The sequence below is a fragment of the Clostridium sp. BNL1100 genome, from assembly GCF_000244875.1.
GTDB lineage: Bacteria > Bacillota > Clostridia > Acetivibrionales > DSM-1351 > Ruminiclostridium.
Genome location: NC_016791.1, coordinates 823,529 through 925,000 on the forward strand (window position 1 = coordinate 823,529; position 101,472 = coordinate 925,000).

The following is a 101,472-nucleotide window of genomic DNA, read 5'->3' on the forward strand; positions in this document are numbered from 1 at the left end:
CTACAAACCTGATGTACGGGTATAAATGTTCTGCCATAGCTCTTGGATTGGTGGTGGATGGTATTCCCTATGCAGGAATAGTATATAATCCTTTTTTAAATGAAATGTATACGGCTCAAAAGGGTAAGGGAGCATTCATAAATGATAAGAAAATCGGGGTAACTTCAAACGGGAGTCTTTCAGACAGTCTTTTGTCCTTCGGAACTTCACCCTACGACAGAGGAAAGGCGGATGAGACGTTCAGAATAACTAAGAAAGTGTTTGGAAAATGCAGAGATATCCGAAGGAGCGGTTCTGCTGCTCTTGATATATGTAATGTAGCTGCCGGACGTACTGATGGGTATTTTGAAATGGAATTACAGCCTTGGGATTATGCAGGAGCATCCATAATTCTGAAAGAGGCAGGCGGTAGTATAACCGATTGGCAGGGCAAGGATTTAACCTATATTTCAAAAAGCCCCGCAATTGCTACAAATGGGCTTATACATAAGGAATTAATAGAAGCGATGAAATAGATATATAACATGAAGATTACACCGGGTCAAAAATTGGCCCGGTGTTTTTTCGGTGCTGAAAAATTTATATAGCCCTTAATGCAATACAGGTAGGGTGATAAAAAATCACCCTACCTGTATTGGAAAAAATTCACTATTATATTGAATATAAAGGTTACCAAAGTTAACTTTGAACAAGTTTAAACTTGAATCCTGTGATTTACTCCGGGGATATCAGGATTATAAACAGCCTAAAGCAGAAGAATTTCGCGAGCTTCTGCCGGGGCAGAAAAACAAAGGGGGTGAAAATATGAGGAAACTTGGTAAGAAGCTAAATCAGGTTGAAAGAAGTGTTGAGGCGTATACGTCTTGCGGATGCGGGTGTTACTGTAATGAAGAGCCAAATTATAGTTATGGAACTTACATGTCACAATATACTTATACGCTCGCTTACTACAATAGATAGTTTGTGAGTTTTAGTCTATTTATAAATATATATGATATAACCGAAACGTACAACGTTTCGGTTATATCATATAATTCTGAAATTTGGGGTATAAATGACATTTTAAAATATAAATATTCAAGGAGGGGTCCACATGGAGAGGGATACACCTTTTATTCACCTTTTTAAAACTCCCGGAGGGTATTACATATATGATATTAATACTAATCGTATTATTAAAACACAGGAATCAGTGTATAATTATTTAAGTTTAAATAGGGGTAATGAAATTAACATTGGAGAAAGTTCAGGAAATAATGAATATGATATTTTAATAGATAAGATGAAAGAGAAGGGCCTTCTTTCTTCAAATAAGGTAAAAGAGATAATTCACCCGGAGGATTCTTTACTTGAGCAAAATCTTGCCAGTAAAATAAAAATGATAACTCTGCAGGTGACACAGCAATGCAATCTGAGATGTGAATACTGTGCATATTCTGGAGACTATGTGAATAGGGGACATGCTAATGCCCGTATGAGCTTTGAAACGGCAAAAAAGGGAATAGATTTTTTAATAAGTCATTCCAAGGATGTGGATATGGTTAATGTAGGGTTTTATGGTGGAGAACCCCTTCTTGAATTTGAGTTGATAAAAAAATGTGTAAACTATACATTAGATAATTATGGAGGCAAAAAAATTACCTTTGGTATGACCACTAACGGTACCCTTTTTACCAAAGAAATATTGGACTTCCTTAGTATGCATGATTTCCTTATCATTATAAGTCTTGATGGTCCGAAGGAGATCCATGATCTGAACAGGAAATTTGCAGCCGGCGGTTGTGGAACCTTTGACAAAGTAAATAAAAACCTTGAAATCTTTAGAGAAAGCTATCCCGAGTATTTTAAAAAAGTCAGATTTAACGTTGTTATGGACAGAAAGAATGATTTTTCGTGTATGAATGAATTCTTTAACTCAGATGATATTTTTACTGATTTAACCTTAAATACGTCTGATATATCTGTAAATTATTTAAAAAAGCAATACCAATCTTCAGATACCTTTGATATTAAATTCAAATATGAAGTCTTTAAACTATATCTTAATAAGGTTGGTAAGCTTGATAAGAGGATCGTCTCAAAGCTTGTCACTGGTACATATAATAGGGTTAAAACAAGTTTTTCTAAAGAACGACTATACACAAAAAAATTACCAGACAAAACACATCATAGCGGACCATGTGTTCCAGGTGCTCAGAGACTTTTTATGGATGTAAATGGAAACTTTTATCCTTGCGAGAGGGTAAGTGAAAGCTCTGAAGTAATGCGAATCGGGCATGTCGATATGGGGTTTGATTATGAAAAAATCCGTAAAATACTGAATATAGGAAAAATAACCGAAAAAAGCTGCATTAACTGCTGGGCTTTCAGGTTTTGTACTTTATGTGCAGCCAGTGCTGATGATATGGAGGGCTTATCCGCTGAAATGAAATCAAAACACTGTAATGCTGTCAGAGCTACACAGGAGGAAGCCTTGAAGGACTACTGCACGCTTATTGAATTCGGTCACAGCTTTGAAGAGAATAATAGTTATTATGTATTGGAGGGATAGCATGAAAAATCAAAAAGTACTTATATATCCATATGACTCTGGTTTTACCCCTTTATTAAGGCATAAACAATTTTTAGATAGCTTTGAAATAACATCTCTGGTATCGCCCGGAGGTTGGGGACTTACGGGTAGGGATGCCGGAGATGCGGACAAAAGCGGTCGTATAGGCATAAATGTCACTGCCGACTTTGATGAGGCATTGGAGCTATGTGATATCGTTATGATTGTAGATTCAGAAAAGTATCTGGACTTCCAAAAGTATATGATGCCAAAAGTATTTTCAGCAGTGGATCATGGAAAAGATATAATAATTACCACACAATTAAGAGATGCAGATTTTAATACAATATCAAAAAAGTGTAAGGAGGCAGGAGTTAACTTTAAATATTTTAATTATCCGGAAGAGCATAGGAAATTTCCCGTAATAAATGTTGAAAACGAATTCCTTTACAACATCAATACTCCTGTTGTTTTTGTTCTTGGGATTGGCGAAAGGACAAGCAAGTTTGAGATTCAGCTTTCTCTTAGGGAGAAGTTTTGCAATGAGGGCTACAGGGTAAGTCAGATAGGAACAAGAGGGTATTGTGAATTACTGGGGTTTCATTCTTTCCCTGAATTCATGTTTAACGGTACATTTCCGGAGACAAATAAGATTGTATTCTTTAACCATCTGATTAAAAAAATAGAGGATGAGGAGCATCCGGATGTAATTATTATAGGAATTCCGGGAGGAATCATGCCTTTTAATAATAGACTTACAAACAAATTTGGTATTCTTGCCTACGAAGTTTCCCAGGCTCTACCATCCGATAGTGCCATATTCAGCTGTCATTACGCGGAGTATGATAATAACTACTTTAAAGGTCTGTCAGATTTGGTTAAATATAAGCTTGGCTTTGAGGTAAGCTGCTACAACATTTCAAATGTAATGTTTGATTGGACGAATTCAAAGCAAGAAAATAAAATCATATATACAACTCTCGATTCCACATTCATTGGTGAAAAAATAATAAAGTATGCTGAATCAGATTTACCTGTTTTTAATGCACAGAATACTGATAGCGCTGGGAATATGTCTGAACATATTATTAATAAGCTTGCTGATTATGGTAATGCTCAATGCGTATGAGGGAGGGCACGATAAAATGAATACTGAGGTTATAAAGGAGAAATTATTAAAAATATTTGAGAGCAGGTTTGATATGAACCTGACAGAGCGATGGGAAGATATGCAGGAGGAGCATTTTCTGGGTAGTAAAATGAGGCTGGCTCCCAGAGATTTGCTATATCTGCATTGTGATATTGAAAAGGAATTTGATATAAAGATATCTCAGGAACATATTATTAGCGAAAAATTCAGCAGTCTAAACAATATTGTTTATATGATTAGTAATGAGTTAAAAGAAAAAGAATCCGAAGTAGAAGGAAAAAAGGTATCCTAACAATAAATTGTTAATCGTTATGAGATTATATTCTTTTTGCTGAAAATTAATATCCAATTGATGCATTCAGGAAGCAGTTGTTCTGCTTCTTTTTGTTTTTTAAAAACTGGCTATATTTGGTTAATATATGATATAATGTAAAAAATTGTATTTCAATAATATAAGAAACATAGGAGCATTCATTATGAATAAAATCAGAACGATGCTTGTTGAAGACGATATTGATTGGGTAACCGCAATTGAGGATTATTTGCTGGCAAAGGATGATATTTATCTGGAGGCAACAGCTAATGACAGGGAAAGTGCCATAAAAACTGCGACCATGATTCACCCGGATGTTATAGTAATGGATATTAACCTCAGTGGAAATAAATGCGACGGGATTTATGCAGCGGCTGAAATTATTGCAGAAATAGATACCAAGATTCTTATGCTGACATGTCTCAGTGAAGAGGAAATTGTGCTCAATTCGTTTACAGCGGGGGCAATAAATTTTTTGTCCAAGGAAAATTACACGCATCTGGCAGATGCAATCCGTTCTGCCAAAGTCGGCAATTCTCCTTATGAAGTGCTTTTAAAGGAGTATTCAAGATTAAAAGAAGAAGAACAGCTCAAACCCTTAACAGGTTCTGAAAAAGAGGTATTCCACCTTTTAGAAAACGGTTATTCAAGAAGCAAAATTCAAAACGAATTGTACAAGTCTGAAAATACTATAAAGACTCAGATAAAGAGCATATTGAAAAAGATGGGCGTAAATAGAGTAGGACAGGCAATAAAAAAGGTACATCAAAAGGGTTTCATCTGAGTACAGATATTTCCAAGGAGGGTAAATATGCATATTATAGCCACTATAATCGTCTGGGGCCTTTCAACACTGATATTAGTTGCAGGTTCAAAATACCGGCCTCTCAGATGGATATGCCTGCTTGGATATATTTTAGGTGGAGGGGTTCTGGGAAGATTCTTGAATAATATTAGCAGTAGCAGTTTAGTGGTTACAAGTATCTACAAACTATTATCATCACTTTTCCTGTCGGTATCCTATTGTTTTGTACCATATTTTTTAATAATGTTCAGCAGGAGTTATTCAGGACAGTTTTTGGTCCGGCATCCTGTGGGTAAAATAATATGCGAGATGGCATTGCTTATTCCTCCCACGATAACTATTTTATCGTTCGGATTAATCAATCCTTCATATGAATACCATATCTTTCTTATATTCTGGGTGACTCCATATTTTATTATAGCAAACTATATTTTAATAAAGTCATTTTTTAATGAAAAGGTTCCTGCCATCAAACGTCAAAAACTTTCTACATGTGTTACAGTTTTTGTAGGATCAGTATACGGGTATATTTCCTGCCATCTATTTCCCGTCCTGAGAGTCAAATTAGGTCATGCTGAACGTAATCCTTTTGTTATATTTGCCTTGCTTATCGCATTTGTGATTCTTAGTTCACGTTACGGGATACTGGGTGTCAAGCTGAATTTTGAAAAATACGATCCTTTTAACAGTATCATGATGCTATCCTCGGGAACCTTGATTTTGAGCCATACTTTGAAAAACGAATTAAGTAAAATATCCATGTGTGCGCAGAATATTAAGACAATTCCGAAAAATGATATTAACAGAATAGAAAAGAATGCGGATATAATACTAGACTCAAGTCAGTATGTCCTTGATATGGTAAAAAAGATTAAAGACCACGTTGCCGAGATAAGGCTTGAAAAAAATATGGGAAACATTGCCTCGTTAATTGAGGATTCCCTTGGTATGGTAAAACCTTTTACTGATGTAAAAAATATACGTATCATAAAGAACTATTCCAGGGATACAAGCATATCAATGGACAGAAAAAATGTAAAAGAGGTACTTGTAAATATATTTATGAACTCAGTCGAAGCCTCAAAGCTGGGAGATAGCTTATCAATATGCGTTTATATAGACGGTAGATATTACACAATAGCTGTAACGGATACGGGTGAAGGTATTGAAAATGAGAATTTGCATAAGGTAGTTCAACCATTTTTTACAACTAAAAAAGGGGAGTCCAATTTCGGGCTAGGGTTATCCTTCTGCTATAATGTCATGCAAAAGCATAATGGGCTAATGGAGATTCAAAGTAAGCCGGGAGCCGGAACAACGATATATTTGAAATTTCCTTATCATTAACAATTATGTTATGGAATTTTTAAACAGGGATTGGTATCATATTCAGTAAAGGCTATTTGATAGCCGCAGATTATGGAGGCTGACGATGAGAACACCGGAAGAAAAGTACAAAAAAAGAGTAGATGTTTATAAAAGAAAGCTTGAATTATACACCGCAAGAAGCAGTAATACAGGTAATTACAAGCTGTTAGTATTTTTTGCGGGTTTGATAGGGGTTGCAGTTTTCTTTTTCTTAAAGCTATATATACTAATGGCTGCAATAGCATTGCTTTTTGGGGGATTGTTCGTTTATCTTTCTGCGATTCACAACACATTTATAAAAAATAAAAACTACTTTAATGCAATGTATCAGATAAACCAAATGTGCCTGAAAAGAGTTAAAGGTGAGTGGAATGAGTTCCTTGATGAAGGTGAAGAATTTGTAAATCCTCAGAACAATTACACCTATGATCTTGATATATTTGGGAAAGGCTCCCTTTTCCAGATGCTGAATATGACAGCAACATACTCCGGAAGGCAGAAGCTGGCCGAAATGCTTCAAAACCCACTTGAGAAAAAGGAAGATATATATATAAGGCAGGAAGCCTTACAGGAGTTGGCCAAAAAGCTAATTTTCAGACACAGGCTATTTTCAAACGGCTTAACCCTTAACAAGAACACAATACTGACTGACAATAACGACAGTGATAGAAAAAGAAAGAAAACTCTTCTGGATACTATGAACAAGTTGGATGATGTTTACTCATGGGCAAAGGAAGAAAAAAGCCTGTATACATCGCCTAAATTTAAGCTATTTATATTCGGACTTCCTGTTCTTTCATTCTGCATGCTTATACTTGGTATATTAAAAATTGTGCCGGTTTATGTACCGATAGTGCTTTATCTTTTACAGTTCATTATGATTGGGTTCAGAGCGGAAAACAGAAATAAGAGCTTTGAGTTGGTAGAAAAGTACTCCGACACACTTAAAATATATAAAAGCATATTGAAGAAATTTGAAACCGAGAAGTTTTCAAGTACTTATATAAATAACTTAAAAAACAGATTGAAGGATGATTACGGAAATCCTGCATGGAAACAGATTGAAAAACTATCAAAGATATGGGAGCTTATTGCAAACAGGTACAACCTGATGCATATCTTTGTAAATACTGCCGTGCTATGGGATTTTCACTGCCTGGCAGCTCTTGAAAACTGGAAAAAAAGCGGAGGTAAACATGTTGAAAGGTGGTTTGACACAATCGGAGAGGTTGAAGCCTTATGCAGCCTATCCTTGATGTGCCATGATAATCCTGAATACATAATGCCCCATATATGTGAGGAAAATACCCCTCGGATAGAAGCTTTACATCTAGGACACCCGTTACTGACAAAGGCCAGAGAATGCAATGATATAATAATAAATTCAAAAGAACCAATACTACTTATAACCGGTTCTAATATGTCAGGCAAAAGTACATTTTTAAGGACTGTAGGTATGAGCCTTGTATTGTCGTATCTTGGCCTGCCAATCTGTGCAGAATCTTTTACCTGCCCTGTAATGAAGGTATATGCATGTATGAGAACCAGTGACAATCTAGGACAAAGTGTTTCCTCATTCTATGCCGAATTGCTGAGAGTAAAAATGATTGTTGAAGCAGTAGAAAGGGGAGAAAAGGTATTCTTTCTTCTGGATGAAATTTTTAAGGGAACAAACTCAGCAGACAGACATACCGGTGCTAAAATGCTAATAAACCAGTTAGATAAAAAAGGGGCCTGGGGACTTGTTTCTACCCACGATCTTGAACTTGCAGATATGGAAAATGAGAGTAAAGGTCGTATAAGAAACTACCACTTTAAAGAGTATTACAAAGATAATCAGATATACTTTGATTATAAGCTAAGAAAAGGTGTATCAGATACAAGAAACGCTATTTATCTAATGAAAATGGCCGGAGTTAATATAGAATAGTATAAACCAAGTAACGTAAAAGGACTGCAAAGCTTATGCAGTCCTTTAATACTCTTCTTCCTGAATATCAAAAACAAAATTACAATTGTCACATCTGAAAACCAACAGTGAGCCAAAATTATCACTTTCGGTTTTCTCAACATGAATCAAACCGCCGCAATCACATTTCTTTGGATAGCCTTCCATGCAGGTGCAGCATTTGCAATGGTGTGAATTAGAATTCTTATAGCCCGTTGTTTTAAAGTCAGACATTTCCATCACTCCCGTTATGTTATGTATTAATTTTAATACATAATAGACCATATGTAAAGAATTCTTAGGGTATACAAAAATTATTTTCAATTTGTAATAAAATTCTGTGAAAAAAATATCAAACTTTGATTGACAATACAAATTACAGTAATTACAATATTAATGGATATATTGATAGTGCGTATTAAAGATACGGTAAAAGATTTTAAATTGTATACAATGTACTTATAGGGTTGGTACTTTGTTCCTTATTTGTCATTAGGGCAAGGGGAGAATTAATTTTATATGAGGGGTCGTTATGGCCCGCGGGAGGGCAAAAAATGGAGAAGGTTAAGGAGATATTGAATCGCTACGGCAATTCAAAAGACAATCTTATTCAAGTGATGTTAGAACTGCAAAATATGTCGGGGACAAATTCCCTGCCCCATGAATGGGTTGTATTTGTAGCAGAAGCAATGGATATGCCTGTTAGTAGGGTATATAGTGTAATTACTTTTTATTCTATGTTTGGCACCGAGCCTAGAGGCAGGTATCTGGTTGAAGTCTGTAAAAGCGGACCATGTCATGTTTCCGGTGCAAAAAATGTATTGAAGCTTCTTGAAGAAAAACTTGGCTTAAAACCGGGTGAGACGACTGGGGACGGAGTTTTTACATTGATTCAGTCAAGCTGTTTTGGTGCATGTGACGTAGCTCCTGCTATCAAGATAGGTGAAAAAGTTTATGGTAATCTCACATCTGAGAAGTTGTCAGAGATAGTAGACTCTTACAGGGAGGGCCAACATAATGGATAAGGTACTAAGCGCAAGATTTGGGAAAATCAAACCCGACAGCATTGAAGAATATATTCAGGCCGGTGGATATGAAGGCTTGAAAAAAACAATGTCAATGGAACACCTTGACGCAATAGAAGAAATAAAGAAAGCAAACCTTTTTGGAAGAGGCGGAGCTGCCTATCCTACCGGAATTAAGTGGGAGCAGGCATATGCAATTCAAAGAGGACCTAAATACATGGTCTGTAATGCCGATGAAGGTGAACCCGGTACATTTAAGGATAAACATATATTGTCTGAAGACCCGTTTGAACTAATTGAAGGTATGACCATAGGTGCGTATATAATGGGCGCTAAGGAAGGATATATCTATATCAGAGGCGAATATGCCGCTATTCAGAAAATCGTGAAAAGTGCTATAGAAAATGCAAAAAAAGCAGGATATTTGGGTAAGAATATTTTAGGTAGAGAAGGGTTTGATTTTGAATTAAAGGTTGTTTCAGGTGCAGGTGCATATGTTTGCGGTGAAAATACCGCTTTGGTTGAATCAATCGAAGGTAAGACAGGAAGACCAAGACAAAAGCCGCCTTATATCAAGAACTGCGGTTTGTATCAAATGCCGACAATACTGAACAACGTTGAGACATATTCATGTATTCCATGGATAATAAAGGATGGCGGAGAGAAATTCAGTTCAATGGGAACTGAGTTCAGCGGCGGAACAAAATTAATGTGCTTGTCAGGTAATGTTAACAACAGAGGAGTTTACGAAATACCTTTCGGAACAACTTTGAGAGAACTTATATTCAAACTGGGCGGAGGAATGAAAGATGGACGCAAACTGAAATTTGTTCACCTTGGCGGTTCGTCAGGAAGTTGTTTCCCAGAAAGCATGGTTGACACAAAGATATGCTATTATGATTTGAAAAAAGCAGGTTTTTCATTGGGTTCAGGTGCAGTACTTGTAGTAGATGACACTCATTGTGCAGTAGATTACCTGAAAACAGTTATGGAGTTCTTTGAGGAGGAATCCTGCGGAAAATGTACACCTTGTAGAGAAGGAAATCACAGATTGGTTGAAATTCTCGACAAGATGACAGAAGGAACTGCAACCATGGCTGATTTTAATAAAATGAAGAGTCTTGCACAAACTATGAAGACAACAAGTTTCTGCGGATTGGGACAAAGTGCTCCAATGCCATTGATAACACTGGTTAAATATTTTGAAGAAGAATTTTTGGAGCATATCAACGGAAAATGTAGAGCCGGAGTGTGCAGCATGTCTGGAAAGGCAGGTAAATAATTATGGATATGATTAATTTAAAAATAGACGGATTTGATGTTTCTGTTCCAAAGAACACTACAATTCTTGAAGCTGCAAAACAGCTGAATATAGATATTCCGACTTTATGTTTCATGAAGGGTGTAAACGAGCCCGGTTCATGCAGGGTTTGTGTCGTTGAGGTTGAAGGTTGGAGAGGTCTTCATCCTGCATGTGTAACTAAGGTATCTGAGGGTATCGTTGTAAAAACTGCTACAAGCACAGTACGGGAAGCAAGAAAGAACATACTTGAGCTGATTATGGCAAACCATAACAGAGAATGTCTTTCATGTCCAAGAAACTTGAAGTGTGAGCTTCAGACACTATGCAATGACAACGGAATAGATGCAATTCCTTATGAGGGAAAGGTTGACAAGGGATGTCTTGATACTTCCGGCCCTATCGTAAGAGATCCTAACAAGTGCGTTCTTTGCGGAAGATGTGTAAGTGTCTGTTCAAAGATACAGGACGTAAGCGCTATCGACTTTGCTTTCCGTGGAGCACATATGACAGTTACAACTGCATATGAAGAAGGTCTTGCAAGTCAGGAATGTATAAACTGCGGCCAGTGTATCAAGATATGTCCTGTTGGAGCATTACAGGAGAGAGACGATACTGAAAAGGTATGGAAGGCTCTCGAAAATCCTGAACTTCACGTTGTTGTTCAGACTGCTCCAGCTGTCAGAGTTGCTCTTGGTGAAGAATTCGGATTCGCACCGGGAACAAATGTTGAGGGTAAAATGGTTACAGCACTTAGAAGATTGGGCTTCAACAAGGTATTTGATACCAACTTCAGTGCCGACCTGACAATAATAGAAGAAGGCAACGAGCTTATAGACAGAATTAAAAACGGTGGAAAACTCCCATTGATTACATCCTGTTCACCCGGATGGATTAAATACTGTGAGCATAACTACCATGATTTTATAGAAAATCTTTCATCCTGCAAATCACCGCAACAAATGTTCGGTGCAATTGCTAAATCCTACTATCCTGTTAAGGCTGATGTTGACCCTAAGAGCGTATTTGTTGTATCAGTAATGCCATGTACTGCAAAGAAGTATGAAGCAGACAGGGAAGAAATGAGCGTTGACGGACTAAAGGATATTGATGCGGTTATTACTACAAGAGAACTTGCAAAAATGATAAGACAGGCAGGAATCAAATTTGCAGAACTGGAAAACAGTAAGCAGGATAGTATCCTTGGAACATACTCCGGTGCAGGAACCATATTCGGTAATACCGGAGGAGTTATGGAAGCTGCTCTTCGTACAGTAGCTGACAAGCTTACGGGAAAATCACTTGATTGCATTGAGTACACTGCCGTAAGAGGTTTGGATGGAATCAAGGAAGCTACTGTAAATATCGCAGATATGGAGATAAAGGTAGCTGTTGCAAACGGTACAGGAAATGCATCAAAGCTTCTTGATAAAATAAGAGCAGGTGAAGCAAACTATCACTTCATAGAAGTAATGGGTTGCGAAGGCGGATGTATCAATGGTGGTGGACAGCCAATCATCAAGGATAAATCAACTACAGATGCTGTTAAAACTGCAAGAATCAAGGGCCTTTATGATATAGATGCATCATGTGAAAAGAGAAAGTCACATGAAAACCCTGAGATACAGAAATTATACTCAGAGTACCTTGGAGAAGCGGGCGGACACAAGGCTCACAAGCTGCTTCACACACATTATACAGCAAGATAATTTATTTAAATAGAAAAGACGCTGTTGGTTTATTCCGACAGCGTCTTTTTAAATGCAAAGTATTTATTTAGTTTTAGTCTCCAAAACTGACTTTTTAATGTTCCCTTTGGATATGCGTTTTTGGGTTTCCAAGTTTTGTGTATCAGCAAAATATTCTACACCATCTGATTTTGTACTTTTATTTTTTCCCATATAGCAATAACCTCCCTGACTGATATTGATGTACAGCTTTATTGTTTGGTCATTTTACTATTACTATTCATACCCGTTCTTATAGCTTTATAAATTTGAATGACAACCAGCGGAACTAATGCCAGAAGAACAATTATTCCCAGATTTTGCAACACATCTGGATTGATTGTAAAGAGGCTTTGGAGCAATGGAACCCAAAGTACCAATCCCAGCAATGCAACTCCTATAAGCAAAGCACCCCAGAGAAATTTATTTGAAAAAATTCCGACTTTATATATTGGGTACTTGGAGCGGCAGTTGAAGCCATGAATCATTCGTGATAAGGCCAGAACAGCAAAAGCCATGGTGCTTGCAAGGGTGGCATCACCTTTGCTTAACCCGTAGTAAAACGCTGCAAGAGTACTGGCGGCAATAACCGCACCTTCGAAAAGAACATGGAACAGAAAGCCTTTGTTTAACAGAGGTTCGTTAATATCACGAGGTTTGGAATTCAGCACATCTTTTCTGTAAGGCTCCAACCCAAGGGCTATAGCGGGCATTGAATCTGTAAGGAGGTTTATAAACAATAAATGCATTGCTGTAAAGGGTAGTGGAAGTGCCAGAATGGACGTATACAGAACAGCAAGTATTCCGGCTGTATTTCCTGAAAGCAAGAACTTTATGGAATTTTTAATATTTGTATAAATGCTTCGTCCGTTTGATACTGCCTTAACAATAGTAGCGAAATTGTCGTCTACAAGAATCATGGATGCTGCATCCTTTGCTACCTCAGTACCGACTTTTCCCATCGCTACACCAATGTCTGCCTGTTTCAGGGCAGGAGCATCATTTACTCCGTCTCCGGTCATTGCAACAACGTTTCCCTTGTCCTGCCATGCCTTAACTATTCTTATTTTGTGTTCAGGGGAGACACGGGCATAAACAGAAATATCTTCAACATTATTTCTCAATTCTTCATCTGACATCTTTTCAACTTCAGTACCTTCTACAGCTCTTCCGTTTTCTGCCATTATACCGATTTGTCTGGCTATTGCAGAGGCTGTGATTTTGTGGTCACCCGTTATCATTACAGGTTTAATTCCGGCTTTAATACAGTCAGCAACTGCAAGCTTTGATTCCTCACGGGGAGGATCAATCATTGCAATTAAACCCACAAAAGTAAGATACCTTTCGTCTTCAATAGAAATATTTGTCTGAGAATCAAACTTTTTATATGCAAAGGCAAGGACTCTTAAACCTTCGTTGGAAAAGTCCCTGTTTATCCCTTCTAACATTTCTATATCATTCTGGGATATGGGCCTTTCTCCATTTTCTTCGGCAATATTACTTACTCTGCTGAGGATAATATCGGGAGCACCCTTTGTAAACATCATGTACTGTCCTTCAATGTTATGAAAAGTACTCATAAGCTTTCTGTCTGAATCAAAAGGGACTTCAGAAAGTCTTGGGTATTCCTTGCGAAGGTCTTCTTCTTCATAGCCGTAATTATTTGCAAGCTTAATAAAAGCCAGCTCAGTGGGGTCGCCAACGCCCTTATCTCCTGTTATAGTGGCATCGCTTGCCAAAGCACTCATCTTTACAATAGTTCTTTGAAGAGTATCCTCCATTGAAAGGCCGCTGGATTCCAGAATCTTTGAACCAACGAATACCTTTTCTGCAACCATTTTGTTTTGTGTCAGTGTACCTGTTTTGTCGGAGCAAATTACAGAAACGCTTCCAAGGCTTTCTACAGAGTGAAGTTTTCTTATAATTGCATTTTCTTTGGCCATTTTCTGCGTACCTATTGCAAGCACAATAGTAACAATGGAACTCAGTGCCTCAGGTATGGCAGCAACAGCCAGTGCTATTGCAAACATGAAGGAATCAATAATTGAGTAGCCTCTTAAAACATTTGTTGCAAAAATTATTCCGCAAAGTATAAGTATGGCAACGGCAAGCTTTTTACCGAATTTATCGAGACTTATCTGAAGTGGAGTTTCCTTGCTTTGAGCCGATTCCATTAAATGTGCGATTTTGCCAAGCTCTGTTGACATTCCGATATCTGTTACTGCCACAACGGCCCTACCGTAAGTAATAAGGCTGCCTGTAAACACCATGTTCTTTCTGTCACCAATAGCAATATCGGTGTCTTTGATAACTTCCGATTCTTTTAGTACACTCTCAGATTCTCCTGTAAGAGAGCTTTCATTAACCTGAAGACTGTAATTTTCTAGGATTCTTCCGTCTGCGCTTACATAGTCGCCTGCTTCAAGAAGAAGTATATCTCCTACCAAAACTTCACGGGACGGTATTTCAATTTTTTCACTATTCCTTACGACCTTGGCTATGGGAGATGAAAGTGTTTTTAAGCTGTCAAGGGATTTTTCGGCCTTAAAATGCTGTACCGTGCCTAAAATGGAGTTAAGTATGGTTACTGCAAAGATTACTATAGCACTTTCATAATCTTTGAGAAACAGAGAAATAATACCCGCAATAAGAAGGATTATTACCAGAAAATCTTTAAACTGACTAAAAAAAACTTTAAAGAATCCTGCTTTATTCTCAGCTTTTAGTTCGTTAAATCCGTATTGGCCTCTAAGTCGGTCTAATTCTTTATCGGATATTCCTTCCATACTGGTGTTAAGTTTTTTCAAAACTTCATCAGTCGACAGGTTGTAGTAATTATTCATAAGCTCCCCCTTTGATATTTTTACTAATTATAAATAGGTTAAGCAAAATTGTCCATATATATAATTAATTTCTGCTATTTAAATGGATTGTATTCTAAAGAAATTGGCAAAATTAAGATATAGATAATATGGAAAATTTAACAAATGTATGATACAAAGGTTACAACATTTTTAACAAAAAGAAATATAATTATTTTTATCAGTCTGATATAATAAGTAGGATATGATGAGTTGCCAAATGTGGCCAAAATAGTAATTTAAAATGGAGATAGAAAATGAGCAGAAAAAGAGGAAGAAATGTTAATAAGCTGCTTCCCGCGTTAGTTGTTGCTTTATTTGCTTTATTAGTAGCTATGATAGCAATATACCTGGTTTATATCGGGAAGCTTCCACCAAAAGGTTCAAATAAAACACCGCAGACAGCCACCGAGACAACTGCAACTGCGACTGTATCGGTTTCTACAGGGACTGCCACTGGAAATACTCCTACTGAGGAAACAGATAAAGCCCAGCAACCGGCTGAAAGCACCAACCCTGTTGATCTTCTGATTTCATGGAAGAACCCGGCAAGCTTTATATCCAAGGCTGCAATGGGGGACGGTTCAATAAAGAAAACATTTAAGGACGGAAATATAAGATACTGGAGACTTGTAAGCAACAAGGTAACATCAGGCTACAATCCGTCTTACAACCTTGCATTTGGTTCTCCTGAAATGTACTCGGAACTTGAAGGTGTTACCACATTCAGAGGAAATAACTATAGGACAGCTCCTTCATGGGGAAAAGCTGATGTTAAGGAAAAAAAGCTTGAGATAGTGTGGACACATGACATTGGAGCTGTTTCGGGAGTAGGAAGCTACTGGCCGGGCGCAGGCTGGACAGGACAACCGCTTCTGGCTCACTGGTCGCAGGATGTTCGAAAAGTAATGAACATAAATAATGCTTTAAAGGACAAGGATCTTGTTGAAGTAATTTATCCGGTATTTGACGGACATGTATATTTCCTTGACATGGAGACAGGAAAAGAATCCAGACCCAGAATGAATATAGGGTTTACCGTTAAAGGAACAGGTATGGTTGACCCGAGGGGCTACCCGTTATTCTATACAGGACAGGGACTAAACGAGAATGACGGCAGAAAAGGTACTTTCAAATACAGGATATTTGATTTGATTCACCAAAAGGAGATATTTTCAATGCCGGGAAATGACCCCGTTGCATTCAGGCAGTGGGGAGCTAACGATTCCTCTGCGCTGCTGAACAGGTACACCGATACACTTATTGACTGTGGTGAAAATGGTCTCGTTTACAAGGCAAAGCTTAATACAAAGTTTAATAAGGAAGCAGGAACAATTTCAATTAATCCTACAATAACAAAATACCGTTACAAGAGTAGCTACAGCTCCGAACAGGGAATAGAAAACTCACCTGCAGTTTACAGGAACCTCATGTATTTTGCTGATAACGGAGGAACGATACAATGCTTGGACATCAATAAACTTGAACCTGTTTGGATTTATAGGTCAGGTGATGACACCGACAGTTCCATTACTTTGGAAGAAACTGACGAAGGAGTATTCCTATACACTGCAAATGAGATTGACAAACGAGGAAAATCCGGAGCCAAAGCAAACTGCAACATAAGAAAGATTAATGCCATGACTGGAGAGCTTGTATGGCAGAAGGACTATTCCTGTGTTTATCAGAATTATATAAACGGAGGAGCGTTGGCAACTCCGGTGTTAGGGAAAAATGATATAAGCGATATTGTCATATTCAATGTAGCACTGACAGGCTCTACAAGTGACGGAACCCTTGTTGCACTGGATAAGAAGACAGGTAAAGAGGTTTGGAAAAGACAGTTGGACGCATACAGTTGGAGTTCTCCTGTAGATTTTATGTCCAAAGACGGAAAGACCTATATGCTGCTTTGTGACTTTAAAGGATATATGCATTTGATAGACCCGAAAACAGGTGAGGATTTGGATAAAATCTCAGTTGGAGGGAATGTTGAGGCATCACCGTCAGTATACAATGATATGGCGGTAGTAGGTACCTATGCAAAGAAAATATACGGAGTAAAAATCAAGTAAAATTATCAGGGAGTAAATTGAGAATGACTAGATATAAAAGAAGAAGGGCAACCAACAGACTTAAAGTAATACTGACTATTTTAATACTATCATTGATAACAACAGGTGTCATGATTGGATTAAGCAAAATGAGTAATTCGGGAAAATTAGGAAATAGTAAAGCTTCCTATGCTGTAAATACTAATGCAAGCGGAAGTCAGAACGAGGTTGAAGAAACTGAGCCCGAGCCTGTAGCTGACCCGATGCCTACAGAAATAACAGACCAAAGCAAGTTGAAGACCTCATGGACTACAGAATCAACTTTTGACGGTGCAAAGGCTTTTGCAGAATATGCATTTGATAATGTTTTAAAAAACGGAACTAAAATGCAAAGCTGGATATTCAGAAACAATACCCCTTTGAAAGAATATACAGTAAAAAACAAGAATAAAATCAGCTTTGGTTCGTCTGATACATATTCAGACCTTGAAGGTATAACAACGTTCAGAGGAAACAATTATAGAGATAATGCATCATTTGGAACACGTACTGTAAGTCAGAAAAAGCTTGAGATAGTGTGGAAAAAAACCGGACTTGGGGCTATCTCAGGTGAAGGCAGCTTTTGGCCGGGAACAGGCTGGACAGGGCAACCCCTTATTGTTCATTGGTCTGAAGACGTGAGAAAGCTGATGAATATTAACAGTGATATGAAGTCTAAGGATCTTGTAGAGGTTATATACCCTACATTGGATGGGAACATATATTTCCTTGACCTTGAAACAGGTAAGCCCACCAGAAATCCTATAAAAATAGGTTATCCAATAAAAGGAACAGGCATGATTGACCCAAGAGGCTATCCGATTCTTTACACTGGAATGGGGATAAATGACAACGGTGGAAAATATAGCGAATACAAATACAGAATTTTTAATCTTCTGAACCAGAAGGAAATGTACTCCATATTCGGCAGAGATCAGGTTGCATTCAGAGGTTGGGGGGCCAACGATTCTTCTGCAATCTTGGATAAAAAGACAGACACACTTCTTGACTGCGGTGAAAACGGACTTGTATACAAGGTCAAAATGAATACAAAATTCGATAAGGCAGCGGGAACCCTTTCAGTAGCACCGCAAATAACTAAGTACCGTTACAGAAGTCCTTATAATGACGAACAGGGTATAGAAAATTCACCCGCAGTTTATAAAAACTATATGTATTTCTGTGATAACGGCGGTACACTACAATGCCTTGACTTGAATACCATGAAGCCTGTATGGATATATGAAACAGGTGATGATACCGACAGTTCGATTGTAATAGAAGAAACAAAGGACGGGGTATTCTTATATACTGCAAATCAGGTTGACAAGCGTGGTGAAAACGGTAAAAACAAGTTTGCTGATTGCAATATAAGAAAAATAAATGCAAAAACAGGTGAGCTTGTCTGGCAGAAAGATTACAAGTGCGTTTACAACTACTATATAAACGGCGGTTCACTGGGAACTCCTGTACTTGGTAAAGACGATATAAGCGATATGGTGATATTCAATGTTTGCTTTACTGGTTCCAATACTGACGGAAACATGATTGCTCTTGATAAAAAGACCGGTGAGGAAATATGGAACAAAAAGCTGACTGCATATAGTTGGTGTTCTCCCGTTGACTTCAAAAGCTCTGATGGCAAAACCTATTTGGTTTATACTGATTATGCTGGGTACATGCGTCTGGTTGATCCTATGGACGGAAAAACCCTTGACTCGGTATCTTTAGAGGGAAATGTTGAATCCTCCCCTGCCATTTACAATGATACTATCGTTGTAGGAAGCTATGCAAAAAAGATATTTGGAATAAAGGTAAAATAATAACGTACTAAATAATTGCTTGGATTTATAGCATCTCCTTGTAAAATGCTGATCCAGGCAATTATGTTAATTGAGGGATGCAAAGGAATACTGCTGTTTCAGACTTATACGTCTTTAATATCGTATAATTATAAATACTATAAATAATTAAGGAAAAGTTAATAAATTTTGTCTATAAAATGTTACACAAATATATTATAATTAGGTAAATTTAGTAAATCAGAGGCATGAAAACTCAAAAGAAAACAAATGAGGGAGATATTTTGGAGATGAAAATTTTGAAAGAATTATTAGGCTGGGTGGGAACAATACTGGGGTCTGTGGTTTTGGCATTGATAGTTATAATTTTTATATTTCAGCCAACCAGCGTAGACGGACATTCAATGGATAATACTTTGCATGATAAGGAAAAAATAATAATTAATAAGACTCAGAATATATTCCACAGTAAACCAAAATACGGAGACATCGTTATAATTGACAGCAGAGTAGACAGAAAAAGAACCTTTTGGGACAACGTTATAGATCCTCTCAAATACAATATACTTGTATCAAGGTTTACTGATAATACTCAGCAGGTATTCTGGGTTAAGAGAGTTATAGGTAAGGCCGGAGACGAATTGCAGTTTAAGGACGGAAAAGTTATCCGTAACGGTATACCGCTTGAAGAACCATACATAAGAGAGCCAATGCTTTATCAATCGGAAAATACAATAAAGGTTCCCGATAATGCCGTATTTGTAATGGGGGACAACAGAAATGAAAGTAAGGACAGCAGAATCATAGGCCCTGTACCCCTTGACCATGTAGTGGGTAAATATTTATTCAAACTAGGCTAATACATAACAAAACTTGGAGGACTTATGAACCCGCTTTCGATATACAAAAAGAACTATCATGTTGATTATGGCGATGCAGATTATTTTAATAGACTAAAACTCAGTTATCTTTTTAACTACTTTCAGAATATTGCAGGCCTCCATTCCGAGAGTGCAAACCTTGGTATAGGTAAATTACAAAATGAATATGGTGTGGCGTGGGTAATGATTCGAATGATGCTGGATATTAACAGGATGCCCGGTATTAATGAAGATATTTCAATTGAGACATGGCCGGTATCACCTAAGAAAATGATGATAGAAAGAAATTTTATCGTGAGGGATATGAACGGCAATATTCTTGTCAGTGCAATTTCAAGCTGGGTTATACTGGATTTGCAGAAGCGTCAGATGGTTAAAATTGATTCCATGATTCCGCCACAGCATCCGGAATTCCTAGAATCAAAAGCAATAGACAGAAAATTTGAAAAGTTGAAACCGACAGGAGAGTTGCATTCAGTTTACAAAAAACTTGTAGGTTTCAGTGACCTTGATATTAACGGTCACGTAAATAATGCAAAATACATAGACTATTTATTAGACTGTTTTTCCATAGATAAGCACGGAAAGTATAGTGTCAAATCGATTCAGATAAATTATGTAAACGAAGCAGTTGCAGGAGATACTATTTCCTTGTACAAGGATACTTCGGAGATAGACGGCAGCAACAAGAAAGTGTATATTGAAGGAATAAATGAAACGGACGGTAAGGTTCATTTTCAAGCATACATTCAGGTGCAATAAGACAGTACAAATATAACTAGTAAATTACTTTTAAATCCGGGGAGGTCGTTTATATGAATAATTCAAAGAAACTAAAAACTATTTTGGCTGTTCTTTTTTGCTTTATAGTAATTTTAGTAATTTTGCTTGTATATGTTGTAGGTCAGTCAAAGGAACCTTCAGTATCTTCAAGTACGGCATCTAATTCATCAACAACTGCATCACAAACTACTGTGTCACAACCTACCGCATCACAAACAACTTCAGTTACTGAAACAATGGAACTCAAACTTTATTATTATGATGCTGATGATTATGACAAACCAAAGGAAATCCGTAATATCACTATTGATAAAAAATTGTATGATGATGATTTAACATCTGCAATAAATAATGTTTTGTCTTCTACCGACATAAAAATAAACAAGGCCGTTTTGGATGGAAAGAATATTACCATTGATTTGCCCAAAGAGACTGTGAAAAAGTTTAATTCGGGGAGCGCAGGAGGTATAACCCATACCAACATACTTGCAATGACAGTACTGAATCTTCCGGGGGTTGAACAAATGCAGGTTACTATGGACGGAGAAGCAGGTATTGAGTCTGATCATTTCAGCTTTAACGGTACTTTTATTAGACCTGAGGAGGGTAAAAAGTACACTTTCAACCCGTCAGATAATCCGGGAAAGACTTTGGAATTTTAGTTATGAAAAATAAATATTTACAGTCATTTTTGTACATATTGGCTGCCGTAGGTATAATGGACACTATAATTATTGCAAAAAGAAGCGGCGGCATGGATATGGGAATTTTGCTTCCTGCTATTGGAGGCGCTTGTATAATAATATGGGCATTATTTAAAAAAACAGGATTATACATGCGACGACCAAGCTTTTACAGTAAACTTGTAAAAGTATTTACAGGACTTTTCCTCATTTGGTTGGTTTCTTTTATTATAATAACAGCTGTCATAATAACCTCGGCCATGTCCGACAAGGATCAGAGGGTTGACAGCGTAATAGTATTAGGTGCGGGGCTTAAAGGCGAAACACCAACTCTGGTTTTGAAGAAGCGACTTGATTATACCTTAGATTATTACAAACTTAATCCTGATGTAAAGATAATTGTATCAGGGGGACAGGGTATAGGAGAAACCATAACGGAAGCCGAGGGAATGAAAAGGTATCTGGTTAAGCATAATATACCAGAAAATGTAATTTTGAAAGAAGAGCGTTCTACCAGTACATATGAAAACATGTTGTATTCTAAAAAAACATATGAAAATACTATTGGAAAGCCTCTTGATAAAGTAATGATCGTAACCAATGATTTTCATATGTTCAGAGCAAAAATACTTGCAAAAAGGGCCGGACTAAAACCATACGGAATCAGTTCCGGCACTCCATGGTATATATATCCTAATGTCTGTTTAAGAGAATACTTTGCATTGTTCAAGTCTCTTATTTTAGACAGATAAGATAAAATTAACACTTTCATTTGCAGAAAGATTGACTAAAACGGAGTTTTCTTTCCTTTCAACATATTTGTCTGCCGTAAAAGCTTCACTTATCCGAATACGGCAGACTCCGTTTTGTCCTGCCGTTATCTTTGCACGGATTAGATGATGGTTCTGCCATGAAATATCTACAGTGTAGTTTCCTCTGGCTTTAATGCCGGTTACACTACCGTTTTTCCAATTATCCGGCAACGCAGGCAGCAGGTGCAGTTCTCCTTTATGGCTTTGTAACAGCATCTCTATAATACCTGTTGTAAAGCCAAAATTACCGTCTATTTGAAATGGAGGGTGTGCATCAAAAAGGTTGGGATAAACGGAACGGGTTAAAAGTTGATTAACAAAACGGTAGGCATTATTCCCGTCACCCAGCCTGGCGTAAAGACATATAAGCCAAGCACAGCTCCAGCCTGTATGACCTCCTCCGTTTGCAAGTCGTTGTTCCAGAGATTTACGGCAGGCCTCTGCAAGTTCGGGTGTGTGCAATGGGCTTATAACACTGCCTGGATAAAGTCCAAAAAGATGGGACATATGCCGATGGCCCGGTTCTTCTTCAACATATTCATCAAGCCACTCCAACAGCTGTCCTTTACTGCCTATTTGAAATGGAGGCAACTTGCAAAGCCTTTGGGCAAGTAAGCCGGAAAGGTATGAATCAATTTTTAGAATTGACTGTGCCTCGATACAGCTTTCGAAAAGCTCTCGGATAATGGCCAAATCCATAGTTGAACCTTTTGTGATTGAACATATTCTGCCGTCTGCATCTATAAATGCATTTTCAGGTGAAGTGGACGGGTTTGTGAGAAAATACCCATTATCATCAGGCTTCAAATAATCAAGCAAAAACAAAACCGCTTCTCGCATAATATAATAGTAATCTTTTAAAAAATCCGTATCACAGCTGAATCTGTAATGTTCCATTATATGAATAGACAGCCACGCACCGCCCATAGGCCAAAAACCCCATCTTGCCTGACCTGACACGCTAGAGGCCATTCTCCATAAATCAGTGTTATGATGCAGTACAAAACCCCTGCACCCGTAATGTACAAGTGATATCTCAGAGCCTGCCTTTGAAACGTCTTTTAGCAGGTCAAACAGCGGAATATGACACTCGGGAAGGTTTGCAGTCTCAGCAGGCCAATAGTTCATCTCAGTATTAATATTGGTAGTGTAATTAGAGGACCAAGGTGCTGTCAGTTCCTTATTCCAAATTCCTTGAAGATTAGCCGCTTGTGTGCCTGGACGAGAACAGGCTATAAGCAGATACCTGCCATAGGCAAACAGCAGTGAATCCAGTGAAGGATCGTGATGTCCTGCTGCATATGCAGCCAGCCTTTTATCTGTGGGCATCGGCGACTGCGTGCCAAGGTCAAGACATACACGTTCAAATAATGCAGCGTGGTCAGCTTTATGGCGGGATAAAAGTTCATTCCAACTATAGCCTACTGTATTATCCAATATTCTCATGCATTTGGTTAAAGGGTCGTTTCCTGAACTACCGGGCATTTTATCAAATCCCTCAAAATTTGTAGTCGAAGAGAGTATCAGGAGAACTTCATCCGCAGCGGTGACTGAAATCCGGTCTGCGTCAACAATTAGGGAGCCGCCCTTTACATTTGCCCTCATTCCAACTGAAAAGCGAATACTGCGACTGTATTCTTCATGGTCATAGATTAAATGTTTATCTGCTTCCACGTAATCCGGAATCATGCAGGATGGACAGTCCCCGGTCATTATCAGGGTATTGTTCATCTTTGCAATCTGATAACGAAGTTGAGAATCAAGTGTTATGTTAAACGTTAATGCACCGGATTTATCTGCAGTTATATGAACTGCCATTACGTCGTCTGGATAGGAACATATAACCTCACGGCAATAATTAACGCCGCCGGAGGTATACCGAGTTTCGCATACTGCTGTATTAAGGGAGAGTGAACGGTTGTAGCCCTTAGCATCCCCTGACAGCTCATAGGTCAGTAATAACCTGCCAAGAGGGAGATATGACTGTGAATAACCTGTTAGGATATTTTCTTCTATAAGTTTCTGTGCCTCATAATTTTTGCCTTGATTCACAAGACGCTGTACTTTAGGTAAAACAGGCAGGATGTTCTTGTTAATATGCTGTCCGGGTAATCCGGACCATAGAGTATCGTTGTTTAAATCAATACATTCCTGTGAAATACCGCCGTGTACCATTCCACCAAGACGACCATTACCGATAGGCAGTGCCTCTTCCCAAATACGGGCGGGGGATTTATACCATAACATATAGTCCAATAGATTCCCTCCTTATAAAAATAATAGTATATATAGTCCTGTAAAAAGGAAAAGGGTGCTTACCCGCATCACCGAAGGCTGCACCCTTTTCCCAAGGAGAGGATTATAAAAATGCACAGTTTTTCAAAATTTATTTGCCGCTTTCTGCTGCCTGCTTTCTAGCCGCAGAAAGCTCCGCTAATTGCTGTTTATCCCATTCTACAACAGTGTCAAAACCTTCTCCCTTGACCTTCTCGGTCATCTGTTTCAGAAGGGAATTAAACTCACTGTCACTCTTTGCATATACCATTTTCCAGGAATAGTCACGGATATCCATTTTGACAACGTCCTGAGTTGACTGAATGTCAGAAGGAAGAATAGGAGCAACATAATCGGTGCCGGGAGATACTGAAACATGGTTGTTCTTCACAAGCCAGTCTTTTGGAGACAGAGCACCATCCACGGCTGCACTCCAGTTTTTCTGTAGGGCACTTGTGTTGGATGACAGGGTTGATGACCAAAGCTTGTAATAGTATGGCTCTTTGGTATTAGGATTAATGGCGTTTGCTGCCAAGCCGTCAAAGCCGACTTTACACTCCCCAGTCTGCCAATCGCTGCCACCAAACTCACTAGATACTTCAACTGCAATGGATGGCATACATTTTCTACCAAAATCAGTTAATGTTGGCTTGCCATTTTCCATTTTCCATGCAAGACCTTCGGGGCCGTTCTTTATAACCATTTCTCCTTCAGGAGAGTAGTACCAGTTTAGAAAATCCATGGCACGTTCGGGGTTTTTGCAGGATTTGCCTAATGCCACGAGGTAAGTACTGCCGTTTGGAGTAAATCCATTTGACCAGATTTTCTCATCAGCTATAGGAACAAGAGCAAAGCCTGTACCCTTTGATATGTTTTCAGCATTATTAAAATTGTTAGGACCAAGCCAACTGAACTGTGAGTAGAGAACCTGACCGTTTGAATACTTTTTGGTAATATCATCCCAGGTCTGATTAATTGAGTCGGGGTCCAGGAGACCATCACGGTATGCCTGGTTGTAAACTTTCAAAGCTTTTACATAGTAACCGTTGGGGTCAATAATGCTCTGATACTCGGTAGCCATATTATTTGTCAGAAGGAAACCACCAAAGGGAGCTTCCTCATACCCGTAAAGCTCTGCAATCATTTTACCGAACATCATCATACAGCCATCCCAATCCTTAAACAGTGAAAAAGCATACTGTTTCTGACCGTTTGAGTTGGTGGGGTGCTTTTGTGCCATTGCCTTTAACATCGGATATACATCATCGAAGGTATTTAGCTTAGGAGAACCGATTTCCTGATAGTAATCATAACGGGTATATACACCAAATGTAAGATCAGAGTCCTCGGAAGGAGTATTAGGTGACTCTGTAGAAACATTATTAGGGATTGCATAATCACCATATTTATCGGAAACACGCTTGATGGCACCTGAAAAATTCTTAACAATGTTACTACCGTGCTTTGCCAGCAGATCGTTATCCGATAATTTCATTAGAAGCCCGGCTTTAAGGGAATCAGTGAACTTGGTGTCCATGGCACCGTATACCACAATATCACCAAGGTCGCCGGAAGCAGAACGTGTCTGAAAAGACTGGTCTGAATTTCCATCTGTCTGAGCTGAGATAATGTTTAGCTTGAGATTAAATTTGTCTTTGAGTACCTTTCCGAACCATCCTATCTGTTCGCCTTGGAAATTTCCGGTCAGAGTATAGACATCAAGTGTCACCGTATCCTTATACGGATTGTTGCCGGAACCGGATGCGGAACTGCCAGAACCGGATGAGGAACTGCTGTTGCCGCCCGGTTTAGTACAGGCCGCCATACTTACGGTAACACCGAGGATAATGGCAGCGGTTAGGGATTTAATAAGCCACTTTTTCATACATAAACCTCCATTAAATTATTGTATTAGTAAAGCAGTGTTTTTTTATGTGCCGTTACACTGCCGTGTATGGCACGGATAAACTATACAACAGAATTAACCCTTAACGGCACCTATAATTATACCACCCACAAAATACCGTTGGAAAAAGGGATATACAAACAAAATCGGAAGAATTACAACAACCGAAACAGTCATCCTGACGGATTGTGCCGTTTGCGAACCTGCAAGGTTTGATACCGATTGACCAATTCCCGCTCCGCTGTTTCTCATAATACTGGCAAGAGAGCTTGCCTGATTAAGGTAGCGGTACAGAATAAACTGCAAGGTATACAGATGGCTGTCTGTCATCAATAACAGGGTGTCAGTAAAAGAATTCCATTGACCCACTGCGGCAAAAATGGCAACCGTTGCAAGAATGGGAACACAGAGGGGCCAGACAACTTTAAGAAATATGGTAAAGTATCCGGCTCCATCTATCTGTGCCGCTTCCTGAAGTGCCTGCGGGGTATTCTCAATATAAGTTTTTACAAGGATAACATTAAACGGTGCTACAATAGCCGGCAGAATATAAGCAAAAAAATTATTACGCAGACCAAGATTAAGCATTGTAATGAACCATGGAATCAGGCCTGCATTGAAGTACATTGTAACAATAACAAAACGGTACCAGAATTTGCGGCCCCACATTTCTTTTTTTGTGAACAGGTATCCCAAAAAAGCTGAGGCAAATACTGTTAGTGCGGCACCGATTATTGTACGAGCTACTGATACAAACAAAGCATCCGTAAGCCCGTTTAGCTTCAAAATTTTCACGTAGTTGTCAAAATGAATTTTTTGAGGAAGTATTAATACTGCCATTTTTGAGCTTATTTCATTAGCTGTAAGGGTATTTATAATCAAAAAATAAAAAGGATATATACAAGCGATAGTTAAAACTGCAAATACCAAATATGTAATTATATAAAACAAAATGTCTCCAAAAGTATAATGTTCTTTCTTTTTTATTATGGGTAACATGGTTGTTTTCCTCCTTTATTAACCTGTCAGACAATAGTTTCGCCACGTAGAAGTTTAGATACGCCGTTAACCGTAAACAGCAGTGCTATGCTGACGATAGACTTGAGCATACTGACAGCAGTTGCAAGAGGGAAATTCATACTGCCAACACCTATGTTATAAACATAGAGGTCAAGAACCTGAATATGTGCTTTGTTCATTGCATTCTGGAATACGTAATACTGGTCTAGGCCATTATTAAGAAAATTAGCAACTGACAGCATGAGCAGAACGAAGAAGGTTGGCAACAGCGACGGAACAGTGATATTCCACATCATACGGAAGCGTCCTGCTCCATCGACCTTGGCTGCTTCATAAAGTTCCTGATCAATGCCTGCTATTGCGGCAAGGTACATAATGGCACTCCAGCCGAGAGTTTTCCACAAACTCCATAAAGTCATTGTAAGCCATGTATGGTTATCGCTTGCAAGAAAGTTTATCGGAGAAGAAATAAGGTGCATATTCATTAGTATCTTGTTTACCACGCCGTCACCGGTTGAAAAGAACACATAGGCAACAGAGTAAACAAGTACCCAGCTGATAAAGTTGGGCAGTGTAGTCAACACTTGTACTATTCGTTTAAACCAGCCTCTCTTGATTTCGTTTAGAAAAACGGCAAAGGTAAGTGGAAGAACGGAGGTTAACAGGTTTAGCCCGCTGATGGCAAAAGTATTGCGAAGAACATCACCGATTGCATTTCTGTAAGCAGAATTCGTAACAATTGAAGTAATCCATTTGAGTCCAACAAAATCACACTGATACAGCTTGAATGGAGGACGATAATCAAACATTGAATAAATCCATCCGTATAAAGGTAAGTAGGAAAATGTAAAACAAAGAATCAAAAAAGGTAAAGCCATGAAAAACAGTTTAAATCTATCCCGGTGCTTATTCTTTTTATATTTAACGTAAGTGGTGCTGCCAGACGGATTGGACATTAAGCTTCCCTCCAAATGTTTTTGGGTTTAGTAATATTTTACAAAAATATTGTATCTTGCCCATTAAAATTTGTATATCCTAAAAAAATAGTCAAAAACACTGTAAAATTTATAGGTGAGTATACTTTTTCAAAAAGTTCTAGAATTATTACAGTGTTTTTAATGTGATTTTTTACGTTTTAAATATACACATGGGACTGTATAATTGAGAATAAGAAGAATAAAATAGCCGGATAAACTTTTCAGGAGGTCTTTATACCATGAAATTTCTTAATGGATATTGGATGAGCAAGGAAGGATATTCCCTACATTACCCGTCCAAGGCATACCGTATTGAGAACTGCGGGGACAGATTACGTATTTTTGCACCCTGTAACCCGATTAATCACAGAGGAGATACTTTAGGCGGCCCTGCACTGACTATTGAGTTGAGTTCTCCGGCGGTTGATATAATTCATGTAAGAGCATATCACTATAAAGGAGTAAAAAAAGCCGAGCCTTATTTTGAGCTTAATTCTCCCGGAAGCTCCCCGACAATCATTGAAGATAATGATGCAGTGTGGTTTGAAAGCGGAAGTATTAAGGCTCGTATTGATAAAAACAGCTTTATTATAGAATATTATCGTGGTGGTGAACGTCTGACCGGGAGTGGTTGGAGGCACCTTGCATACATAAAGCACGAAAGCGGTCAAACCTATATGAGGGAACAGCTTGATCTTGAAGTGGGAGAGTGTGTATATGGTTTGGGAGAGCGTTTTACACCCTTTGTAAAGAATGGCCAAACGGTTGATATTTGGAATCAGGACGGAGGTACTTGTACCGAGCAATCCTATAAAAATATTCCATTTTACATATCAAACCGAGGGTATGGAGTTTTTGTAAACGATCCGGGTCTTGTCTCATTTGAAATTTGCAGTGAAGTAGTATCCCGTTCACAATTTTCCGTTGAAGGCGAATCCTTGGACTATTTTGTAATTGGAGGTTCAGACTGTAAGGAAGTGATTTCAAACTATACTGCTCTTACAGGACGTCCTTCTATGCCTCCGGCATGGTCATTCGGACTATGGCTTTCCACTTCGTTTACAACTGACTACGATGAAGAAACCGTCACAAGCTTTATTAATGGAATGAGTCAGCGACGTATTCCATTATCCGTATTCCACTTTGATTGCTTTTGGATGAAAGAGTTCAACTGGTGTGATTTCATTTGGGACAAAGATGTTTTTCCTAACCCCAAAAAGATGTTATCCAATCTGAAGGAAAAGGGCCTGCATATCTGTGTCTGGATTAATTCATATGTCTCACAGGAGTCTGTTCTGTTTGATGAAGGGATGGAAAAGGGCTATTTCATACATAAAAAGGACGGCAGTGTTTGGCAGTGGGATATGTGGCAGCCGGGAATGGCCATCGTTGATTTTACAAATCCTGAGGCGTGTAAGTGGTTTTCTAAAAAGCTGCTTAACCTTGTGGATATGGGTGTAGATTGTTTTAAAACTGATTTCGGAGAACGTATTCCTACAGAGGATGTTGTATATTACGACGGTTCAGACCCTAAGAAGATGCATAACTTCTACACTTACCTTTATAACAGGACAGTGTTTGATACTTTGAAATCAGCGGGTAAAGAGGCGGTAGTATTTGCAAGGTCGGCTACAGCAGGTAGCCAGAAGTTCCCTGTTCACTGGGGTGGGGATTGTACTGCTGACTTTTCCTCTATGGCTGAAAGTTTGCGAGGAGGTCTGTCATTAGGCTTGTGCGGATTTGGTTTCTGGAGTCATGACATCGGAGGCTTCGAGCATACTGCCACAGCTGATGTTTATAAACGGTGGCTGGCCTTTGGTATGTTGTCATCTCATTCTCGTCTTCATGGCAGTACCAGCTACCGTGTACCATGGTTATACGACGAAGAGGCAGTGGATGTACTGCGCTTTTTTGCGAAGCTGAAATGCCGTCTCATGCCGTATATATACAAAACTGCGGTTCAGGCCGCGCAGCAAGGATTGCCCTCAGTTCGAGCAATGTTTCTTGAGTTTCAGGATGACCCTGCGTGTACTACCCTTGACCGTCAATATATGTTGGGTGATTCCCTGTTGGTGGCACCTGTATTTACGGTTTCGGGACTAGTGGACTATTATTTACCTAAGGGTGAGTGGTATAACCTTCTGACAGGTGAAATTGTTACAGGAGGCAGTTATCGCAGGGAAAAGCACAATTACATGAGTCTGCCCGTATATGTCCGTCCCGGCAGCCTTCTGGCTACAGGCTGCAACGAAGAAGAAACGGTCTATGAATATGCACAGGATGTTCGCTTGCTGCTGACGCCTCTTTGCGACGGTGCTTATGCAAATACTTCTGTATACGAGAAGGATGGAAAAGAAGCACTTAATGTCACCGCAACCCGTAAAGGGAGTGAAATCACTGTAATAGCAGGGGGAGACGGAAAGCCGTGGAGTTTAAAACTTTGCGGTATTAAAGTATCTGCGTGTACAGGAGGAACTATTGTAAGGGAACAGGACGGGGAGATATTTATACCAACAGCTTTTGTCGGCAGATATACGATTGAAATTCTGGAATAACGGCAGGACAAAATTACAATTTTGGAGTGAATATAATGCAATTTAGCGGGATAGATGAAAAAATAGAGGAACTACTGTCCATGATGACTTTAGAGGAAAAGGCGGGCATGTGTCACGGCAATGGGTTATTCCGCACAGGCGGAGTACCGAGGCTGGGGATTCCTCCCCTTGTGTTTTCTGACGGGCCAATGGGCATACGCAATGAGTTTGCTGATAATCAATGGGAAACGATAGGAGGTAATTGGGATTTTGTTACATACCTGCCTGCCTGCACGGCTCTTGCCGCAACCTTTAACAGAACCCTCACGGAGAGGGTAGGAGAGGTACTGGGCTGCGAGGCACGAGGTCGTGGTAAGGACGTTATCCTTGCACCGGGTGTGAATATTATCCGTACACCTTTATGCGGTAGGAATTATGAATACTTCAGTGAAGACCCGGTGTTGACAGCAGAACTTGCATCAGCCTTTATAAAAGGTGTACAGCGCTTTGACGTGGCAGCTTGCGTCAAGCATTTTGCTGCCAATAATCAGGAAACAGAACGTCTTACCGTCAGTGCTGAGGTGGATGAACGTACACTTAGGGAGCTGTACTTTCCTGCATTTGAAGCAGCAGTAAGATCAGGAGTTCTTACAGTTATGACTGCATATAACAGGCTCAACGGTACATTTTGTAGTCACAGCCGTGAGTTGATTACGGAAATCCTCCGTAAGGAATGGAAGTTCGACGGTGTTGTGGTTTCGGATTGGGGAGCAGTACACGATACAGAGGCTCCTGCAGAAGCCGGCCTTGACATTGAAATGAACGTAACCTCTGATTTTGAGGACTACTTTTTTGCAACACCTCTTATAAATGCTGTTCAAAACGGAAAAATCTCTGAAAGTATTCTTAATGAAAAGGTACGAAGAATTCTAAAATTGATGTTCAGACTGAATATGTTCTCTAAAGACCGAAAACGAGGTGGCTTCAATCTGCCTCAGCACCAACAGACAGTACTTGAAGCAGCTAAGGAGAGTTTTGTTCTGTTAAAAAATGACAAAGGGGTACTCCCTCTTAATGCAGACAGAATAAAAACAGTTGCCGTTATTGGTAATAACGCAGACAAAAAACATTCCACCGGCGGAGATAGTGCGGCGGTCAAGGCACTATATGAGGTTACACCTCTATCCGGCATAGTGATGAGATTGGCAGGGGGAGTAAAAGTATCATATTATCCGGGTTGCCTTGATGAGACATATTCTAAGCATGAATTTCACATACCTTCTAATGCTGATGAGAAAACCCGTGCTGAAATTGAGGAAAAGGCCAGAGTTGCCCAAGAGGAATATAAAAATGTTAAAATACGCCTTGAGAACGAGGCAATTCAGGCAGCACGGACTGCCGATGCAGTTATTTTCATTGGTGGTACCGGGCACGAGCAGGAATCGGAAGGTCGTGACAGGGCAGATATGACTTTGCCGTACGAACAGGATAAGCTTCTGAAAAGCATTCTTGTCGTAAACCCAAACACAGTAGTAGTAATCTTAAGCGGTTCCCCGCTTGATATGAGCAGATGGATAAACAATGCGCCAACCGTTATGCAGGGATTTTTTTCAGGTATGCACAGTGGAACGGCGTTGGCGGAAGTTTTATTCGGAGATTATAATCCAAGCGGACATCTCCCTTTCACAATTCCTGTGAAAGAGGAGGATACAGGAGTTAAGGCACTGGGTGAATATCCCGGAGGCGAGAAGGTTTGTTACACAGAGGGCCTCTTTGTAGGATACCGTTATCACGATACATACAATGTCCCTCCGCTTTTTCCGTTTGGTCACGGTTTGTCCTATTCTACTTTTTCATTGGCGAAGGGGACATTAAGACAGATTTCCGGCTCCTGCAAGGAGTATGAAATAAACGTTGAGATAACCAATATCGGGGCTAGGGCAGGCGCACAGTCAGTCCAGCTATATGTAGAGCCATCGAGGAAAGCCGGCTCTCCTATACGTACTCTGCAAGGTTTTGAAAAGATATACCTGAATCCAGGTGAAACCAAAACCATTACATTTAAACTTGATGAACGAACTTTCTCGGAATTCTGTATTAGTACAGGATGGGTTTTGGTTCCGGGGGACTATACAATATACATTGGTACTTCATCCCGTAATCTTCCCATAGCTATGACTCTTATACTCTGATATGTATAGAAATAGGTTTGTATGTGGTTTACAATATTGTTATAATAAACCTATAATATAAGAAATTATCAGTGTCGGCGAGGGTGGAATAAATATCGTGTTCATCAAGCGTTTGAAAGAAGGTTGGAACAATATTCGGATACGCAAAAAAATGATCGGTATCTACGTAATCTCCGTGCTGTTGCCGGTATTTTTCGTGAGCCTGTATTTAACCTACAGCATGTCAAATCTTGTTTACTCACGTATGGTTAACGAGGCCAAAACAGATACCCTTCGAGTGAGGGACCGTGTTAACGAGCTGTTATATCTTATGACCAACATATCTGACAAAATCTATTTTGACAAGCAGCTCAAAAACATTATTTCAACTAAATACGGCAGTTTTTTAGAGTCTATAGATGCATGGAAAAATTACCCTGCACTAAAGGAATATACACAGTACTACAGCCAAATAGAGGCTATTACCCTGTACGTAGATAATAGTACCATATGTGAGAACAGTTTTTTTGTTAAAACCACAGAGGCTATTAGAAAAGAGGCTTGGTACAAGGCTGCGGTTCGAAGTGGTGGTAACATGATATGGCAGTGCTTTTATAACAGCGATAACAATTCCTATTATCTTGCGTTGGTACGTCGTATTCGCATTGACGATAGTGGGAATTATGCAGTTATGGTAATGAGGGTAAGCTACAGTTATCTGACCTCTGTTATTCAGAATGAAAAGACAACCATGCTTATGACTGTTGATAATGACCGTATCGTGCTGGCAGATGACCGTAAAAAGCTGGGTACAAAAATCGATATAAAGGGTTTGACTGCCGTTTCGGGTGACAGAGAGCAAATTCTAAAAGATGTAACCTATGAAAACCGAAAAGTATTTATTGTCTGTGACTCCTTTCTTCCTCAGAAAACCCGCAGTACCATACAGATTATCAATATAACACCTACCAGTGACATAACACGTCAGGTGTTTGCTACATATATAACAGGAATTGCAATCGCACTCATCAGCCTTGTAGTACCTGTATTGCTTATGGTGTTATTTACCGGAAGCTTTTCAGAGCGTATTTTATTTATAAGAACTCAGATTCACAGGGCGGCGTCCGGGGATCTGGATATTTCCCCAGGTATCAGCGGTAGCGATGAGATTGCGGAACTGTACACAGATCTGATTAAAATGATTGGTGATATGAAAAAGCTTTTACAGGAAAATTATGAACACAAGCTCCAACAGCAAAAGCTTCTGACAAAACAGAATGAGGCGCAATTCAAGATGCTGGCAAGTCAGATTAATCCTCATTTTTTGTTTAATACTCTTGAAAGTATACGGATGAAGGCTTATGTCTGCGGGCAACGTGAAATTGCCACTGTAATAAAACTTTTGGGGAAATCTATGCGAAGTCTGCTGGAGCTTGATGACAATCCTCAGCCTTTAAAAAGTGAGTTGGATTTTGTTCGTAATTATTTGGAAATTCAGAAGTTCCGTTTTGCTGACCGGGTAGATTATACCATTGATGTTCAGGACGGTATTGATGAGAAAATTCTAAAGGTACTACCCTTGTTGATACAGCCTATTGTTGAAAATGCTTTTGTACACGGACTGGAGCAAAAGGAGGGAAGTGGAAAAATTGACATTATCGTTAATAGGCAGTATGAAAATGTACTGGTAACGGTAAAGGATAATGGTCTTGGAATGGAAACGGAAAAGCTGGAGGAGGTTCACCGTAAGATTAAGGAAGCAGGTGGAAAGACAGGGAAAAGCATTGGACTTTCAAATGTCAATCAGCGTATCAAGCTTTATTACGGTGAAGCCTATGGAATCAGGGTAGACAGCAGTCCCGGAACAGGAACAACTGTATGGATTTCTTTTCCGGAACAGCCTGTAAAAAACCAAAATATCTTAGGAAAGGAATGGTAAGCCGAATGCTCAAGGTTTTAATCATTGACGATGAGCCGGCAGTGAGGGCTGGACTAAAGGCTATCATTGATTGGGACAGCCTTGGTTACGAGATAGCCGGCGAAGCAGCGGACGGACATGAGGGCCTTCGTATGCTGCTTGAACTTAACCCGGACCTATGTATTACCGATATCAAGATGCCGGGGCTGTATGGAACTGAAATGCTTGAAAAGGCAAGGGAAGGGGGATTTGACGGCAAGGTTATTATTTTGACAGGTTATTCCGATTTTGAATATGCCCGCAGTGCCATAAAATCCGGTGTTTCCTCTTTTCAGCTAAAACCTATAGAGGAAGACGATTTGCAAGAGGCCATTGTTAAGGTACGCAAAACAATTCTAGCTGAAAAGGAAAAGCTTGAAAGTATTCAATCCAGTATGAATCTTATTTATGAAAAGCAGCTTACAGACCTTATTTGTGGTAAGCTGACTACGGACTCAGTAAACCCTAGTGAGCTTAAACTATATGATAATGTTTACCGTGTTGCTGTCATAAAAGCAGTACAGTCTGATATAGAAATACCGACTCTTTTTGATTCTGAAAAAGAGATACGGTTTATCTATATCGATGATTTATGGGTTGTTCTGCTGCAGGGAGGAGGTATTACACGCTTCTCCGTGCTTATGAGAGATATTTTCCGAAAGGTTCCTGATTTATTTGTTTCTATAGGTCGGCCATGCAGTACGGCGGATGAACTCCATCTTTCTTATACAGACGCAAAAAAGATACAACAGCATAGTTTCTATTACCAGCAATCGGGGAACCTTGTCTTATGGGATGACGTATATGGGGATTTTTCAGACGGAGTCAACCTTGATTCTATTGACATAAAGGAATATATTGAGGCTTTTTACGATTATATTGAAATAGGGCAAGAGGAATTGCTGCAAAAGAAAATGCGGAGCTTCGAGTCGGAATACCATAGGCTTAATCTGCATCCTGACCGGTTTGCGGGAGTACTATCCAATATTTTTATCCGAGTTCGGGATATGTTGTCTCAAAACTACCACAACCTTATAATTCCGGATGACGGACGAATAATTCATGATATATACAGAAAACAGAGCTTGCACGAAATTACAGATTATATATTAAGTGAATTTCTATGCTTTATGAAGCAGATAGGAAATAACTCCCGAGACAATATAGTAAAGAGACTTTGTATGTATATTGAGGCTAACTATTCCAAGGATTTGAAGCTGGAATCTCTTGCTAAGATTTTTTGCTATAACAGCTCTTATCTTGGTAGAATTTTCAGAAGCGGAACAGGCGAGAGCTTTAATTCCTATCTTGATCATGTCCGAATTCGCAAGGCAAAAGAAATGCTTGCGGAAGGGAAGTACAAGGTTTATGAAATTTCTTATATGGTAGGATACAAGAATATAGACTATTTTTATAGGAAGTTTAAATACTATGTGGGACGAAAACCCAGGGATTATTGGGGCGAAATGCCGGACTTGACTACAAGGATTGAAAAGGAGAGTTAAGGGATGGATAAATATATGCCTATTTGCAACAAGTTTCCTCATATCCTCCACGGTGGAGATTACAACCCGGAGCAGTGGTTGGAGACGCCAAAGATAATAGATGAGGATTTTCGTCTTATGAAGCTTGCCCACTGTAATGCAATGACGGTTGGAATTTTTTCGTGGATGGCACTGGAGCCGGAAGAGGGCAAGTATAATTTTGGTTGGCTGGACAGTATTATGGATAGGCTTGCCCAAAACGGAATGGCTGCTATTCTGGCTACTCCTAGCGGTGCAAAACCCAACTGGATGTCGCAAAAATACCCGGAAATATTGCGTACTCAGGCCGACAGGTTAAAGGATTTACATGGAGGACGTCATAACCATTGTTTTACCTCACCAATTTACCGTAAAAAGGTAAGCCGGATAAATCGTATGTTGGCGGAACGTTATGCAAAGCATCCCGCACTAATTTTATGGCATATCTCAAATGAATACAGTGGGGAATGTCATTGTCCGTTATGTCAGGAAGCATTTCGCAGTTTTCTTCGAAACAAGTATGCTGGTGACCTTGAAAAGCTCAACCATGAGTGGTGGACGGGCTTCTGGGCACACCGGTATACAGATTGGTCACAAATTGAGTCGCCATCTCCACGGGGTGAGAATGAGACTCATGGACTTATTCTGGATTGGAAGAGGTTTGTCTCACACCAGACAATTGACTTTTTTAAAAACGAAATAAAACCCTTACGGGAATTAACACCGGACGTTCCTGTTACTACAAATATGATGGGAACCTTTCCGGGTATAGAATACAGGGAACTTGCAAAAGAGCTGGATGTGGTTTCCTGGGATAGTTATCCCACCTGGCACACCACGGAGCAACCGGATTGGAAAATCGGTGTACGAACTTCCTTTATCCATGACCTTAACAGGTCTCTCAAACAGGGTAAACCATTTATGATGATGGAAAGTACACCAAGTACTGTTAACTGGCAAAAGGTAAACAAGCTAAAGCGCCCCGGCATGCATATGCTATCGTCATTGCAGGCATTGGCCCATGGCAGTGACACAGTTCAGTACTTTCAGTGGCGAAAATCACGGGGGAGCTTTGAAAAATTCCATGGTGCGGTGGTAGATCATGTGGGACATGAGAACACTCGTGTGTTCAGGGATGTTTCACAGGTGGGGCAAGCACTTGAAAAACTGGATGAACTTGTGGGAACTACGGTTCATCCGCAGGTTGCTATAATATTTGATTGGGAAAACCGATGGGCCATAGAGGAAGCACAGGCACTTGCTCGTGACAGGATACAGTATGAGGAAACCTGTATATTACATTATACAGCCTTTTGGATGCAAGGGGTAACCGTAGACATTATAGGTGCCAGAGAAGATTTCTCACAGTACAAGCTTGTTATTGCACCTATGCTCTATATGACCCATCCCGGCGTCGGAGAGCGTATTGAGGCTTTTGTTAGGGAGGGAGGAACCTTTGTTACCACCTATTGGAGCGGAATTGTAAATGAGAATGACCTATGTCATTTGGGGGGATTCCCGGGGCCGCTGCGTACAGTCACGGGTATTTGGAGCGAGGAAATAGATGCTCTGCACCCGGATGAAAACAATAGTCTTTTAATTAGTAAAAACTCTCTGGGCCTTTCCGGCTCTTATAGAGTTCAGGACTTCTGTGAGTTAATCCACGCAGAATCTGCACAGGTTCTGGCTGTGTATGGTGACGATTTTTACCAAGGGCGGCCGGCTCTTACGGTTAACCGTTTTGGAAAAGGAGATGCCTACTACATGGCAGCCCGTACAGGAGAAGATTTCCTTGATAATTTTTACAATACCCTTATGGAAAAGTTATCACTTACACGTACAATGGAAGCGAAGCTGCCAAGGGGAGTAACAGCCCAACATCGTACTGATGGACAAAACCGCTACATATTTATAATGAATTTCAATGCAAAAAAGGAAGAGATTTCTCTTACCGGGATTTACACAGATATGCTTACCGGGGAAGAACGGCAAGGAGTTATAGAACTTGATCCCTTTGACGTAAAAGTCCTAAAGCTATAAGATTATAAAAAGGGGTTGTGACAAAACAGAAAGTTTTTTTGTTTTAACACCGGTACTCCCGTATAAAATTATATCAATGATTGCTTCTAAGATATTTGCAAGAGTTTCTAGCGGCTCATCTTTGGATATTTTACCGTCGCTCACATTCATCGTCCATGATTCATGGTTTCGCTAAAACTTACATCGTATAGGTTTTCCGGTAAAATATCCGTGTTCAACCATAAACAACTGCAAATATCTTTAACCAAGCTTCCATTGATACAATTTATACTCGCGTACAGGTGTTTATTTATAATAAAACTACTTTATATTTGGCAAGTTCTGTAAACTCTTATTTGCGGATTCCGGAGAAAATTCTATATCATCAATGAGTCCGTTAAAATAGTTTTCATATGCTGCGAAATCAAAATATCCGTGTCCGCTGAGACAGAACAGAATAACCTTTTCCTCGCCGGATTCCTTTGCCAGAATAGCTTCATCCATTGCCGCCCTTATAGCATGTGCTGATTCGGGAGCAGGAACTATTCCTTCGGTCCTTGCAAAGGATACTGCCGCTTCAAAAACGGATTTCTGACCGTATGCTTTTGCTTCAATTATTCCGTCATGATACAACTGGCTGACAATGGCGGAATCGCCGTGATATCTCAACCCGCCTGCATGTATACCTGATGGAATAAAATCATGTCCTAAAGTATACATTTTGGTTATTGGAGCTGCTTTTGCGGTATCTCCATAATCATATGCAAATACACCCTTTGTCAAAGTGGGACATGCTGATGGTTCAACGGCTACAGCCCTAAGGTTGCGTCCATTGAGCTTATCCTGCAAAAATGGGAAAGTCAGACCGGCAAAATTGCTACCGCCTCCGCAACACGCAAAAATTACGTCGGGATATTCATCCAAATACTCCATTTGCTTTTTCGCTTCGATTCCGATTATGGTCTGATGCAGACATACGTGGTTTAAAACACTTCCCAGTGCATAGTTGGTATCAGCATGTGTCGCTGCATCCTCAACTGCTTCACTTATTGCGATTCCAAGACTACCTGAGCAATCAGGGTCTCTTTCCAAAATGCTTCTTCCGCTGTTTGTCAGTGTGCTGGGACTTGCTACAACATTTGCACCAAAGGTTTTCATAAATGAACGTCGGTACGGTTTTTGCTGATAGCTGACATTGACCATGTAAACTGAACATTCCAATCCAAATTGGCTTGTTGCAAGGCTTAAGGCACTGCCCCATTGACCGGCACCTGTTTCCGTTGCAAGTCTTTTTATGCCTGCCAGTTTATTATAATATACCTGTGGGATTGCGGTATTAAGCTTATGGCTTCCCGTAGCATTTGTTCCTTCATATTTATAGTAAATTCTTGCAGGAGTATCCAACAGTTTTTCAAGAGCTTTTGCCCTGTAAAGAGGACTTGGCCTAAACTGGCAGTACCTTTGACGAACCTCGTCAGGGATATCTATGTAACGCTCGGAGGACATTTCCTGTTTGATTACTTCATCCGGAAAAATAGCCTTCATATCGTCTGGCTTAATAATATCAAGTGTTGCTGGGTTGTGATAGGGTGCAGGCTTATTCGGCATGTCTGCAACTATGTTGTACCACTGCTTTGGAATATCGTTTTCGGACAGAATTACCTTACTGATCTCATCTCTTCTCATCTTAACCTCCATATCCTTTAAGGTGTAAAGGATTTCTTCACTAGTCTAATAATATTTTACTTGAATTGGATTATAAGTCAATAAAATAATTTGTATACATATGGATTAAATGTTTGTCTAAAAGAATATAAATTTATTATACTGGAAAGTAGGACAAGGAGGTTTTTATATGTTCAGATATTTTTTTACTTACATAGACAATATACCCTCAAGGTTTCACAATTCTCTGTTTTCTGTACAACATCTTCTTGCTGTGGGTATGGTAGCTTGCATGTGGTGTATTATGACTGTCCTGTTCAAAGATAAAAGCGAGGAAAAAAAGTGGAGGTTGCTTGTACTGGCCAGTTTGTTACTGCCCTTAACAGAATGTGCACAGATACTTTGGTACAACGCTGTAGGGCAGTTTTCCTGGGGGTATACGTTACCCCTTCACTTGTGCAGCCTTATGTGTATTATACTTCCTATAATGACTATTACCAGAAGCAGATTGCTGATGGAGTATTCGTATGCTATGGGACTGGCACCGGCTTTATTAACACTTTTTACTCCTGACGTATATTATTATCCGTCCTTTTCATTTATATATATACAAAGTATGTTGGTTCACGGAATCATTTGCTTTATCCCAATATTCATGGTTTTTGGCATGGGCTTCAGACCGGATATACGGAGCCTTCCAAAAACAGTTGCAATGTTGGTAGCTTTTGCCTTGATGGTTACCCCTGTTAATATAGCTACAAACGGGAATTACTTTTTTTTAAAGTATCCGGCACCGGGTTCACCTATGGAATTTTTTGCAAAGTACGTGGGAAGTCCTTGGTACCTTATACCTACGCTTCTTCTTGGCTGCCTTCTTTGGATTATTTTATATATGCCTTTTGTTTTATTAAAAAGACAACAAAAGTATTCACAGAACCATACTAACAGGGATAAAGCCCGAATTTTATTTTAACCTGTCTAGAGGTTTCATGGCAGGACCTTCAACCACTGTCCCGTCATAGCTGTATCTGGAAGCATGACAGGGACAATCCCAGGTTTTTTCGGCTGAATTCCAGTTAACTTCACAACCCAGATGCTTACATGTTGTATCTATTATAAAAACATTACCGTCATTGTCCATGTAGGCTCCGGCTTTTTTGCCGTGGTACTTTACTGCTTTGCCTTCACCCGGCTGTAATGTAAATTCTATAGGTGGCGATTCCAGTTTTCCTGAAACCAGATTGTCAACAACATCTGCATTTTCTTTTATAAAGTTCTTGGCAGAGCTGACAGGAGTGAACCTTGAGGGGGTAAATATATTTTCAACTTCGCTTTTCCCATTGGCAATAATATCACGTATTATCATAGCTGATACATGACTGGTTGTCATACCCCATTTCTGGAACCCTGTGGCTACAAAGATATTCATTTTCTTACCCGTGATATGCCCTATAAATGGTATTTCGTTCATTACGGTATAATCCTGGGCCGACCAGCGATAAGGCACATCTGTAGCGTGAAAATCAGTTTCTGCAAAGTTTATAAGATTTGTATAATGTTCTTTCTCATTTTTGTCTTCGCCCGTTTTATGGTGTTCTCCACTGAGAATAAGCAGTTGATTTCCGTCTTCTGCCGGTTGGGTCCTTATAGACCTTGTAGGTTCTTCATAGGAGATATACATTCCATACGGAACTATTACAGGTGATTTTACCGCAAGTGCATAGGAGCGCTCAGCGTACATTCTCGCAGAATAGAATCCCCACCCGTCGTAAAAGGGGAAGTGACTTGCTACTATTACCTTGTCTGATTTTATACTGAATCCGCTTCGGGTAGATGTTGTACATTCACGGTCTTCATGGATGTCAAGGGCTACCGTGTTCTCAAAAATGTGACCGCCATTTTTTACAAATATATCTGCAAGTGATAAAAGATACTTACGGGGATGAAACTGTGCCTGATTATCAAAGCATACTGCCCCCTGAACAGCAAAGGGAAGAGGCAGGGAGGCTTCAAATCTTGCAGGAAGACCAATAGATTTCGCTGCATTTACCTCCTCCTCGATAACGTTTATATATTGTTCTTCTTTTGTATATACAAAGTTTGGCTGTCGGCTGAAGTCACATTGTATATCGTTTTCTTTTATTATATCTTCAATCATTGATATGGCTTTTTCATTGATCTCTCCATACTTTGCCGCACCTTCTTCTCCCAACTGCTTTATCAGTTTTGCATATTTTACGCTGTGGAGAGAAGTTATCTTTGCTGTGGTGTGCCCCGAAGTGGAATGGACAATTCTGTTGGCATCTATTATAACAACATCCAAGCCTTCCTTCTGAAGCAAATATGCTGTTGCTATCCCGGTTATTCCGCCTCCTACAACCAGAATATCGGTTTTAATATTTTCATTCAACTCCGGATATTCAGTTTTGGGTGTTGACCCAATCCAATAAGATTCTACCGGCCTTGAAAATGCTTTTTCAATAAGATTCTGTGGCATATATTTTGTCTCCTTGATTCAACTAAGTTTCATTTAATTTACATTGTTAGAATATCCAGATTTTTTAAAGAAATTCACATTAAGAGGTTCTATTTTGTTTAATTTAACCTTGACAGGTCAATATTTTCATAAGGCTTGATTTTTAAAAGAAAGGAGAATTTATGGCTTATTCAGACCTCCATGAATTTATAGAAAAACTAGAAGAAAAAGCACTTATTAAAAGAATAAAGTCAGCAGCTGATGCTGAGCTCGAAATAACGGAAATAACAGATAGAGTGGTAAAGAGCGGTGGTCCGGCTCTTCTATTTGAAAAGGTGAAAGACTCAAAATTTCCATTACTTATAAATACTTTCGGTAGCTATGAAAGGTTGAACCTCGCACTTGGTGTTAAAAATATTGAGGAGGTTGCGGGGAAAATAGGAGATTTTATAGATGCGGCAAATTATGCGGGGTTTATAAAAACCGTAAAAGCGGTTCCGTCTTTATTGCAGCTGACATCTGTTTTTCCAATAAAGCTTCCTACAAAAGGAAAATGCCAGCAGATAATTGATTACAGTCCCGATTTGGGAAAGCTTCCAATACTTAAATGCTGGCCCGGGGATGGAGGCAGATTTATCACTTTGCCTGTGGTTATAACCAAAGACCCTGAAACAGGCATACAAAACATGGGTATGTACCGTATGCAGGTGTATGATGACCAAACTACGGGAATGCACTGGCACCTCCACAAGGACGGCAGGAATATATATGACAAGTACCGCAATACCGGAGGAATAATGCCTGTGTCTGTGGCTATAGGCTGTGACCCGGTGGTTATTTATTCTGCAACCGCTCCCCTTCCCCAATATATAGATGAAATATTATTTGCGGGGTTTCTAAGAAAAAAGCCCGTATCCTTGGTTAAGTCTATAACAAATAATATTTATGTCCCGGCAAATGCTGATTTCATTCTGGAAGGGTATGTGGATACAAGTGAGGGACTTCGTATTGAGGGCCCTTTTGGAGATCATACAGGGTATTATTCTCTTGCTGATGTGTATCCGGTTTTTCATTTGACATGTATGACCTACAGGGAGGATGCTATTTATCCTGCTACTGTTGTGGGCAAACCTCCCATGGAGGACTGTTACCTTGGTAAGGCAACTGAAAAACTGTTTCTTCCTTTATTAAGAATCCAATTCCCGGAGATTATTGATATGAATTTTCCTCTTGAGGGTGTATTTCATAACTGCGTTATTGTTTCAATAAAAAAGAGGTTTCCGGGACATGCTAAAAAGGTAATGAACTCAATTTGGGGTTCAGGGCAGATGATGTACACAAAAATGGTTATAGTTGTGGATGAATCTGTAAATCCTCATGATTTATCAACGGTTGCATGGAAGGTTTTCAACAATATTGACGGCAGGAGGGATATAGTATTGTCTGACGGCCCTCTTGATGCACTGGATCATGCCTCTGATCAAAGACATTATGGATGCAGGATAGGTATTGACGCTACCATAAAATTTCCGGAGGAAGGCTATAGCCGTATCTGGCCCGATGAAATAGCCATGTCAGAGGATATAAAGGCATTGGTTACAAAAAGGTGGAAGGAATACGGTTTTTAAATAAAGGAGGAAATATGCTTGCTTCAAAAGTAATAAGAAAAATATCTGACTATGGAACCCTAGTAATGTTTTCTCACTCCATATTTTCTTTATCCTTTGCAATTATTTCCATGCTGCTGGCTTCAAATGGGTTTCCAAGTGCCTGGAAAGTATTCTGGATATTGATGGCATTCATGGGTGCCAGAACAGGTGCCAATGCCATTAACAGGGCTATAGATGCAGAAATTGATAAGCTTAACCCAAGAACTTCAGTAAGACAGATTCCACAGGGACAGGTTAGCAAGGGTGAAGCCTATGGGCTGGCGGCGGCTTCTTTTGCAATAATGCTTGTTTCTGCGGCCATGTTGAACATGCTTTGCCTTATTCTGGCACCTCTTGCTCTTGTATTTATGACAGGCTACTCCTATACAAAAAGGTTTACATGGCTCTGTCATATTATTTTAGGGATTACAACAGCTGCGGCTCCGGTGGGTGCATGGATTGCCGTAACAGGGAACTTATCTGTAACTCCGTTGATAATGGGTGTTGCAAATACTTTATGGGTAGCTGGCTTTGACATAATATACGGTATACAGGACTATGAGTTTGATAAGGCTAACAACCTTCGATCAATTCCTGTGAAATTCGGTATACGCAGGGCACTCCATATATCAAGTGCCTTCCATCTCATATCCTGTATCTTCCTGCTTGTTTTAGGGATAATCAGCAGTCAGCTTGGAACAATATATTTTTCGGGACTATTGATAATAACAGTACTTTTCGCTATAGAACATTCACTTGTCGCCAATGTTAGAAAACCTGATGATACAGGAGACGAGGTATATTCATTTACCGCATATTCATTAAATCAGATTATAAGCATTGTATTTTTAACAGCCTCATTGTTGGAAACACTAATTTAGATTATTCATTTGAGTACATTATAAAAGCATCTTATGTAAAAGAATGGACTTGTCATAAATGTTAATGTAAACTAATTTTACTAACCTTTTTTAGAAAACTTTGTAAGACAAATTCTTATTATTATCGTATAGTTTTACAAATTAAGGATTAGAAAATAATAAAAGGAGATCAGAGTGATGAAAAAAGTTGTTTCGTACATGCTGTCATTTGTTTTAATTTTGAGCCTATTTCTCAATGCTGCACCCTGTGTAAGTGCTGCTCAAACGGAACTCAAGGCATTGCCGGAGGTAGGGCAGGTAGTGTCCGGCTTCAAGGTTCAGGAAGTTGGGAATATGGAAATAATCGACAGTAAAACTGTTTTATTTGAGCATGCAAAAACAGGTGCAAAGCTTATTTTTATACAAAATAAGGATACCAACAGGGCTTTTGATATTTCATTCAAAACACCTGCCTTCAATGATACGGGAGTAAATCATGTGCTGGAGCATATAACCGTATCCGGCTCACAGAAATATCCTATGAAAAACGTTCTATTTACAATTTTAAATCAGACATATTCTACTTTTATAAATGCATTTACCGCTCAAAACTTTACTACATATCCTGTCTCTTCACTGAGTGAGGATCAGCTTTTAAAGTTGACAGAGGTTTATCTGGATTGTGTTTATCATCCCTCAGTATATAACGACAAGAATATTTTCAAAAGGGAAGCCTGGAGATATGAAATGGCAGACAGCAAGGCGGACCTAAATATAAGCGGTACGGTATATAATGAAATGAAGGGTGCTTTGGGGAATATATCTACTGCTGCCTCATACAACGGTATGAAAACACTTTTTCCCAACAGTACGCAATCCACTGTATCCGGAGGTGACCCTGATAAGGTAAAGGATTTGGTATATGAGGATGTAATTAAAACCCATAACACTTACTACCATCCTTCCAATTCACTTATGGTTCTCTACGGAAATGTGGATTATCAAAGCTTTCTTAAAATGATTGATGATAGTTACCTTTCAAAGTATGATAAAAAAGATATTAAGATCGATGAGTTAAAGCTGGAGCCATTTAAGAAAACAATTGAAAAAACTTTTAAATATCCGGTGGCTGCCGGTACCGATACTAAAAATGCCTCCCAGATTGATTATTGTTTTCCTCTTGTAAATATGTCCGATGAAGATTTACTGGGAATAGCTGTGTTAAGTGAACTTATTGGAAGCGACACATCGCCATTAAAACAGGAATTCAGGGATAAAAAACTCGGAGGAGATATTGTAATAAATTACAACACCGGATTATCAATACCCGTTTTGAGTTTCTCGGCTCAAAATACTGATGAAAGTAAAAAAGCTGATATTAAAGCACTTATTGATAAATACCTGAATAGTATTGTAAAGTCGGGCTTTAAGTCGGCTGATGTTGATGCTGTACTTGCCGGTGAATTAAGGGGAGTATCAAATATCACCGAAACTCCCAATCTGGGCGTAAATTTATCTACACAGATGGGCAGCTTCTGGGCCAATTTCGACAGCATTGATTTTTACAATAATATGCTCAAGAATATTAAGTCTATTTCTGCTAAGTCTGGCAAAAGATATTTTGAAGCTCTTACAGAAAAATTCCTTTTAAAAAATAAAAACACCGCCCTGGTTACTACTGTTCCTGAGGCAGGACTTTCAGAAAAGCAGGCAGCAGAACAGAAAAAGTATTTGTCTGACTTAAAGGCGTCAATGAGCCAACAGCAAATAGATACAATTATAAATGAAACAAAAACCTACAACGAGTGGAACAGCAGGGAAGATAATAAAGATGTAGTTAAAAGTATTCAGGCTGTGAAGATTTCGGATTTACCGGAGGAAGTTAAAAATTATAATATTAAAGAATCTAAATCAGACGGAGTAAGATTGATATCTGCAGAAGCAAATGTTGGGGAGACGGAATCCACCAGCCTTTATTTCGATACTTCATCTGTTCCTGCGGATAAGCTACATTATTTAAAGCTATATACGGAATTATTAGGAAATCTTGATACCAAAAACAGTAAAAAGGCTGAGTTGGGTAATCTCAAGACAAGATATATCAACGGAGTATCATTCAATTTATCTGTTGTAACTGACAAAACTTATAAAAAATACTCTCCTGTTTTAAATGTTTCCTGGTCCGGTATAATAGGGGATTATGACAAGCAGCTTGAGGTTGTCAAAGACATCATTTTAAATACACAGGTTAATAAAAGTACTGATATTTTGAATATAGTCAAGTCCCGGATATCAGAAATAAAAACTCAATATACAAGCAACCCTTTAAGTATACAGGTAATGAGAAGCAGATCATATTTCAATGAAGCATATAACTATCTGAATTATGCTTCTGCTATTGATTATTATAATTTCCTTACAAAATTGGAAAAAGAATTTTCCAAAAATCCTAAAGGGGTCTTGAAAGAGCTGGATAATGTTAAAGCCTTGGTTACAAACAAAAAGAATTTAATAGTAACTTTTACGGGAAATAAAAACAGTATTAGCAAATTTGAAACTTCAATAAAGAAGTTTACCCTCGGAATACCATCAAAGGATATTGCAAAACAGGATTATTCAAAACTTCCTAAGCCTGCAAAAAGTGAGGGTATATCTGTAGACGGCTCTGTACAATATAATATGCTTTATGCAACATATGAAAAAATGGGAACTGTATTTAACGGAAAATATATTCCAATAGGTTCAGTAATAAACGAAAACTACATTACTCCAAAGATAAGATTCGGTTATGGTGCGTATGACAACATAGTTGAGTTCGGTGATGAAGGCTTTATGCTTGCATCCTACCGTGACCCAAATATTAAGGAAACCTTTGAGGTATACAACGGATTGCCGGAATTTATTAAGAATATTAATCTTACACAGGAACAGCTGGATAGTTATATCTTAAAGTCCTTCAGCAATTACACTGTGTCTTCCGGAGAAATATCAGGTGCCAATACTGCACTTGGTTACTATCTGATGGGTATTAAATCAGAGGATATCTTACAGATATTGAAAGAAATTAAATCTGTTACCGTCAATGATGTCAAGGATACGGCTTCCATGATTGAAAACATGCTTAAAAGCGGAACATATTCTACGGCAGGAAGTAAGGAAAAACTTAGTGAAAACAAGGAGCTTTATGATAATATAGTAGCCTTGGAGCAGGGACAGGATACCAAAACTAGTACTATTACAAGAGGCCAATTCTTTGAACTGGTTCTTGCAGGTGCTCCAAACCCTCTTGAAATCGCTAAGCAGCAGGGATTGATAACACCAGATAAAAAGGGAAACTACTATGAAAATAGAAAACTGACAAGAGAAGAACTTGCGGTGTTTATATGTAAAATAGCAGCTTTAAGCGGTGTACAGCTTCCGACTGCAAAGCCTGAGATCGCAGACATTAATTCGGTTGCATCATGGTCAAAAAATGCAGTTAATGCTTTGGTCGGGTTTGATGTTATAAAGCTGGATGACAAGGGCAATTTTAATCCGAAAGGAGAAGTAACGTCTGACTTTGTCACTACTGTTTTAAATAACCTTAATCAGAAGCTGGCAGCAAAATAGTCTATTTATATGCAGCAGCACGAAACCCCCGATTACTACAGCAACAATGGCTGTAGTAATCGGGGGTTTTATTATTCATAAAAAAGATAAATGTGTAATATAGTGCTTTTATGGAGGTTGAAACATATGCGAAATAAATTGATTTTAAAAATTCTTTGTGCAGCATTAGCCTTTTTATCTATTATTGCTGCCTGTGGATGTAAAAATGAAAAGGGCCAAGAAGGCGGAGAACACTTGAAAATAGGCCTTACGCCGGCAGTTGATGCTATACCCTACATAATCGCCCGGGACAAGGGTATTTTTCATAAATATGGGTTAAGCGTAGATATGGAGGTGTTCAAAAGTGCCGGAGAAAGGGACGCGGCATTTCAAAGCTCGAACATTGACGGTGTTTTATGTGACATGGTAGCTGTCTGCCTTTACCAAAACGCAGGATTTAAAGTGAAAATAACAGGAGTTACAGACGGAGATTTTATACTCTTGGCAAGTAAGCAATCTGGCATAAAAAGCATAAAAGAAGTAAAAGGACACCGGGTTGCAATATCTGAAAATACCATAATTGAGTACGCACTGGATAAAATTATGAATAAAAACGGTATCGGTATTGATGAAGTTGAAAAAGTGGCAGTGCCTTCCATCCCGGTTCGTCTGGAGATGCTACAGCATAACCAGGTTCAGCTTGCTTTGCTTCCCGAGCCTTTTTCTTCAATGGCAATTAAACAAGGTGCCGTTGTACTGGATTCTGCTTATAGAAACAGTATTTACAGCAATGTAATTGCCTTTAAAGATACTACAATTAAAGAAAAAACATCAGTAATTAAAAAATTGAATGAAGCCTATAATGAATCTGTCAAATATCTAAAGGAAAATCCAATAGAAGAGTATCAAGACGAAATAATTAAATTTATTGGATACCCAAAGGATATGAAGGGAAGTATTGTACTGCCGGATTACAGAAAAGCCGGACTTCCTGCTGATAGCGAATTGAAATCTACTATAGAGTGGGCTGAAAGGGAACACTTGCTGAATAAAAAGATTACAGAAAATGATTTGAAGGAAAAGCTTAAATAAATTTCATAAATGCTATTGTAAACTGGAAGCACATATGGTAATATATGGTTATAAAATTTTATTTTTTAGTAGGCAACGATGCCAATTCTGTATTTTAATCAGAATTGGCATTTTTTATATTTATATATAACCAATACTTGGCAATGACGCCGGTTTCCGTGAGGAAATCCGGTGTTTTTTATTTTTATCAATAGATTAAGGAGATGAGTTTTTATGAAAAAAATCGAAATGATTATCAGACCCGAAAAGCTGGAAGATGTGAAGGAAATATTAAATGAATCACAAATATTCGGTATGACGGTGTTAATGGTTTCAGGCTGCGGGCATCAAAAGGGAAGAAAAGAAATATACAGAGGCGCCGAGATTACAATAAATCTTCTTCCTAAAGTAATGGTTCAAACTGTTGTCCACGATGATGCAGTCGAGAAAATAATACAAAAGGTTACAGAGAGGGTTAAAACAGGTAACGTAGGCGATGGAAAGATTTTTGTGTATAACGTTGAAGAAGCTGTGAAAATAAGAACAAGTGAGAGTGGTGAAGATGCAATATAAAAAAGCTTTTATTATTTTACTGACCGCATTGTCAGCAGGTATATGCCTCTCAGGTATATTTTTCATTTTTTACAGCTGGATAAACGATATAACCTTCAAAGTAATAAACACAAATGTCTCCGGGATATTATTCGGCGTGGCTGTTGTATATCTGGGGTTCAGATACCTGCTTTCGGTTTTAAAACTAAAAAAAGAGCTATATAAGGAAACTTCAGTATTTTCATGGAGCAATTTCAGAAAACAAAAGACTGCGAGATAAGCAAACAGTTTATATATTAAAATTCAGAATGAAATGGGGGATAACGATGAAAAGAGTTGCAAAAATATTAAGTTTTATTTCAGTAGTTGCTATACTTACACTATTTATTTCAACTGTTGTTATGGCAGCAGGGGACCCTACAGGTGCTTCATATACATCTGTAACAGGTAAGGAAACCCTTTCGGATGTTGCCAACGCTGCAAGCAGAGCTCAATACAGTGCTAACTTTGTTTGGATTATGATTACCGGATTTATGGTCTTTTTCTTCCAGTGTGGATTTGCAATGGTTGAAACAGGCTTTTGCCGAAGTAAAAATGCCGCTCATACGATAACAATGAACTTAATGGTTTTTCTTGTCGGTGCGGTGGGGTATTTTCTGGTAGGCTTCGCATTACAGTTCGGAGGCTCCGGAGGAGCCGCTGGCTTGGGAACAGGCGGATCAGTTTTAAATGGCATGGTTTCAATCCCCGGTTTTGGAGGAATCTTAGGGTATAAGGGATTCTTCCTGCAGAGCGGAGGAACCTATGATGCAGGGATATACGCTTTATTCTTCTTCCAAATGGTGTTTATGGACACTACTTGTACTATTCCAACTGGAGCAGTTGCAGAAAGAGTAAAATATTCGGCTGTTGTAATAGCTTCCTTCTTCATATCAATGATATATTATCCCTTGTTTGGAAACTGGGTATGGGGCGGAGGGTGGATGGCTACCCTTGGCAAAAACTTTGGCTTAGGTCATGGGGTTGTTGATTTTGCCGGATCTGCAGTAGTCCACTCTATGGGTGGTATGATGGCTATTGCGGCGGCTATAGTCATAGGGCCTAGAATAGGAAAGTTCAAAAAAGATGGTACCGCAAGAGCATTTCCAGGACACCATATACCCATGGCGGTGGTAGGGACGATTATTCTGTTCTTTTGCTGGTTTTCCTTCAATGCCGGTTCGACCCTTAATGCCGGAGATTTCAGACTGGCGGTTGTTGCTACAAACACTATGATAGCCGGGGCTATAGGGGGGCTGGTTGCAATGTTTTATATGTGGGGTAAATACGGAAAACCTGACCCTTCCATGACTTGTAACGGAGCACTTGCAGGTCTGGTGGCAATTACTGCCCCATGTGCATTTGTTAATGCCATATCTTCTTTTATAATAGGTGCGCTGGCCGGAATACTGGTTTGTATTTCTGTTGCTTTTGTAGAAAACAAGCTGAAGCTTGATGACCCGGTGGGAGCTATTTCAGTTCATGCTGTAAACGGTGTATTTGGAGTTCTATGTGTGGGGCTATTTTCAGACGGGAGTTATGGTGACGGTATTAACGGTGTAGCAGGGGGAGTAAAAGGCTTATTCTACGGAGACGCTTCACAGCTGGTTGCACAGCTGATAGCAGTAGGAGTTCTTATAGTGTGGGGCTTCGGAGGCTCATATGTATTCTGGAGGCTCCTTGACAAGGTTTGGGGTATAAGAGTTAGTCCGGAGGTTGAGATTGAGGGCTGTGATCTTGAGGAAATGGGAGCCTACGGATATCCTGATTTCCAGATTGTTAAGTCAGAATTGGACTTCCAGAAAGCAGATGACCTGTATTTAAGTAAATTAAAGATCAAAGAGACAAGTTTAAAGGTATAGATTTGAATAACCATGTAAAAGGCTGTAGCAAAACAGAACAACTTTCTGTTTTGCTACAGCCCCTTTTACGTATTGGAAGCAAACGGAACATTAATGTGTAGATACAACCTTTAACCCTACTATTCCAACTACTATAAACCCGATACAAATCAGCCTTATTATATCAATAGGCTCTTTAAATAATATTATTCCTAAAACTACAGTACCAACTGTACCAATTCCGGTCCAAATTGCGTATGCCGTACCAAGGGGAAGATTCTTTAGTGCCAATGATAAAAAGAAGAAACTTGCTATCATACCCGCTATAGTAAAAATACTTGGTATAGGTTTTGTAAATCCATGAGAATATTTTAACCCTACCGCCCAGCCCGTTTCCAGCATACCCGCAACTATCAGCATTATCCATTTCATATGCTAAACTCTCCTTATAATAAAAATAAAAAAAGCCTTGGGATGATATTAATATAAAATATCTCCCAGGCTTTTATCCTTCCGTGAACACAGAAAACTGTGCGTTTTATCTTGGACCAGACCAGCTATTAATTTTAACTGCGGAACCCTATAAAACTATATACTATTTTGTTTACATAGATAATATCAAAAGGTTTACGGCTAGTCAATAGGTGACAAGATTAGGCTGCTGAATCATTCAAACCGTGCTTTGAGCTGAATACAATCTTTAATAATGCAGGGGTTATTACTGTTGTAAGTATAACTACAATCAGTGTTGGAATGTATATTTCCTCGGAGATAATCTTGTTTTGCATTCCAATGTTTGCTGTAATAATTGCAACCTCACCTCTTGAAATCATACCTACTCCGATTTGAATACATTCACGTTTGCTCATTTTGAACAGCTTTGCCGCTCCTCCGCACCCAAAGAGTTTACCAACAACTGCTATCACAAACATAACAAGTGTAATAAGAACAACTTCGAAGTTCAACCCCTTGATATCCGCTGCTATACCCACGCTCGCAAAGAATATCAGTGACAAAAATCCCGATGATATAGCTTTGACATTTTTCTCAATGTACTCTCTGTGTATGAATTGTGAAAGCGTCAAACCGCAGATATATGCTCCTGTTATTGCAGCAATACCAAGCAATTCTGATATAAATGCCAGAATAAGCGCCATAGCTATGGCATAGGTTAAAAGATCCCTCTTGTGACTACTGTCAGCCTTGATTTTATTAATAAATTTAGGCACTATTACAATCATAATTACTGCAATTACACAGAATACAATTATTTTAACAAAGGTCAGAACAAGGCTTAATACGGCATCTGAACCAGATGCACCGCTTCCCACAGTTTTGGATACAGCAAGAACGATTGATATGAGAATCAGACCCAGAACATCGTCAATAACAGCTGCTCCCAGGATATTTACCCCGGCTTTTGTATTGAGCTTGCCAAGCTCGTTAAGTGTTTCAACCGAAATACTAACACTGGTAGCCGTTAGAATTACACCCACAAAGAGGTTTTCCCAGAAGTTTGTAAAAAACAGATACGCAGCCGCTGTTCCCAGTATCAATGGCACAATTACTCCACCTAGGGCGATAACTAGAGATGTTTTTCCCGCTTTTTTCAGCTCATCCACGTTAGTTTCAAGACCGGCAAGAAACATAAGCATAATTACACCCAAATCGGACAGCAACTTTATGTGTTCGGTATAATCAACAAGCTTCAGAACCGCAGGGCCGAGAATAACACCTGCAATTAATGCGCCCAATACCTCAGGCATTTTCAATTTCCTGCTTACAAGCCCTCCTATTTTTGTAAAAATCAGAATAAGGGCAATATCAATAAGAACCTTTTCCAAGTTTACACCTTCTTTACTATTATTAATCTTTGAATATTCATTCAACATTATGTATTGTGAATTTTCCATTTGACATAAATAAAAGGAAAGTCACTAACGGACTTCCCTCGTTGGAAGACAGAAAACACTTATCAACAGAAATCTCACAGTGCTATTATACCATGTTAATCCATAAATCAACAAGTCCCTTTGATTTTTGGTATCTTTTATTTTTTGTAATACTCATGCATATATTAGAAATATAATCCATATTATCAGGCTTACACTAAAGGAGTGAACTTATGCTTGAAATGACAGATGTTAGTGTTTACTATGAATCAAAGGGAAAGAAACATTCTGCCGCAGGGCCTATAACTTTACAGGTGGCCAATAGTGAAACTTGTGCGATAATTGGTCCGTCTGGCTGTGGGAAAACAAGTTTGCTTCGAATTATGGCAGGAGTCCAAAGCAACTTTACGGGTAGTTTAAGGCTAGACGGAGAGGATTTAAAGCCAAACTTACACAGAATTGCATATATTCCTCAGAATAGCGGATTTCTGAGATGGAAAACCATCCGTAATAACTGCCTGCTGCCTGTAAAAATTAGAAAGCTTCCTTTGGATAGGGAAGTTTATTCAAGACTGCTAGAAATAACCCGAAGAATGGAAATAGAAGATATAATGGACCGGTATCCTTCACAAGTTAGCGGAGGACAGCTTCAAAGGGCTGCAGTGGCTAGAAGTCTTATGATAAAGCCGGATTTATTGTTACTGGATGAACCTTTTTCGGCATTAGATGCCCTAACACGTGAATATGCACAAAATATGTTACGTTGTGTTCTAAGGGATTTCAAGGCTACGGCAGTACTTGTTACACATAGTATAGAAGAGGCTGTCTTTTTGGCTGACAGGGTAATTGTACTTTCAGCCTCTCCGGGAAAGATTATTGCTGATATTACAACTTTAAGTAGTGAATATGACGATAGGTCGGCAGTCCGTTACACAAAGCTTGCGGCAATAGTAAGACAGCTGATAAAGGAAGAATGGGAGGGGTACGGTGAAGAAGAAAGTAACAGTGTATGCTGAGGGTATGTTATTTATAAATTTGATATGGTATGCAATATACTTAACATTTCGAACAAGGATAATTCCCAACCCTATAAGGGTATACAGGAGTTTTTATTTATTTTTTCAAGAGGCCATGTTCCTGCATATAAGTATAAGCCTTTGGAGGGTATTTGCCGGAGTAACAATAGCACTTTTACTGGGGTCATTAATAGGGTATAAAATGGCTGTATCGGAAATGTGGAATAAAATTCTTAACCCATTGGTATTTTTCACATATCCTGTTCCAAAAACAGCACTGCTTCCTATAATTATGACTATATTCGGTTTGGGAGGGGCTTCCAAAATAATTCTTATAACAATGATAATTATCTTTCAAATAATAATAACCGTAAGAGATTCCGTTGTCGGCATAGATAAAGAGTGTATCTACAATATAAGAAGCATGGGGGCATCCCAAGGGCAGATTCTGTACCATATTGTGGTACCTGAAATCATACCGGGTATATTAACCAGCTTGCGTGTAACAATAGGCTCTGCACTGTCTGTTCTTTTTTTCTGCGAGGCTTATGGTACTTCATGGGGGATGGGGTACTATATTCTTGATGCCTGGACCAGAATAGATTATATCAGTATGTACAAGGGAATTTTAGTGTTGTCTTCTGTAGGGATAGCACTGTTTTTCTTGATTGATCTATTAGAACAAAAAATAGTCAAATGGAGATAAATTTCTTTTCACAAGTCGTACTTATGATATATAATAATTTATGTCAACTTTTTATTTGGACAAGTTGTATTTCTTATAAAACAGAGGTGTACATAGCCGTGAATTTATTAAAGTTCAGGGAAATTTATTTTAATAAAAAAAGCCTTTCCGAAGAAGATATGAGGGTTTCAAGGAATATATCTATTTTTGAAGGCTGTACCGCCAGAAGTATTCTTACCCTTACCAGCGGAGCTTTTTTGGTTGGATTTGCTAAATACCTTGGCGCAAGCAATGAACAGTCGGGAATTATAGCTGCGATTCCGGTATTGGCGGGAATAGTGACGGTGTTTTCTCCTATAGTTCTTGAGAAGCTGGAAAGCAGAAAATTGCTGACCTGTATGCTATGTTTTATTGGAAGATTAATGATGGGGCTGATGATACTTATACCTTTTATAAGTCCATACAAAACAGTAAGGGTTCAATTGTTGATATGGGTATTCTTCATTGCTAACTTAATTATGGCTTTTACAATCCCATACGCACAGACGTGGCTTCTGAATATAACCCCTGAAAGAATTAGAGGTGCCTATTATGGCAAACGGGAATCAATAGTTTTGGGTACAGTTACTGTTGTTACCCTTCTTATGGGACAGGTTCTCGATAAATTTGAGCAGATAGGACACCAATTTACCGGATTTATTGTATTATACGCTTTTGTTATTGTTACGGCTTTTGTAAATATTATATTGTTTTCAAAAATTAAAGAGCCGGTTAATCCTGTTTTAAAATCAGGGGTTTCAATTAAGAATTTATTTACACTACCAGCTAAAAACAAGAATTTTATGAAAATAACTTTCATAACTCTATTATGGAATTTAGGTTATCAGATTGCTTTCCCGTTTACCTCGGTTTATATGGTATCGACCCTTCATTTACGATATGGCCTTGTTACGGCTATGGCCGTTCTGGCTTCAATTACAAGTGTTATATCCGTCAGATTCTGGGGAAGAATTGCAGATAAAAAATCATGGCTCTATATTATGAAGCTAATGATTGTTCTACAGATTTTAAGCTTTCTAACTTGGTTTTTCATAAATCCGGACACTGTATATATTCTGATGCCTATAGCTCATATCCTCGGTGGAGCTGCAATTTCAGGAGTAAACATATCTGTGAACAATTTGCAGTACAGTTACTCTCCTGCCGATAATAAAACGGTATACATGGGTTTTTCATCAGCAGTTAACGGTATTATTGGGTTTGTAGGCACTTTAATAGGTTCATTCTTTATTAAGGTAACGGAAACCAGAGGAATTTCTCCGGTAGGTTTTTCAATTGGTAATATGCAGATGCTGTTTTTTACAGCGGTGGTTGTTTTGACAGTAAGTATTTTTAGCATATCGAAATTCAGAATTAATAATGCAAATTAATAAGGTGTGCAGGAAGAGGGTATTCTTCCAACACACCTTTTTTAGTTAAACTATTGTTACTTTATATTCCTTAAACCAGTAATCCAACTGTATCAGCCATGCAATAAGCTGTGGTCTTCCCATAAGCTGCCCATACCATGTTACATTGCTGCCGGAACGGAGAAGTGGCAGAGTGTCCGGATGCAGTATATCCTTGAGTATGGAATCTGGAGTAGCCATAACTTCTTCAAACATTTCTGAGACTATTGATTCGTACTCAGGGTTGTGAGTTTTGGGGTATGGACTCTTTTTCCTGTACAAAATTTTATCAGGCAGGTAATCACTCATGGCTTCCCTCAAAAGCGACTTCTCAACCTTATTTTTAAATTTTATCTTCCATGGTACATTATAAACATATTCCAGAATCCGGTGGTCTGCAAAAGGAACCCTGACTTCAAGTCCACTTGCCATTGACATACGGTCCTTTCGTTCACGCAGAGATATAAAAGTAAAACATCTGAAAAGTAGTTTTCATATTTATTTTCATTTTAGTATTGACTAATTTCCCTAAACATCATATATTATTAAATTAATTAGGTAACCTACCTAACTATTTAGTTAGGTTGTAGCTTAAAATACATTTTCAATGGGAATGAAAGGGAAATTTATGCAACAACTGACTCAGAAGCGAAAAACCATGGTTATGATAGCGTTAATGGCCACTATGTTTTTCGCTGCAATTAATCAAACAATAATTAGTGCGGCATTGCCAAAAATTATTGCTCAATTAGGGGGAATGGACTATTATTCATGGGTAATTACAGGTTACATGCTTACCTCAACAATCTCTACCGTAATTTTTGGAAAGTTATCTGATATCTACGGAAGAAAGATTTTCTTACTTTCAGGAATTGTTGTTTTTCTAATAGGTTCTTTTTTAACAGGTGTGTCAGCTAATATTTTTCAAATGATAGCATTCCGTGGGGTTCAAGGAATTGGTGGAGGTATTTTAATGTCAATTTCACTTACGGCTGTAGGTGATTTATACCCACCACAAGAAAGAGCTAAATGGACTGGTGTTATGATGTCAATCTTTGGTATATCCAGTATCCTAGGACCGGTTCTTGGAGGCGTTATGGTTGACTATGTTGCTTGGAAATGGCTATTTTGGCTCTTCTTACCTTTAGGTGTGGTTGCCTTAGTTATGATTTGGAGCCTGTTTCCTAAATTATCGGGGAATTCCTCAGAATGTATTGATTATTTGGGATCAATTTTTCTGGCACTTTCAATAACCAGCTTACTTTTGGGCTTCTCATGGGCTGGGACAAAATATGCATGGATTTCACCTCAAATTTTAGGTCTCTTTGGTGCCACTATAGTGGGAATTTTAGTTCTTGTTATTATTGAACGTAAGGCCAAGAGTCCTGTTATGCCCCTTTCTATGTTTAAAAATCAGGGGGTTACCATTTCTTTCGCTGCAAGCTTTGTTATGAGTGGCGGAATGATGGGTGCTATGTCATATATTCCTTTCTTTATTCAAGGTGTAAAAGGACTATCAGCAACAACATCAGGTTTATTAAATATTCCAATGTCTCTTATGATGATTATATTTAGTACATTGGTGGGACGTTGGATGTCAAAGTCAGGTAATTACAGGCTATTTGCTGTACTTGGTTTAGGTATTATGAGTGGAAGTATGATTATAATGGCAAATATGAATAGCATTGTATGGGCTGCTATAAGCTTGATTATTTTTGGTATAGGTTTAGGATTCGGTATGACAGTATTCACAACAACAGCTCAGAATTCTGCTCCAACTTCACAGCTAGGTGTAGTAACAGCTTCTTGTACTCTTTTCCGTAACCTTGGAGGTACTATTTTTATTGCTATATTTGGTTCTATTATGAATACTTCAATGGCAAGAAATATGCAAACAGTAATGGCATCCGGTTCTGGAATAGACCTTACAAAACTTGATGGTGAAACTGCTGAAAAATTTACAGCTATGGCAAATCCTCAATTGTTGTTGGATAACAACAAGCTTGAGGCTATACAAGCAAGCTTACCGGAACAAGTTCAAATGTTATTTTCCAAGATGATGGATTTAGTTCGAGCTGTAATGGGAGATGCATTAACGAGCGTATTTTATATAGGTGCTTTGCTTTTACTTGTAGGTGTTATCCTTTCATTATTTTTGAAAGTAAAAACTGCTGCTGAAGATAATAGTAAAGAATTCGAAGAAGAAGAATCTGCAGCATAAACATATATTTAATATGCAAGTGCATTAAATGCTGAATTTTATGTATGGCTTGAAGAAAAATACGTTGTTTAACACTTGTTGATAAGGTATAATTGTTACAAATAAAATCATAAGAGCATTTGAATACACCATTACTTTAGATGACGTATTCACGAATGAGGTGAATTTTTTGCAGGAACAACCAGACATAGATATTAGAAGATTTGTGGAGACCTTTGAAAAATTAGCAAGAGCTGAACGGCGTAAACAGTCATTATTTGGCTTAAAGCAAAGTGAAGTGCGTGTTTTGCTTTGTATTGAGCAGCTTTCTCATGAGAACAAACAGGTCATTACAGTTTCAGAAATCAGTAAGAAAATGTTTGTAACTTCTCCTACTGTTACTGAGTTAATAAAAAGCTTAAGTATCAATGGATATATTGAACGCAGTGTTGACTCTCAGGATAAACGAGTCTCTGATATAAAATTAACGGCTAAAGGGGAAAAAATAGTACAGAAATTAATAACCTACTTTACCTCTTTGTTTTCCGGACTTATAGAAAAAATAGGAGTAGAACAGAGCGAGACTTTACTTGATTTATTAGATCAAGTATGTCTTTATCTTAATGAAACAAACCTGGAAAGTGACTAAAGGATAGAAAAAACAGTGGAACTATACTTTTTTGTATAGTTCCCTTTTTTTTTCTATCCTTGCTTTGTGTAAAATTTTAAATTATAAGTATGTAATAGGACATCCATATTACCTAATAAATATAAGTAACAAAATTCAATAGGGGCTATTTACATATGGGTGTATTAATAATTACAGAAAAGGAAGAATTCTTAAATGGGTTCAGGGTTATTACAAAAAAGCCTGATCTAACTGAAAATGAGTACAAGATGGCGGAATTCACTATTGTAAACAATATTATCAAGACCCTAAAGGTACATTCAGAAACTTAAAAAAGGAGATATTTTATGATTGCCATATATACAAGACAATCCGTAGACAAAAAAGACAGCATATCCATAGAAAGTCAAATCGGATTTTGTATGAAAGAGATATCTTCCGAAAACTACAAAATATATACCGACAAGGGCTACAGCGGGAGTAACATAAATCGGCCAGCATTTGAAGAAATGATCAGAGACATAAAAATAGGTATTATTGAAAAAGTAGTGGTCTACAAGCTTGATCGTATAAGTAGATCACTTCTTGATTTTGCACACATTATTGAATGCTTCAATAAATATAAGGTAGAATTTATCAGTCAGACTGAAAAGTTTGATACAAGTACATCAATGGGCAGGGCAATGCTGTCAATAGTAATGGTCTTTGCCCAACTGGAAAGAGAAACTATCCAGCAAAGAGTAAAGGACAACTACTATCAGAGAGGAAAAACAGGGTTATATCTAGGTGGTGTAGCTCCCTTTGGCTATAATAAGGTTCAAACATTTTTAAATGGCAAAAAAACTTATATGTTCGAAATGGATGAAGAAAAATCTGAGATCGTTAAGCAGATTTACAGCATGTACGCAGAGGAGCCCAAATCCTTGGGAGTCATAGCAAGACACTTGAATACAAAAAAATTGAAAACTAACAAAGAGCATAATTGGACAGCAGCAACTGTAGCCAGGTTAATCCGGAACCCTGTATTTGTCAAAGCAAATGCGGATGTTTATCTTTATCTTAAGAAAAAAGGTGCTGTTATAAATAATGATATAAGTGATTTTATAGGCGAAAATGGCTGCTATGTGTATGGAGAAAGGCAATCAATAACCACCAGTAAATTCACGGACCTTACTAATAATTTTGTAACCATAGCACCGCATAAAGGTATAATAACCCCGGAACTGTGGCTTGAATGCCAGTACATAGCCGATGAAAACAAACATTTAAAAAACAGTGGCAGAGGAAAAAACAGTTGGCTCTCCGGACTAATAAAGTGTGGATACTGCGGATATGCAGTAACAGTCGTAAAAAGCCGAGGACTGCTATATATCAACTGCGGAGGAAGAAAAAACGGGTTTTGCTATGGAAGAAAAAAGGTTATTTATCTAAAGGAAATTGAACAAATAGTTGAAACAAAGCTATTGGAAAAAATGAAATCACTAAAACCAGATTATATTGTCAGAACCAACTCACATTTAAAAGAAATTAATGATTTAAAAATCCAGCTAGCTAAAGTTGATGAAGACATAAGCAAACTGGTTGATAGTCTGTTAACCTTAAATGAAACAGCGGAAAGTTATATAAATGAAAGAATTAATGAACTGGATAATAAAAAGAAGCTGTTACAAAATAAAATAAATAAACTTTCTATGGATAACTCACCAAACAATATAAAAGGGGAAGACCTTTCAGAATATCTAAAAAACTGGGACAACTACGACCTTGAACAGAAAAAAAACGTTGCAAAAGCCCTGATTACAAAAGTAGTTATCACTGATGAGGAAATTGAATTAGTATTTAAGATATAATGTTTTCCTTTTATATCCTTTCGTTCCAAAAGAGATACCATAAACCAGTTTACAGAAAGCCAATTTGCCAGCCTTGCAGTTTTCATTTCCTCAGTTTCATTCCCTGTAACAGGACATGCATTTACACTGTCACGGTACATCTGATTTACAAAATCCATACCTTGCTTTGGCTTTGCAAAATCAGTAGCAAACAGGAAAATCCTTGATTCAGGATCATGTATCCATGGGAAAAAGTTGCGGTGGAGCATTTCAGGTTTATAGAACCATGGGTATCCGCCGAATATTTCATCGGCACATTCACCGCTTAAAGCAACAGTATGTCTTTTTTTAATCTGCTTGCAATAATATAGCAGAGAGGAGTCTATGTCCGCCATACCGGGGTAGTCTCTATATTTTACAGCATCATAAAGAAGGTCTGCAATGGTTTTCTGACTTACAGTAAGAACCGTATGGTCTGTACCAAGATATTCACCCAGCCAAACAGCGTAAGTGTCATCGCTTTCAGGCTGGAAGCTTGTAGAGGTAAAATGCTGCTTGTTTCCTTCATATTCAAAGGAGTAGGTACTCAATAAATCCCCGTTTTTCTTGTCGGCCCGGGCAACAGCGGTTACTACTGATGAGTCAAGCCCCCCTGATAATAAAGTACATAAGGGTACATCAGAAACCAGCTGTCTCTGAATTGCATCTGTAAGATAAAATTTTGTTTTTTCGATTATAGAACTTTCACTATCCTCTAGCTCGTAAGCTTGCAAAGACCAGTATTTGCGTAATTCAAGTCCGTTACGGTTAAAAATTCCATGAAAACCTGGAGAAATTTCAAAAATATTTTTAAAGATTCCGCTATTGGAAGGGCGCATGGGGGAGAGGTATAAGAGTTGCCAAATACCTTCACTATCAAGCTCCGCTTTAATCTGGGGATGTTTCAAAATTGATTTTACTTCTGAGGAGAAAATGAAAGTATCTCCTATAAAAGTATAAAAAAACGGTTTTACGCCCATTCTGTCTCTGGATACGTAAATCTGTTTTTTATCATTATCATAAACTGCAAAAGCAAAAATACCATTAAGTTTTTCCGAACATCCCATACCCCAAAGTATGTACGAATAAAGCAAAACCTCCGTATCGCAGCGGGTTTTAAATTCCACTCCCAGATTTTCAAGCTCTGACCGCAATTCATTTGAATTATAAAGCTCGCCGTTGTAAACGATAGTATAGGATTTACCCTCGAAAACAGCAGTCATAGGCTGCAAACCATTAGCAACGTCAATAACGGCAAGTCTGTTATGGCCAAAGCAAACATATTCATCTCTGAAAAAACCGTGTTGATCAGGGCCTCTGTGAACAGTAGTCAGCCTCATGGCTTCAAGGGCTTCCTGAGAGATGCTTCTTGTACCATCTTTAAAATTTACCAAACCAAGAATTGAGCACATATTTTATCCTCCAGAAAATATTCATATCAATACAAGACAATGGGACAATTATCATCGCTGACTCCATTGTCCCATGCTCTTATTAGTATATGAAAAAGTGAGGCAATTTGTGCTTTAAAATTTAATGAATGTTTATATCAATACCTACTACTCCAACGATTTCACCTGTATCAGACTTAATGGGAGAGGACACTGTAATACATGGATTTCTTGTTATGGCAGAAATATATATGGAGGATACAAAGTTCTCGCCTTTAATACTCCGTTTGAACCATTCACGGACATTTGCATTTGCTATTCCGGCTTTCGGTATTGAGCATATAAAACGGCCTTTTTTATCATTGGTCCATACAGCTTCAACATAAGGGTACCTATTTTTAAAATCCATTAAAACTTCTTCATGAACGGCGCTATCTTTAGAATTTATGATTTCACTTTTAGAACAAAGCTCCTTATATATAATGGAAAGAGAACTTTTTGCCTTCTCCATTGCGTCGTTGCCAAGTGCCTCAACATCTTCCGTTTCCCCTGAAAACAGTTCAGATAGGGTAGAGGAGGCTTCGTTAAGCCGTATACCCATAGAGGAGATTTCTTCTATATTCTTTTTCTGTTGGTGAACAGATGTACATACATCATCCACAGACCGTGAAGTTGCAGACAGAACATCTTCCACATCCCTGATCTGATTTCCAACATTCTGTGCTATGAGAACTTCTTGTTGTGACAAGGAACTTATTTTATCCATCATGCCAAATACATCGTTAAATGAAGAATCAATTTTCTCCAGATATTTTTCAATACTTTTTGTTGCAGAAATACCTTCATCAACCCTAGAGGCATTTTCCCTTACAACAGTATAAACGCTTCCAACTTCTCCATGAATGGATTTAATCAGTGAACCTATTTCTTCAACTGATTTGCCTGTATTGTCTGCAAGTTTGTGAATTTCAGCTGCCACGACGGCAAAGCCCTTTCCATGTTCTCCGGCACGGGCAGATTCAATGGTTGCATTTAATGCAAGAAGCTGGGTCTGCTTGGAAATACTACTGACAGTCTCAAGAATATGCTCGATTTCACCGGAGGTTTTTTGAAGTCTCTCCATATTAACAAGAGTTTTATTGGAAGATTCGTGAATACTATCTATTGTCTTTACAATCTGCATAATTTCTTCCAGACTCAATCTGACTGTATCCTTGGAAATAGAACTCTTTTTAATCATTTGACTCGTTATATCTTTTGCGTTGTTTAACAAATCCACAATATTTTTCACTTCGGAAAGGGTATTTGTAATACTATCGTAGACATGTTCATTTTTGTTGGCCATTTCCTTAACTTCGTCATAGACATATTTTGCAAATTCATTGTTTTCATCTAATGTTACCGAAATATTTTCGGATACGGATGAAATCTGACTTGAGGTAACCTGAACTTCAAAATTGAATTTTTTCAGGTCACTTTTCAGTTTTTTAATTCTGTCAGTATATAGCCTGAATTTTCCCTGAATTAGTTTCCAAGTAACCAAAAAGTATACTATAAATACAACAAAATTCGATATTAGCTTAATATAAAAATTTATCCCTGAAAAACATACCAAAAAAGTTGATGCTAGAAAAAACAGACAGCTTGCAATTATGTAGGAAGAGCTTTTCATTAAACTTCTCTCCGTTTCATTAAATTATTAATACCATCATGTTAAAAAACAACAAAAGGGACAGTAGTAGGTTGGTACGTATTGTCCCTTTTGTGTCAGATACAATTATATTTTATTTTTCTATTCTATATATTGAAAAGTAAGTCAGCATAACAAGGGAATGGATACAGATCCTTTGGAATAATTGTTTCCAGTTTATCTGCATCAGCTCTCAATGCTTCCATAGCAGGCACAACAATTTTACTAAATGCTTCTGCCTGTTTTAATGCACTTGTATCTTCAGCACTTGCTTTTTCTATAGCTTTCTTCAAAGAGTTTATATTTGAAGAGAAGGAGCTTAATACAGGTGACAACTCTTTAAGAACAGAGGACTGTGCTGATACTTCAACTGACATTCCGGTTGCTTTTACGGAATTTATTGTATCAGATAAATCCTTACTGAACTTAAATGCTGCAGGAATAAGCTCGGTTTTAGCCATTGATATCATAGTCAAAGCTTCAATATTAATTGTTTTAACATAGTTTTCAAGTAATATTTCGTATCTGGATTCAATTTCTGAATTACTGAGAACCCCATGCTTAACAAATACAGCTACGTTTTTATCTTTTATGAATGTAGGTATACATTCAACAGTTGACTTGAGATTTAGCAATCCTCTGCTTTCTGCTTCTGCAACCCATTCATCGGTATAGTTGTTTCCGTTGAATATTATACGCTTGTGCTCCTTGATAGTTTCAGATATCAAATCTGTAACTGCGCTTGAAAGATCGCTTTGTCCCTCCAGAGTGTCAGCAAACTTTTGAAGTATTTCAGCAACTATTGTATTTAGTACAAAGTTCGGACCTGCGATAGAAGCTGAGGATCCAAGCATTCTAAATTCAAATTTGTTACCTGTAAATGCAAATGGTGATGTTCTGTTACGGTCAGTTGTATCTTTAGGAAGCTTTGGCAAGCTTGCAACACCGGTTTCAAGAATGGAGTTGTACGCTTTACCCTTAGCTTTTCCGTTTTCAAGCTGAGTGAGGATGTCTGTTAATTGATCTCCAAGGAACATTGATACTATAGCAGGAGGAGCTTCATTTGCACCAAGTCTGTGGTCGTTTCCGGCAGACGCAACTGAAAGACGCATCAAATCCTGATATTCGTCAACAGCTTTAATAACTGCACACAGGAAAACAAGGAACTGAACATTTTCATGTGGAGTTGATCCCGGTTCCAACAAGTTCTGACCATCATTTGTTGACATAGACCAGTTGTTGTGCTTACCTGAACCATTTACACCTGCAAATGGTTTTTCGTGAAGCAGGCATACAAGATTGTGTCTGAGAGCTATTTTTTGCATGAGTTCCATAGTCAGCTGATTGTGGTCGGTTGCTATGTTCGAAGTTGTAAATATAGGAGCCAATTCGTGTTGGGCAGGAGCAACCTCATTGTGTTTTGTTTTAGCTGCAATTCCCAGTTCCCACAGTTCTTTATCAAGATCCTTCATGTAGTTGGAGACTCTTTCCTTGATGTTTCCAAAGTAATGGTCTTCCAGCTCTTGTCCCTTTGGAGGCCTGTTGCCGAAAAGAGTTCTTCCTGTGAAAATCAAGTCTTTTCTCTTCTTATACAAATCTCTGTCAATCAGAAAGTATTCCTGTTCAGGTCCTACAGTAGTTGTAACTCTTGTTGCAGTATTTCCGAACAATTTCAAGATTCTGAGAGCCTGTTTGTTGAGAGCCTCCATTGAACGGAGCAAAGGAGTCTTTTTGTCTAGAACTTCTCCGGTATACGAACAGAAAGCTGTTGGGATATAAAGAGTGCCATCTTTAACAAAAGCCGGTGAAGTACAGTCCCAAGCAGTATATCCTCTTGCTTCAAAAGTTGCTCTGAGTCCGCCGGAAGGGAAGGAGGAAGCATCAGGCTCACCCTTTACAAGATCCTTGCCGGTAAATTCCATAATGACCCTTCCGTCATCTGTAGGCGAAATAAAAGAGTCATGCTTTTCAGCTGTGATACCTGTCATTGGCTGGAACCAGTGAGTGAAATGTGTTGCACCCTTTTCCATAGCCCAATCCTTCATTGCACTAGCAACAACGTCAGCCACTGTTACATCCAGTGCTAAACCTTCATCAATAGTCTTTTTTAAAGACTTATAAGTAGTTTTTGGAAGACGTTCACGCATAGCTGCATCATTAAATACGTTACTTCCGTAAATTTCTGTAACACGAAAATCCATGTTAACCCCTCCTTGAATAATTTAAATTTAATTAATTGTCAATGTAATATATAAAAAAAGACATTCCACCCCTTAAAAAATTTTTTTAAGGAAGTGAAACGCCTTTGTTTCACAAAATCTATTAAGCTTTTGTATACTTCTTAGCTTTTAAGCTTGTTTAGCTCGCTTCTCAGGATTTCCTGAATTACTTTAGGACTTCCTCTCCCGGCCAAGGCTCTTGAACATTGCCCCATCAAAAATCCGAAAGTCTTTTCCTTACCCTCAAGAAATTCTGCAACAGCTTTTTCATTATTTGAAAGTATTTCTCTAACTGTGTTTTCAACTTCAGATGTATCACTTATTACCTTGTAGCCCTTTTCAGCTATAATAGCTTCAGGCTCTCTGCCTGTTTCAAACATATCTGCCAAAACCTTCTTGGCGTTGTTGGGAGTAATCTCATCGCTGTCCATTATCTTTATAAGTCTTCCCAACAGTTTTCCGTCAAATGGAATGTCCTCAGGTGTTATACAGCTGTCATTGAGCCTTCTCAATACTTCAACTACTATAAAATTAGCGGCTGTTTTAGGATTCCCCGATTCAGCAGCAGTAGCTTCAAAGAAATCAGAAAGACTTACAGAAGTCAGCAGCAGATTGGCATCAGCCTCGTTAATTCCATAGGTTTTAGTATATCTTTCAAATCTCTTGTCCGGAAGCTCCGGAAGAGACCTTCTAAGCTTCTCAATATCCTCCCTTGTAAAGGTTACAGGTACAATATCCGGTTCAGGAAAATATCTGTAGTCATGGGCATTTTCCTTACTCCTAAGTGACTTGCTTTCTCCTTTACTGTCATCCCAACGTCTTGTTTCCTGAATTATTTTTTTACCTTCGTCCAGAAGCTCTGACTGTCTGTTGATTTCATAATCAATAGCTCTTGTAATAGCCTTTATGGAGTTGATATTTTTCATTTCTGTCCTTGTGCCAAGTTCATCAGTACCAACCGGTCTAATAGACACATTAACATCGGCTCTCAAAGAGCCTTCCTCCATACGGCAGTCTGAAACGCCGGAGTAGAGGAGCATTAAACGAACCTTTTCAACAAATTCTCTCGCTTCCTCTGCGGAGGACAAATCAGGTTTAGTTACAATCTCTATCAGAGGAACTCCGCAGCGATTATAATCTGCAAGGCTGTACCTGTCATAGCTGTCATGAAGAAGCTTTCCGGCGTCTTCCTCCAAATGTATTCTTTCAATTCTGATGAATTTTTCTCCATCAGGTGTATTTATAGTCAATCCACCATCTTTGCAGATGGGAAGATCAAATTGCGATATCTGATAAGCCTTGGGTAAATCCGGGTAAAAGTAATTTTTTCTGTCCATTTTCGAAAATTCATTTATCTTACAGTTTAAGGCCAAGCCTGCCATTACAGTATATTCAACTGCTTGCTTGTTGAGAACCGGCAGAGTTCCGGGCATTCCTGTACAAACGGGACAACATCGTGTATTTGGCTCGCCACCGAAACTTACGGGACAATCGCAGAAAATTTTCGATTTTGTAGATAACTCCGAATGTATTTCCAAGCCTATAGTAGGGATATATTTCATCGTTTTGCTCCTTTCTTGCTATATAGCGGGAACTCTGAACTTATCGGCAAACTCAGCCTCAAAATTCGCAGCAGCCCTGAATATCTCTTTTTCTCCCAATGGCTTACCCGTAAAGGAAAGACCTATAGGAAGTCCCTTTGAATCGTAGCCGCATGGGACTGATATAGAAGGAAGTCCGGCTATATTTACAGCAACAGTATAAATATCTGCAAGATACATTGTAAGCGGATTATTTGTATTCTGCCCTATTTTGAATGCAGTTTCAGGAGCAGTAGGATGCAGAACAACATCATATTTTGAAAAAGCCTCATTAAAGCCATTGCTTATTAATGTTCTAAGCTTGAGGGCTTTTTTGTAATAAGCATCGTAGTAACCTGATGCAAGAGCATAGGTTCCAAGAAGAATTCTTCTCTTAACTTCTTTTCCAAAGCCTTCAGCTCTTGATTTGCCGATTAGTTCGTTAAAGGATTTGCAGTTATCGGCCCTATAGCCATATTTTACACCGTCATACCTCGACAGATTGGAACTTGCCTCGGCAGAGGACATGAGATAGTAGGCAGGTACGGCGTGTTTCAATACCGGCATTGAGAACTCCTCTATTTTTGCCCCCATGCTCTCCAATTTGTCAATTGATTTAAATAATGAATCCTTTACCTCGGTATTTAAGCCTTCTGTCAGGTATTCCTTGGGCAAGCCAATCTTAAAGCCTTTTATATCACCTGAAACAGAAGAACTGTAGCTGGAATCATTTTCATATTTTAAGGAAGTAGCATCTTTGGGGTCATTACCGCAGATACTGTCCAGAATTATTGCGCAATCTTCAACGGTTTTAGCGATGGGGCCAATCTGGTCAAAGGAGGATGCAAAAGCAACCAAACCATATCTTGAAACCAGCCCATAAGTAGGTTTCATACCAACAACACCGCAGAAGGAGGCAGGCTGTCTTACTGATCCGCCTGTATCAGAACCAAGAGAACCAAGGGCTAAGGAAGCAGATACACAAGCAGCGGAACCGCCTGACGAACCACCGGGAACTCTTGTTAAGTTAAAAGGGTTTTTTGTTGTTTTAAATGCGGAATTCTCCGTAGAGCCTCCCATAGCAAATTCATCCAGATTTGTTTTTCCAAGAATAATTGCATTGTCTGCCAGTAGTTTGTTTACTGCTGTTGCTGTATATGGCGAAACAAAGTCCTCAAGCATTTTTGAAGCACATGTAGTTTTTGTTCCTTCGATACATATGTTATCTTTTATGCTCAGTGGAATACCTGTAAGCAAGGATGATTTACCGCTATCTATAATATTCTGTGCCTTTTGGGCATGCTCCAGCGCCATATCTTCAGTAACTGACAGATATGACTCTACTTTACCGTCAAGTGTATTAATTCTGTCCAAATACATACGGGTGAGCTCAACAGCACTTATTTCTTTATTATCAAGAAGCCCTCGGGCTTCTTTAATAGTTAACCTGGTTATATCCATGAGGACCTCCTTATTCAATCATCTTAGGAATAGCAAAACAATTTTCCATGGTCTTTTTTGAATTTGATAGGATTTTTTCGGGTTCAAATGAATCCCCGGGATTATCTTCCCTCATATTATTAGTTACCCGTGATATGTGTTCGGTTGCATCTATATGTTCTGTATCAATATTTTTGATAGTATCCATCAACCCTATAATATCTCGCATATCTTCAGCCAGTGATTGTATTTCGTTATCATCAAGAGATAATTTTGCAAGATTCGCTATATATTTAATGTAATCATTAGGTTCAGAATTAGTCATTACTTACCTCCCTGATTTATAATTTTCAACGTAAATTTAAGCTTTGCAAAAAGTTAAAAATTATATACTATATAAATAAAAAAACTGTACCAAACAAACATTTCACTAAAAATGTTTGCTGACACAGCACCTTTGCTGCATTTAATTAATTTACAACCATTATAATATACGTCCTGCAAAAAAGCAATACTTTTTCCAGAAAACATTTTTAGTGGAGAAACAAGCTTAATATCTGCCTTTCCGTGACACGGCTATAGTTTCAACGTTTTATTAAATAAACCGGAGATGAAACCGTTTTGCAGGATTGAAATTTAAAAATTGCAAAAAAGGTATTGACGGATAATTAGTTTCTTAGTAAAATACTCTTGAAGATAAATTGCAGGTATGTCACATAAGTCAAAAATTAATAAACAAGAACAATGGCGTTCTCATAAAAACCTGATTTCAAGGGTTTGTATGAGTACGCTTTTTTGTTACCCGAATATGTGACTGTTATTTTTATAAATATAGAAATTTATTATTTTGATTTTTTATTTTTTTAGTAAAGGAAGTGTACGACATGTTATTGAAGGAAGGTCAGGTAAGAATACCATCTGGTTGTGCAATTTCAGGAATGTTCAGCAGGGAAGGTAGACGTATCTCAGGTCAGGATATAGTTAAATCAATATCGGTCATGCATGATCGCTCCAACGGTTTAGGAGGAGGATTTGCAGGCTACGGCATTTACCCTGAGTATAAAGAACTTTATGCATTTCATGTATTCTTTGACAGTAATGAGGCAAGAGAAGATGCCGAAAGATTCATAAACAGACATTTTGATGTAGTTAATTTAAGCAGAATTCCTACAAAAAAGCATCCAAGGATAACTGATGCTCCCCTTATTTGGAGATATTTTGTATCGCCTCTTCACGGAAAGCTTGAGGAAAGTCAGTTGGAAGAAAAGGAATATGTAGCTAGGTGTGTCATAAAGATAAACACACGAATTGACGGTGCATATGTCTTTTCCAGCGGTAAGAACATGGGAGTATTCAAGGCAGTAGGTTTCCCGGAGGATGTTGGAGAGTTCTACAAGCTTGAGGATTACGAAGGTTACTGTTGGACTGCACACGGCAGATACCCTACAAATACTCCGGGTTGGTGGGGAGGAGCTCATCCGTTTTCACTTCTGGACTACACAATAGTACACAATGGCGAGATATCCTCATATGATGCCAACAGACGATTTATGGAAATGTTCGGATATAAATGTTCGCTTCTTACTGATACAGAAGTAATAACATATATTTTCGATTACCTGAATAGAAGACAGGGAATATCTCTGAAAGATTGTGCATCAATAATAGCTGCTCCTTTCTGGTCTGAGATAGACAAAATGCCTCAGGATATGAAAGAGAAATTTACAGCAATCAGAAATGTATATGCAAGTCTTCTTATAACAGGTCCGTTCTCAATAATATTGGGATATGAAGGCGGAATGATGGCATTGAACGACAGATTGAAACTTCGTTCCATGGTTGCCGCAGAAAAAGGCGATCTTGTACTTGTAGCCAGTGAAGAGAGTGCTATCAGGATTATACATCCGGAGGTAGATAGAATCTGGAGTCCTAAGGGCGGAGAACCGGTAATTGCAACGTTATCAGGGGGTGAAATTTAATGGGAATAAATTATTTTACACCTCAATACGAGGTATGTAGAGATCCGAAAAAATGTATTAAATGTAAAGTATGTATGCGTCAGTGTGCAAACGAAGTACACAGCTATGACGAAGAACTTGATATGATGGTTGCTGATGACAGCAAGTGCGTGGATTGCCAGAGATGTGTTTCACTGTGTCCTACACGTGCACTCCGCATAACCAAATATCAGAATGAATTCAAGGAAAATGCCAACTGGACACAACAACATATAACTGAAATATATAAGCAAGCAAATACAGGGGGAGTTCTTCTGTCATCAATGGGTAATCCTGTTCCGTACCCGATATACTGGGATAAATTGCTGATAAATGCAAGCCAGGTTACCAATCCATCCATAGACCCATTGAGAGAACCGATGGAAACAAGGGTTCAGCTAGGTTCAAAGCCTCAGAAGCTGGAATTTGACCAGGATGGAAAACTCAAGACAAAGATAGCACCTCATCTAGACTTACAAGTGCCTATCATGTTCTCGGCAATGTCATACGGCTCAATAAGCAGAAATGCACATGAAAGTCTTGCAAGGGCAGCAGAAGAACTGGGAACGTATTACAATACCGGTGAAGGCGGTTTGAATGAAGATTTTTACCAATACGGTAAAAACACAATAGTTCAGGTTGCTTCAGGAAGATTCGGTGTTCATGTGGGTTACCTCAGTGCGGGTGCTGCAATAGAAATAAAAATGGGTCAGGGAGCAAAGCCGGGTATCGGCGGACACTTACCGGGAGAAAAAGTTGGTGAGGATGTATCAAAAACCAGAATGATTCCGGTGGGTAGTGATGCAATATCTCCTGCACCTCACCATGATATATATTCAATAGAAGATTTAAGACAGCTTGTATTTTCTTTAAAGGAAGCAACTGCATATACGAAGCCGGTTATAGTAAAGATAGCCGCAGTGCACAATGTAGCTGCAATAGCATCAGGTATAGCCCGTTCAGGAGCAGATATTATAGCAATTGACGGATACAGAGGCGGAACCGGAGCTGCTCCGACCAGAATCAGAGACAACGTGGGAATCCCAATAGAGCTTGCACTGGCTTCAGTTGACCAGAGATTGAGAGATGAAGGCATCAGAAACAATATTTCCTTGGTAGTAGCAGGAAGTATAAGAAACAGCGGAGATATTGTAAAAGCAATCGCTCTCGGAGCAGACGCCGTATATATCGGTACATCTGCGTTGATTGCTTTAGGATGTCATGTATGCAGAAGCTGTCACGGCGGAAAGTGCAACTGGGGAATTGCAACACAAAGACCTGATCTGGTTAAGAGACTTAACCCTGATATCGGATACAAACGTTTGATAAATCTTGTTCACGCATGGGATCATGAGATAAAGGAAATGCTCGGTGGCATGGGAATCAATGCAATCGAGAGTCTCAAAGGTAATCGTTTAATGCTTAGGGGAATAGGATTAAGTCAAAAAGAACTTGATATATTAGGCGTAATGCACGCCGGCGAATAAGGGGTGAAGATTTAAGATGAAAAAGATATATGTAAATGAGGACAGATGTTTGGGGTGTCACCTTTGCGAATACTATTGTGCGTTTGCACATAGCGGAAAGAAAGATATGGTAAAGGCTTTTTCAGGAGATTCAAAGCCACAGCCACGCTTGACAATAGAAGAGGGAGACAGCATTAATTTTGCCGTATCCTGCAGACATTGTGAAACACCTTTGTGTGTGAAATCATGTATTACCGGAGCAATGCAGAAGGATGAAGACGGAAGAGTATTTGTTGACGAGTCAAGGTGCGTGGGATGCTACACATGTATTCTTGTTTGTCCTTATGGTTCGGTTATACCCGGAAAAGAAAAGGCCATTAAAAAATGTGACCTTTGTATTGAAAGTGGAAAACCGGCTTGTGCAGAAAACTGCCCGAATTTAGCTATTGTATATGAGGAAAGGGGTTGATTTTAAGTGAAGTATGTGATTATTGGAAATTCAGCCGCTGCAATCGGTTGTATCAGCGGAATCCGTACTGTAGACGGGGAATCATCAATTACTTTGATATCGGATGAACCACATTTTACTTACTCCCGCCCGCTTATATCCTATTGGTTGAAGGGCAAAGTAACTGATGACAAGATGTATTACAGAAGCAGTGACTTTTATGAAAAAAACAATTGTACTGCCATTTTAGGAAAGAAGGCAGAAAAAATAGATACAGATGCAAAGAAGGTTGTACTTGAGGATGGAAGTACTGTTGAATACGACAAGTTGTTGGTAGCCACAGGCTCATCACCGTTTGTACCTCCTGTTGAAGGCATGAATGATGCTAAAAACGCTTTTACTTTTCTGAATTGGGATAGCGCTAAGGCTGTAAAGGAATCGGTAAATAAGGATTCAAAGGTTGTAATTATGGGTGCGGGTCTTATCGGATTAAAGGCGGCAGAAGGACTTCATGAAGTATGCGATGATATTACCGTTGTTGACCTTGCTGACAGAGTTCTTCCAAGTATTCTTGATGCAGAAGGTGCCGGTATGGTGCAGAAGCATATAGAAAAAGAAGGTATTAAGTTCCTGCTTAATGATGCTGCATCGGCAGTAAAAGAAAACACAATAGTACTTAAATCAGGTAAGGAATTGGCATATGACGTACTGATAGTAGCAGTTGGTGTAAGGCCAAACACCGGATTGGTCAAGGATGCCGGAGGAGAAGTGAACAGGGGAATTGTCACAGATAGCCGTCAGGAAACATCACTCCCTGATGTATATTCCGCCGGGGACTGTACTGAGAGTTTGGATATTTGTACAGGACAGAGCAAGATACTTGCACTTCTGCCAAACGCTTATTTCCAGGGTGAAACAGCCGGAATAAATATGGCTGGCGGTAATCAAACCTTTGATACTGCAATGCCCATGAATGCCATAGGTTTCTTCGGTCTCCACATGTTGACTGCTGGAGCTATGGAAGGTGAATGTTTCGAAGAAATTGATGAAAATAACTACAAGAGAATGTTCTTCTCAGACGGGCTACTAAAAGGATTTATACTTATAGGGGAAATAGACAGAGCTGGAATATATACTTCACTTATCCGAGAAAAAACCCCAATGGATCAGATTGACAGCAATTTATTAAAAGTGAATCCTCAGCTTATGGTATTTGATAAAAATGCTAGGATGCAGAAATTGGCGGGAGGGAAGTAAAATGAAGATTACAGTTGGTGATACTTACTATACCGAAATCAATGAACAGATAAGAAATACCGCTGATACAGATATAGTACTCGACAAGGTATATGGACAAAGATATATAGGTTGTGGAATTAAGGGAAAGACTATAACCATAAACGGTACCCCCGGAAATGCACTGGGCTCATATATGGATGGCGCTGATGTAATAGTAAATGGAAATGCCCAGGATGCTACAGGGGATACAATGAATGACGGATCAATAATAATCCACGGTAACTGCGGTGATACTACAGGTTACGGTATGCGCGGCGGTAAAATCCTTATAAAGGGAAATGCCGGCTACCGTGTAGGAATACACATGAAAGAGTATAAGGAACAAAAACCTATTGTGGTGGTTGGAGGTAAAACCGGCGACTTTTTAGGCGAATATCAGGCAGGTGGAATAATTATTGTACTTGGAATAGGTGTGGATGGAATTCCGGTGGGTAATTTTTGTGGTACTGGAATGCACGGTGGCGCCATATACTTGAGATGTAATGATATCCCCGATGGACTTCCTCCTCAGGTTTCAGCAACCTCTGTAACGGAAGAGGACAAAAAGCAGATTGACGGCATAGTGGAGGATTTCTGCAATAGTTTCGGATATGATAAAAAGGATATATTAAAATCAAATTTTATAAAGCTGACTGCAAATACGAAAAATCCATATAAACAGCTATATACACATAATTAATAATTAGTGTAAAATACTAGTAATAAAACATAAAGGAAAGAGGTGGGAAAATGGCTACTAAGAATGATGTTTTGAAATTTATAGATCAAAATGACGTAAAGTTTATCAGACTGCAGTTTTCAGATATATTCGGCAGGATGAAAAACATTGCTATAAATTCACAACTACTCGAGAAAGCTCTTGATGAGGGAGTAATTTTTGACGCATCAGCCATTGCGGGATTTTCCGAGGTGGAATCGTCAGATATGCTGCTGTTTCCGGATCTCAATACATTTTCCGTTATTCCCTGGAGACCGCAGCATGGTAAAGTCGCAAGATTTATATGCGATATTAAGAATTATGATGGCTCCCAGTTTATGGGAGACCCCAGATATGTTCTGAAAAGATCAGCAGAAAAGGCAAAAAAACAAGGTTATACCTTCAATATAGGACCTGAGTGTGAATTTTTCCTGTTCCATATAGACGCTGAAGGCAGGCCTACAACAAAAACACATGATTCAGCAGGCTATTTTGATATGGCTCCTACTGATCTGGGTGAAAATTGCAGAAGAGAAATTTGCATGGTGCTTGAAGATATGGGTTTTGAAACAGAGGCATCACATCACGAAAATGCAGCCGGACAGCATGAGGTTGATTTCAGGTACAGCGATGTTATGACTGCTGCCGATAGAATAATGACATTCAGGACAGTAGTAAAGATTGTTGCACAAAGAAACGGACTGCATGCAACTTTTATGCCAAAACCAATTTTTAACGACTATGGCTCCGGCATGCACATAAACATGTCTCTGTTTAAAGACGGCAAGAATCTTTTTAATGCAGGTGAAAACAGTATGGATATATCCGACACTGCAAAAATGTTTGCGGCCGGTGTACTAGAACATGTCAAGGGTTTCACTGCGGTTGCAAACCCTCTGGTTAACTCATATAAGAGGTTTGTACCGGGCTTTGAGGCTCCTATTCACATTGCATGGTCTCATATGAACAGAAGCCCTCTTTTAAGAATCCCGGCACCAAAAGGCGAAGCAACCAGAATAGAATTAAGGAGTCCTGACCCATCCTGCAATCCGTACCTCACATTGGCATTGATTCTGGAAGCTGGATTGGATGGATTGCAAAAGAAAATGGAAATACCTGAACCTGTTGAGATTAATACTTATAATCTTACACCTGAACAAGAGAAAGAGCTGAAGATACAAAGGCTTCCCTCTAATTTATACTTAGCGTTGGAAGAAATGAAGAAGGATACTTATATCAGGGAGGTTTTAGGAGAACACATATATTCAAAGTATATATCAGCTAAAGAACTGGAATGGACTAAATACAACAGCACAGTTCATCCTTGGGAGATAGATAATTACCTTACTGCATATTAATTAACGAATACTTACGTTACGGCAGTGTAATTAACTATAATTATTCCCCATTCAAATGGAGGTGATGCCAATGAGTGCAGGAGGGATTCTTATAGTATGCAGTAAGCCTGAGTTAATTAAAGAAATCAGAGCCCTCATGCTGCAACAGGGATATTCGTCGGCGGAATACTCGTTATCGGCAAGTGCTGCCAGACGTAAACTCGATTTTTTTGAACCTGAACTGATATTGGTTAATTCACCTTTACAGGATGAACTTGGAATTGATTTTATTTTGGATATTGCAGACAATACGGATGCAGGAATAATAGTATTGGCAAAGCATGAGCATCTGGAGGATATGCAATATAGACTTGAAAAAGTAGGAGCATTGATACTGCCTAAGCCCATAAACAAAATGACTTTATTACAAACGGCCAGATTTGCTGCTCAATCCCGTAAATCACTTATGGGATTAAAGACTATAAACGAAGATCTGGAAAAAAAGATGAAGGATCGTAAGATTATAGAAAAAGCCAAATGGATTCTTGTTGAAAAGATGAATATGACTGAACCACAAGCACATAGGTATATTCAAAAGCGAGCAATGGATACAAGAACATCGCAGTTAAAGGTAGCTGAGGAAATTATTCAGAGCTTTTAAAGAAATTACTTGAATTTACGGATAACAAATGGTAACATTACTGCATATTATTAATTAAATATCAAAAACAGCAATGAGGCTGCTTATAAATCAAATTATATAAAATTGATTTATTAAGTAGCTTTCTGTATTTATAAGGTTTTAAATAATCATTTATTCACAATGGCGTGTTAAAGAGGATAGTTCTATCTCTTTACATGCTTTTTTTATTTTAATGCTTCTGCAGGTTGAATTTTATAAAAATTATGGGGGGACAATTATGGGAAATGTTAACACTGGCGATACAGCCTTTATGTTGGTGTCAACGGCTTTGGTATTCTTTATGACACCGGGTTTAGCACTCTTTTACGGAGGAATGGTAAAAAGGAAAAATGTATTAAGTACTATAATGGCATCTTTTTTTATTGCAGGTCTTGCATCGGTACTCTGGGTAGCGGTGGGCTATTCTCTGTCATTTGGAAAGGATATCGGTGGAATAATAGGAAATCTGGACTGGGCCTTTTTCAGAAATGTATCAGGACAGCCGAATGCTGATTATGCAGGGACTATACCGCATACTTTATTTGCAGCTTTTCAGATGATGTTTGCAATAATAACACCGGCACTGATTACAGGTGCTTTAGTCGAAAGAATGAAATTTTCATCACTGGTTCTTTTTATAGGATTGTGGTCATTAATCGTATATTACCCAATGGCTCATATGATGTGGGGCATGGGTGGTCTGCTTAGAAATCTTGGAGCTATTGACTTTGCCGGAGGCAACGTAGTTCACATAAGTTCCGGTATATCAGGTTTGGTGGCAGCAATTATACTGGGTAAGAGAAAAGGCTATGGAATGACCTCTCATCAGCCCCACAATATACCTTTAGTATTTATCGGTGCAGCTGTGCTCTGGTTCGGCTGGTTTGGTTTTAATGCAGGAAGTGCATTAGGCAGTGGGGAATTGGCGGTTCATGCATTGATGACTACAAATACATCTGCTGCAATGGCACTCATTTCGTGGATGCTGGTTGAGAAAATTACCAGAGGAAAACCTACTATGCTGGGTGCAGCCACCGGAGCAGTAGTTGGCCTTGTGGCAATAACACCGGGAGCAGGTTTTGTACCTATCTGGGCATCCCTTATAATAGGAGCAGTTGTAAGCCCTATCTGTTACTTTGCAATGAGTATTATAAAACCAAGATTCGGATATGATGACGCACTTGATGCTTTTGGCTGTCATGGAATCGGCGGTATATGGGGTGGTATCGCAACGGGGTTGTTTGCCAAAACTTCTATAAATTCAGCAGCACAATGGGATGGTCTCGTATTTGGCGACACAAGGTTGTTTGTAGCCCAGATAATAAGTGTAGCAGTAACAATAGCTTTTGCCGTAGTAGGAACAGCAGTTATTATGTTTGTAGTTAAAGTAATTATGAAGGAAATCAGAGTTGCTCCCAGAGAAGAGTCTGAGGGTCTTGACATAACACAGCATGGAGAATCTGCATATCCTTCTTTTACGGGAATGGATTAATAAAGAAAAGAATTAATTATCATGTAACGAGGAGGGTGCGACATGAAAAAAATAGAGGCAATTATCCGGCCGTCAAAACTTGAAGAACTAAAGGAAGCACTTCTGGCAATTGATATAGACGGAATCACCATTACCCAGGTAATGGGTGCAGGAAAACAAATGGGATGGAAAGAATTTTACAGAGGTACGGAGGTATCCTTAAATGTTCTTCCAAAAGTAAAGCTTGAATTGGTGGCAGCAGATGAAAAGGTTGAGCTGATAGCTGAAACTATAATTCAGTACTCCCAGACCGGGGAGGTAGGAGACGGTAAAATATTCATATTTGATCTTGCGGACTGTATACGCATCAGAACAAGAGAAAGAGGAGAGAAAGCACTGTAAACCTTTATAATACAAAACCCGTTATCTTATTTAAAGGATAACGGGTTTTTAACATCTATAACATTTAGAAATTCTGCATTGTAAGGATTACTTCTCTTAAAACCTTGCATGCAACAGCAGTAGAAGCACCGCTGTGATCATAGTGGGGTGACAGTTCCACTATATCGGCACCTATTATATTCAACGAGGATACCGCTTTAAGTGCATTTATCAATTCGAGGAATGTAACTCCTCCGGCTTCTGGAGTACCTGTCCCTGAAAAAATTGACGGATCCAGAACATCCAAATCTATTGTAAGATAAACCGGCGCAGTGTCTATTTGAGATACAGCATTTGCAAGTGTATCAAAATTATGAAGACAAAGGTTGGTGTGACCATCCTTGGCCCAATAAAATTCCTCTCTTGTTCCGCTTCTTATACCAAACTGATAAATGCGATTGTCCCCCAGGATATCCCATGCCCTTCTTATAACGGTGGAGTGTGATAAAGGTTCACCGATGTATTCTTCTCTTAAATCAGTATGAGCATCAAAATGAATAATTCTGAGATCAGGGTATAATTTTGCAGCCTGTTCAATTGAAGGCAGTGATACAAGATGTTCTCCGCCAATCATAAGAGGCTTTTTACCTTTTTCAAAAATTAATTTGGAAGTTTCTGATATCATTTTCAATGCCTTGTTTGGTGAACCGAAGGGCAGATCAAGATCGCCGTAGTCATGAATTTTATAATCGGAAATATCTGCATCAAAGTAGGGGCTGTAAGTTTCAAGGCCAATAGAATCAGTTCTCATGGCAGCAGGGGCAAATCTTGTGCCGGGTCTGAATGTAGTTGTACCATCGTATGGAGCCCCAAAAATTACAATATCGGAGTCCTCAAAGCCACTTTCACATCCAAGGAAATTTGTTGGCAGGGTATTCTTATTTATCATAAATCAAACTCCTTATTATTGATTTTAATAATAGCCGAATATAATTCTACCATGAATGGTTTGAATTACAATACCTAAATAAATTATCGGAATGTCGGTATACTAGTCTATAATTTTTTAGTATACTATTACGTGGATAAAGTATGCAATTTATGTAAAAAGGTTATTATAGTACCAGATATATAATGGGAGGAAAATCAAATGTTCGTACCCGAAATTGAAGGAAACTTGCGAAAGCACATGGTGAAGATACCTGAAATTATAAATCAGGTCAGTGGAATAAATATTTTTGGGAAAAATATTAAGTCCCTTCTTTTTTCTACTGATGTAGCTATAATAAAGAATTGCAATGCTCATGCAGTTATTGCAGTTTACCCTTTTACACCGCAGCCGGTAATTACCCATGCCATAATAACTGCATCAGATATCCCTGTATTTTGCGGAGTAGGGGGCGGCACTACAACCGGTAAAAGAGTTATAAATATTGCAATGGATGCTGAATTTCAGGGGGCCATAGGAGTTGTTGTTAATGCTCCCACCCCAAATGAAATTATCAGACAGTTAAATATGAAAATAGATATCCCAATTGTGATTACCGTCGCTTCAGGTAAAACAGATATACAAAGCAGACTGGATGCGGGGGCATCAATCCTCAATGTATCATGCGCAGGGAAAACACCATCAGTTGTAAAGGAAATTCGCAGGAGATTCCCTGAGGTGCCTATCATTGCAACCGGAGGGCCAACTGTAGAAAGTATAAGAGAAACAATAGAAGCAGGAGCAAACACGATTACCTACACACCACCTACAAGCGCAGAGCTGTTTAAGAATCTTATGAATAAATACAGAGAAGAATTATAGGCACAGGCTTAATTTATATATATTAATGAAGGAAAAATAAACGGAGGAAAATAAATGTTACTGGCAGACGAATGGAAAGAATATGAATTAATAGAGACAGGAGACGGTGAAAAGCTTGAACGGTGGGGAAATGTCATACTTAGAAGGCCGGACCCGCAGATAATCTGGCCTATAAAGGATAAAAAGATGTGGGACAAGGCTGATGGACATTACCATAGAAGCCAAAGCGGTGGAGGACAATGGGAATTTAAAAAAAGGATACCAAAACGCTGGACAGTATCCTTTAATGAATTGAAGTTTTATATAGAACCTACAGGTTTCAAACATACAGGTCTGTTTCCTGAACAGGCCGTTAACTGGAAGTGGATGATAAATAGTATTCAGAAGGCAAACAGACCTATCAGGGTTCTTAATCTTTTTGCCTATACAGGCGGAGCGACTGTTGCAACAGCCTATGCAGGAGCTGAGGTATGCCACGTAGATGCAGCAAAGGGAATGGTAAGTTGGGCAAAGGAAAATCTTGAACTTTCAGGTTTGGCAGACAGGCCTGTTAGATTTATAACCGACGATTGTATGAAATTTGTACAACGTGAAATAAGGAGAGGCAAAAAATATGACGGAATCATAATGGACCCGCCTTCTTATGGCAGAGGACCCGGGGGAGAAATATGGAAGATAGAAGATTCTCTGTATGGCTTTGTGGAGCAATGTATGGGCCTTTTATCGGACAAGCCGTTATTTTTCCTGATAAACTCATATACCACAGGTTTCTCACCCACAGTACTCAGCAACATTTTAAAGCAGACAATCGGCAGACGATTTAAAGGGACACACAGCAGCGGCGAGGTTGGGATACCTGTAAGCAATTCTGGTCTGGTGCTTCCATGTGGCATATATGGAAGGTGGGAGAATAGATGATTCCCAGGATCATATATGAGGACAATCATCTTCTGGTAGTTGAAAAGCCAGTAAATATACCTGTTCAGGCCGATAATACAAAGGATATTGATATGCTTACGCTTTTAAAACAATATCTCAAGGAAAAATACAATAAGCCCGGAGACGTTTATCTTGGTCTGGTACATAGACTAGACAGGCCTGTAGGAGGTGTAATGGTATTTGCCAAAACATCAAAATCTGCGTCGAGGTTATCTGAACAAGTCAGAACAAGAACCTTTAAAAAAGTTTATTTGGCAGTAGTCAGAGGTGTCCCAAAAGAGCAGAAAGCCAAACTAAGGAACTTTCTGTTGAAAGACAGCTCGGAGAATATGGTTCATGTTGTAGGGGAAGGTACAAGGGATGCCAAGGAAGCAGTACTGGAATATGAAGTGCTTAAATCTACTGGAGAGCTAAGCCTAATAAAGGTAAAACTTCATACGGGAAGGCCTCACCAGATAAGGGTTCAGCTTTCTCATTCAGGATATCCTCTGTATGGGGATCAACGATATGGGGTTGCTGTAAATAAGCCCGGACAACAAATAGCACTTTGGGCATCTTCATTAACATTGGAGCATCCCACCAAAAAGGAAGGAATGACATTTAGCTGTGAAACACCTGATACTGAACCATGGATTCGGTTTAGATAAATTATTTTAACAGTAAAAAACCATGGCACATAAAATATGCCATGGTTTTTCCATTTTATATGAGGGTTTGGGTTAGTATGCAACACCTTGAGCGTACATAGCATTAGCAACCTTTAGGAAGCCTGCAATGTTAGCACCGGCAACAAGATTGTCTTCCATTCCATACTCTTTTGCAGCAGCACTTGCGTTCTTGTAGATATTAACCATAATATCTTTGAGTTTCGCATCAACTTCTTCAAAAGTCCATGAGTAACGAGCGCTGTTCTGACACATTTCGAGAGCAGAAGTTGCAACTCCACCTGCATTTGCAGCTTTAGCAGGTCCATAAATAATCTTATTGTTGAGGTAAACTTCAACAGCTTCAGGAGTTGAAGGCATGTTTGCACCTTCGCCAACTGCGTAGCAGCCGTTTGCTACCAATAATTTAGCTGAAGCTTCATCTATTTCGTTCTGAGTAGCTGAAGGAAGAGCGATATCACACTTAATGCTCCAGATACCTGAACAACCTTCAGTATAAGTTGCGTTCTTGTGAATCTTAACATACTCACTGATACGCTTTCTTTCAACTTCTTTAAGCTGCTTAACAGTGTCAAGCTTAATTCCATCTGGATCATAGATGTATCCGTTTGAATCACTTAATGCAACAACTTTTCCACCTAATTCATGTACTTTTTCAGTAGCGTATATTGCAACGTTACCTGAACCGGAAACAACTACTGTAGAACCCTTGAATGATTTACCCTTAGCTTTTAATGCTTCATCCATAAAGTAGCAGAGGCCGTAACCTGTAGCTTCAGTACGAGCAAGGCTTCCGCCCCAAGTTAATCCTTTACCTGTGAGAACACCTGTAAATTCATTTCTCAATCTCTTGTATTGTCCGTACATATAACCGATTTCTCTTGCGCCTGTTCCGATATCACCTGCAGGAACGTCAGTATCAGCACCGATATGCTTTGATAATTCTGTCATAAAGCTCTGGCAGAATCTCATAACTTCAAGATCGGATTTTCCTTTAGGATCGAAATCACTACCACCCTTACCACCACCGATTGGAAGGCTTGTTAATGAATTTTTGAATATTTGTTCGAAACCAAGGAATTTGAGGATACTTACATTAACGGAAGGATGAAGTCTTAAACCACCCTTATAAGGACCAATTGCACTGTTGAATTGAATTCTGAAACCACGATTTACATGTACCTTACCATTGTCATCAACCCAAGGTACTCTGAAAATGATTTGTCTTTCTGGTTCTACTATTCTGTCGAATATACCTGCTTCGACCCATTCAGGATGTCTCTCGGCAACTACCTCAAGAGAATCGAGAACTTCTTTTACTGCCTGATGAAATTCTGGTTCGCCAGGATTTCTTTTAATAACCTGATCCATTACTCTTTGTAATATTTTCATCTAAATAACCTCCTGCTATGTATTTAATTATTAAGTATTATTTGGTGACAGGAGATATTTAGTCATGGCAATTTGAAACAAAAGTTACAAAAAATACCTTTTATAAGCTAACATACGCGCCTAGAATTTAATATAAAAGAAAGACATGTAAGTTAAACTGCATACTCCATTGTACACCAATTATTAACTTTTTTCGCCTCTCATATTATATCATCAGGCTATTTATTATGCAAGAGTAAAAAGTAAAAATTGCAATTTTTATTAAGAAAATAAAATTCATAAAAAAACAGTATACTCGAAACCGCTGAAATATAAGGTTTTGAAGGTTGAATTAAAATTTTAGCATACATTGAAGTGATAAAGAAAAAATCAAATAATTGCAAGCGGTCTCAAAATCAGTGTCATTTATTTTGTAAATTATTTTACATATAATGTGTACTTTTTTATATACCTTATAATAGAGCACTTCAGAGGGCATCATGTGGTAAATAATGTTGTTAATAATCCTTCGTAAGGTTATAATAATATTACTTATTTTTGTAATAAAATCTCAAGAAATTTTTGGTGAAAGGTAAAAAAATGAGCAAATTACAACTTATTGCTACATCTGCATTTGGAATAGAAGCTATAACGGCAAGAGAATTAAAAAAACTCGGATATTTTGAACAGAAAGTAGAAAATGGAAAGGTTACTTTTTCAGGCGATGAATCGGCTATTTGCAGAACAAATTTGTGGATGAGGACGGCAGACCGTATTTTACTTAAAATGGGTGAGTTTAAAGCCCTGAGTTTCGAAGAACTGTTCGAACAAACGAAAGCCTTACCGTGGGATGAAATAATTCCTATGGATGCCGAATTCCCGGTTGAAGGAAAGTCAATCGATTCAAAACTTTTCAGTGTCCCCGATTGTCAGGCTATAGTAAAAAAAGCAGTTGTTGAAAAGCTCAAACAAAAATATAAATGTGAATGGTTTGAAGAAAACGGACCCAGATATAGAATAGAAGTAGCATTACTAAAAGACATAGTTACCCTTACAATAGATACAAGTGGAGCAGGACTTCATAAGAGAGGCTATAGAAAGCTGGTAGGAGGTGCTCCACTGAAGGAGACTCTTGCTTGTGCCATGATTCTGGTAAGCCATTGGAATAAGGATAGGATTCTACTGGATCCTTTTTGTGGAAGCGGGACTATTCCCATAGAAGCAGCTATGATAGGAAGGAATATTGCGCCGGGCTTGGGTCGTGAATTTGATGCTGAAAAATGGCCTTCTATTCCCCAAAAAATGTGGGATGATGCTCGGGACGAGGCGTATGATTTGATGGTTGAGGACCAGGAACTTAGAATCCACGGTTCGGATATAGATGAAGATGCCATGAGCCTTGCCAGATACCATGCAAAAAAAGCCGGTGTTGAGGATGCCATACATCTTCAGAGGCTTCCCATGTCTGACATAAGCTCCAGATATAAATACGGGATTATTATATGTAATCCTCCCTATGGTGAGAGGCTTGGAGAAAAGGAAGCCGTAGAAAACCTCTACAGAGAAATGGGCAAAGTGTTTAAAAAGCTGGATACCTGGTCTTATTATGTAATTACCTCCAACATGGAGTTTGAAAAACTATTCGGCAAAAGGGCAGATAAAAAACGCAAGTTATATAATGGCCGACTTCTTTGCAACTATTACCAATTTTTTGGGCCGCCTCCACCGAAACAAATAATCAATACACAGCAATAATTTATATATTTCAAACAAAATAGGCTAAGTATCGGTTGACGAGACTTAGCCTAATTAGATAACATAGTAATGTAGGAATAATGTAGCACGGTAAATTTGCAAGTAAAAAAAATACGGTAATATGGTAGGTGAATTTTATGTTTTTAAAGGTAGAGAAATCAGAGCTTTCGGGTAATATAAACATACCCGGATCAAAGTCCCACACTATAAGATCATTATTTCTGGCAGGGTTGGCAAAAGGTACAAGTATTATAAGAAATCCTTTGCTTTCATCAGACGCAGTTTCTGCAGCCGATGTATGCAGGGCCTTTGGCTCTACATATGATTTTAATGAAGAAAGTTATACGGTTAATGGAATTGGAGCATGTCCACAGGTTCCGGAGAATGTTATTGATGTAGGCAATTCCGGAACAAGCCTCAGACTTGGGCTTATGACTGCTGCCCTTGTTGAGGGGCATACTGTTTTTACAGGAGATTATCAGATTCGTAAAAGGCAGATTGGGCCTTTGGTAAAAGCTATAAATAATCTGGGAGGTACAGCGTTTACAACCAGGGGAAATGAATCAGCTCCTGTAGTTATTAAAGGAAGGGCAACGGGAGGTTTTACGGAGCTTGATTCTGTTACATCACAATACCTGTCCTCTATTTTGTTAAATGCACCGCTGCTTGAAAGGGATACCCATGTTAAAATTAAACGTCTTAATGAAATACCTTACGTAGAAATTACATTGTGGTGGCTCGACAAGCTGGGCATCAAATATTCACACAATTCAATGAAAGAATTCTTCATACCGGGAAGCCAGCAATACAAGCCTTTTGAATGTACCATTCCCGGAGATTTCTCCACAGCAACCTTCTTTATGGTACAAGCGGCAATATCGGGTAACGAGTTGGTTTTGACGAACCTTGACATGTCCGACCCTCAGGGAGATAAAGCTGTACTTGGCATACTTCAGGATATGGGTGCGGAAATAAAATATGATAATAAAAATATAAAAATAAAAGGAAAGAGTCTTACAGGAAGGGAAATCGATATGAATTCCATACCGGATGCACTTCCTGCTATGGCTGTAGCAGCATGTTTTGCAAAAGGTGAAACCAGACTGGTCAATGTTCCTCAGGCAAGACTAAAGGAGACCGACAGAATAAGCGTAATGTGTTCTGAGCTTACTAAAATGGGTGCTGACATATCCGAGCTCCCGGATGGTTTGATTATACGTGAAAGTAAATTATGCGGAACGTCTGTAAAAGGTCATGATGACCACAGAGTGGTAATGTCCTTGGCAATAGCTGGATTAAATTGCAATGGAGAAACCATTATTGATACAGCAGAGGCAATGAATGTTACATATCCGGGCTTTGTTGAATCGGTAAAAAGCTGTGGCGGAAAAATTCAATTAATATAATTATAGTCGCTAATTTGCGGCGTATGGAGGTTTATATGTTAGGAAATACATTTGGAAGGTTATTCAGGGTTACAACATGCGGGGAATCCTATTCGGGAGCTTTCAGAAAGAATCCGGATATTCCGCCTGAACTATGGGGAGGACTGGCAGTAATAGTTGATGGTGTTCCGGCAGGGCTGAAAGTAACTTCTCAGATTATACAGGAAGAACTGGATAAAAGAAAACCGGGACAGTCTCAGCTTCACACTCCAAGATCAGAAGCAGATAAGGTCTATATATTTTCGGGAGTTATGCAGGATGACAGAACAACGGGTGCACCAGTGTGTATGATTATCCCAAGCAGTGATATAGGGGATTACCATATAGAACAACACAAAGGTAATAAAGATTTGTTAAGACCCGGACAGGCAGCGTATACTTACTATAAAAAATATGGGGAACATTCCGACTATCTTGGAGCAGGAAGGGCATCAGCACGTGAAACAGTTGCAAGAGTAGCAGGAGGGGCTATAGCAAAAATAATTCTCGATAGTATGGGAATTGACGTAATAGCATTCACAGTTGAGTCTCATGGTATAAAAGCAGGACCGTTTTCATATGAAACTGCCAAACAAAATTACAGGGCAAATGAGATAAATTGTCCTGATTCAGATATTGCAAAGCTAATGATTGATGATTTGCTCCAGGTAAAAAAGGAAGGGGATTCCTGCGGAGGTGCTGTGGAGATAATAGCAAAAGGAGTACCTGCGGGACTTGGAGAACCTGTTTTTGATAAGCTAAGCGCTACAATTGCACATGGAATTATGTCTATTGGAGGCGTTAAAGGAATTGAAATAGGAGATGGTTTTGGAGTAGCATCCAAAAAGGGTTCGGAATGTAATGACACCCCTTATTACGACGAGGAAACAGGACGAATCAGATTTAAAACAAACAGAGCTGGCGGTATGCTGGGAGGAATATCAAACGGAGAAGAAATAAGAATACGTGTTGCTGTTAAACCAACACCAACTATTTTAAAGGATCAACTGACAGTGAATGTATCAACTCTTGAACCGGTTACCCATAAGTTTGCATCGAGAAGCGACCCTTCACTTGTACCGAGAATATACCCTATTTGTGAAGCAATGGTTAGAATGGCACTGGTAGATAGTATACTGATGGCCTCTGGAAGCAGGAATATAACTGATATGGATAACAGGTGGGATAAGCTATGATAGAGTCTCGAAAAAATATAGTATTGATAGGTATGCCTGGTAGCGGTAAAACAACGGTTGGAAAAATATTGTCGGAAAGACTTGGGTACACCTTTATTGATACTGACCATATAATCTCTGAATTGACAGGTAAAACCCCCAGACGGCTTGTGGAAGAAGACGGTCTTGAATATTTCATGAAAATTCAGGATGAAGCTGTTCTTTCGATAAATGATAATACTTGTATAATATCAACAGGCGGAGGCCTTGTTCATAGTGAAATTTCAATGAATTATTTAAAAAGCATTGGATTTATTATATATTTGAATACAAAGTATGATATTATTAGAGAGAGAATGGATGCATCAAGAAAGTTAGTCAGAACAGCGGGAACTTTACTTGAGTTGTATAACAGTAGAGTTCCTTTGTACCAAAAATACGCAGACGCAGCTATAGATTGCGATTCTGCAGATCCTGATGCCGTTTCGGGGACGATACTTGGGATCATATCTTCAAAATAAACTGATAAATTAAAAGAAAAGGGTAAAAAGAGGTACAATGAGTAAGATTAGGATTTTAATTGCTGACGACAATCAGTTGGCTGCACAGACATTAAGGGATAATTTAGCAGAGCACGATGACTTTGAGGTAACCAACATAGCTCAGGACGGATTTCAAGCAATTGAGCTTATAGAAAAGGATTTACCCGATGTAGTTTTATTGGACATAATTATGCCAAAGCTAGATGGCATAGGTGTACTAGAATATGCCAGGACATTAACAAAGGAAAGCAGACCCGTATTTATCATTTTTTCAGCAATAAGCCAGGAAATTTATATTTCAAGAGCTATGAATCTTGGGGCAAATTATTACATAATTAAGCCCTTTGACGAAAGCGTTATTGCGACTAGAGTAAGGCAATTATATTCCGATTCTGAAAGAGCTCAAATTGGAAAAAGTCAATATACATATAAGGCGGCAAATAATTATAAACAAAAAAACCAAACAGATAATGAATTAAAACTACTTGCAACAAAATATATGAGAGAATATGGCCTGAAAGCTCACATGACTGGGTATTCGTATATCAGAGATATAATAACGGCATCTTTTGATTATTATTGCAAAACAGGCTCTTTACCAAAAGGAGTATACAGGACAATAGCCGAAAAAAACGGTGTACCGGTTCAAAAAGTTGAGAGAGCAATAAGAAACTGCATCGAAAAAGGAATTGATGAGAACGAAAATGCCAAAAAACCAACAAACTCACAAGTTATATGCCGAATCATAGAGAAGATAAGAAAAAATAACTAATACAAAAGGGGCTGTCGTAAGAAAGAAATTACTTTCTACCTTATGACAGCCCCCTTTATGTAGTTTAGCATTAAGCGTTTACGTTATCCTTTAAACCTTTTCCAGCCTTAAATACTGGAGCCTTGGAAGCTGGGATAGTAATCTCTTCCTTAGTCTGAGGATTTCTGCCTTTTCTAGCAGCTCTTTCTCTAACTTCGAAAGTTCCGAATCCAACTAATGTAACTTTATCGCCAGCTTTAAGAGTTTCCTCTACGGAAGAAATGAAAGCGTTCAAAGCAGCTTCACTATTTTTCTTATTTAAGCCTGACTTTGTGGCGATGGAATTGATTAAATCTGATTTATTCATTTATATACAACCTCCTAAAAATGGAATTCGACAATATTTTATAATGAAAGCTCGCTAAAGTCAAGCCTTTCAGGGCAAAATAGTTATTTTGTACCATCCAAAATAGGAAATATTTTATCGTTTTACGTTTTAATTAGGGACCACATGTATATTAACCTTATCCAATCTGGATTTTAAAGCTCTATAAAAGTAGTTTTCGCTGTGATCTCCTTTGGAATCACCCATGACCAACATATCTATATTGTTTTCCAGAGAATAGGAAACAATGGTATCTACAATATCATCAGATCTTAAAACTGTCAGATTGGCACCGACTGATTTTGCAATACCGAAAAGATACTCCAGTGCTTCCCCTTCTTTATCATTATCAAGGAAACTCCAGTCATTTTTTGCTACGTGTATTATAAACAGAGAATCCTCGTCATTTGAGAATTCTAACGCCTTTTTAATAAGTCTTTCGCAAGTTTTTTGTTGTGTTACGCAAACTAAAATATTACTGGCAGTTGATTTCAAAAAATAGCCTCCTTATACCCGTAATAAAACGTTTTGGGGATCAAATAATAAAACTTCTATATCAATATTATACTAAAAAAACGATGATTTGTCTTTATAGTTTACGGGTTTTAAAGGCTATTATACCGGATATAAAATATTTAAAAACTGTTGTTGAGACAAAATGGCAAATGTATAATAAAAAGTATACTTACTTTAATAATTTAAACGGAGGAAGCATGAGAGAGATTAATGTTACGACAATAATAGAAGAAGTCAGCAGGCTGTGTATACAAGCAAATTATTTCCTTAACAGTGATGTTAAACAAGCTATGGAAAAAGGCATGAAGTGCGAGGACTCACAGATTGGCAAGGAAATACTTGATAAACTTCTGATAAATGCTAATCTGGCAGCTGATAAAAAAGTAGCCATATGTCAGGATACTGGTATGGCAGTGGTTTTTGTAACAATTGGTCAGGAGGTTCACATAACAGGTGGAGGGTTGGCAGAAGCAATAAATGAAGGTGTAAGAAGAGGGTACAAAGAAGGTTTTCTAAGAAAATCGGTAGTGGGTGACCCTATCGAACGAGTAAATACCGGTGATAATACACCTGCTGTAATCCACTATGATATTGTTGAAGGTGATATACTTAAAATTGAATTGGCTCCTAAAGGTTTTGGCAGCGAGAATATGAGTGCTCTGAAAATGTTGAAACCTTCAGATGGAATTGAAGGAGTAAAGAAATTTATACTGGAAACCGTTGATAAGGCGGGCCCTAATCCTTGTCCTCCTATTGTAGTAGGGGTAGGAATCGGGGGAACAATGGAGAAAGCTTCTATTATGGCAAAGAGGGCGTTACTGAGACCAATAAATGTACGAAGCAGCATAGAATATGTTAGAAACCTTGAAAGTGAAATGCTGGAAAAGGTAAATCAATTGGGTATAGGTCCGGCAGGATTAGGTGGTAATACAACGGCTCTGGCGGTCAATGTAGAGACATATCCTACGCACATAGCAGGACTACCTGTTGCGATAAATATAAGTTGTCATGTTACAAGGCATGCAGAAGTGACATTATAAGGGGGAAGAAAAATGCATCATATATTAACGGCACCTTTTGACAGGGAATCGGCCAGACTTCTGAAAGCAGGCGATACGGTGTCCCTTAGCGGCACCATTTATACTGCCAGAGATGCTGCACATAAAAAAATGCTAGAGTTATTAAAGGAGAATAAGGAGCTTCCATTTGATATAAAAAACCAAACAATTTATTATGTAGGGCCTTGTCCTTGCAGGGAAGGTGAAATCATCGGGTCAGCAGGGCCAACTACCAGTTATAGAATGGATGCCTATGCTCCCACACTGATAAGGCTCGGTGAAACAGGTATGATAGGCAAAGGGCTGAGGGATCAGAATGTTATCGAAGCAATGAAAGAGTATGGTGCGGTTTATTTGGGAGCTATAGGCGGCGCAGGTGCTCTGATGGCTGAATGTATCAAAAGTCAGGAAATTATTGCTTTCCCGGAATTAGGTGCCGAGGCTGTAAGGCGACTAGAAATTGAAAAATTTCCATTAACTGTAATTATTGACAGCTACGGAAACAACCTGTATGAAAGCGGGAGAAAACAGTTTATGAAAATAAAACTGTAAACAAGCTTTAATTATGAGTATATTTTTAAAAATGAATAGTGTATAATACAGAAGTGACATCAATTGTTGATTTGTTAAATATCATAAGGAGGTTTCGTCATAATGGCTAAGGTTACAAAGGATATGATTATTTCTGACGTATTAAACTTGGATAAGGGTACAATTCCGATATTTCTTGAAAGCGGTATGCACTGTCTTGGATGCCCGTCATCTTCCGGTGAAAGTATTGAAGATGCGTGTGCAATTCATGGTATAGACGCCGATCAATTGATCGAAAACTTAAATAAATATCTTGAAAACAAATAAATGTTTATGAAAAATACCTGGAGGCTTATTTCCAGGTATTTTTATTGTTTATATAATAAATCTTGGATAAGAGTAAATGCTAATTTTATAGTCTGTATTACTTTATGTTGAATTATAAATTTCACTACGTTATAATTTAATGGGTTGAATTAGCAAAAGATACATATCATAAGTATGAAATAATATTTTGATCTGTTTTGAACATTTATGGATAGGAGGATAATAGAATGGCCGTAAGAGTAGTAGTAGGAACTCAATGGGGTGATGAGGGTAAAGGGAAGTATATAGATATGCTTGCTGAGCAATCAGATATAATTGTAAGATTTTCCGGTGGTAATAATGCCGGACACACTATTGTAGCCAACGGAGTAAAATATGCACTGCATCTGATACCTTCAGGAATTCTTCATACAAATAAGACTTGTATAATTGGAAACGGAGTAGTTGTAGACCCGGCAGTACTACTTCAAGAAATGAAGGGCTTAAATGAAAGAGGAGTAACAACAGACCATCTTTTAATCAGCGATAGGGCTCACTTGATAATGCCTTATCACAGAGAATTGGATGAACTTCAAGAGAAGTTCAGGGGCAATGATAGCATTGGAACTACCAAGAGAGGAATTGGACCTTGCTATGCAGATAAAATTGAAAGATCTGGAATAAGAATGTGTGACCTTATTGATGAAAATGAATTTATCAAAAAGGTTAAGTCCAATCTGGAGTTAAAGAATCTTATAATAGAAAAAGTTTATGGAGGGAAACCTTTCGAGGCTGAACCAATAATCAAGGAATATTTAGGGTATGCTGAGCAGTTGAAGAAGTACATTACCGATACAACCTGCATATTGGCAGATGGAATAGACGAAGGCAAAAATATACTGTTTGAAGGTGCTCAGGCAAACTTTTTGGATATAGACTTTGGTACATATCCATACGTAACTTCATCTAATCCGGTTGCTGGTGGAGTATGTACAGGTTCGGGTCTTGGCCCGGTATATATAAATGAGGTTTACGGTGTACTTAAGGCATACACATCAAGAGTTGGTGCAGGCCCATTCCCAACAGAACAAAATAACGAAATAGGGGATACAATCAGAGAACTTGGTTGGGAATACGGAACAACAACAGGTAGACCAAGAAGATGCGGCTGGCTGGATACCGTTATGATTAAATATGCTGCAAAAATAAACGGATTAACAGCTTTAGCCATAAACCATGTGGACACAATAGGAAAACTCAAGGAGATAAAACTTTGCGTTGGATATAAAAAAGACGGTCAGGTAATCAGAACATTCCCTGCAAGCCTTAACGAACTGGCAAAGTGTGAACCTATCTACGAAGTATTTGAACCCTGGAATGAAGACATTTCAAATGTTAAATCATTTGTAGATCTGCCTCTGAACGCCCAAAAATACCTTAACAGGATTGAAGAACTTGTAGGGGTAAAGATAGGCCTTATTGGCGTAGGAAAGGACAGAGAACAGATAATAAAGGTATTCTAACCATAGATTATTAGCTGATAAAATAAAATATAATGGCATTTTGCCATTATATTTTATTTTTTTAGAAAAAAGCTCACTTTTTTTATAAAAATGAGTTGACAAAAGCGAATTTATTAAGTATTATTTATACTTGTGATTCGGAAAACTTGCATGACCCATTAGCTCAGTTGGCAGAGCACTTGACTTTTAATCAAGGTGTCCGCAGTTCGAATCTGCGATGGGTCACCAAAACAAAAAAGCGTGTATTTCAATAAAATGAAATACACGCTTTTTTGTGATAATCATATCATATCTACCAGAATGGTCGTAAGGGGGTTATAAATTGAGAATTAATTTGAAAGATTTGACGATTGTTCTTGCTATTTTAATATTTATATCGGTGGTAGTATTGTGGTCTACAGGTCATATTGGACTTTGGACACGAGGAATGGCATACATAGTTAATAATACAGAAGAATTTACTGATAAAAACGGCCATGTTATCCAGGGGGAATACTCTGTTGAAATTAACCTTCAGGATTTAAAAAGCAACGTTGGTAAGGTGTTGTATAAGGACGGAAATAATAAAATCTATGTGAGTTGGATTGACAATACAGCCGGTGTTAATACTGGAGGCTACAGGATAGGTTTTAGGGCTTGTGGAGAATATTCGTTAACCAATGCTACCCTGGTTTCAGGTGCACGACATACAACCGTAGGTAATCATATATTCACTTATGATATGTCCGCCAAAATGACAGCTGAATATAAAGGTAAAGTGTATGATAGTGGTGTATATGGAACATCAGGGCTTAATTATAAAGATGGAGATGATTTCTCGTTTTATATTTTCCCCGGTGAGGCTTATAAGGCAGGAGAAGTATCTCTGAATGAGAAAGGAACAGTGAAATTGAATATTACAAACCTTTATAAAAATATTTGGGTAAAGAAATAGAGGTGACTAACCTTACCCGAAATGAGGGTATAATAAGTCGGGAGTAGGGATAGCAAGTACACCCTTTATATGGCAATTTATAACTTTAAAAAAAGATAAAAAAATTGCTTGACTTTTAAGCTATGTCCCGTTACAATATATTTTGTCAGTCGGCGAGGTGCTCGACAGTATAAATAAGGCCCATTGGTCAAGTGGTTAAGACACCGCCCTTTCACGGCGATAACAGGGGTTCGAGTCCCCTATGGGTCACCATTATAATTTAAAGTAATGGCCCGGTAGTTCAGTTGGTTAGAATGCCAGCCTGTCACGCTGGAGGTCGACGGTTCGAGCCCGTTCCGGGTCGCCATTTAAATTATATAAAAAGCAACTTTCTCTTGCAGAAAGTTGCTTTTTGCTTTCAAAATAAATCAAAATTGTACTTCCAAAATATTCCATAAAATAACAGCAAAATTTTTAAAATAAAGTGTTGACAGTTACTCAATTCCCATGTTATTATATACAGGCAGTTGAGAGAAACACTTGCTCGACAAAAAATGAAGTATCTGCTATAAATGCGCTGGTGTAGCTCAGCAGGTAGAGCAGCTGACTTGTAATCAGCAGGTCGGGGGTTCGATTCCGTCCGCCAGCTCCATATGGAGGGGTTCCCGAGTGGCCAAAGGGGGCAGACTGTAAATCTGTTGTCTCTGACTTCGATGGTTCGAATCCATCTCCCTCCACCACAAAGTCTTGTGCATTCGCTATTGAAGCTGTGTGCAGGGCTTTTTATTTTGTTTAAATTGAATATGTTGTTTGTAAAAAAAAGCAGGAAGCATATTAAAAAATATACTTCCTGCTTTTTTATTTTAGGTTAATACCTGAAACTCCAACCCGGGAACAATTGTAGCATACTTGCATACCATCTGGGCACAATCATACCTGATAAAATTGGAAAATACATAATAAATATTATGGCTGTCAATCCCAGATAAATATATACAATCTTTTTCGTATTGCCACCAAGCTCCATGAATACTTTTATTAAGTATACAATTATAATTATAAGAAAAGGAACAACGGAAAAGTAATGATAGATAAAGGCCATTCTACGCACTACCATCCAAGGAATGTACTGAAATAAAGCACCGAAAATAGGAACAAGCATATATTTGTCTTTTCTTTTAACTGCAACAATTATTCCTGTAATTAGTGATGGTATGCTGATCCACCAGATTAATGGATTTCCCATACAAATAATACTGGAAGTTAATTTTTCGGCTGCAAGTGATTTTGAACCGTAAAACCATATAGGCTTGGTCATTATGGGCCATTCAAACCACTGTGAAGAATAACTATGCTTAGCATGCAAATCATTGTGGAAACTATACATATAAGACTGATTATTAAAAAACTCTTTGATACCATTTCCCGGAACCTGCATTATGGACGTATAAGAAGCAAAATAAATGATACCAGGTATTATAATGAAAAATATAATACAAAATAACGCAGTTTTAAAAAAGTACTTACTCCAGAATTTGCTGAATAAATCGGATGAAAGACCGCTCTTTTTATATGCCATGTAATAAACAATCTCATCGAGCTTTGCAATAACAAGTATAAGGAAAATCCCCACTGCAGCATACATTGCTATCCATTTAGTTGCAATACCTATGCCGAATATCAGGCCGCAGAGTAAAAGTGGCATAAGGGACTTCTTAAAGCCGGCTTTGTATGACTTTTTGACAAAATAGTCGTAAATGTAGTAGTACATTAAAATAACAAAGAAGGTAACGTAGACGTCTATCGTGGATATCCTAGTCTGAACAAAATGCATAAAATCAAACATCATCAAAAAAGCTGTGCAAAACGCAAGAAATCTATTTTTGAAAATTTTATAACCAAACAGGTACATGAGAGGAATCATGGCTACTCCGAATAATGTACCGATAATTCTCCAACCAAATGGGTTTACTCCGAAAATAAGCATACCAATCATAACGAAATATTTGCCGAGAGGTGGATGTGTTCTTTCAAAGGGATGGACTTTATAAATGAAATCAAGAGCAGTCCTTGGATAAAATACTTCATCAAAATAGGTGTTGGTGGAGGATAAAGTATAAAAATCAACTCTATCTTGTTCATCAAGAAGATTACTTAACTTATAAGGTTTTCCGTCAGGACTTTTTATAGTGCTTTTTATTATTTGATCAACAGGTGTTATGCTTTTAACTTTAAAAGGCTTATTTGAACCTTTCTCAAATACAGCAAGTTCGTTTATTGCAGCACCGGCTTTATCAGCAACAATTTGAATTTTACTTGTCTTAAATTCCTTAGTAGATACCTTCCATGAAAAAAAGCCCGATTTTTCAAGAGCCTCAGAAGCAGAATATGTACCGTTGGAATTAAAAAATTTGATATTAAACTTGGTACCGTCATATTTTTCTTCATTATATCCCTGATAAAGCATAACTTTTGTAACTTCTACTTCTCTTCCCAGGTCTACAATAAACCCGTCATTTATATCGGCGGGAGCCCATGGTGTTTCAGGTATCTTAAAACCTCCCAGATTGTATATTGCCGGAATCGCATATAGTAAAGTCATAACAAGCATAATAATATAATCTTTTTTAATAAGCTTAATCAAAGGCTTTTTTTCTTTTTCATTGTTCAATAATCCGTATTCGGTAATTATCAGATTACCTTTCTGAATATTGCGGATTCTTAAAAAACCCCATATTCCTATACCAATAAGAAATAAAAAGATTACACTCAACATCATTGTAGCAAAGCCGGGCATTTTAACATGTGAAAAAAAATCAGAAAAATTCTTAAAATACGTCTTCAAGAGTATGCCTCCAATTACGTTTTATTTGAAAAGTTTTACCATAATTATATTATAGTATGTAAAACAATACAAATAATAGTTGTTAGTGTATAAGCGTTGATTTCGTTGTAAAACTTAAAAGGTATGTTATAATATGAACAAGTTAAATTAATAAAGTAAATGATTTGATTTACATAAGATTGTTACGAGTTTGGCGAAAGGAGAAAATGAAATGAAATTTACAAAAATGCAGGGGCTTGGAAACGACTATATATATGTAGATTGTACGGAAAATATAATTGCAGATCCATCAGCAGTTTCAAAAAAAGTAAGCGACAGACATTTTGGAATAGGATCAGACGGATTGGTACTTATAATGAAATCGGATATAGCTGACTTTAGAATGAGAATGTTTAATTCAGATGGTTCAGAATCTGAAATGTGTGGAAATGCTATACGCTGTGTTGGGAAATATGTGTTTGATAATGGACTGACAGACAAAAGGAACCTGACAATAGAAACCTTAGCGGGAATAAAGGTGCTTGACTTAAGGATTGAAGATAAAAAAGTAGTACAGGTAAGAGTAGATATGGGTGAACCTATTTTAGAGCCTAAAAAAATACCTGTTGACAGTGACAAGGATAAATTTATATCGGAGAGTATTGAAATTGACGGTAACAACTACAAGGTTACAGCCGTATCCATGGGTAATCCACATGCCATAACATATGTAGATGACACCGTAGACTTTCCTTTATACGAAGTCGGACCCAAGATGGAAACACATAAACTGTTTCCCAGAAAGATAAATGCTGAATTTGTTCAGGTCATAGACACAACTACACTGAGAATGAGAGTATGGGAAAGAGGAGCAGGTGAGACCCTTGCTTGTGGGACAGGTGCCAGTGCTGTACTTGTAGCTTCAGTACTAAATGGTTTATCTGAAAGAGCTGCCACTATAAAACTCCTTGGTGGAGAATTATTTATTGAATGGTCCGAAAAGGACAATCACGTTTATATGACAGGTCCTGCAGAAAAGGTATTTGAGGGAGAAATAGAAATCTAACTAAGAAGAATATTTTATATTATAATAGAAGAGAGGAATAAGAAAATGGCAATAGTTAATGAAAATCATTTAAAACTACCCGGAAATTATTTATTTGCTGAGATAGGTAAAAGAGTTGCAGCATTTAAGGAACAAAACCCTAGTGCAGATATTATAAGGCTTGGTATCGGAGATGTAACCCGTCCGCTTCCTATGGCATGTATAGATGCAATGCATAAGGCTGTTGACGATATGTCCAGGATAGAAACCTTCAAAGGCTACCCTGAGTACGAGGGATACGATTTCCTCATAAATAAGATAGTTGAGAATGATTATAAAAAAAGAGGAATAACAATTGGATTTGATGAAATATTTGTAAGCGATGGTGCCAAAAGTGATACAGCAAATATCCAGGAACTGTTCGGTTTAAATTCAAGAATAGCAGTTACAGACCCTGTTTATCCGGTTTACGTTGACTCTAACGTTATGGCCGGAAGAACAGGAGACTATATTGACGGAAAATGGACTAACGTAACCTATCTGCCATGTACATCTGAAAACGGCTTTGTTCCGGAACTTCCAAAAGAAAAAGCAGATCTTATATATTTGTGTCTGCCAAACAATCCTACAGGAACTACACTTACAAAGGAACAGTTAAAAGTATGGGTTGATTATGCTGCAAAAAACAAGTCGATAATATTATTTGATTCTGCATATGAAGCTTTCATTAGCGAAAAGGATGTTCCTCATAGTATATACGAAATAGAAGGAGCAAAGGAAGTAGCTATAGAATTCAGAAGCTTTTCAAAGACTGCAGGATTTACAGGAACAAGATGTGCATATATGGTAATACCAAAGGAATTGAAAGCCTATACTACGGATGGCAGTGAAATCGGACTCAATAGACTTTGGTACAGAAGACAGGCAACAAAATTCAACGGAGTATCTTATATAGTTCAGCGAGGAGCAGAGGCTGTATATTCAGAAGAAGGGCAAAAGCAGGTAAAGGAAACAATATCATATTATTTATCAAATGCATCAATCATAAAAAATGGTTTAGAGAGCATTGGAATAAAGGTTTTTGGAGGAGTAAATGCACCGTATATCTGGATGCAAACTCCAAATGGTATGGATTCTTGGGCATTCTTCGATAAACTTTTAAGTGAGGCCAATATTGTAGGGACTCCCGGGGTAGGTTTTGGGCCTAGCGGACAGGGATATTTCAGACTTACTGCATTCGGAAGTAGGGAAAATACACAGGCTGCAGTAGAGAGATTTAAAACAAGGCTCAAGGTTTAAATAAAAATAAAGTTTGTTATATTATAAGAAATAGTCGGTTGGCTTATGATAACCTATCTTATCAATATGGTTACAAAAGGCTGGCTGACTATTTTTATATAATAGATTATAATGTTATATAGTTGTACTATAAAAACTGTAAAAGGATGAGTTAATTTGTTGAACTGGGATCAGCTTAATTCTACATGCGTTAATTGTAGAAATTGTGACCTTGCCGGAACCAGAACAAATATAGTGATAGGAAGAGGAAATCCAAGTGCGCCAATAATGTTCATAGGCGAAGGGCCTGGAGAACAGGAGGATATGCAGGGATTGCCCTTTGTTGGCCCGGCGGGACAGCTTTTAGATACATTACTTGAAGCTTTGAAATTTAAACCTGATGAATACTATATTGCTAACGTAGTGAAATGCAGGCCGCCCAATAACAGGGTACCTAATGAAGATGAGGCAGAAAAATGTTTGCCCTATTTGAGAAATCAGGTATCCTTAATAAGACCGCGTATAATTGTATGCCTCGGAAGTACTGCGGCAAAATATGTAGTAGCCAGAGATATTAAAATAACACAAATACGCGGACAGTG

At 38.5% G+C, this 101,472-nt stretch carries 85 protein-coding genes, 5 tRNA genes and 1 riboswitch (2 of these 91 only partly in view); of the genes, 67 read left to right on the forward strand and 23 right to left on the reverse strand.

The genetic code is table 11. The annotated features are described in order from the left end of the window. The 8 genes from CLO1100_RS03595 to CLO1100_RS03625 all read left to right on the forward strand — a co-directional run. Window positions 1-515: the 3' portion of an inositol monophosphatase family protein gene (locus tag CLO1100_RS03595; protein WP_014312397.1), read on the forward strand. It extends 271 nt beyond the left edge of the window; only the last 515 of its 786 coding nucleotides appear in the window; the start codon falls outside the window, past its left edge; its stop codon occupies window positions 513-515. Between the two features lie 289 nt (window positions 516-804). Next, window positions 805-960 carry a CLI_3235 family bacteriocin precursor gene (locus tag CLO1100_RS20620; RefSeq protein ID WP_083826358.1) on the forward strand — a complete coding sequence of 52 codons (156 nt, stop codon included), beginning with the start codon at window positions 805-807 and terminating at the stop codon, window positions 958-960. Window positions 961-1,093: 133 nt separating this feature from the next. Next, a complete protein-coding gene (ccpM, locus tag CLO1100_RS03600) occupies window positions 1,094-2,551 on the forward strand; it encodes a Cys-rich peptide radical SAM maturase CcpM (protein ID WP_014312398.1) in 1,458 nt (485 codons plus the stop codon). Between the two features lies 1 nt (window position 2,552). Further along, on the forward strand, window positions 2,553-3,680 hold the full coding sequence (locus tag CLO1100_RS03605) for a TIGR04066 family peptide maturation system protein (protein ID WP_014312399.1): 1,128 nt from the start codon (window positions 2,553-2,555) through the stop codon (window positions 3,678-3,680). 16 nt (window positions 3,681-3,696) lie between these two features. Further along, entirely contained in the window at window positions 3,697-3,993 is a 297-nt protein-coding gene (locus CLO1100_RS03610; protein ID WP_014312400.1) for a peptide maturation system acyl carrier-related protein, read from the forward strand. A gap of 184 nt (window positions 3,994-4,177) precedes the next feature. Then, window positions 4,178-4,798, forward strand: a complete 621-nt coding sequence (locus CLO1100_RS03615) for a response regulator transcription factor (RefSeq protein WP_014312401.1) — start codon at window positions 4,178-4,180, stop codon at window positions 4,796-4,798. A 27-nt stretch (window positions 4,799-4,825) separates the two neighbouring features. Further along, the gene (locus CLO1100_RS03620) at window positions 4,826-6,166 is read left to right on the forward strand and encodes a HAMP domain-containing sensor histidine kinase (protein WP_014312402.1); all 1,341 of its coding nucleotides are present in this window, start codon (window positions 4,826-4,828) and stop codon (window positions 6,164-6,166) included. Window positions 6,167-6,251: 85 nt separating this feature from the next. Next, the gene (locus CLO1100_RS03625; RefSeq protein ID WP_014312403.1) at window positions 6,252-8,117 is read left to right on the forward strand and encodes a MutS family DNA mismatch repair protein; all 1,866 of its coding nucleotides are present in this window, start codon (window positions 6,252-6,254) and stop codon (window positions 8,115-8,117) included. A gap of 45 nt (window positions 8,118-8,162) precedes the next feature. Here CLO1100_RS03625 and CLO1100_RS03630 read toward each other — a convergent pair whose 3' ends face one another. After that, window positions 8,163-8,369 carry a hypothetical protein gene (locus CLO1100_RS03630; RefSeq protein ID WP_014312404.1) on the reverse strand — a complete coding sequence of 69 codons (207 nt, stop codon included), beginning with the start codon at window positions 8,367-8,369 and terminating at the stop codon, window positions 8,163-8,165. 320 nt (window positions 8,370-8,689) lie between these two features. Between CLO1100_RS03630 and CLO1100_RS03635 the strand changes: the two genes are divergently transcribed. Genes CLO1100_RS03635 through CLO1100_RS03645 form a run of 3 tightly spaced genes read left to right on the forward strand, consistent with a single transcriptional unit; the run spans window position 8,690 to window position 12,169 of the window. Beyond that, window positions 8,690-9,160: an NAD(P)H-dependent oxidoreductase subunit E gene (locus tag CLO1100_RS03635; RefSeq protein WP_014312405.1), complete on the forward strand. Its 471-nt coding sequence runs from the start codon at window positions 8,690-8,692 to the stop codon at window positions 9,158-9,160. Further along, the gene (locus tag CLO1100_RS03640; protein WP_014312406.1) at window positions 9,153-10,442 is read left to right on the forward strand and encodes an NADH-ubiquinone oxidoreductase-F iron-sulfur binding region domain-containing protein; all 1,290 of its coding nucleotides are present in this window, start codon (window positions 9,153-9,155) and stop codon (window positions 10,440-10,442) included. Before CLO1100_RS03635 ends, CLO1100_RS03640 begins: the two co-directional genes overlap by 8 nt. Window positions 10,443-10,444: 2 nt before the next feature. After that, on the forward strand, window positions 10,445-12,169 hold the full coding sequence (locus tag CLO1100_RS03645; protein WP_014312407.1) for an NADH-dependent [FeFe] hydrogenase, group A6: 1,725 nt from the start codon (window positions 10,445-10,447) through the stop codon (window positions 12,167-12,169). Between the two features lie 63 nt (window positions 12,170-12,232). On the opposite strand, the gene CLO1100_RS21210 is transcribed toward CLO1100_RS03645, so the two are convergent. Beyond that, complete coding sequence (locus tag CLO1100_RS21210) at window positions 12,233-12,361, reverse strand: hypothetical protein (protein WP_014312408.1); 129 nt, start codon at window positions 12,359-12,361, stop codon at window positions 12,233-12,235. 38 nt (window positions 12,362-12,399) lie between these two features. Next, window positions 12,400-15,030 carry a cation-translocating P-type ATPase gene (locus CLO1100_RS03650; RefSeq protein WP_014312409.1) on the reverse strand — a complete coding sequence of 877 codons (2,631 nt, stop codon included), beginning with the start codon at window positions 15,028-15,030 and terminating at the stop codon, window positions 12,400-12,402. A 275-nt stretch (window positions 15,031-15,305) separates the two neighbouring features. On the opposite strand from CLO1100_RS03650, the gene CLO1100_RS03655 reads away from it, so the two are divergent. The 6 genes from CLO1100_RS03655 (at window position 15,306) to CLO1100_RS03680 (ending at window position 22,042) form a co-directional block, all read left to right on the forward strand. Beyond that, a complete protein-coding gene (locus CLO1100_RS03655) occupies window positions 15,306-17,123 on the forward strand; it encodes a PQQ-binding-like beta-propeller repeat protein (protein WP_014312410.1) in 1,818 nt (605 codons plus the stop codon). Window positions 17,124-17,146: 23 nt separating this feature from the next. Continuing rightward, window positions 17,147-18,964 (forward strand): PQQ-binding-like beta-propeller repeat protein, encoded by a 1,818-nt coding sequence (locus CLO1100_RS03660; RefSeq protein WP_014312411.1) that lies wholly within the window; start codon window positions 17,147-17,149, stop codon window positions 18,962-18,964. Between the two features lie 269 nt (window positions 18,965-19,233). Beyond that, on the forward strand, window positions 19,234-19,803 hold the full coding sequence (lepB, locus tag CLO1100_RS03665; RefSeq protein WP_014312412.1) for a signal peptidase I: 570 nt from the start codon (window positions 19,234-19,236) through the stop codon (window positions 19,801-19,803). 24 nt (window positions 19,804-19,827) lie between these two features. Beyond that, the gene (locus CLO1100_RS03670) at window positions 19,828-20,586 is read left to right on the forward strand and encodes an acyl-ACP thioesterase domain-containing protein (RefSeq protein ID WP_014312413.1); all 759 of its coding nucleotides are present in this window, start codon (window positions 19,828-19,830) and stop codon (window positions 20,584-20,586) included. A gap of 53 nt (window positions 20,587-20,639) precedes the next feature. Beyond that, window positions 20,640-21,269 carry a GerMN domain-containing protein gene (locus tag CLO1100_RS03675; protein ID WP_014312414.1) on the forward strand — a complete coding sequence of 210 codons (630 nt, stop codon included), beginning with the start codon at window positions 20,640-20,642 and terminating at the stop codon, window positions 21,267-21,269. Between the two features lie 2 nt (window positions 21,270-21,271). Further along, entirely contained in the window at window positions 21,272-22,042 is a 771-nt protein-coding gene (locus CLO1100_RS03680) for a YdcF family protein (protein WP_014312415.1), read from the forward strand. Here CLO1100_RS03680 and CLO1100_RS03685 read toward each other — a convergent pair. The 4 genes from CLO1100_RS03685 to CLO1100_RS03700 form a co-directional block, all read right to left on the reverse strand. Beyond that, window positions 22,031-24,349 carry a glycoside hydrolase family 95 protein gene (locus CLO1100_RS03685; RefSeq protein WP_242836719.1) on the reverse strand — a complete coding sequence of 773 codons (2,319 nt, stop codon included), beginning with the start codon at window positions 24,347-24,349 and terminating at the stop codon, window positions 22,031-22,033. The two genes, CLO1100_RS03680 and CLO1100_RS03685, sit on opposite strands and share 12 nt — an antisense overlap. A gap of 139 nt (window positions 24,350-24,488) precedes the next feature. Beyond that, window positions 24,489-26,261 carry an extracellular solute-binding protein gene (locus tag CLO1100_RS03690; RefSeq protein ID WP_014312417.1) on the reverse strand — a complete coding sequence of 591 codons (1,773 nt, stop codon included), beginning with the start codon at window positions 26,259-26,261 and terminating at the stop codon, window positions 24,489-24,491. A 96-nt stretch (window positions 26,262-26,357) separates the two neighbouring features. Next, on the reverse strand, window positions 26,358-27,281 hold the full coding sequence (locus CLO1100_RS03695) for a carbohydrate ABC transporter permease (protein WP_014312418.1): 924 nt from the start codon (window positions 27,279-27,281) through the stop codon (window positions 26,358-26,360). Window positions 27,282-27,307: 26 nt separating this feature from the next. Further along, window positions 27,308-28,258, reverse strand: coding sequence for an ABC transporter permease subunit (locus CLO1100_RS03700; protein WP_014312419.1), 951 nt, complete (start codon window positions 28,256-28,258; stop codon window positions 27,308-27,310). A gap of 260 nt (window positions 28,259-28,518) precedes the next feature. Between CLO1100_RS03700 and yicI the strand changes: the two genes are divergently transcribed. The 5 genes from yicI (at window position 28,519) to CLO1100_RS03725 (ending at window position 38,504) form a co-directional block, all read left to right on the forward strand. Next, window positions 28,519-30,834: an alpha-xylosidase gene (gene yicI / locus CLO1100_RS03705; RefSeq protein ID WP_014312420.1), complete on the forward strand. Its 2,316-nt coding sequence runs from the start codon at window positions 28,519-28,521 to the stop codon at window positions 30,832-30,834. A 35-nt stretch (window positions 30,835-30,869) separates the two neighbouring features. Continuing rightward, the gene (locus CLO1100_RS03710) at window positions 30,870-33,005 is read left to right on the forward strand and encodes a glycoside hydrolase family 3 C-terminal domain-containing protein (protein WP_014312421.1); all 2,136 of its coding nucleotides are present in this window, start codon (window positions 30,870-30,872) and stop codon (window positions 33,003-33,005) included. Between the two features lie 97 nt (window positions 33,006-33,102). Then, complete coding sequence (locus tag CLO1100_RS03715) at window positions 33,103-34,923, forward strand: histidine kinase (protein WP_014312422.1); 1,821 nt, start codon at window positions 33,103-33,105, stop codon at window positions 34,921-34,923. Window positions 34,924-34,928: 5 nt separating this feature from the next. Then, the gene (locus CLO1100_RS03720) at window positions 34,929-36,446 is read left to right on the forward strand and encodes a response regulator transcription factor (protein ID WP_242836668.1); all 1,518 of its coding nucleotides are present in this window, start codon (window positions 34,929-34,931) and stop codon (window positions 36,444-36,446) included. Window positions 36,447-36,449: 3 nt separating this feature from the next. Continuing rightward, entirely contained in the window at window positions 36,450-38,504 is a 2,055-nt protein-coding gene (locus CLO1100_RS03725) for a beta-galactosidase (protein WP_014312424.1), read from the forward strand. A gap of 300 nt (window positions 38,505-38,804) precedes the next feature. Here CLO1100_RS03725 and CLO1100_RS03730 read toward each other — a convergent pair whose 3' ends face one another. Further along, window positions 38,805-40,169, reverse strand: coding sequence for a TrpB-like pyridoxal phosphate-dependent enzyme (locus CLO1100_RS03730; RefSeq protein WP_014312425.1), 1,365 nt, complete (start codon window positions 40,167-40,169; stop codon window positions 38,805-38,807). A 169-nt stretch (window positions 40,170-40,338) separates the two neighbouring features. Between CLO1100_RS03730 and CLO1100_RS03735 the strand changes: the two genes are divergently transcribed. Further along, complete coding sequence (locus tag CLO1100_RS03735; protein ID WP_014312426.1) at window positions 40,339-41,121, forward strand: TIGR02206 family membrane protein; 783 nt, start codon at window positions 40,339-40,341, stop codon at window positions 41,119-41,121. On the opposite strand, the gene CLO1100_RS03740 is transcribed toward CLO1100_RS03735, so the two are convergent. Then, a complete protein-coding gene (locus CLO1100_RS03740) occupies window positions 41,113-42,645 on the reverse strand; it encodes an FAD-dependent oxidoreductase (RefSeq protein WP_014312427.1) in 1,533 nt (510 codons plus the stop codon). The two genes, CLO1100_RS03735 and CLO1100_RS03740, sit on opposite strands and share 9 nt — an antisense overlap. Window positions 42,646-42,806: 161 nt before the next feature. Here CLO1100_RS03740 and CLO1100_RS03745 point away from each other — a divergent pair, with 161 nt between their 5' ends. The 7 genes from CLO1100_RS03745 (at window position 42,807) to CLO1100_RS03775 (ending at window position 52,245) form a co-directional block, all read left to right on the forward strand. After that, window positions 42,807-44,252 (forward strand): menaquinone biosynthesis decarboxylase, encoded by a 1,446-nt coding sequence (locus CLO1100_RS03745; RefSeq protein ID WP_014312428.1) that lies wholly within the window; start codon window positions 42,807-42,809, stop codon window positions 44,250-44,252. A 14-nt stretch (window positions 44,253-44,266) separates the two neighbouring features. After that, complete coding sequence (locus tag CLO1100_RS03750; protein ID WP_014312429.1) at window positions 44,267-45,154, forward strand: UbiA-like polyprenyltransferase; 888 nt, start codon at window positions 44,267-44,269, stop codon at window positions 45,152-45,154. Window positions 45,155-45,331: 177 nt separating this feature from the next. Further along, complete coding sequence (locus CLO1100_RS03755) at window positions 45,332-48,742, forward strand: insulinase family protein (protein ID WP_014312430.1); 3,411 nt, start codon at window positions 45,332-45,334, stop codon at window positions 48,740-48,742. Between the two features lie 126 nt (window positions 48,743-48,868). Then, complete coding sequence (locus CLO1100_RS03760; RefSeq protein ID WP_014312431.1) at window positions 48,869-49,813, forward strand: MetQ/NlpA family ABC transporter substrate-binding protein; 945 nt, start codon at window positions 48,869-48,871, stop codon at window positions 49,811-49,813. Between the two features lie 213 nt (window positions 49,814-50,026). Further along, window positions 50,027-50,365, forward strand: coding sequence for a P-II family nitrogen regulator (locus tag CLO1100_RS03765; protein WP_014312432.1), 339 nt, complete (start codon window positions 50,027-50,029; stop codon window positions 50,363-50,365). Beyond that, a complete protein-coding gene (locus tag CLO1100_RS03770) occupies window positions 50,355-50,624 on the forward strand; it encodes a hypothetical protein (RefSeq protein ID WP_014312433.1) in 270 nt (89 codons plus the stop codon). Before CLO1100_RS03765 ends, CLO1100_RS03770 begins: the two co-directional genes overlap by 11 nt. A gap of 46 nt (window positions 50,625-50,670) precedes the next feature. Then, a complete protein-coding gene (locus CLO1100_RS03775) occupies window positions 50,671-52,245 on the forward strand; it encodes an ammonium transporter (RefSeq protein WP_014312434.1) in 1,575 nt (524 codons plus the stop codon). A 90-nt stretch (window positions 52,246-52,335) separates the two neighbouring features. On the opposite strand, the gene sugE is transcribed toward CLO1100_RS03775, so the two are convergent. Continuing rightward, window positions 52,336-52,656 (reverse strand): quaternary ammonium compound efflux SMR transporter SugE, encoded by a 321-nt coding sequence (gene sugE, locus CLO1100_RS03780; protein ID WP_014312435.1) that lies wholly within the window; start codon window positions 52,654-52,656, stop codon window positions 52,336-52,338. A 60-nt stretch (window positions 52,657-52,716) separates the two neighbouring features. Next, window positions 52,717-52,819, reverse strand: a riboswitch (guanidine-I (ykkC/yxkD leader). Between the two features lie 58 nt (window positions 52,820-52,877). Beyond that, a complete protein-coding gene (locus CLO1100_RS03785) occupies window positions 52,878-54,068 on the reverse strand; it encodes a cation:proton antiporter (RefSeq protein ID WP_014312436.1) in 1,191 nt (396 codons plus the stop codon). 281 nt (window positions 54,069-54,349) lie between these two features. On the opposite strand from CLO1100_RS03785, the gene CLO1100_RS03790 reads away from it, so the two are divergent. From CLO1100_RS03790 to CLO1100_RS03800, 3 genes are all read left to right on the forward strand, one after another. Further along, window positions 54,350-55,132 carry an ATP-binding cassette domain-containing protein gene (locus CLO1100_RS03790; protein WP_014312437.1) on the forward strand — a complete coding sequence of 261 codons (783 nt, stop codon included), beginning with the start codon at window positions 54,350-54,352 and terminating at the stop codon, window positions 55,130-55,132. Beyond that, on the forward strand, window positions 55,104-55,838 hold the full coding sequence (locus CLO1100_RS03795; protein WP_014312438.1) for an ABC transporter permease subunit: 735 nt from the start codon (window positions 55,104-55,106) through the stop codon (window positions 55,836-55,838). The genes CLO1100_RS03790 and CLO1100_RS03795 overlap by 29 nt, the downstream gene beginning before the upstream one ends. A 98-nt stretch (window positions 55,839-55,936) precedes the next feature. Continuing rightward, complete coding sequence (locus tag CLO1100_RS03800; protein WP_014312439.1) at window positions 55,937-57,247, forward strand: MFS transporter; 1,311 nt, start codon at window positions 55,937-55,939, stop codon at window positions 57,245-57,247. A 45-nt stretch (window positions 57,248-57,292) separates the two neighbouring features. Here CLO1100_RS03800 and CLO1100_RS03805 read toward each other — a convergent pair whose 3' ends face one another. Then, window positions 57,293-57,730: an asparagine synthase C-terminal domain-containing protein gene (locus tag CLO1100_RS03805; protein ID WP_347456371.1), complete on the reverse strand. Its 438-nt coding sequence runs from the start codon at window positions 57,728-57,730 to the stop codon at window positions 57,293-57,295. 163 nt (window positions 57,731-57,893) lie between these two features. Here CLO1100_RS03805 and CLO1100_RS03810 point away from each other — a divergent pair, with 163 nt between their 5' ends. The 4 genes from CLO1100_RS03810 (at window position 57,894) to CLO1100_RS03820 (ending at window position 61,943) form a co-directional block, all read left to right on the forward strand. Further along, entirely contained in the window at window positions 57,894-59,486 is a 1,593-nt protein-coding gene (locus tag CLO1100_RS03810) for an MDR family MFS transporter (RefSeq protein WP_014312440.1), read from the forward strand. 169 nt (window positions 59,487-59,655) lie between these two features. Continuing rightward, window positions 59,656-60,114: a MarR family transcriptional regulator gene (locus CLO1100_RS03815; protein WP_014312441.1), complete on the forward strand. Its 459-nt coding sequence runs from the start codon at window positions 59,656-59,658 to the stop codon at window positions 60,112-60,114. 155 nt (window positions 60,115-60,269) lie between these two features. Beyond that, window positions 60,270-60,425 (forward strand): hypothetical protein, encoded by a 156-nt coding sequence (locus CLO1100_RS20625; RefSeq protein ID WP_014312442.1) that lies wholly within the window; start codon window positions 60,270-60,272, stop codon window positions 60,423-60,425. Between the two features lie 15 nt (window positions 60,426-60,440). Further along, on the forward strand, window positions 60,441-61,943 hold the full coding sequence (locus CLO1100_RS03820; protein WP_014312443.1) for a recombinase family protein: 1,503 nt from the start codon (window positions 60,441-60,443) through the stop codon (window positions 61,941-61,943). Here the strand turns inward: CLO1100_RS03820 and asnB are convergent. The 6 genes from asnB to gatC form a co-directional block, all read right to left on the reverse strand. After that, window positions 61,850-63,373, reverse strand: a complete 1,524-nt coding sequence (gene asnB, locus CLO1100_RS03825) for an asparagine synthase (glutamine-hydrolyzing) (RefSeq protein WP_014312444.1) — start codon at window positions 63,371-63,373, stop codon at window positions 61,850-61,852. The two genes, CLO1100_RS03820 and asnB, sit on opposite strands and share 94 nt — an antisense overlap. Before the next feature lie 121 nt (window positions 63,374-63,494). After that, window positions 63,495-65,024: a methyl-accepting chemotaxis protein gene (locus CLO1100_RS03830; RefSeq protein ID WP_014312445.1), complete on the reverse strand. Its 1,530-nt coding sequence runs from the start codon at window positions 65,022-65,024 to the stop codon at window positions 63,495-63,497. Between the two features lie 125 nt (window positions 65,025-65,149). After that, the gene (locus tag CLO1100_RS03835; protein ID WP_014312446.1) at window positions 65,150-67,243 is read right to left on the reverse strand and encodes a glutamine synthetase III; all 2,094 of its coding nucleotides are present in this window, start codon (window positions 67,241-67,243) and stop codon (window positions 65,150-65,152) included. 140 nt (window positions 67,244-67,383) lie between these two features. Beyond that, window positions 67,384-68,823, reverse strand: coding sequence for an Asp-tRNA(Asn)/Glu-tRNA(Gln) amidotransferase subunit GatB (gene gatB, locus CLO1100_RS03840; RefSeq protein WP_014312447.1), 1,440 nt, complete (start codon window positions 68,821-68,823; stop codon window positions 67,384-67,386). A gap of 18 nt (window positions 68,824-68,841) precedes the next feature. Beyond that, window positions 68,842-70,302, reverse strand: a complete 1,461-nt coding sequence (gene gatA, locus CLO1100_RS03845) for an Asp-tRNA(Asn)/Glu-tRNA(Gln) amidotransferase subunit GatA (RefSeq protein ID WP_014312448.1) — start codon at window positions 70,300-70,302, stop codon at window positions 68,842-68,844. Window positions 70,303-70,312: 10 nt separating this feature from the next. Next, entirely contained in the window at window positions 70,313-70,606 is a 294-nt protein-coding gene (gene gatC / locus CLO1100_RS03850) for an Asp-tRNA(Asn)/Glu-tRNA(Gln) amidotransferase subunit GatC (RefSeq protein ID WP_014312449.1), read from the reverse strand. Window positions 70,607-71,165: 559 nt separating this feature from the next. On the opposite strand from gatC, the gene CLO1100_RS03855 reads away from it, so the two are divergent. From CLO1100_RS03855 to CLO1100_RS03895, 9 genes are all read left to right on the forward strand, one after another. Beyond that, window positions 71,166-72,260: a glutamine amidotransferase family protein gene (locus CLO1100_RS03855; protein ID WP_014312450.1), complete on the forward strand. Its 1,095-nt coding sequence runs from the start codon at window positions 71,166-71,168 to the stop codon at window positions 72,258-72,260. Continuing rightward, window positions 72,260-73,765 (forward strand): glutamate synthase-related protein, encoded by a 1,506-nt coding sequence (locus CLO1100_RS03860; RefSeq protein ID WP_014312451.1) that lies wholly within the window; start codon window positions 72,260-72,262, stop codon window positions 73,763-73,765. Before CLO1100_RS03855 ends, CLO1100_RS03860 begins: the two co-directional genes overlap by 1 nt. A 16-nt stretch (window positions 73,766-73,781) precedes the next feature. Beyond that, window positions 73,782-74,213: a 4Fe-4S dicluster domain-containing protein gene (locus tag CLO1100_RS03865; protein WP_014312452.1), complete on the forward strand. Its 432-nt coding sequence runs from the start codon at window positions 73,782-73,784 to the stop codon at window positions 74,211-74,213. A gap of 6 nt (window positions 74,214-74,219) precedes the next feature. Then, entirely contained in the window at window positions 74,220-75,449 is a 1,230-nt protein-coding gene (locus CLO1100_RS03870; RefSeq protein ID WP_014312453.1) for an FAD-dependent oxidoreductase, read from the forward strand. A gap of 1 nt (window position 75,450) precedes the next feature. Next, window positions 75,451-76,170, forward strand: a complete 720-nt coding sequence (locus CLO1100_RS03875) for a glutamate synthase (protein WP_014312454.1) — start codon at window positions 75,451-75,453, stop codon at window positions 76,168-76,170. Window positions 76,171-76,220: 50 nt separating this feature from the next. Next, a complete protein-coding gene (gene glnA, locus CLO1100_RS03880) occupies window positions 76,221-77,546 on the forward strand; it encodes a type I glutamate--ammonia ligase (RefSeq protein ID WP_014312455.1) in 1,326 nt (441 codons plus the stop codon). Between the two features lie 70 nt (window positions 77,547-77,616). Further along, window positions 77,617-78,186: an ANTAR domain-containing protein gene (locus CLO1100_RS03885; RefSeq protein ID WP_004621279.1), complete on the forward strand. Its 570-nt coding sequence runs from the start codon at window positions 77,617-77,619 to the stop codon at window positions 78,184-78,186. A gap of 259 nt (window positions 78,187-78,445) precedes the next feature. Next, entirely contained in the window at window positions 78,446-79,699 is a 1,254-nt protein-coding gene (locus CLO1100_RS03890) for an ammonium transporter (protein ID WP_014312456.1), read from the forward strand. A gap of 42 nt (window positions 79,700-79,741) precedes the next feature. Next, a complete protein-coding gene (locus CLO1100_RS03895; protein ID WP_014312457.1) occupies window positions 79,742-80,080 on the forward strand; it encodes a P-II family nitrogen regulator in 339 nt (112 codons plus the stop codon). A gap of 64 nt (window positions 80,081-80,144) precedes the next feature. Here CLO1100_RS03895 and speB read toward each other — a convergent pair whose 3' ends face one another. Further along, the gene (speB, locus tag CLO1100_RS03900) at window positions 80,145-81,008 is read right to left on the reverse strand and encodes an agmatinase (RefSeq protein WP_014312458.1); all 864 of its coding nucleotides are present in this window, start codon (window positions 81,006-81,008) and stop codon (window positions 80,145-80,147) included. A gap of 201 nt (window positions 81,009-81,209) precedes the next feature. On the opposite strand from speB, the gene CLO1100_RS03905 reads away from it, so the two are divergent. The 3 genes from CLO1100_RS03905 to CLO1100_RS03915 are packed head-to-tail and all read left to right on the forward strand — an operon-like array spanning window position 81,210 to window position 83,455. Further along, on the forward strand, window positions 81,210-81,869 hold the full coding sequence (locus CLO1100_RS03905) for a hydrolase (RefSeq protein ID WP_014312459.1): 660 nt from the start codon (window positions 81,210-81,212) through the stop codon (window positions 81,867-81,869). 54 nt (window positions 81,870-81,923) lie between these two features. Continuing rightward, complete coding sequence (locus CLO1100_RS03910) at window positions 81,924-82,787, forward strand: class I SAM-dependent methyltransferase (protein ID WP_014312460.1); 864 nt, start codon at window positions 81,924-81,926, stop codon at window positions 82,785-82,787. Then, on the forward strand, window positions 82,784-83,455 hold the full coding sequence (locus CLO1100_RS03915) for an RNA pseudouridine synthase (protein ID WP_014312461.1): 672 nt from the start codon (window positions 82,784-82,786) through the stop codon (window positions 83,453-83,455). Before CLO1100_RS03910 ends, CLO1100_RS03915 begins: the two co-directional genes overlap by 4 nt. A 72-nt stretch (window positions 83,456-83,527) precedes the next feature. Here the strand turns inward: CLO1100_RS03915 and gdhA are convergent, their stop codons facing one another. Beyond that, a complete protein-coding gene (gene gdhA, locus CLO1100_RS03920) occupies window positions 83,528-84,865 on the reverse strand; it encodes an NADP-specific glutamate dehydrogenase (RefSeq protein WP_014312462.1) in 1,338 nt (445 codons plus the stop codon). A gap of 579 nt (window positions 84,866-85,444) precedes the next feature. On the opposite strand from gdhA, the gene CLO1100_RS03925 reads away from it, so the two are divergent. From CLO1100_RS03925 to CLO1100_RS03945, 5 genes are all read left to right on the forward strand, one after another. Next, a complete protein-coding gene (locus CLO1100_RS03925) occupies window positions 85,445-86,599 on the forward strand; it encodes a class I SAM-dependent RNA methyltransferase (protein ID WP_014312463.1) in 1,155 nt (384 codons plus the stop codon). 137 nt (window positions 86,600-86,736) lie between these two features. Beyond that, window positions 86,737-88,005 (forward strand): 3-phosphoshikimate 1-carboxyvinyltransferase, encoded by a 1,269-nt coding sequence (gene aroA / locus CLO1100_RS03930; RefSeq protein ID WP_014312464.1) that lies wholly within the window; start codon window positions 86,737-86,739, stop codon window positions 88,003-88,005. Window positions 88,006-88,040: 35 nt separating this feature from the next. Continuing rightward, window positions 88,041-89,219: a chorismate synthase gene (gene aroC, locus CLO1100_RS03935; protein ID WP_014312465.1), complete on the forward strand. Its 1,179-nt coding sequence runs from the start codon at window positions 88,041-88,043 to the stop codon at window positions 89,217-89,219. Continuing rightward, a complete protein-coding gene (locus tag CLO1100_RS03940; protein WP_014312466.1) occupies window positions 89,216-89,719 on the forward strand; it encodes a shikimate kinase in 504 nt (167 codons plus the stop codon). Before aroC ends, CLO1100_RS03940 begins: the two co-directional genes overlap by 4 nt. A gap of 37 nt (window positions 89,720-89,756) precedes the next feature. Further along, a complete protein-coding gene (locus tag CLO1100_RS03945) occupies window positions 89,757-90,512 on the forward strand; it encodes a response regulator (protein WP_014312467.1) in 756 nt (251 codons plus the stop codon). Between the two features lie 70 nt (window positions 90,513-90,582). On the opposite strand, the gene CLO1100_RS03950 is transcribed toward CLO1100_RS03945, so the two are convergent. Both CLO1100_RS03950 and CLO1100_RS03955 read right to left on the reverse strand, forming a co-directional pair. Further along, on the reverse strand, window positions 90,583-90,858 hold the full coding sequence (locus tag CLO1100_RS03950; protein ID WP_004621297.1) for an HU family DNA-binding protein: 276 nt from the start codon (window positions 90,856-90,858) through the stop codon (window positions 90,583-90,585). Window positions 90,859-90,987: 129 nt separating this feature from the next. Next, window positions 90,988-91,371 carry a universal stress protein gene (locus CLO1100_RS03955; RefSeq protein ID WP_014312468.1) on the reverse strand — a complete coding sequence of 128 codons (384 nt, stop codon included), beginning with the start codon at window positions 91,369-91,371 and terminating at the stop codon, window positions 90,988-90,990. A gap of 218 nt (window positions 91,372-91,589) precedes the next feature. Here CLO1100_RS03955 and CLO1100_RS03960 point away from each other — a divergent pair, with 218 nt between their 5' ends. The 10 genes from CLO1100_RS03960 (at window position 91,590) to CLO1100_RS04005 (ending at window position 96,463) form a co-directional block, all read left to right on the forward strand. Next, a complete protein-coding gene (locus tag CLO1100_RS03960; protein WP_014312469.1) occupies window positions 91,590-92,432 on the forward strand; it encodes a fumarate hydratase in 843 nt (280 codons plus the stop codon). Window positions 92,433-92,444: 12 nt separating this feature from the next. Beyond that, window positions 92,445-93,002, forward strand: a complete 558-nt coding sequence (locus CLO1100_RS03965) for a Fe-S-containing hydro-lyase (RefSeq protein ID WP_014312470.1) — start codon at window positions 92,445-92,447, stop codon at window positions 93,000-93,002. A gap of 102 nt (window positions 93,003-93,104) precedes the next feature. After that, a complete protein-coding gene (locus CLO1100_RS03970) occupies window positions 93,105-93,308 on the forward strand; it encodes a DUF1858 domain-containing protein (protein ID WP_014312471.1) in 204 nt (67 codons plus the stop codon). 227 nt (window positions 93,309-93,535) lie between these two features. Further along, window positions 93,536-94,810 (forward strand): adenylosuccinate synthase, encoded by a 1,275-nt coding sequence (locus CLO1100_RS03975; RefSeq protein ID WP_014312472.1) that lies wholly within the window; start codon window positions 93,536-93,538, stop codon window positions 94,808-94,810. 152 nt (window positions 94,811-94,962) lie between these two features. Then, window positions 94,963-95,038, forward strand: a tRNA-Lys gene (locus tag CLO1100_RS03980). 94 nt (window positions 95,039-95,132) lie between these two features. Further along, window positions 95,133-95,744, forward strand: coding sequence for a hypothetical protein (locus CLO1100_RS03985; RefSeq protein ID WP_014312473.1), 612 nt, complete (start codon window positions 95,133-95,135; stop codon window positions 95,742-95,744). Window positions 95,745-95,921: 177 nt separating this feature from the next. After that, a tRNA-Glu gene (locus CLO1100_RS03990) sits at window positions 95,922-95,996 on the forward strand. Window positions 95,997-96,013: 17 nt separating this feature from the next. Continuing rightward, window positions 96,014-96,090 (forward strand) — tRNA-Asp (locus CLO1100_RS03995). 209 nt (window positions 96,091-96,299) lie between these two features. Then, a tRNA-Thr gene (locus tag CLO1100_RS04000) sits at window positions 96,300-96,375 on the forward strand. A 3-nt stretch (window positions 96,376-96,378) separates the two neighbouring features. Next, window positions 96,379-96,463: transfer RNA gene (locus tag CLO1100_RS04005), tRNA-Tyr, on the forward strand. A gap of 128 nt (window positions 96,464-96,591) precedes the next feature. Here the strand turns inward: CLO1100_RS04005 and CLO1100_RS04010 are convergent. Continuing rightward, entirely contained in the window at window positions 96,592-98,568 is a 1,977-nt protein-coding gene (locus tag CLO1100_RS04010; protein ID WP_014312474.1) for a phospholipid carrier-dependent glycosyltransferase, read from the reverse strand. A gap of 211 nt (window positions 98,569-98,779) precedes the next feature. Here CLO1100_RS04010 and dapF point away from each other — a divergent pair, with 211 nt between their 5' ends. The 3 genes from dapF to CLO1100_RS04025 form a co-directional block, all read left to right on the forward strand. Then, entirely contained in the window at window positions 98,780-99,613 is an 834-nt protein-coding gene (dapF, locus tag CLO1100_RS04015) for a diaminopimelate epimerase (protein WP_014312475.1), read from the forward strand. A 45-nt stretch (window positions 99,614-99,658) separates the two neighbouring features. After that, a complete protein-coding gene (locus CLO1100_RS04020) occupies window positions 99,659-100,891 on the forward strand; it encodes an LL-diaminopimelate aminotransferase (RefSeq protein ID WP_014312476.1) in 1,233 nt (410 codons plus the stop codon). A 156-nt stretch (window positions 100,892-101,047) separates the two neighbouring features. After that, window positions 101,048-101,472, forward strand: partial view of a uracil-DNA glycosylase gene (locus CLO1100_RS04025; RefSeq protein WP_014312477.1) — the 5' portion only. Its footprint extends 148 nt past the window's final position; the window shows 425 of its 573 coding nt (coding positions 1-425); its start codon is at window positions 101,048-101,050; its stop codon lies off the right edge, out of view.

Coding starts and splice junctions, on each gene's coding strand:
- CLO1100_RS03820 (WP_014312443.1), top strand. CDS start 60,441: ATGATTGCCATATATACAAGACAATCCGTAGACAAAAAAGACAGCATA.
- CLO1100_RS03620 (WP_014312402.1), top strand. CDS start 4,826: ATGCATATTATAGCCACTATAATCGTCTGGGGCCTTTCAACACTGATA.
- CLO1100_RS03855 (WP_014312450.1), top strand. CDS start 71,166: ATGTTATTGAAGGAAGGTCAGGTAAGAATACCATCTGGTTGTGCAATT.
- gatA (WP_014312448.1), bottom strand. CDS start 70,302: ATGGATATAACCAGGTTAACTATTAAAGAAGCCCGAGGGCTTCTTGAT.
- CLO1100_RS03890 (WP_014312456.1), top strand. CDS start 78,446: ATGGGAAATGTTAACACTGGCGATACAGCCTTTATGTTGGTGTCAACG.
- CLO1100_RS03695 (WP_014312418.1), bottom strand. CDS start 27,281: ATGTTACCCATAATAAAAAAGAAAGAACATTATACTTTTGGAGACATT.
- yicI (WP_014312420.1), top strand. CDS start 28,519: ATGAAATTTCTTAATGGATATTGGATGAGCAAGGAAGGATATTCCCTA.
- CLO1100_RS03755 (WP_014312430.1), top strand. CDS start 45,332: ATGAAAAAAGTTGTTTCGTACATGCTGTCATTTGTTTTAATTTTGAGC.
- CLO1100_RS03775 (WP_014312434.1), top strand. CDS start 50,671: ATGAAAAGAGTTGCAAAAATATTAAGTTTTATTTCAGTAGTTGCTATA.
- CLO1100_RS03975 (WP_014312472.1), top strand. CDS start 93,536: ATGGCCGTAAGAGTAGTAGTAGGAACTCAATGGGGTGATGAGGGTAAA.
- CLO1100_RS03735 (WP_014312426.1), top strand. CDS start 40,339: ATGTTCAGATATTTTTTTACTTACATAGACAATATACCCTCAAGGTTT.
- CLO1100_RS03940 (WP_014312466.1), top strand. CDS start 89,216: ATGATAGAGTCTCGAAAAAATATAGTATTGATAGGTATGCCTGGTAGC.
- CLO1100_RS03830 (WP_014312445.1), bottom strand. CDS start 65,024: ATGAAAAGCTCTTCCTACATAATTGCAAGCTGTCTGTTTTTTCTAGCA.
- CLO1100_RS03885 (WP_004621279.1), top strand. CDS start 77,617: ATGAGTGCAGGAGGGATTCTTATAGTATGCAGTAAGCCTGAGTTAATT.
- CLO1100_RS03610 (WP_014312400.1), top strand. CDS start 3,697: ATGAATACTGAGGTTATAAAGGAGAAATTATTAAAAATATTTGAGAGC.
- CLO1100_RS03615 (WP_014312401.1), top strand. CDS start 4,178: ATGAATAAAATCAGAACGATGCTTGTTGAAGACGATATTGATTGGGTA.
- asnB (WP_014312444.1), bottom strand. CDS start 63,373: ATGTGCTCAATTCTTGGTTTGGTAAATTTTAAAGATGGTACAAGAAGC.
- CLO1100_RS03925 (WP_014312463.1), top strand. CDS start 85,445: ATGAGCAAATTACAACTTATTGCTACATCTGCATTTGGAATAGAAGCT.
- CLO1100_RS03895 (WP_014312457.1), top strand. CDS start 79,742: ATGAAAAAAATAGAGGCAATTATCCGGCCGTCAAAACTTGAAGAACTA.
- CLO1100_RS03625 (WP_014312403.1), top strand. CDS start 6,252: ATGAGAACACCGGAAGAAAAGTACAAAAAAAGAGTAGATGTTTATAAA.
- CLO1100_RS03970 (WP_014312471.1), top strand. CDS start 93,105: ATGGCTAAGGTTACAAAGGATATGATTATTTCTGACGTATTAAACTTG.
- CLO1100_RS03750 (WP_014312429.1), top strand. CDS start 44,267: ATGCTTGCTTCAAAAGTAATAAGAAAAATATCTGACTATGGAACCCTA.
- CLO1100_RS21210 (WP_014312408.1), bottom strand. CDS start 12,361: ATGGGAAAAAATAAAAGTACAAAATCAGATGGTGTAGAATATTTTGCT.
- CLO1100_RS03660 (WP_014312411.1), top strand. CDS start 17,147: ATGACTAGATATAAAAGAAGAAGGGCAACCAACAGACTTAAAGTAATA.
- CLO1100_RS03605 (WP_014312399.1), top strand. CDS start 2,553: ATGAAAAATCAAAAAGTACTTATATATCCATATGACTCTGGTTTTACC.
- CLO1100_RS03875 (WP_014312454.1), top strand. CDS start 75,451: ATGAAGATTACAGTTGGTGATACTTACTATACCGAAATCAATGAACAG.
- CLO1100_RS03915 (WP_014312461.1), top strand. CDS start 82,784: ATGATTCCCAGGATCATATATGAGGACAATCATCTTCTGGTAGTTGAA.
- aroA (WP_014312464.1), top strand. CDS start 86,737: ATGTTTTTAAAGGTAGAGAAATCAGAGCTTTCGGGTAATATAAACATA.
- CLO1100_RS03790 (WP_014312437.1), top strand. CDS start 54,350: ATGCTTGAAATGACAGATGTTAGTGTTTACTATGAATCAAAGGGAAAG.
- CLO1100_RS03730 (WP_014312425.1), bottom strand. CDS start 40,169: ATGAGAAGAGATGAGATCAGTAAGGTAATTCTGTCCGAAAACGATATT.
- CLO1100_RS03835 (WP_014312446.1), bottom strand. CDS start 67,243: ATGGATTTTCGTGTTACAGAAATTTACGGAAGTAACGTATTTAATGAT.
- CLO1100_RS03960 (WP_014312469.1), top strand. CDS start 91,590: ATGAGAGAGATTAATGTTACGACAATAATAGAAGAAGTCAGCAGGCTG.
- dapF (WP_014312475.1), top strand. CDS start 98,780: ATGAAATTTACAAAAATGCAGGGGCTTGGAAACGACTATATATATGTA.
- CLO1100_RS03770 (WP_014312433.1), top strand. CDS start 50,355: ATGCAATATAAAAAAGCTTTTATTATTTTACTGACCGCATTGTCAGCA.
- CLO1100_RS03865 (WP_014312452.1), top strand. CDS start 73,782: ATGAAAAAGATATATGTAAATGAGGACAGATGTTTGGGGTGTCACCTT.
- CLO1100_RS03640 (WP_014312406.1), top strand. CDS start 9,153: ATGGATAAGGTACTAAGCGCAAGATTTGGGAAAATCAAACCCGACAGC.
- CLO1100_RS03945 (WP_014312467.1), top strand. CDS start 89,757: ATGAGTAAGATTAGGATTTTAATTGCTGACGACAATCAGTTGGCTGCA.
- CLO1100_RS03685 (WP_242836719.1), bottom strand. CDS start 24,349: ATGTTATGGTATAAATCCCCCGCCCGTATTTGGGAAGAGGCACTGCCT.
- CLO1100_RS04020 (WP_014312476.1), top strand. CDS start 99,659: ATGGCAATAGTTAATGAAAATCATTTAAAACTACCCGGAAATTATTTA.
- glnA (WP_014312455.1), top strand. CDS start 76,221: ATGGCTACTAAGAATGATGTTTTGAAATTTATAGATCAAAATGACGTA.
- CLO1100_RS03630 (WP_014312404.1), bottom strand. CDS start 8,369: ATGTCTGACTTTAAAACAACGGGCTATAAGAATTCTAATTCACACCAT.
- CLO1100_RS20620 (WP_083826358.1), top strand. CDS start 805: ATGAGGAAACTTGGTAAGAAGCTAAATCAGGTTGAAAGAAGTGTTGAG.
- sugE (WP_014312435.1), bottom strand. CDS start 52,656: ATGAAATGGATAATGCTGATAGTTGCGGGTATGCTGGAAACGGGCTGG.
- CLO1100_RS03905 (WP_014312459.1), top strand. CDS start 81,210: ATGTTCGTACCCGAAATTGAAGGAAACTTGCGAAAGCACATGGTGAAG.
- aroC (WP_014312465.1), top strand. CDS start 88,041: ATGTTAGGAAATACATTTGGAAGGTTATTCAGGGTTACAACATGCGGG.
- CLO1100_RS03760 (WP_014312431.1), top strand. CDS start 48,869: ATGCGAAATAAATTGATTTTAAAAATTCTTTGTGCAGCATTAGCCTTT.
- CLO1100_RS03710 (WP_014312421.1), top strand. CDS start 30,870: ATGCAATTTAGCGGGATAGATGAAAAAATAGAGGAACTACTGTCCATG.
- CLO1100_RS03740 (WP_014312427.1), bottom strand. CDS start 42,645: ATGCCACAGAATCTTATTGAAAAAGCATTTTCAAGGCCGGTAGAATCT.
- gatC (WP_014312449.1), bottom strand. CDS start 70,606: ATGACTAATTCTGAACCTAATGATTACATTAAATATATAGCGAATCTT.
- speB (WP_014312458.1), bottom strand. CDS start 81,008: ATGATAAATAAGAATACCCTGCCAACAAATTTCCTTGGATGTGAAAGT.
- CLO1100_RS03655 (WP_014312410.1), top strand. CDS start 15,306: ATGAGCAGAAAAAGAGGAAGAAATGTTAATAAGCTGCTTCCCGCGTTA.
- CLO1100_RS03910 (WP_014312460.1), top strand. CDS start 81,924: ATGTTACTGGCAGACGAATGGAAAGAATATGAATTAATAGAGACAGGA.
- CLO1100_RS03950 (WP_004621297.1), bottom strand. CDS start 90,858: ATGAATAAATCAGATTTAATCAATTCCATCGCCACAAAGTCAGGCTTA.
- lepB (WP_014312412.1), top strand. CDS start 19,234: ATGAAAATTTTGAAAGAATTATTAGGCTGGGTGGGAACAATACTGGGG.
- CLO1100_RS03860 (WP_014312451.1), top strand. CDS start 72,260: ATGGGAATAAATTATTTTACACCTCAATACGAGGTATGTAGAGATCCG.
- CLO1100_RS03690 (WP_014312417.1), bottom strand. CDS start 26,261: ATGAAAAAGTGGCTTATTAAATCCCTAACCGCTGCCATTATCCTCGGT.
- CLO1100_RS03725 (WP_014312424.1), top strand. CDS start 36,450: ATGGATAAATATATGCCTATTTGCAACAAGTTTCCTCATATCCTCCAC.
- CLO1100_RS03650 (WP_014312409.1), bottom strand. CDS start 15,030: ATGAATAATTACTACAACCTGTCGACTGATGAAGTTTTGAAAAAACTT.
- CLO1100_RS03700 (WP_014312419.1), bottom strand. CDS start 28,258: ATGTCCAATCCGTCTGGCAGCACCACTTACGTTAAATATAAAAAGAAT.
- CLO1100_RS20625 (WP_014312442.1), top strand. CDS start 60,270: ATGGGTGTATTAATAATTACAGAAAAGGAAGAATTCTTAAATGGGTTC.
- CLO1100_RS03675 (WP_014312414.1), top strand. CDS start 20,640: ATGAATAATTCAAAGAAACTAAAAACTATTTTGGCTGTTCTTTTTTGC.
- ccpM (WP_014312398.1), top strand. CDS start 1,094: ATGGAGAGGGATACACCTTTTATTCACCTTTTTAAAACTCCCGGAGGG.
- CLO1100_RS03680 (WP_014312415.1), top strand. CDS start 21,272: ATGAAAAATAAATATTTACAGTCATTTTTGTACATATTGGCTGCCGTA.
- CLO1100_RS03645 (WP_014312407.1), top strand. CDS start 10,445: ATGGATATGATTAATTTAAAAATAGACGGATTTGATGTTTCTGTTCCA.
- CLO1100_RS03635 (WP_014312405.1), top strand. CDS start 8,690: ATGGAGAAGGTTAAGGAGATATTGAATCGCTACGGCAATTCAAAAGAC.
- CLO1100_RS03670 (WP_014312413.1), top strand. CDS start 19,828: ATGAACCCGCTTTCGATATACAAAAAGAACTATCATGTTGATTATGGC.
- CLO1100_RS03965 (WP_014312470.1), top strand. CDS start 92,445: ATGCATCATATATTAACGGCACCTTTTGACAGGGAATCGGCCAGACTT.
- CLO1100_RS03810 (WP_014312440.1), top strand. CDS start 57,894: ATGCAACAACTGACTCAGAAGCGAAAAACCATGGTTATGATAGCGTTA.
- gatB (WP_014312447.1), bottom strand. CDS start 68,823: ATGAAATATATCCCTACTATAGGCTTGGAAATACATTCGGAGTTATCT.
- CLO1100_RS03720 (WP_242836668.1), top strand. CDS start 34,929: ATGCTCAAGGTTTTAATCATTGACGATGAGCCGGCAGTGAGGGCTGGA.
- gdhA (WP_014312462.1), bottom strand. CDS start 84,865: ATGAAAATATTACAAAGAGTAATGGATCAGGTTATTAAAAGAAATCCT.
- CLO1100_RS03765 (WP_014312432.1), top strand. CDS start 50,027: ATGAAAAAAATCGAAATGATTATCAGACCCGAAAAGCTGGAAGATGTG.
- CLO1100_RS03745 (WP_014312428.1), top strand. CDS start 42,807: ATGGCTTATTCAGACCTCCATGAATTTATAGAAAAACTAGAAGAAAAA.